This is a genomic window from Streptomyces sp. IMTB 2501 (assembly GCF_001953885.1).
Classification (GTDB): Bacteria; Actinomycetota; Actinomycetes; order Streptomycetales; family Streptomycetaceae; genus Streptomyces.
Window position 1 is genome coordinate 737,021 of the sequence record NZ_MQUS01000001.1, and the last position, 102,485, is coordinate 839,505.

Genomic DNA, 102,485 nt, shown 5'->3' on the forward strand with positions numbered 1-102,485 from the left:
ATATCCGAGGTCGAGACGCTGGAGGAGGCCGTCGACCTGCCCCTGGCCCACCAGGCGGCGCCAGCCGGGCTCGGGCCGCGCGAGGACAGCCACCGGGCGGCCGAACTCCCGTAGGGTCTCCAGCCAGATGCGATCGACGGGACGGCCGGGCTGGGCGGAGCCTTGGAACATGATGCCCCCTCTGGATGGTTACAGGTACGGGTGCGATGCCAACTCATCGTGGCATCACACCGGTTATGGCGGGCCCGCATCTCGACGAACCGATCAGGATGCACCGCACGATGCGGAGTACTGAAGTGCGGTCAGAACCTGTCAGTTGCCGTATTGCATCTGCCATGGCAGGGCAGCCAGATCAGGGACGGATGCCAGTTCTGCGAGGCGCGGAAGGCGATGTGCACGCGGATGGCCGCTGCTGTTGCGTTGGGCGAACGGGACCTCACTGTCGGCCGTCGCCAGCATGGTGCCGTCGTCGAGGAGCAGGCGCCACGTACCGTCCCCGAGCGGACAGCGCAGCCCCACCGGACGGTGCCCTCGACGACGGACTCCAGGAACACCCCGCGCAGCCGGCCGTGGTCGATCTCCGTGTCGGCGCCGACGACCGCGGTGCGGCGCGCGTGGGCGGAGTTCACGGCGCTGTCCACTGTTAAGGCGGCTGAATTGCCGGAAGGGTCCCCCAAAAGGCGACTTTGAAACGCGGCTTGCCGACGCCGCACCCGAGCCCTCCTGGACCGCAGCGAAACGCTCAGCCCCGTCGGGTCGACGAGGTACAGGCCACGATGCACTCGCCGCAGGTGTCACGGAAACGCGGCAAGAACCCTCCAGTTGGCCATTTCAGTCGTCTGTCGCGGAAGGCGGAGCCGTCCGGCTGTGCAGCTGAATGCCATGCCCAGGGCGGACACCCCTGTGCACCCGGCGGCCGCGTACACGAGTGAGGATCCGACGGCACCGAGGGCGCTGCCGGCCGAGTAGAAGACATGCCAGCGTGCGATCTTCGCTCGGGCGTCATCCAGGGAGACGTCACGCCCTGGGCGGCTCCACTGCTGAATATCCGGGTCGAGACTGGCGTCCACGAGGGTCTGGGCATCGTCCTGTCGCCATGGACGTAGTTCCACGTGCTCTGCGATGAGCCGCAACACGGGTTGTTCGATCTGGTTCATCCGGCCTGCAGGCACTACGGCAGGTGTCGAAGAGATCATCGTCGCATCGTGTCACCTGGTGACGGTCACTCAGCGACCCCTCTCCAGGATCAGCGACAGGCACTGGCACCACTGCTGCCTGCCCAACGACCGACTGTCCTCCGAGCGGCGGACCGCCTCCGTCTTCGCCGGGCTGGTGATTCACGACGAGGCGTGCCTCGCGGAACTGTCGGCGGCGGCTGAGGAACTGGCCGCGGACGGCCCGGTCGAGGCGACTCCATCGAGGACAAGCTCTACGACAAGTACAAGGCGGGCCGGGTCGAGGACGGCATGTACCTCGGCGCGCACAAGTCCGTGAAGGACCTCGGCGTGACGGTCCCCGACGAACTCAGGAAGTGCTTCGCCGCCTTCCGCCCCGTCATGAGTGGCGAGTCCGAAGCCGCACATACCCGCGGCGGCGGCTCCGTGAGCGACAACGCCAACCGCTTCGTCTACTTCGAGCACTCGGGGGCGTACGGAAATCGGCCACCGAGGCGTCACCCTCGCCTCCTACAACTGGTCCGTCGACGCTCTCAAGTGGGACGCCTACGCCGACGACGAGCGATACCTGCGTGCGCTCGCCGGAGTACAGGCCATCTACGGCCGGCGCTGCGAGGTCTTCTTCACCACCAAGTGCAAGACCCAGTCGTGGATGCGTGACCACTACGCCTACGGGGAGGCATCCGTGCTGTTCCCCGGCCAGCACACGGAACTGATCCCCGACATCCCCGCCTCCGAAGGGCCGCTGCATTTCGCAGGAGACCACACGTCCATCAAGCCCGCCTGGATCGAAGCCACCCTCGAATCCGCCGTCCGGACGGCGCTGAAGGTCCACAGGGGCTGACAACTGCTCCCGGCGGCGACCGCCGCCGACCGGCGTCGAGGCCCCGCTTCCCACCGCCGTCGCGGTCCGACAAGGCGGACGAAAGGCGGTGCCCGGCACCGATCCGCACATGAAACCACCCGTGGCGGGCCCGAAAGGCGCCCTCCACGGTCGCTGGAGGCGAAGTGCCGAGGGCGACTACCGAAGCCATGTCGAAACGACTTTGACGAAGAGTGGTACTGCCGTCACCTGCTGGGCGGTTGGGGTGTCGCGTCGGCACAGGGCCAACCGAGTACGGTCCCGCGAACCGAGCAGGGGCCCACGATCCGGGCGTTGCTGCCCGGCGCCGGCTCAGGCCGGCTGCGGGCCGCCGCGGAGCTCGGCACGCCGGACGGTGCGCTCCACCATCAGCAGACCGCGGGAGCGCCCGACGGGGCGCAGCGCCCGCTGAGCGGGCGTGGACCAGCGCCGGCACATGCCACCGAGCACCGCCAAACGGGTTCCGCGGCCTTCGGGTACGGTCGCCATGCCGCCGACCGCGCTTTCCCCTACATGACGGCGTTCAGCCCCGCAGCCGACGCACAGGGTCGAGGCCGGGACGCTGCGGCTGGGACTTCAGCGGGCTGCGGGAGATGTGGAGTATGTCGCTCGCTGGCCGCGGAGTGTCCACAGTCCGTACAGAGCCAGCAGCGGTTTGACGATCATCCACTCGCCGGGGCGGTAATCGTCCGCGCGCACGAGCTTCTCGGCAAGATCAGGGCGCTGTTGCCGCAAGTACGCGCGGGCCTTGAGCGCGTGCGCCGGTTGGGAGACGATTTTGATGCGGTCGGCGTCCTCGATCAGTGGGGTCACGTTCATGACGTTCTCCCATGTCGTCCTGCTCTGGTCTTCGAGGAGCACTGCGCCGTCGAACCCGAGCGCCGACTTCGCGTAGTCGGCCATCAACTGCGCCTCCGCAGCGCCGCCGCTGGTCGCACCGCCGCTGAAGATCACCCGAGTGTCACGCGCACGGTCGCCGGTGATCGAGCGAAGTCCAGCACGGACTCGCCAGCGGTTGATCAAGTTCGCCGTCGCTTGGGGGTTTCGGTAACCCAGCACGACCACGGCCTCGGAAGCACCCCCTCCGCTCCCCATGAGAGCGCGAGACCAGCGCCAGTTCAACCACTCGCCCCAGGCCAGGGCTGCTGCTCCGGCGACCGCCAGTCCCGTCCCTCGTCGCATGCGGCGACTCTAGGGCACGTCGGTGTCGAACAGCGACCGCTCGCGTTGCCGGACCACCACCCGTGTCGTCGGAAATTGGATTGCCCGGGCAGCCGCATGACCCACAAGATCTGGCTATGACCACGACCACCGCCTTGCTGCCGTTGCCCTCCGCCGAGCGATCGGTGCGAGTCCAGCAGCCGGGCCGACCGCGAAGGCCGACGCTCCTGCCCGCATGATCGGGGCCCTGGCCGCGGGACTCCTTGCCGGATACGGCATCGCCGTCCCGGTGGGAGCGGTCGCGACCTATCTCGTGGCTCTGACCGCTCGGACGTCCTTGAAAATCGGCGCCTGTGCCGCGCTGGGCGTCGCGACCGCAGACGGCCTGTATGCACTGATCGCGGCGTTCGGCGGCGCCGCCCTGGTCCCGACGATCAAGCCGATCATGCTTCCCCTGCGGTATGTCTCGGCCCTTGTACTGCTCGTACTGGCAGTCCGCAGTGGCGTCTCGGCGATCCGCCGCCATCGCGAGCACAAGCCGACAACCCGGACCGATGAGGTCCCCCTCAGCCCGGCGCGGGCCTATGCGGGCCTTTTGGGGATCACGATGATGAACCCCATGACCGTGATCTACTTCGCGGCACTCGTGCTGGGCAGTCGGAGCACAGCCGTTCAGAACCACTTCCAGCAAGCCGCGTTCGTTCTCGCGGCCTTCGTCGCATCCGCAAGCTGGCAGCTGTTCCTGGCAAGCGGCGGAGCACTGCTCGGCCGAACACTGACCGGCACCCGAGGGCGACTCATGACCGCCCTTGGCTCCAGCACACTGATCACTGCACTGGCCGCGCATCTGCTGATCACAGCGCTATGAGCCGGGCGCCGACAGTGTTCCGGTGCCTGAGCGCCTCACGGTCAAATGTCGGAGGTCAGCGGCAGGGTCGCGGTGCGGTCGGATGCCCGCGAGCGCACCGTGAATCCCCACGGGCTGTCAAAGCCCTTTGGCGATCTGCGCCTTCAGGGCCCCCTCATCCACCTGCGGCCGTGTCGTCTGCGCCCGGGGATCCGCGGCCTGTGTGCGGACCGGCCAGGGGCTGGGGAGCCCGGCGAGCGGCTCCCCAGCCCGCAGACCGTGAGGTCAGCGCACGGGCAGTGCGGGTGTGTGCTCGGCGCGTACGGCGTCCAGGGCCCGCGGGTCGAGCCCGAGGAGCCGCAGGATCGTCGGGGCGATCTGGGTGGTCTCGACCGGGGCGGCGAACCGGACGTCGTGCGGGGTGACGGCGCCGGAGACGACGAGCGGGACATCGAGGTCGTCGGCGTGGGAGCCGCCGTGCTCGGCGATCTTCTTCTTGCCGCCGGTGTAGACGACGCCGTACTGGCTGATACCGAACAGGTCAGGCACCCGGGAGTCGCCCGGCTTCACATGGAAGTACCGGGCGGCGTCCGCGCCCGCGTACAGGGTGCGCAGGCCGCTCGCCGTGAAGGGCTTGGCGTTGCCGTCGATGCCGTTGCCGGTGCCGGCCTGGGCGAGCAGATACGCCTTGGCGAAGTCGGTGGCGGCCTTCGAGCGGTCGGTGAGCCAGATCAGCATGGCGTCGTCGTCCACGGCGTGTGCGACCAGGTCGCCGGAGCCCGGGTGGGCCTTCTTCCAGGCGGCGTTGAGGCCGTCCAGGAGGGGGCCGTCGTCGATGCGGGTGAGCGCCTTCGGGTCGGTCGGCGACTGGCCGTGCTTGGCGGACAGGACGACCGTGGTGCTGCTGTCCAGGTGCCGCTTGCGGAGTTCGGCGACCAACGCGCCGACTTCCTTGTCGACGAAGGCGAGGTTCTTCTCCAGCAGCGGTCCGGGCACACCCTTTGCCTTGTAGCCGCCGGCCAGCCCGTCGGAGGCGGGCAGCTTCTGGGCGGTCGACACGGACTGGAAGTTCATGCCGAATATCGCCGGGGTGCCGGCCTTGTGGGTGCCGCTGTGATCGTAGCCGTCGATCTCGTTGAGCACGGCCTGCACCTTGTAGCCGTCGTACTGCTCGGTCGCCGCGTTGTCCTTGGTCCAGTCGTCGCCCGCGGGGTAGCCGGTGGCGGTGCTGTTGATCTCGGGGGCGAACAGGTCCTGGATGCCGTTGCCCGAGGGGCCGTTGAGGATGTCGTACGCCACGTGCTTGTCGGACCACGCGGTCCGCAGCCCGGCCTTGCGGGCCACGTTGAAGACCGTGTTCACCCGCAGGTACGCGTGCGGGGACACCGGCGCGCAGGACTTCGGGTCGACCGGCAGCTTCGTCGGGTCGATGAGGCTCGCGGCGTGACCGGTCATCTTCAGGATGCTGCCGGGCAGTCCGGTCAGGCCCTGGCCCGCGTCGATGGAGTCCTTGTTCTTGTCGAGGTCCTCGGTGAGGTCGACCTCGGCGCCGGACTTGGCGCCCGCGCACTTGGTGGTGCCGGCCGGGAGCAGGGCGGCGTCATAGCCGTCGTCGTAGTAGACGCCCGTGGTGCCCGGGTTGCCGCCGGTGAGCTGGCCGACCATGCCGGGGAACGAGTCCGAGGGGATGGTGGTTCTCGCGTGTGTGTACTCCACGCCACCGCCCACGAGCCGCGCGAGCGCCGACTGCGGGTGGCGGGCGATGTACCAGGCCAAGTCGGACTGGTGCAGGCCGTCGACCGACAGCAGCAGGACGTGCCGGGCGGCGGCCTGGTGTCCGGGCGTGTGCGCCGCGGCGGGCTCGATGGCCGTGGCCGTGAGCGCGCTGGTGGCGGCGAGCGCGGCGGCTGCCGCGGTGACTGTGCGTGCCGGACGGGCCGGACGGGCCGAACGTCGGATCAAGGGTGCTCCTCAGGCAGTGCGGGAGGGGGGCGGCATGCGGTCCGTGCGGGGACATCCGAAGGGCCGAACGTGTACGGAAGCGGACGTCCGTGCCGTGTTCTGACCAAGAAACTCACGTGGACACGCAAAGCCGCGTGTCAGGTGCCCGCAGCCTTCCGCGTGCTGGTCCGACTCCATGGACGAGGAGACCCCAGGCGCCGAACCCGCTCCCGCGGCCGCAGGGACGGCACCTCGACTCGCTCTCCCCGGCGCTCGGCAGCCGACGGATACGGCTATGCGAGAGTCGGCTTTTCCCTGCTGTAGAGCCAGGTGTCGAACAGGCCGGTCAGATCCATGCCGGACTCTTTCTCGCACAGCTTGATGAACTGGGTGGTGTGGGCGTTGCCGTGTCGGTGTTGCTCGGTCCACTTCTTCAAAATGGTGAAGAAGCTTGTGTCGCCGACGGTTTCGCGGAGACGGTGGAGGGTCATGGCCCCACGTCCGTAGACGGGAGAGTCGGACACCTGCTTCGCGCTTGGGGGTTGCGCTGGTGGGAAGTCCCAGATCCCCTCGCTTTCGGGGTGGGTGCCGTCGTAGAAGGCGCCGAAGGTCTCGTCGGCGGTCGTGTCATCCTGGTCTTCCTGCCAGAGCCATTCGGCGTAGGTGGCGAACCCTTCGCTGAGCCACATGTCCTGCCAGGAGCGCGGTGTGACGGAGTTCCCGAACCATTGATGGGCAAGTTCGTGCACGACCAGCGTTTCGCCGGGGGCCTTCTCGAAGTACGGCTTGGTCTGGGTCTCCAGCGCGTACTCCAGATCGGGGAGATGATCGACGATCGCCCCGGTGACGGCAAAGGGATACCGGCCGAACCGGCTGCTCGCCCAGTCGATGACCTCGGGGACCAGCTCGGTCATGTCGGGGGAGTCCTCGACCTCGTCGGGGTCGATGGCGATGTGTACCGGCAGCCCCTGCGTGGTGGTCGTGGTGGATATGTCGAAGCTGCCCACTACGACGGTCGCGACATGGCTGGCCATCGGCTCACCCATATGCCAACGCGACGTCGTACGCCGTCCCTTGTCCCGTATCCCGGTCAGTTCGCCGTTGCTGACCGCTGTGTAGCCCTTGGGGACGGTGATGGTGATGTCGTACAGAGCTTTGTCGGACGGATGATGGTTGCCCGGGAACCAGGTCATCGAGCCTGTCGGTTCTCCGAGCGCCGCCGCGCCGTCGTCGGTTTCGATCCACCCCTCCACGTCGTCGTCCGCAGCAGTGATCATCTTCGGGGTGCCGGAGTAATGGATGGTGGTCGTGAAGGTCGCGCCGGTCTTGAGCGGATGAGCGGGCGTGAGGGTGAGCTTGTTCTTCTTGCTGCTCACCTCGGCGTCGGCTCCGTCGATGCTCGCGTCGCGCACGCGCAGGCCCGCGAGGTCGAGGGAGAAGCGGCTCAGCGGCTGTTCGGCCCGGGCTGTGATCACCGCGGTACCGCCAGGTCGTTGGTCTCCGGGACGTAGTCGAGTGTCAACTCGTAATGCGCGACGTCGTAGCCGCGGTTGCCCAACGTGGGAAACAGGGCGTCCCCTGCCGAAGCCGCACCGGGTCTGGCGGATTCGTCGGGACGACCGTCGGAACTCGTGCAGGCGGTCCCGACGGTGAGGAGCAGCACGGTGAACAGAGCAGCCCGAGACGACATCAAAGAGCAAGTCCGAGAGCGTGCGCCCCGTCCGGACCACGACCGAGGCACCATGCGCTCGCGCACCGGGAGCCCATATCGAAAGGAATGCCATGTGGCAGCCGAGATGAAGGTAGCTCGTATCACGGTGGCGGCAGCCAGGCTGTGCCTCAACCTCAAGTTCCCCCTTTGCTGAGGTGTTCAGGGGCCGTGGTCAGCGGCCCGATCTGTTGCGATCCTGGACCCTATCCGCACCCACCCTCGAATGTAAAAACTATTCCATGAAGTCTCCAAGGGACCGTGAAACGGCTCTCACCGGCTGCGTGTCAAAGTCGACGAGAAGGTGGGGCGGGATGCGGAGCCGACGGCCGGCGTGGTCGACTCTCCGCCGCCCAGGTCTCTCCCGCTGCACCGGGTCGCAGACGCGCTGCTCGCCGATGATCGTGCTCATGGCCCGTTGCCTGGCCCGGTCATGCGCTGCGCGGTAGGCGCTGTCCACGCGCCTCGATCGCTTCCGGCAGATCCGGCGCCGGCCCGGACAGGTGGTTGTGTCAGGACCTCTTGGCGGGGCGCAGGAAGGCTGCCCAGCCGGCGTCCGGTCTTTCGCCGACCCGGAGGGTGCGGAGTTGTGTGAGGACCGCGGGGTCCTGGGCGTCGAGCCAGTCGACGAACTGGCGGAAGGAGACCAGACGTACATCCTCCCGGCCGGCGATCCGTGTGAGCGCCTCCTCGGCCGCGTCCATGTAGATGCCGCCGTTCCAGTGCTCGAAGTGGTTGCCGATGAACAGCGGCGCCCGGTTCGTCTCGTACGCCCGCTGGAACCCGGCCAGGTACGCCTGTGTCGCCTGGGCCCGCCAGTACGGGTAGTTGTAGGAAGGTGCCCGCGTCGAGTTCTTGGACTGGTTCGCCAGCATGTTGTAGTCCATGGACAGCACCTCGAACGAGTGCCCGGGGAACGGGATGCTCTGCAGCGGCAGGTCCCAGACGCCGTGCCGCTTCCTGGGCCAGCGTTGCAGTCCGCCCGGCGAGGAGGCGTCGTAGCGCCAGCCGAGTTCACGCGCGACCGGCAGCAGGTTCCTCTGGCCGAGCAGGCACGGGGTGCGGCCGCCCACGAGTTCCTTGTCGTAGTCGAAGGGGAGGGGTGGATGGTCGTGCCAGCCGGTGTGCGTGCGCCACGACGTGACGAAGGCTTGCGCCTGCTCGATCTCCGAACGCCATTGCGCCGAAGTCCAGTTGGCCACCGATCCGGGACCTTCGCAGAAGTGCCCGTTGAAGTGCGTGCCGATCTCGTGGCCGTCGAGCCAGGCCTGGCGCACGTACTTCAGTGTCTCCTTCAAGTGGGCGTCGGTGAGGTAGCCGATGTCCGAGGCGCCGACCGGGTTGTTCGGTGGATCGTAGAGCCGTTTCTTCTCCTCCGGGAGGAGGTAGAGCCCGGACAGGAAGAACGTCATGTGCGCGCCGTGGGTCCGGCCGAGCTCCAGGAAACGCGGGAACAGGCCGGTGCCCAACTCGCCCGCCCCGTCCCAGGAGAACACCACGAACTGCGGGGGAGTCTCGCCGGGTTCGAGGGGTGTGGGCGGCTCCGGCTGGTGCGGCTGCCGTCCGGTGTACGCCGTCGAGCCGTCCCCGATCAGCCGCGGTGCCTGTTGCGGGGGTGCCGCGCCCTGCCCTTTCGGGCCCCCCGGCGAGCCGCTGGGTTGGTCCTGTCCTCCGCACGCCGCCAGGGAGGCGGCGGCCACACCGATGCCGACGCCGAGCCCCAGGCGTGCCACACTCCGGCGGCTGATTCCACCCATTGCCATCCCCATCCGCGCCCTGCCACGACGCGTTGTGCACCCCCCCTCGGTCGAGCTTCCAACACCCGCACCATAAGGACGATAAACGTATAAATAGGCTGATCTGCTTCGGTGTGGCGTGCAAAGGTGTTGTCAAGCATCACTTGTGTCACCCGGTCGGCCCTGAGGGGCCATGCGGAGGATCAGCGGAACGCCGCCGCATTCCGTGCCGCCCATGCGGAGAAGGGGGCCGCGGGGCGGCCGAGCAGACGCTCCACGTCCGTGCCGGCCTCTTGCTCCTGCGGTGTGGGTGCGCCGAGGACGGCTAGCGTGCCCTCGGCGACGGCGGCCGGCATGAACCGGATCATCTGGGCGTGGGCCTCCTCTCGGCTCTGCTCGACGAATGTCACCGTCTCGCCGAGCGCGGCGGCGATGGCGGCGGCCCGCTGCCGGGGAGTGGTGGGCTCCGGCCCGGTCAGCGTGTAGATGGCGCCGTCGTGTCCGTCTCCGCGCAGCACGGCCGCCGCCACCGCGGCGACATCGTCCGGGTCGACGAACGGCAGTGCCACATCGGCGAAGGGCGCCGCCGCGGTGCGGTGCCTGCGGATCGGCTCCGCCCAGGCCAGCGCGTTGGAGGCCAGTCCGCCCGAGCGCAGGACGGTGAAGGGCAACCCCGACTGGGCCACGGCCGCCTCGAAGCGCGCCGCGTGTGCGTATGTCTCCGGCCGGGTGCCAGCCCCCTGCGAGGACAGCAACACCACCTTGGCGACCCCGGCCGTGGCGGCCTGACTCAGGATGCCGGCCGGATCCTCACCGGCCACCAGCAGGAACAGTGCCTTGGCTTCCGACAGTGCGGGAGCGAGGCTCTGCGGCTGCCCGAGATCGGCCGCGACGGCCCGCGTGCCTGGCGGAACGTCCTGCGTCCCGATGCGCCGGGCGACGGCCGTCACCGATTCCCCGCCCTCGTTCAATGCGGCGACCAGGGCCCGTCCGACGTTCCCCGTGGCACCCGTGACAACGATCATGGCATCTCCCCGTCTGAGTTAGTTGACTAACTAAGTCGAGACGTTAGTCCGTGGTGGCACCCGTTGTCTATCCTTAGTCAGGTGACTGACTCAGAATTCGCGGCGACGGCCGGGGCCGCGCGGCCGAGCCGATCCGGTCGATCCGGCCAGGGTGGCGGCCGGGGCGGCAAGCGCGAGCGCCTGGTGAAGGCAGCCGTACAGGTCTTCCATGAGCAGGGCGTGGAGAAGACCACCCTCGGCGACATCGCCGGCGCGGCCGAGGTGCCGCTCGGCAACGTCTACTACTACTTCAAGACCAAGGACCAGCTCGTCGACGCCGCGGTGGACGCCCACCGCGAGCAACTCGACGCGCTCACCGGCCGGTTGGACGCCCTCCCGGATCCGGTGGCCCGGCTGAAGGCGCTCGTCGCCGGATGGGTCGGCCAGCGCGAGACCGCGGCTCGCTACGGCTGCCCGTTCGGTACCCTCGCCACCGAGCTGGACAAGCGGGACGACGGCCTGGACCAGGCCGCCGCGCAGGTCATGCGAGCCCTGCTCGCCTGGGTGGAGGGCCAGTTCACCCAGCTCGGCCGCGCCGACGCCGCCGCCCTCGCGGTCGAACTCGTCGCCGCCTACCAGGGCATGTCCGTCCTCACCAACACCCTGCGCGACCCCGGCCTGATGGCCGTCCAGGGTGAACGCCTCCAGTCCTGGATCGACGGGATCGCGGGACGGTAGGAAGGCGAAAGCTACCGGGGGGGGAGTTGCGTCGTTCAGCGCTCGGCGGCAGGTGTATCCGGCCAATCTCCGGGCGGTGCGTCGCGGGACGGCGAACCGGCATGCGTCCGCTCCCGCTACCGAGCCGTCCGGCATCCGGACGGCCGGCACGGTGCCTCATCAGCATGCGAGGGGCAGTAGAGGCGCAGGGTGGGTGCTCGGCGGGGCGTGTGGTCAAAGCGGAGCGCCGGTGAACGAAGAAAGTCTGAAATCGACTACGCAGGAACGATTTTGATCCCTCCGGCGATTATCCCTCAGGCGGACAAGGGAAGTTTCCCGGAGCCATCGACACACGATCTTCACCAGCAGACTCCGGTGTCGCCGTGTGCCGCCCGTCCACCCTCTCCAGGAGGTGCAGTGATGAAGCTTCTCTTCGCCATCCGCAACAAGGTCGCGGCCACCAAGAGCCTCAAGGCGAACGCCTGGTATCTCTGGTACTGATCCGACGCCTCGCCGTACAGGTGAGGTGACGTCGTTGTCCGGCCGGCCGTGCGTGGTCACGGCCCGGCCGGACAGCGGTGGTACGCCGTACCGCGGCCTCCGGTCCTCTCGCGCCCTTCACCGACTGCCCGTTCACCACCGGGAGCATCCATGCCGCCGTCTTCCGCCACGCGTGCGCGCACCACCGTGTTCGCCCCGCGGCTCGCCGCGCTCATCGGCACCCACACAGGACAGGACGTCTTCCGGCTGGAACCCGACACGATCGGCGTCGCGGGACACGAGGTCGCCGATCGCATCCTCGCCGCACGCCGGGCGACGGAGACCGAGCGCCCCACCTTCAAGCCGCTGCACGGGCGTTCCATCACACGCACCGAGGCGTCCACGGTCACCCGCACCATCGGCAACGACGTGCGTGAGGCACTGTCCGGACCGCTGCCCAAGGACGTGGACCTCGCGGGCTCCTGGCCGCTGACCGGGCACGTCTTCCTGCGCGACCTCATCCTCGGCCAGGACCCCTACCGGCTGCGCATGCTGATGAGCCGCAATCTCGAACTCACCCCGAAGCTCACCTGGTCGGTGATCGCGATCGGCGCCGCGCTGCCCGGCTGGCCCCGGCCGAGCAGCCGGCTCACCGGTCTCGCGGGCCGGGCCGCGCGGGCCACCGGCTACCAGGAGCGCCGGTACGCCATGGGCATGTACCGCAGGGCCGCCGCCCCCGTGTGCTTCACCGTCTCGACCCTGGTGGCCAACGCGCTCTGGCTCGGTGCGCCCTTCGACGACGCCACACCCAACCGCGGCATCATCCTTGAGTCCCTGCGGCTGCTGCCGCCCTCGTGGAACATCCTGCGCAACGCCTCGCCCGAGTACCCGGCCATGGACGACCGGATCGGTGAGCGGGACGACGTCCTGGTGCTGCCGCTGCTGTCCCACCGCGACCCTGCCCTGTGGGACGACCCGGACACCTTCCGCCCCGAGCGCTGGGACGACCTCGACCCCGAGACGACTCCGGGCTACCTCCCCTTCGGCCACTCCTCCGAACGCTGCTGGGGCAGACACATGGTGATGCCGCTCGCCGAACTGCTGCTGGACCTGGTCCGCGGCTCGGGACTCGTCGTCGACCCCGGGCAGCACACCGGCAAGGTCCCGCTCCTCGGCCTGCTGGGCGTGGAGGACGTACGCCTGACGCACCCGCGCTGACGGCACGGCCCTCGGGGGATGCCAAGCGGTCGGCTCCGGAAGTCCCTCGGAGGGGGACCGGGGCTCAGGCGGTGGAGGCGGCTTCGAGGAGCGTCTCAGCGGCGGCGGTACGGGCGTGGAGGACGGAGTGGCCGGCCCGGCGGGGCGCTGACCAGGCCCGCGCCACACAGCGCGGTCAGGTATGCGGTCAGGCATGGGGATGCCCCGGCCGGGGACAATCCGGTGCGGTGTGCCAGCTGGGTGGTGGAGGCCGGCGCACCAGCTCCGCGAGCGGCCGGAGCCCGCCGCGGCTGCCGGCGGACGCGGCCCTGCGCTGGAAGGCGGTGCCCACGGCGTTGCCCGCCGCTCCCGCGACGGCGAACGCCGCGACCAGTTCGATCACGACCGTCTCCTGCCGCGCGGCTCCTCGGAGTGGCTTCGGATCCCTTCAGCTCACGGAAGACAGCGCCCGGACGCCGGATCCGGCAGCGGGGTCCAGCGGGGCATGGACCGGCCCCGCCGGTGAGCGCCGAGCGGGGCCGGGTGGAGCGGTGGACCAGATCAGGATGAGGACGTCTCAGCTCACGCTCAGGTCGTCGGCGTACACCGCCCCCTGGCCGTACCAGCCGTGCACGTACACGGTGATCGTGCCCGAGGAGCCGGTCGTGAACGGCACCGTGAGTTTCGACCAGGACGAGGACGAGGTCCAGGTACTGGCCGTGGCGCCGCCGCTGACGCCGAGGTAGGCGTACGGACCCTGCACCCAACCGCTCAGCGTGTAGGAGGTGTTGGGCTTCAGGGTCAGGGTCTGCGCGCACTGGCCCGTCTGCGAGTCTGAGGGCGCGGTCTTCAGCGCGTGCGAGCCGCCGTGCACGGGGGAGGAGACGACCGCGGCCCCGGTGTCGCAGGTCCACGGCGTGAGTGAGCCGGTCTCGAAGTCGCCGTTGGCGAGGGCGGTCGTGCCACCGGATCCGTTCACCGTCAGGGTGAGCGTGGAGCTGTGCCGGGTCGGGCCCGCCGTGCCGGTGACGGTCAGGGTGTAGGTGCCGGGGGGCGTGGAGGTGGCGCTCTTCACGGTGAGTGTGGAGGTTGCGCCCGCGGTGACCGAGGACGGGCTCAGCGAGGCGGTCACTCCGCTCGGCGCGCCGCTCACCGCCAGATCGACGGACTGGGCGCTGCCGGCGGTCACGGACGTCTTCACCGACGCCGTCGTGGTGGCGCCAGGGTCGACCGAGGCGGTGGCGGGGGACAGGGACACCGAGAAGTCGTTGGCCGGCGGGGTCGTCGTACCGCCGGTGAAGGGTGCGAAGGTGTGGGTGAAGTACCAGGTGTCCTGGGCGATGCCCGAGCAGGTGTCGGAGGCGCTGCCGCCGGGGCAGCCGCCGTTGTCGCGCTGCAGGGCCCAGAAGGAGAGGGTGTTGATGCCCTTGGAGACCGCCCAGTCGTACACGGTCGTCGCGTCGGCGGTGGTGAACGTCTCCGCCGGGCCGTAGTCGTCCACGCCGGGCATCTCCGTGACGCCGACCATGTTCCACAGCTGACTGTCCGACAGATCTGGGTGCAGCGAGGCGAGTTGGTCGTGCAGTCCGCTCGCGGCCGTCTCGGTGTCGGTGGCCATGTGGTGCGTGGCGCCGTCGTAGTAGTCGAACGTCATGATGTTGACGACGTCCACCTTGGCGCCCGCGCTCTTCGCGCTGCGCAGCACGGCGAGACCGCTGTCGGCGAGCCCGGTCGTCGTGGTCGGCAGGGTGTACGAGAACTGCACCGAGCGCCCGTTCGCGGCGGCCCAGTCCTGGACCTTCTTGATGGCCTGGTTGCGGCGGTCGATGCCGGCGGTGTTCGTGAGGGAGTTGTCCTCGACATCCATGTCGAGCCGGGAGACGTCGTAGGTGGTGATGATCTTCTCGTAGGCCGCGGCGATGGAGTCCACGTTCGCGCAGCTGTCGGCGATCTCGGTGCCCGCGTTGTCGGCCCCGTAGCCGCCGAGGGAGGGGATCACGTCGCCGCCGCGCGAGCGGATGGTGGTGAAGTCGGCGCCGAACACCGAGGGGCTGACGGGCGTGCTCGTGTCACCGTTCCAGTACGGGGTGCAGGAGCCCTTCTTGTCGGCCTGCAGGAAGGCCATGGTCAGGTACTTGGCGCCGGAAGCCTGCGAGAGCGCGGCGGGGCTGTTGCTGTTGTAGGCCTCGAAGTAGGGCGCGAAGACGTGCGCGGGCAGCGGGGTCGCCGCGTGGGCGGTGCCTCCGGCCCCCAGGGCGAGCCCTGCGGAGGCGGCCAGTGTGGCCAGGCCTGCGAGCAGGGCGCGTACGGGTCTCGGACGTGTCATCGGGTACTCCCGGTAGCGAACGAACGACAGGCGTGCGAGCGGGTGTCGTGCGGAGATGGCGCGCTGTGCGGCCCGGCCGGGCTATTGGTCTAGGCCATGATTGGTCTGGACCAAACATCGGTCAAGGTGTGGGAGCAGCCTTTTGCCCGTTCATGGGGGAGCCAACCGGCTGGATAACGGAGGGAGTTGACGGCCGCCTCGGTCGGGAGCCGGTGCCTCCAGCCGCAGGTGGCGCCCGCACCGGTCACACCCTGCTCGACGTCGCCGTGTCCGCCGGCAGCCGCCGGGTGACGTAGACCGGGATCACCGACGGCAGGAAGAGCACCGCGGCCACGACGTTCACCACCGGTGCGTGCTGCGGCCGGGCCATGTTGTCGAAGATGCAGATCGGGAGGGTGCCGATCCAGGGGCCCGCGGTGAACGTGGTGACCACGATCTCGTCGAAGGAGAGCGCGCAGGCGAGCAGCGCTCCGGCCGGCCGCGCGGAGCGGACCAGCGGGAAGGTGACGTCGGCGAAGGCGCGGAAGCTGGTCGCGCCGAGGTCCATGGCCGCTTCCCCGTACGAGGCCGTGGTACGGCGCAGCCGGGGCCGCCAGCGAACCGGGATGGAGGACCGCGAGCCACAGCCCCGGAAGACGGTGTGCACGTCCCCCTCGAAGGGGGCGAGGCCGGTGACCTCCCACGACTGCCGCGCCCGGCCCATCTGGTCAACGCCCGCGGCCGGGGCGCCGCCTCCGCCGACCCCGCCCACCTGGCCGGATCCCTCGCCAGGGGCCCGGACTTCGGCGAACTGCTCGGCACGGCCCGGCCCGGCGTGCACGACGGCGTGCGCCTGGTCCCGTGCCGGGGAGTGCCCCTCGCGCTGGTGCCTGCCTGAGAGCCGGGGCCCAGTCCTGAGCTTGCGGGGATCGGTCGCGCGAGCTGGAAAGGGCGGGCGGCTCAGTCGAGGGTGCGGTCCCGGTACGGCACCCGGGCCAGCTCGCGCACCTCGCCCACAGTGCCCCACTTGTTCCCGCCCAGCCGGGACAGCGGCCTCAGCCGGCCGATGTCGGGCCGGCCGTCCAGCAGCACGTCCTCATGGACGGCGGCGTGCACGACCCGGCCGAACACCACCGTCGAGTCACCGAGGCGGAGCGTCGAGTGCAGCGTGCACGCCAGGGCGACCGGAGACGCCGCCACCCGGGGCGGCCGCACCCGCAGCGACGGCTCCCGCTCGATGCCCATCGCCTCGAACTCGCCCTGGTCGCGCGGGAAGTCGGTCGCGGTCGCGTTGATCTCGGTGAAGAGCGGTTCCGGGGCGAAGTTGACGACGAACTCGCCGGTCTCCTCGACGTTGCGCAGCGAGTCCTTCCAGCCGACCGACGTGAACTGGACGACGGGCGGAGCGGTGCAGGCCACGGTGAAGAACGAGTGCGGGGCCAGGTTCGCCGTCTCGCCGTCCGGCGCGAGGGTCGAGACCCAGGCGATCGGGCGGGGTGTGACGACGGCCGTGAGCAGACGGCAGAACGCACCGGGCGGCATGGAATCGGGGCAGTAGCCGACGCGCACGACAGCACGCCAAGCCGTACCGCCGCGCACCGTTCCCCCCGCCCCACCGTTGATCATCAAGGGGGCGCCGCCCTAAGGTGCGAGGGCACTCGCACAAGGAGCCCGATAACCATCAGTCAGCACCTGACTCCTCGCGCACGCGCGACGCTCGCCCTCGGCCGGGGACTCGGCGCCGCGCCGGCCCCGGGGCTCGTCCTCGGCGGGATCCTCGGTCTGCAGGGCGGGGCCGCGCTGACGACCCGCCTCTACCCCGCCGTGGGTCCGGCGGGCGTGGTGACCCTGCGGCTGGCCATCGCCGCGCTCGTCCTCACCGCGCTGTGGCGGCCCCGGCTCCGCGGCGACCGGGCCACCCTCGGCATCGCGGCCGCCGCCGGCACCCTGCTCGCCGTGCACCACCTCGCATACTACGAGGCGGTCGCCCGGCTGCCGTTGGGCGCCGCCACCACCCTGGAGTTCCTCGGTCCCTTCGCCATCGCCCTGTGCGGCTCGCGCCGCGCCCCCGACCTGCTGTGGGCGGCCCTCGCCGCGACCGGAGTCCTCCTGCTCAGCCACTCCGGTACGGCCCTCGACGCGACGGGCATCGCATGCGCGGCCCTCGCCGGTTGTTGCTGGGGCGGATACATCCTGGTCGGCAAACGGCTGGCCGAACGCGTCCCCGACGGCCGCGGCCTCGCCCTCGCCGTCACCTGGGGGGCACTGCTCAGCCTTCCCTACGGCGTCACGCAGGCGGGCGCCCGCCTTCTGGACCCGGACACCCTCGCCGTGGCCGGGGCGGTCGCCGTGCTCTCCAGCGTCCTGCCGTACACCTTCCAACTGGAAGCGCTGCGCCGGCTCACGCCCCGCGTATTCGGCATCCTCACCAGTCTGGAACCGGCGATCGGCGCGCTGATCGGCCTGCTCCTCCTGGGCCAGCACCTCGCCGCGCCCCAATGGGCGGGGGTGGCGGCAGTGGCCCTGGCGTCGGTGGGAGCGACGCGCACGGAGGAGGCGGAGGAGAGGGCAGGGAAGGCGCGAGCCGCGGACGACCGGGCCGAGGCCGCTCGGGACGGCTAGGGCACGCCTGTCCCGCGCGGCCCGTGGTGACCGGATGCGCTCGGCGGCCGCCGCTGATGCTGTCGGCGGGGGTCACCGGCCGGGCAACGGGCGTACCGTGAGGGTCTGTTGGGCCTGGCCGACCGGGCCGTGGATGTCGTGCAGGACGCTGCTTGTGAGGCCGAGCCCGGTGGGGCCGAAGACGACTGTGGTGTCCAGGCCGACCCAGCGGCCCGCCGGTTGCCGGTGCAGATGGATCGTCAGGTCGACGTTGGGGAACATCCACTCGGTCGGCGGCCGGCGTACGGCGATGCCGTTGGCCGTGTCGATCAGGGCGACATAGGAGGCGAGCGGGCTGCTCGGTTCGCCCGCGACGAGGTCGAGGGCCGTGGAGATCCAGGCAGTGGCGCGTCCCGGCTCGGCGGGGCCGACTGGCCGGACGTCGACGGACGCGCAGTGGCCGCCGGGCCAGACCGAGCCCAGCGACTGACCGGCGAGTCCCTCCGGCGGGGTGAGCCGTTCCTCGGGGCCGCCTGCCACGGCGCTGGTGTCCGCCTCGGTGAGCAGCCAGGCACGGGCCCGGACCACCGGCCGGTCCGCGATGCGTACGACCGCTTCGAGCAGTTCGATGGTGCGGCCGGGCCGGATCGACTCCACCTGGATCTCGCACTCGTCGAGGGCGAGGCGACCCAGGATGTCGTAGCTGATCCTGGACAGCAGCAGTCCGGTCGGCGGGCGCTCGGCGCGGTACTGGTCGATCGCGTGGACCACGAGTCCGGCGAGCGGGCTGAAGTGCTGCTCGTCGGTGTCCCACGCGCCGCCGGCGTGCGGGGTGGGCTTGAAGCGATGCCGGTCGATGCGCTCGAAGTAGGTGGCGGTCAACGGGTGCCTCTCGTCACGGCGTACCACGGTGTACAGGGGCAGGGAGCGATGGTGCGGGTCGTTGCACCGTACACCGGGATACCCGCCCGCTCATGGGCCGCTCTTGATCGTCTTCATCGTCAGGTGGGAGTCGATCCGCAGCACACAGGGCAGACCGCTCAGTTTGTCCACCAGGAAGGCCTCGTACGCGGCGTGATCGGCGACGGCCGCGCGGAGGAAATAGTCGGGACGGCCGTACATGCGCCGGAACTCGATGACCTCGTCGTATCCGGCCACGATGTCCTCGAACTCCAGGAACGTCGTGCGGTCGTTGGCGCTGACCTCCACGTCGATCAGGACCTCCAGGCCCCGGCCGAGCGCCCCGGGATCCACCACCGCCCGGTATCCGGTGATGACCCCGGCCTCCTCCAGCCGCTTGACCCGGCGCAGACACGGCGGTGGGGTCAGGCCCACCCGCTGGGCCAGCTCGACGTTGGTCAGCCGACCGTCACGGCGGAGGTGAAACAGAATGTCCCGGTCGATGGCATCCAGGTTCATTTCATTGCGCACTAGCCCATCATACGGACACTATTGGCAACCATATGCTGCGGGATTCTTCCTAAAATGTCGCCATGTGCCTACCTCCCGCCGCTGCCGATGGACAGTCGTCGACCGCGTCCGCCGTGCCGCAGCCCCGGACGCCCTCCGACACGCGGGCCGCCTTCGCGGACTCCGCCTCCGTGGGGCTGGCCTTCGTCCCGCTCGGCATCGCCTTCGGCATGCTCGTCGCCCACGCGGGAGTCGACTGGTGGTGGGCGACCCTGTCCAGCGCGCTGATCTACGGCGGGTCCTTCGAGTTCCTGCTGATCGGTATGGTCACCGCCGCCGTGCCGCTGGCCTCGGTCGCCGTCTCCGCGTTCCTGGTGAACATCCGGCACGTCTTCTACGCGCTGTCCTTCCCGTTGCACCGGGTGAAGGGGCCGTTCGGGAGGGCGTACAGCACCTTCGCCCTGTGCGACGAGGCCTACGCGCTGACCGCCGGGGAGCAGGCCCGCTCCTGGTCCGGGCGCCGCATCCGCCGTCTGCAGCTCCTCCTGCATCTGTACTGGGTCGGCGGAGCCACCGCGGGAGCGCTGCTCGGCTCACTCGTCCCCGCCGGAGTCACCGGTCTGGACTTCGCGCTCACAGCCCTGTTCACCGTGCTGTCCCTCGATGCCGTCCGCGACCGGCGGGACGACCTGCCCACCCCGTTGCTCGCCCTGCTGAGCGCGCTCACCGCCCGGCTTCTCTTCCCGGGCAGTCTGCTGATGGCCGCCTTCGCCCTCTTCACGGCCGGGCTCCTGGTCCGCCGCCTGACCACCCGAGGAAGGGTCAGCCATGCCTGACACGACCTATCTCGTCGCAGCGGTCCTGGTTTCCGCCGCCGTCACCTGGGCGCTGCGCGCCCTCCCCTTCGCCGCGCTCGGCCCGCTGCGGGCAAGCCGGACCGTGCAGTACCTCCAGCCCCGGATGCCCGCCGGGATCATGGTCATCCTCGTCGTCTACTGCCTGCGCGACCTGCCGCTCACCCGCGCCGCCGTGCTGGCCCCGCTGGCGGCCCTGGCCGTCACCGTCGGCGTGCACCTGTGGCGCCGTAACGCCCCGCTGAGCATCCTGGCGGGCACCGCCGTACATGTCGCGCTGGTCAGTACGGTCTTCGCGCGCTGAAGCGACGCGGCCCGGGCGCCGCGTACAAGTCGGCGGCCCCCGGGCCGTGTCGGGCCGGGACGGTCAGGCCGCGAGGCGCTCGGCGAGCTGCTTGGCCTTCACGGCGGCCTCCTGCAGGGCGCGGTCGCGGGAGGCTTCGTACAACGGGACCAGCTCGGACATCGCCGGGTTCTGCGGGGCCATGGTCAGCTCCGGGACGATGAAGTCGACGTCCAGGCCGAGGCCGTCGGCGAGGACGGCCGTGAGGTAGTTCTGCACGTACTCGTATCCCTCGCGCGGGGTGCCCGGACCGTATGCGCCGCCCCGGCTGGCGACCACGGTCACCGGGGTGCCCTTGGCGGACGGGGTCTCGCCCGCGGTGCGGCCGATGAGGATCACGTTGTCCAGCCAGGCCTTGAGGGTCGAGGGGACCGAGTAGTTGTACATCGGGGCGCCGATCAGCACCGCGTCGGCCTGCTCCAGCTCCTCGATCAGTCGGACGCGCTCGGCGAAGGCGGCGGCCTGCTCGGGCGTGTGCGACGCCGGGTCGGCGAAACCGGCGGTGTGCGCGGCGGCGGTGAGGTGCGGCACGGGCTGTGCCGCCAGGTCGCGATAGACGACGGTGCCGTCGGGGTGCTGCTCCAGCCAGTGCGTGCGGAAGGACTCCGTCACGGCGCGCGAGGCCGAGGCCTCGGTCGGGAACAGGGACGAGTCGATGTGCAGCAGGGTGGCCATGGTGACTCCTGAAAGGTAAATGGGCACAAGGGGGTAGTGCGGCTCGACGACGGAGCGCCGAGGGCTGCAATTTCGTACCTGACTATCTCTAACACAGGGACTTACTTTTTTTCATCCCCATACGGTGAGGTAGTACCCTGAGCACATGGCGGCGGACGTGACCCACGACAGTGCGGCGTGCAAGCGGGTGGACGAGGGCATCACCCGCGTCTTTCAGCTGCTCGGAAAGCGCTGGAGCGGGCCCATCGTGGCCGTGCTGGTGGAACAGCCCGTGCACTTCGCCGACCTGCGCCGGGCCATCCCCGGCATCAGCGAGCGCATGCTCTCCGACCGGCTCGCGGAACTCGGCATGGCCGGACTCGTGCTCCGCGAGGTCGACGAGGGCCCGCCGCTGCGCGTCTCCTACCGGCTGACCGAGGCCGGCGCCGCCCTGGAGCCCGCGCTCCGGGAACTGGGCGATTGGGCGAAGCTCCACCTGCCGGACGCACCGCGGTGCCCCGGCGCGGAGCGTTAGGGGACCGCGGGAACGCCGCTTCGAGCCCAGCGGAGCCGGACGGACCAGTGTCCGCGGATGCCGTCAGACCTGCCAGCGGCCCCGGCCCCGTGCGGCGGACAGGTACCGCCGTACACGAAGGACACGCCCTCCACGGCATCCCCGTGCCGTCCCTCCACGACCGGACGGACCGCGATCGGCACCGCAGAGCAGGCGCGGGACCGGCGCGGAGAACGCTCGCCGACACGCGAAGTTGGCACAGGCCGTACAGAGCAAAGCCGTCGCCAGGCCTCAAGCCCCCGACTCCAGCGAGCTGTCCCCGTCCGAGCCGCTGCGGTACATCCATCTCGCGGCGGAGATCGAACGGCGAGTGGCCGGAGAGGTGCCGACGACTGTCGGGACGGCGGAGGGCCAGGACCAGGGGGCTGACGTCGCGCCCTGACGGACGAGGAGCGTTGGGCCCGGATGGAGCAGTTGCGCCGGTAGCTGGAGCGCCGGTTGTCGGAGGGTGCGCAGTGAGCCGAGGGCGGGCGAAGCTTCGGATGACCGAGGGCTTCGCTGATCCGTCGGTGATGAGCCTGGAACAGTTGAAGGCCGAGGTCGCGGAGCTGGTGCGGGCTGATGAGCTGTCGGCGCGGTGGCGGGCGTGCGAGATCCCGGCCTGTGACGGGCTGCCAGGACTTCGGCGCGGGCCGGATCACCTACGCCGACCTGCCGGGCGACCTCGGCTATCTGCGTATCTCCGGATTCGGCGGCTACGCCGGCAAGCACGCGCCGTACACGGCCGAACAGGCCGAACTCGACCGCGGGTTGAACACCGTGCTCACCCCGGGCCGTACCCAGCGGCTCAAGGGCCTCGTCATCGACCTGCGCATCAACGGCGGCGGCTCCGACACCCTCGGCATCCGGATCGTCCAGCGCCTGACCGAAACGCCGTACACCGCGTACGCGAAACGAGCCCGCAACGACCCGGCCGACCCCGCCCGGCACACCCGCCCCGAACCCGTACCCGTCGTCCCGGCCCACGCACCCCGCTACACCGGTCCGGTCGCCGTCCTCACCGGCGGCTCGACGGTCAGCGCGGGCGAGACCTTCACTCAGGCGCTGATGGACCGGCCCGTGCGGACCGTGCGGATCGGGCAGCCCACCCAGGGCGTCTTCTCCGACGTGATAATGCGCAACCTGCCCGACGGCCTGATCTTCGGCCTGCCGAACGAGGAGTACCTGACCCGCACCGGCCGCACCTTCGACGGCACCGGCATCCCGCCGCAGCTGACCGAACCGGTCTTCACAAAGGAGGAGTTCGCCAAGAACCGTGACTCGGCCTTCGACCACGCGGTGAACCTGCTGAGTGGGCGCGGCTGAACCGGATCAGTCCACCGGCCAGGTGTGGGCCGGGGCGTTGAGATGCATGTAGTCGATGTACAGCTGGGTCATCCGGCGCAGCGCCTCGTGACGGCCGGCGCGTGTGGTGTCGTTCAGGCGATGGAACATATCCTTCTGCCACACGGCGCCGTTGCGGGCCGTCACACAGCGCTGCTCGATGACGCCGAGCAGCGGCTCCCGCCAGGCCTCGTCCATGCCGGACTGCTCAAGGCCCCGGTGCGCCAGCGGCAGCAACCGCCGCAGCACCAGCTCCGGCACCGGCACCTCGCCCATCCCGGGCCAGTACAGCAGGGCCTCGATGCCGTGCCGGGCGGCGGTGTGCAGATTGTCCTCGGCCGCCGAGAACGACATCCGCGACCACACCGGCCGGTCCTCCTCCACCAGGGCCCGGGTCAGCCCGTAGTAGAAGGCGCCGTTGGCGAGCGTGTCGGCGACGGTCGGGCCGGCGGGCAGCACCCGGTTCTCCACCCGGATGTGCGGTAGGTCGTGAGAGACGGCGTACACCGGGCGGTTCCAGCGGTAGATCGTGCCGTTGTGCAGGGTCAGTTCGCCGAGTTCGGGGATGTCGCCGCGGTCCAGCGTCTCCGCCGGGTCCTGCTCGTCGCACAGCGGGAGAAGGGCCGGGAAGTAGCGCAGGTTCTCCTCGAAGAGGTCGAAGACACTGTTGATCCACCGCTCCCCGAACCACACCCGGGGCCGTACGCCCTGCACCTTGATCTCCTCCGGGCGGGTGTCCGTGGCCTGTTCGAACAGTGGGACGCGGGTCTCGTGCCACAGCTCCTTGCCGAACAGGAACGGCGCGTTCGCCGCCAGCGCCACCTGGACCCCGGCGATGGCCTGCGCCGCGTTCCAGTAGCCGGCGAACTCCTCTGGAGAGACCTGGAGATGGAACTGCGTGCTGGTGCACGCGGCCTCCGGGGTGATGGTGTCCGCGTAGGTCCGCAGCCGGTCCACACCGTCGATCTCGATACGCAGGTCCTCGCCGCGGGCAGCGAAGATCTGGTCGTTGAGCAGCTGGTAGCGCGGGTTCTCCGACAGGCTCTCGGCGCCGATCTCCTCCTGGCGCAGGGTGGGCAGGATCCCGATCATGATCAGCCGGGTGCCGATCGACCTGGCCCGCTCCTCGGCGTGGTTCAGCGCGGCGCGGATCTCCGACTCCCAGGCGTCGGGACCGCCCGCGGTCAGCCGCCGCGGCGGCACGTTGATCTCCAGGTTGAACCGGCCCAGCTCGGTGGACCAGGCCGGGTCGGAGATCGCCTGCAGCGCATCGGTGTTGCGCATCGCCGGCTCCGCGTCGTCACCGACCAGGTTCAGCTCGATCTCCAGGCCGACCTGCGGCCGCTCGGACTCGAAGCGTGCATCGCGCAGCATCTGCGCGAGCGCCTCAAGGCATTCGTGCATCTTGATCCGGTACCGGCGGCGGTCCTCGCGGGTGAAGACGAGCGCCGGGACATCGCGTCCCATTGGCCCTCCTGGATTCCCCTCGTCGCAGACCTCTCCCCCCAGAGTCGCACCATCGCACGAGGCTCACCAAGCGTTGCGGACGACCTGAGATGACGCCGAGTACGGGAGCCGCGTGGTCGCGTCCCGCGTCCTTCGGCCCGGCCCCGCCCCGGTTCGTGTACACGGCCGTGCACAATGCGTGGTCATGGCGGATGCGGTCGGCGAGGGGTGCGGTGCCGTTGAAGTGGGCGGCGATCGGCACTCCGGCGTCCGGATCCGACAGGACCACGCACGCGCTGCCCCCGGTGTGGCCGAACGCGCGCGGCGAGCAGTGTCTGCCGAAGCCGAACGTGTCCGGCATCAGCCCCGGCCCCCACCGCACGGGCACGCCCATGACCTCGTCGACGACTCCTTCGGGGCGGTGGTCGCGGACCAGGGCGGTGCAGGGTCTCCTCGCGCAGTAGCCGCCGACCGCGGTGGAGTCCGCCGGGCCGACGATCTCGGCGACGGCCGCCTCACCGAACGGTACGGCCACACAGGTGCGGGGTAGCCCTGGACGGCGTCGAACCGGGCGACGCGAGCGGCGGTCATGGCGGTCGCGGCGGGCCCGAAGCTGGGCACCTGCACCACCGGGGAACCGGGCGGGCCGCCAAGGGTGGCGGTAAGACCGAGCGGCCCGGTCATCTCCGTCCGCAGGAACTCGGCGAACGCGGCGCCGCTGCGGCGGGCGATGAACTTGGCGATCAGCAGATACACGGCATGGCCGAGACAGGCCGCCCGCCGCCCCGGAACCCGGCCGGGACCGGCGTCCGTGGCGGAGATCGGCGCGATCAGCGCTGCCCAGCCCCGGTCGAAGGCGGTGCCCGCGACCCGGTCGGCGGCCCGCGGCCGCGCGGCTCCACAGATGCCGGACGGTGATCGCGGCCCGGCCATCACCGGTGAACTCCGGCAACTGGTCCCGCACGAGGTCGTGCTGGCTCGGCAGGCCGAGCGCCCAGGCGCGGGCGAAGGCGAGGGTGGTCGGCAGCTTCTGCGCCGAGAACCACGGCAGCACGGAGCCCGTCGTCAGCGGAACACCCGGTGACTCCTCGCCGAGCGCGAAGTCCACGACGGTCCGGCCGTCCGGCAACACCCGCACCTGCACCCCTGCGCATGTGCCTGCTTCGACGGCTTCCTCGGCGACAGTGCGGGTATCCGACATGGACCCGACCCCCATGGCGTGCGGTGCAGGGGGGTGGTGGTCCGGAGCGGCGGAGGTTGCGAAGATGGGCCCATGAGCATGTCCCACGGCGCCCGCCGGCCCACGATCGCCGACGTGGCCGCGGCGGCGTCGGTGTCGCGGACCACGGTGTCCCACGCGCTCAACGGCATCGGCAAGGTCGACCCGCGGACCCGTGAGCGCATCAAGAAGATCGCCGGTGAACTGGGATACCGGCCCAACCTGCGCGCCCAGCGGCTGCGTCGGGGCCAGGCCAAGGCCATCGCGCTCGCCTCCTCGATGCCGTTCGCGGTGGCCGGCGGCCCCTCGCGGCTCGGCTTCTACATGGAGGTGGCCGCCGCCGCGGCCGAGCGGGCCCTCGTGCACGGCTACGCCCTGGTGCTGATCCCGCCCGTGCAGTCCGGGTCCGCGCTGTACTCCGTCGACATCGACGGCGCGATCGTGGTCGAGCCCGAGGCGCACGACGCGGCCGTGGCCCAACTCCGCGAGCGTGGACTGCCGTACGTCGCACTGGGCCGCCCCACCGCCCCCGACGACGACGCCCCCTACGTGGACCTGCACGGCGGCAGAGTGGTCGACCTGCTCCTGGAGCATCTGCGCGACCAGGGCGCCCGCAGCCCGGCACTGGTCATCGGCGCCGGCACCCGTCACTCCTCGGTCGACGCCCGCGCGGCCTACGAACGCGCCGCCGCCGCGCACGGCTGGCCGCCCATCGTCGCCACCGCCCCGGAGAACGGTGGCGAGCAGGCGGGGTACGACCGTTGTGCCGCCCTGCTCGCCGAGCACCCCGGCATCGACGCGCTGTGCGTGCTCGTGGACGCCTTCGCCGTCGGTGCCGTACGCGCGCTGCGGGAGGCGGGACGCCGTGTCCCCGACGACGTCATGGTCGTCACCCGGTACGACGGGCTGCGCGCCCGCACCTGTGAACCACCGCTCACCGCGGTTGACTTGGGGCTGGAGCGGGCCGCCGCGGACGCGGTGGAGCTGCTGCTCGCCCGGCTGGGCGCACGACCCGCCGCCGACACGGTCGGGGCCGCGGAGACCGGGGGAGAGGTGCCCGCCGCCGAGCCGCTGCTCGTCCCGCGCGCCTCGTCCCTGCGCCGGCCACCGTCCGCCGACCGCACCTGACGGGACGTCTCAGGGGGAGCGGCTGGCCGGTCGGGTCACGTCCCCGCCATCAGCACCACCCCCGACACCAGCGCGAAGGCAAGGACGAAGGCGCGCATCCTCCCCGCATCGACCCGCCGGTGCGCGAACCGGCTCAGCCAGGCTCCGGACGCGAGCGCGGGCAGCAGCAGGAGCGCCCAGCCCATGTCCGCGGGACGGCACCGCCCGGTCACGAACAGCAGGGCGAGGGAGGCGACTTCGCCCACCAGGAAGCAGGCGGCGACCGTGGCCCGCAGCTCTCCGGGCGGCCGGTGCTGGTAGACGAGCGCGAGGGGCGGGCCGCCCACGCCGGTCGCGGTCTCGGTCAGCCCGGTGACGACACCGGCGCCCACATAGGCACCGCGCCCCGGCTCGAACGACGGCACGACCATGCTCACCACGGCGGCCAGGACCGTCGCCGCGCCGACGACCGCTCCGAGGGCGCCCTGCGGGATCGCCCACAGCAGCGCCAGCCCCGCCGGTGTCGCCGTCACCCGTGCCGCCGTGATCCATCGGGCGCCGCGCAGATCGAGACTGTGCCGCTCACGCCAGGCGACGTACAGGTTGAGCGGGATCATCGCGGTCAGCACGAACACGGGCAGCAGCGCCGGATCGACCAGTCCCGCGACCGGCGCGACGATCAGCGCGAACCCGAGCCCGCTGACCCCCTGCACGAACGCGGCTGCCGCGACGGTCAACGCCAGCACGGCGAGCGTGCCGCCGCTCATCGCCACCCGCCGAGGCTGGGCACGGTCGTGTCCGGGGACGTGTGGTGGGAGGCAGGCGCGGGTGCGGGCGGGGGCGTGTGCGGGGATGGAGAGGCGTGCGGTGTCGCCGTTCGCTGCCGTGCCGTAACCGACGTCGGGTGGGCCCGTGTCACCCCGGCGCGCCGCACCACACGCGGGGCCAGTTCGGCGGCGCGTCGGACCAGTGCCGGTCCGTCCCAGTCCGGCGGCCAGCCACGCCACAGCCGTAGCCGGCCGGCGACGAACACGGCGGTGAGCTGGTCCCGGTTGCCGCGGCGGACCAGCTCCCAGGGGAGGTCCCAGGACGGCTGCATCTCCGGCCCGCCGATGTCCGCCAGGAGGAAGTCCGCAGCGGCACCGGGCGTGATCCGTCCCGCGCGCGGGCCGAGGCCGACCGCGTCCGCGCCGCCCGCCGTGGCCCGCTCCCACCACGTCCAGCCGGCACCGCAGGAGGAATCGCCGCTGGCCAGACCGTAGGTGAGTCGCTGAGCGAACTCCGCCGCGTCCGCCAGCCGGAAACCGTCCCCGCGCGTCCCGTCGGTGCCCAGCCCGAACCGGATGCCGCGCTCGGCGAAGGTGGTCGCGGGGGCGACGGCGTTGCCCTTCCACGCGCTGGCGACGGGGTTGTAGCTCACCGCCGCGCCGCTGTCCGCCAGCAGCGTGACCTCGGCCGGGGTGAGCAGCGTCGCGTGCGCGGCCAGCAACTGCGGGCCCAGCGCGCCCACTTGGTGCAGATGCTCCAGGGGCCGCAGCCCGTGCCGGACCAGGGAACGCTCGACGGCGACGAGGTGTTCGTTCACATGGATCTGTACGACCATGCCCGCCTCGGCGGCGAGCCGCGCCGTCGCCGCCAGCGTGTGCGCCGTCGCGGCCTCCGGCACGGACACCGCCAGCGCGGGACGGATCAGATCGTCACCGCCGTAGCGCGCCAAGTGCTGCTCGGCGGCGCGCAGTACGGTCTGTGGATCCTTGTCCTGACCGGTGCCGTCCGGGGCGTCGTTGCAGACGAGCCCCAGCACACAGCGGACCCCCGCGTCACGCGCGGCCGCGGCCACCACGTCCACGTCCACCGTGGCCCGGGTCCCCGACTCGGCGACCGTTGTGAAACCGCCCCGCAGCGACTCCAACGCGGCCAGTTTCGCGGCGACGTACGCCGACTCCTCGTCCAGCGCGCGCTCCAGCGGCACCCACACCCGGCGGAAGATCTCCGACGGCTCGCCGAAGGCCAGGGAGCCGCCGAAGCTCTGCGTCAGATGGTGATGGGCGTCGACGAATCCCGGCATCAGCACATGCCCGGGCAGCCGGACGGGGGTCAGTGACGGGTCCGTTCGGACGACCCGCTCTACCGGGCCGACATCGCGGAACACGCCGTTCCGCACCAGCACCGCATGCCGCTCCAGCGGGCCGTCCGGGGTCAGCGTCACGTCGGGGACCAGCAGCAACGCGTCACCACGGAGCCGGTCGGGGGGCAGGTCGGTCATGCTTCTCCGTTGTTCGGGAGGGGGGAGGTCAGACACGGGCGGCCGAACCCGGTGCCTCGGCCGGTACCGTGGCGGCTGTGCCCGCGGGGCGCCGCCCCAGGTGGTGGAAGACGACGTTGAGCCCGGCGGCGACGAAGGCGCCCACGGCCACCCCGCTCTCCAGCAGGATCCGCGGGCCGGACGGGAAGCCGGCGTACACACCGGGGACCAGGATCGGCAGCAGCCCCAGGGCGAGGGCGACCGCGCAGGTCACCGTGGCCGTGTGGTCCTCCAGCCGGGCCCGGCCGAGCATCTGCACGCCGAGCACGGTGATCACCGCGAACACGACCATCGCGGCACCTCCGACCACGGCCGACGGCATCACGCTGATCACCCGCGCGACCGGGGTGAGAAAGCCGAGGACGACGAGGACGACGCCCGCGGCGGCCGTCACATACCGGCTGCGCACGCCGGTGACCCGGACGATGCCGATGTTCTCGCCGCTGGTCACCATCAGCGGCAGCCCGAAGCAGCCGCCGAGCAGAGAGGTCAGGGCGTCCCCGCGCACCGTGCGGGGCACGTCGGTGGGGACGTCGATGTCCTTGGCGACCGCCTCCGCGTTGATGACGGTCTGCCCGGTCGCCTCGGCCATGGACGCGAGGCTGTACAGCATCAGCGGCAGCGCGGCGAGCAGGTCGAAGACGGGTGCGCCGAACGGCAACGGCCTTGGCATACCGATGAGTTGACCCGAGAGCGCCGACCCCAGGTGGACCCGGCCGAGCGCGAGGGCGAGGGCCGTGCCGGCCACGAGACCGAGCAGTACGGCGAGCTGCCTCAGGACTCCGCGCAGCAGCCGGGTGAAGACGACGATCAGGGCGATGGTGGCGAAGGCCAGCCCCAGCCGGGCCGGATCGGCGAAGCCCGGCGTGCCGGGCTGCCCGGTGACCAGCAGCGCGCCGACCTTCACCAGGTTGACCCCGACGATCACGATCATCGTGCCGATGACCAGCGGCGGAAAGAACCTGAGCAGCCGTGCGAACAGCGGCAGCACCAGGAAGGTGAACGCGGCGGTGAGCAGCACCGCGCCGGTCGCCGTGCGCAGCCCGTGCCGCTGCGCGATCGACAGGAACAGGACGAGCGGCGCACCGCCCGGCAGCATCACGAACGGCAGCCGCGGCCCGAACTTCCAGGGGCCCAGGGACTGCACGAGCGAGCCGATCCCGGACAGCAGCAGGGCTGCCGAGAGCAGATCGACGGTGAGGCCGGGGCTGAGGCGCAGGGTGGCGCTCATGAGGAAGATCGCGGAGATCGGGGTCGCCGCCATGACGAGGACGTGCTGCACGCCGAAGAGCAGGATCCGCCCCAGCGGGCGGGACTCGTCGACAGGATGTACGGGACTGGACACGCGCGGGCTCCGTTCGGCTCGCTCGGCTCAGGCCTCGACGATCCGGCCGTGGACGGCGGCCAAACCGATTCGGCCAAATCGATTTGGCCGACAGTATGGAGGCGTCGGCCGGGGGTCGGTCAAGGGGGCGGCGGGCAAACGAAGCACCGCGCCCCGCACGACCCGGCCCGGAGGCGGGGTCGTGCGGGGCGCGACGGCGGTGGTGGCGCGGTGCGTCGGGACGCCTGTGCCGGAGACCCGGATTCAGGCGTCCTTGCGGGCCACGCCGCCGTAGAAGCCGATCTCGGCGGAGCCGGGCGCGGGAGTGCTGTCCGGGCGCCAGAACGGAACCTGGGTCAGGCCGGGCTCGACCAGGTCGAACCCGTCGAAGAACCGCTCGACCCGGTCGCGGGAGCGCAGGTTCATGGTGGCGGTCGCACCCTTGTAGACGGCCTCGGCCTCGCTGCGGTCGTCTGCGAAGTCGCCCGTGGCGTGCGAGAGCACCAGAAAGCTGCCGGCCGGGAGCGCGTCGCGCAGGGTGGCCACGATCCGCTCGGGTTCGTCCGCGTCGCGGATGAAGTGGAGGATGGCGACGAGGAACAGCGCGACCGGCCGGCCGAAATCGATGATTCCGCGGACCTCGGGATGATCGATGATGGACTGCGGATCGCGCAGGTCGGCGAGGACGATGCTGGTCGTGCCCGCCCGGCTGAGCAGCGCGTCGGCGTGCGCCTTCACGATCGGATCGTTGTCGACATAGGCGACGCGCACGTCCGCGGCCAGCTCCTGGGCCACCTCGTGCACGTTCGGTGAGGTGGGCAGTCCGGTGCCGATGTCGAGGATCTGGCGGACGCCGCTGTCGATGACGTGTCGCACCGCACGGTGCAGGAAGGCGCGGTTGGCCCGCACGGAGATCCACACCTCGGGCGCCACCGCGGCCAGCTGATCGCCCGCCTGCTGGTCCACCTCGTAGTTGTCCTTGCCACCCAGGAGGTAGTCGTAGATCCGCGCGGGATGCGGCTTGCTGGTGTCGATCCGCACGGCCTGGCCGCCGTCCTGAGTCACGCTGGGCTCCTCTCCCCGGCCGTCACGGCCTGGTTCCGCACACGGTTGGCCAAAGCTTCGCATATCAACTTCCTCGTCGGTGCCTCCAGTTCCGCCGGCGGTGTGGATCAGACGTGCTGATGGCCTTCCGGAGCCAGTCGTGCGTCGAAGCCGAGGTCACGACCGCGGACGGCCACCCGGTGATCCGCTTCCTGCGGCGCGGCGCCTCGCGGGTGGCACCGGCACCGGATCGGGGCCCGCCACCACGGTGTTGGAGACGCGGCCGATCCCCTCCACCGTGAGGGTCACCGTGTCTCCGGGCCCCAGCGGTGGCGGGTCCTGCCGGCCGCGCGGGCCCCACAGTTCCGCCAGACAGCCGCCGTTGCCGCAGGTTCCCGAGCCCAGGACGTCACCGGGACGCACCCAGGTGCCGCGCGCGGCGTACGCGGTCATCTCCTCGAAGGTCCAGCTCATGTGCGACAGCGGATCCCGGCCCACTACCTCCCCGTTGACCTCGGCGGTCAGCGCGAGATACAGGACGCCGTCCCGGTCGCGGTACGGCTCCAGTTCGTCGGCCGTGACCAGAAGCGGGCCGAGGGTGGTGGCGGTGTCCTTGCCCTTGCACGGGCCGAGGCCCACCCTCATCTCGGTGGACTGCAGATCGCGGGCGGACCAGTCGTTGAGGACCGTGCAGCCGACGATGTGGTCGCGGGCCTGTGCCGGGGGATGGCCGGCATGTCCCGGCGGAAGACGGTGGCCCGGTCGGTGAGGTCGTTGGCGATCGTGTAATGGGCGATGTGATCGAGGGCCTGCTCGACATCGACCCGGTAGGCGGGCCTGCCGATGACGGCCGCCAACTCCAGTTCCCAGTCCGGCCTTTCGGCCCAGTGGGGGAGGGTGACGTCGTCGTACGGGCCGGTGATGCTGCCGGGCAGCCCGATGTACACGTACGGCAGGTCCTGGGCGGCCCGCCGGTCCATGATCTCCGCGATCTCGGCGCGGACCTCCTCGACGGTCCGCGGATCGTCGGGGGAGCGGTGGGCCGACTCCAGATCGAACACATGCTGCCGGTAGTTGGCGCCGGACTGGAAGACCTGTCGCGGCTCCACCGGTGCGTGCACGCGCAGCCCGTCCAGCGGCCGCCAGCCTGGGCCGTCGTCCGCCGCGAGGGCGTGCAGGTCGGCGAGCGACTCCTCCCACCGCTCCAGCACGGCACGCGTCCCGCTCGGTGCCCACTCCAGTGCGGCCCGCAGATCGAGAACCCGCTCCCCGGCGACGAGACCGGGAAAGGGCACACCGTCCGGTTGCGGTCCACTCTGGCGGCGATCGGCCAATCACGGAAAGAGATCCTTGGTGCGCAGCATCCATGACGTGGATGCTCCCTGGAGCGCAGGTGGTGCCCGGTGAACCCGTCCCGACCGGACCTGCCGTCGTCCTGCCCCCGTCCCTCGTGGCCGTACCGGTGCAGGAGGCCATGCGCTGAGGCTCGTCACCCGGCCGGCCCGGCTCCGCTGGCCTGTCCGCCGCAGACGTTGGAGGGTCTGAACGAGATCGGTGAGTCGAAAACTTCGTCGGGCCGGTCGCCCAGTCGACCCCCCGTGTCCGTGACGAGGCGAGGAGGGCCGACGCACCGGGGGCGGGGAACGGTTGAATCCATGCGCTCGGTTCGTTCCCCGCCCCCCTCCCGTCGTGTACGCGTCATCGAGACCGTCCGCCGTCGTGGCCCCGGTGCTCAGTGCGTGCCGGGTGTGTCCGGATTCCGTCGGGCGGGAGAGCGCCAGCCGCCGGAGACCTCCTTCGTCGGCTTGTGCGGGAAGCGGCGTTCGGCGTACCGCTGTGCCTCCGAGCCGGGCAGGACGTAGAGGGTCTCGCTCTTGTCCTGGAGGGGGCGGAGAACCGTGTCCAGGTAGGCCCTGCGGTCGTCGAGGTAGGGGCCGAGCACGTCCTCGCCGGCGGGACACACGGCGAGGCAGTAACCGGACTTGTAGCTGGGCTTGAAGGCGAGGCTCTGCCACATCGACGCGTTCTCCGGATCGGTGACCCGGGCGCGGAAGTCGGCGGCGTCCTCGCTGTCGGCCACGGTCTGCACCCAGTCGGTGAACCCGCTCATGAACTCGCGGTAGTTGTGGGTCGTACAGGCCAGGGCGTCGAAGGAGCCGTCCTTGCCGATGGCGCCCACCGGGCACGCGGCGACACACAACTTGCAGTCCACGCAGGGGCTGTAGTCCAGCTCCCGCCCGCACGCGCTGACCGGTGCGTCCACGAGCACCGTGGCGAGCAGCACGAAGTTGCCGAACCGCGGGTGGATGACATTGCGGTGCAGGCCCATCACGCCCAGCCCGGCGGCCACGGCGACCGTCTTGTGGGCCACCACCCAGATGCGGCCCGGAAAGCGCTCCATCTCCTGGGGAAAGCCCGCCGACGGGTTCAGTGCGTGATAGCCGGCGTTCTCCAGCGCCCTGGCCACGGTACGGGCGGCGGCGTTGACCTGTTCGTCGGTCTGGTGGAACTCCTGGTTGGCCACGCTGCGCGCGGGCGAGCGCGTGTTGTCGCGGTTCATGCGGACCATCAGCGAGACCAGCGAGCGCGTTCCGGGCAGCGCGGCCAGGACGTGCTCGCGCTCCCCGGCGAGGTCGGGATGGTCCAGGCTCACCGCCGCCGCGTCGTCCGCGCCTGCCTCCAGACACAGCGCGCGCAGCCAGTCCGCGTCGATCACCGGTGGCGGCGCGAGGCGGCCGCCGGCCGCTCGCGCGGCCAGTACGGCCCGCACGGAGGGGTGGCCGGAGAGTTTGGCGGGCAGCTTCCGGCCCCCCGCCTCCGCGGCGGCTTCCTGCTCGCTCATCCTGCCCCTTCAGCTAAGTTTGAATTTCCAACCCACTATGACGCCGGTCGGGCGTCCGGACAAGGGGCGGCTCGACCGCTGCGCTTGAAGTTTGAAACCGATCGGTTTACGTTGAGTGGAAACCGATCGGTTTCCTCGTGGGAGATGGACATGACTTCGATCAAGGACTCTGTCGTTCTGGTCACCGGCGGCAGCCGTGGCCTGGGTAAGGCGCTGGTGGAGGAGCTGTACACGCGCGGCGCCGCCAAGGTGTACGCCACGGCCCGCGACCCGCGCACCGTGACCCACCCCGACGCCGTGCGGCTCGCTCTCGAGGTCACCGACCCCGCGTCGGTCGAGGCCGCGGCGGCGCAGGCCAAGGATGTGACGATTCTGGTCAACAACGCCGGGGTCTCCCTCGGTGCGACTTCCTTCCTCAACGCCCCCGTCGACGACGTACGCCGGGAATTCGAGACCAACTTCTACGGACCGCTGCTGGCCACCCGCGCCTTCGTCCCGGTCATCGAGCGCAACGGCGGCGGACACCTGCTCAACGTCCACTCCGTGCTCTCGTGGCTCGGCGTCGCCGGCTCCTACAGCGCCACCAAGGCCGCGCTGTGGTCCCAGACCAACTCCCTGCGGCTCGAACTGCGTCCACGCGGTATCGCGGTCACCGGACTGCACGTCGGCTACATCGACACCGACATGGCCGCGAACGTCGACGCCCCCAAGTCCACCCCGCAGGACGTCGCCGCGCTGGCACTGGACGGCGTCGAGTCCGGTGCGTACGAGGTACTGGCGGACGACCTCACCCGGAGCGTCAAGGCGGGGCTCTCCGCAGATCTGGCATCGCTGTACCCCCAGTTGACCGAGTAGCCCACCCTCGCCCTCGGCCCCGTACGATCATGATCAGGTTGACGAGAAGTCCCGCCCGGTCCGCGGCCCCGGGCCGCGGTACGCCGGGCGGGACCGTACGGACGAGGGGAACCGAACCATGGAGTACGTCAAGCTCGGCTCAAGTGGCCTGGAGGTCTCCCGGCTGGCGCTGGGCTGTATGAGTTACGGCGTTCCCGACCGGGGGCCGCACCCGTGGACCCTGGACGAGGACGCCGCCCGCCCGCTCCTTCGTGCGGCTGTCGAGGCGGGGGTGACGTTCTTCGACACCGCCAACAGCTACTCCGCCGGCACCAGCGAGGAGATCGTCGGCAGGGCGCTCGGGGAGCTGACGAGGCGCGAGGACGTCGTGATCGCCACCAAGGTGTTCTTCGCCGTGGAGGACGGCGCGGCACGCAGCGAGCGCCCCAACCGGTCCGGGCTGTCCCGCAAGGCGATCATGACCGAGATCGACCACAGCCTGCGCCGTCTCGGCACGGACTACGTCGACCTCTACCAGATCCACCGCTTCGACCCGCACACCCCGGTCGAGGAGACGATGGAGGCGCTGCATGACGTGGTCAGGGCGGGCAAGGCCCGTTACATCGGGGCGAGTTCGATGTACGCCTGGCAGTTCGCCAAGCTGCAGCACACCGCCGAGCTGCACGGCTGGACGAAGTTCGTCAGCATGCAGAACCACTACAACCTCCTCTACCGCGAGGAGGAACGCGAGATGCTGCCGCTCTGTGCCGACCAGGGCATCGGCGTGATCCCGTGGAGCCCGCTCGCCCGTGGGCGGCTCACCCGTGACTGGGACGCCGCCAGCGTCCGCAGTGAGACGGACGCCTACGGCCGCACCCTGTACCAGCCGAACGACAAGCAGATCGTCGACGCCGTCGCCGCGATCGCCGAACGCCGTGGGGTCCCGCGGGCCCAGGTGGCCCTGGCCTGGGTCGCCTCCCGGCCGGGCGTCACCGCCCCCATCGTCGGTGCCACCAAGCCCCACCACCTCCCGGACGCGCTCGCCGCGCTCGGCCTCCGGCTCACCGACGACGAGGTCCGGGAACTCGAGGAGCCGTACACGCCGAGGGGGATCAGCGGCCACTGAGGCCGGCCGCACGCCACGCCGTCATCGGACGGCACCCAACGGCACCCGTCTGAACGCCCGTCTGAACGCCCGTCCGGCCGTCCTCTGGACAGACGGGCGTTCCGGTTTCTAGAGTTCCTGTCCAGGGCTGGACAATAAGTCCAATCGCCACAGCCCGACCGGAACAGAATGGGACGAAGGAAGCGAAGGAAGGGACGAGGAGACCGCCATGGCCGCCGTATCGCCATCGCCCGTAACGTTCGACGACGTCCGTGCGGCCGCCGCACGCCTCGAAGGCGTCGCCCACCGCACCCCCGTCCTCACCTCGCGCACCCTGAACGCCCTCGTCGGCGCCGAGGTGTTCATCAAGTGCGAGAACTTCCAGCGCGCCGGCGCCTTCAAGTTCCGCGGCGCCTACAACGCGGCCGCCCAGCTCTCCCCGGAGCAGCTCGCCAAGGGCATCGCCGCCTACTCCTCCGGCAACCACGCCCAGGCCACCGCCCTCGCCGCCCGCGAACTCGGCACCACCGCCGTCATCCTGATGCCCGAGGACGCGCCGACCCTCAAGCGAGAGGCCACCGCCGGATACGGCGCCGAGATCGTCACCTACGACCGCTACACCGAGGACCGCACCGCGCTCGGTACGGCCCTGGCCGAGGACCGAGGCATGGTCCTCATCCCGCCCTACGACCACCCTCATGTCATGGCCGGACAGGGCACCGCCACACTCGAACTCCTCGAAGAGACGGGCCCGTTGGGTGCCCTGCTGGTGCCTGTCGGAGGCGGCGGCCTGATCGCCGGCAGTGCCACCACCGCCAAGGCCCTGCACCCCGGGATCCGGGTCATCGGCGTGGAGCCGGAAGAAGGGGACGACACCAAGCGCTCGCTGGAGACCGGCGCCCGCGTCACCCTGCCCGTGCCCCGCACCATCGCCGACGGGCAGGCCGTGCCCACACCCGGCGAGATCACCTTCGAGATCAACCGGCGCCTGGTCGACGCGATCGCCCTGGTCGGCGACGCGGAGATTGTCACCGCCATGAGGTTCGCCTTCGAACGTCTGAAGATCGTCCTCGAACCCAGCGGGGCCACCGGCCTGGCCGCACTCCTGGCCGGTCACATCGACAACCTCCCGCCGCGCATCGGCATCATCGCCTCCGGAGGCAACATCGACGCGCGGCGGTTCAGCGAACTCGTCGGCGGCTGACGGGTGTTGTCGGCGGCCCCGTCCGCGGCGCCGGTTGCGTGGATCCGAAGGTGCGCGAAAAAAACCATAGGCGCCGCTCACAGCACGTCGGTTACCGTGACCGCATGTCTACGCCCCGAATTTCCTAGCTGAGGACCCGCTTCCACGCCAGAAGTGTGTCCTCTTGCTGTTTCGGAGCGTTACCCCATGATCATCGCTCGTGATGTCGAGCTGCGCGCCGGTGCGCGCCTCCTCCTGTCCGGCACCTCCTTCACCGTCTCCCCCGGCGACCGGATCGGCCTCGTGGGCCGCAACGGCGCAGGTAAGACCACCCTGATGACCGCGCTCGCCGGTCACTCCCGGCCCAGCGCCGGCACGATCACGCACACCGGGTCGGTCGACTTCCTCGCCCAGGACTCCCGCGCCGCCGACCCCGCCCTGACGGTCACCGACCGGATCCTGTCCGCCCGCGGCCTCGATGCCGCGCTCCGCGATCTGCGCCGGGCCGAGGCGGCGATGGCCGACGCAGTCCGCCCTTCGGCCCTGGAGCGGGCGATGCTCGCCCATGCCCGCGCCGACGCCGTCTTCCAGGCGGGCGGAGGCTACGCGGCCGAGGCCGAGGCCGCCCGGACGGCGGCCGGCGTCGGCCTGCCCGAACGGGTCATGGGCGAGCCGGTCGGCGCCTTGTCCGGCGGGCAGAAGCGCCGCGTGGAACTCGCCCGCATCCTGTTCGGCGGAACCGGCGGCACGCTGCTGCTGGACGAGCCCACCAACCACCTCGACGCGGACGCGCTCGTCTGGCTGCGCGGCTTCCTCCAAGGCCACCAGGGCGGACTGGTGGTCGTCAGCCACGACACCGCTCTGCTCGCCGACGTCGTCAACCGCGTCTTCCACCTGGACGCCGGCCGCGCCGCGATCGACGTCCACAACACCGGCTGGACCACGTACACGACCCGACGCGCGTCCCAGGAACGCCGCCGCGCCCGGGAGCGGGCCGGCGCCGAACGCAAGGCCGCCGCGCTGCACGCACAGGCGGACCGTATGAAGGCCCGCTCCGCCACCGCCACCATGGCCAGGAGCATGGCCCGCCGCGCCGACCGGATGCTGGCCGGGCTGGAACCGGCCGGGCGCGCGGACAAGACCGCGCGGATCCGGCTGCCCGAGCCCGCGCCGTGCGGGCGGACGCCGCTCGGCGCGATCGGCCTGGCCAAGTCGTACGGCGGCCACCGGGTCCTGGACGGGGTGGACCTGGCGGTGGACCGGGGCAGCCGCATGGTCGTGCTCGGGCTCAACGGCGCCGGCAAGACCACTCTGCTGCGCGTCCTCGCCGGCGTCGAACGGCCGGACACCGGGCGCGTGGTGCACGGGCACGGGCTGCGCCTCGGCTACCTCGCCCAGGAGCACGACACGCTCGACACCGGCCGTACGGTCCTGGAGAACCTGCGGGCCGCGGCGCCGCACCTGGAGAGCGGTGAGGCGCGGCGGGTGCTGGGCGCGTTCCTCTTCGGCGGCGACGACGCCGACAAGCCCGCGGGTGTCCTGTCCGGCGGCGAGCGGACCCGGCTGGCGCTCGCCTGCCTGGTCCACTCCGGGGCGAACGTCCTGCTGCTGGACGAGCCGACCAACAACCTCGACCCGGCCTCCCGCGACGAGGTCCTGGCCGCGGTCGGTTCGTACCCCGGCGCGATCGTGATGGTCACCCACGACGAGGGCGCCCTCGACGCCCTCCGCCCGGACCGCGTCCTGCTCCTGCCGGACGCGGCCGAGGACCTGTGGAGCGAGGACTACCGCGACCTGGTGACCCTCGCATAGCTCTCGACCGGCGACTTCGGGCTCAGAAGTGGGTGCCGCCGTCGATGCGGATCTCCGTGCCGGTGACGAACTTCCCGTCCGCCGAGGCGAGCATGGCGACGACCGACGCCACCGTCCCGGGGCCGGCGAAGCCCTGCCCGAGCGCCGGGGAGAGCTTGGCGAACAGTGTCATGTCGGCGTCTTCGGGCAAGCCCGGTCCGGTGCTCTGCCCGCTGGCGCCGCTGCCGTCGGTCATCCCGGAGGAGATGGAGCCGGGCTGGACGGCGGTGAAGCGGATGCCGCGCTTCGCGTACTCGGCGGCGAGGGCGTGCGTCATCGACTGGATGGCGCCCTTGCTCGCCGCGTACGCCGCCATGTACGGGTGCGCGAACTGGGCAGACGTGGAGCTGAAGTTGACGACCGCCGTGTCACGGCCCGCCAGCAGGGCCGGTATGGACTCGCGGATGACCAGGAAGGTGCCGACGAGGTTGACCTGCAGGATGCGGGTGAAGTCCGCGAGGCTCGTCTCGTGGGTGTGCGAGGAGCGCAGGATCCCGGCGGCGTTGACCAGCACGTCCAGACCGCCGAGCGCGGCGACGGCGGCGGCGACCCCTTCGCGTACGGAGGTCTCGTCGGCGACGTCGACGACGACCGTGGTGAGCCGGTCGGCATGCGCCCCGGCCTTCGCCACGGTGTCCTTCAGACCGCGCTCGCTCACGTCCGCGGCCACGACGGTGCCGCCCTCGTCGAGGAGGCGCAGCACGGTGGCCTGGCCGATGCCCGAGCCGCCTCCGGTGATCAGTGCGCGGCGGCCTTCGTAGCGGTTCATCTCTTCTCCTGCCCGCCCTGCCGCCGTGCGGCGGGGCCTTCACGACGCCGGATCTCCTGCCTGCCGACGTCCTCACACGCTTCACGTTACGCCTAGGTGGCACAATGTGTCATCGGGTCAATATGTGTCACTCGCGGTCCTCGGGCCGTAGGCTTCTGGGGTGAGCACCAAGTCCGGGGTGAGCGCCAGGCCGCCCTCCTCCTTGACCGAGCGCCGCAAGGCCGCCACCCAGCTCGAGATCGCGCATGCTGCGGCCGAGCTGTTCGCCACGCAGGGTCCGCACGCCACCACGGCCGAGGAGATCGCCCGGCACGCGGGCGTGGCGCTGCGCACCTTCTACCGCTACTTCCGCTCCAAGCAGGACGCGGTGAGCCCGCTGCTCGCCGACGGAGCCGACCGATGGCGAGCCCTGCTGGAGGCGGCGGAGCCGGGCACCGACCTGTCCCTGGCGCTGGAGACCGCCGTGGAGCAGTCTCTGGCGGCGCCGGACGAGGAGGCCGCCGGGGCGCTGCTGCGGACCCGTGGGCTGCTGCGGGCGGCGGCCGACGATCCCGCCCTGCGCGCGGTCTGGTACCGCGTCAACCAGGAGTCCGAGGAACGGCTCGTGCCGGTGATGGCCCGCCTCGCGGACGGGAGCCTCCGGGCGATGCAGGTGCGCCTGGTCGCGGCGGCGGCCACGGACGCGATCCGGATCGCACTGGAGACCTGGGCCGACACCGAAGCCGGCGTCACGGGCGAAGCCGCACCGGCCGCCCTGGTGATCGACTGCCTGCGCCAACTGGTCGGCGGAATGAGCGCGTTGCGGCCGAGCGGCGAGGGCGGGAGTTAGCGCCGGCCTGGCCGTGGCAGCCGGGCACGGCCCGTTGTCAGTGGTCGCCCTTACGGTTTGATCAGTGAGGGCCCGCCGGAACGGCCGCGGGTCCGCCCTGGGGGAGGGGTCTGCCATGTCCACGGCGTCCACGGTGTCGACGACGTATCTGGAGCTGTCACAGGAGGGCGGCGGCGCCCACAAGTTCTACGAGGTGACCGTCGACGGGCAGGTGGTGACGGTGCGGTACGGCAGGATCGGCGCCGCGGGGCAGGTCCAGACGACGACGTTCCCGACGGCCGAGATGGCCCGGGCCGCAGCCGCGAGGAAGGTGGGGGAGAAGGTCCGCAGGGGATACGCCCCCGCAGTCCAGGGACAGCGCGCTCCACGCCTGGTGACCCGGCGTCAGGTCAGCTCCGCCCCGTCCACCGCGCGCGCCGTGGCGCCCGTGCTGTGGCGGTTCCGCACCGGCTCCGCGGCCTTCGGCATCCACGTCGACGACGAGAACTGCTGGGTGGGCAACCAGGCGGGCGACGTCTACACCCTGGGCCACGACGGCGCCGTCCTCGCCCGCTTCAGCCTGCCGGACGGGGTGAAGTGCCTGGTCGCCGACGACTTCTGGATCTACGCGGGCTGCGACGACGGCAAGGTCTACGACCTCTCCTCCAAGCTGCCGTTCGCCGCGTACGACATCGCGGCCGACGTCGACATCTTCTGGCTCGACATTCACGAGGGCATCCTGAACGTCTCGGACCGCGACGGCCGGCTCACCGTCATCGACCACGAGGACGAACACCAGTGGGCCCGCCGCAGCCAGGGCGAGCACGCCTGGATGGTCCGCGCCGACGAGCGAGCCGTCTACCACGGCCATCACCGGGGCGTCACCGCCTACGCACCCGACGGCGGCCGCGAGTTGTGGCACACGGCCACCAAGGGCAGTGTGCTCTTCGGCTGGCAGGAGGACGACGCCGTCTACGCGGGCACCGGCCGCCACGTGGTCCAGCGGCTGTCGAAGGCGACCGGCGCGATCGAGGCGACGTACGCCTGCGACAGCGCGGTCTACTCGTGCGCGACCTCCCCGGGCGGGCGGTTCGTCTTCGCCGGCGACGCGGCGTCGTCCGTCTACTGCTTCGACCAGGACGGCACCCGCCTGTGGAAGCTCGGCACGGGCGGCGGTTCGGCGCTGTCCATGCAGTACCGCGACGAGCGGCTGTATCTGGTGACCACCGAGGGCTCGCTCGTGTGTGTCGACGCGAGCGAGACGGCCATCACCGCCGCCCAGCAGGGCACGGTGCCGGTGGCGCGGGACGTCAAACTCGCCGCCGCCCTGCCGACTTACGCACCCGCAACCGCCGTGGCCGCGGTCTCCACCGTCGCCCAGGCCCCGGCCGGCACCGTGGTGGTGCAGTGTGTGCAGGAGAGCGGCCGGCTTCGGGTGCACGTGGTGTCCGAGGGCTACGACACCTCCTGGAACGTCCAGTTCCCGCGCGCCATACGAGAGCCGGGCGCGCGCTACGTCGTGGACGCCCTGCACCCCGCGTCCGGCGGCTTCTACCGCGTCCGGGGCGACATCCGCCGCCTGCTGTGACGTGATACGTCGCCGCTGGTACGGCGCCGATCCGCGCTGCGCCGCCCTCCGCGTTCGGGGTGTTGCCGTCCGCCCGCCTGTGCCCCCACCCGTGTTGGCGGTGGCGCCCTCACCCCCACAGCGCCACCGACCGCTGTCCCGCTCCCGCCGATCCGTGGCCAGACACTTCAGGGCCGTACGGCCGACGCCTCCGCAAGGATCTCCCGTGCCACGGCGAGCACCTCCGCGCGGTCCTCCGGTACCAGGCCGATGCGGGTGCGCCGGTCGAGGAGGTCGGACTCGTCCAGGGCGCCCTCGTGCAGGACGGCCCACAGGAGTTCGGCCCGGGTGACCGGGTGGCCCGGCAGGACGGTGTCGGCCAGGGCGGGGTTCTCGGTCGCGAGGGTGTGGACGGCCTCGGCCTCGGTGCCGTACCGGCGGATCAGGCGGCGCGGTGCCGACAGGGAGCGGAGCCGGGTGGGTGCGTCGGCGCCGACCAGCGGCAGTGCGGCGGTGGGGGAGGGCGCGGCGGGAAGGCCCCGGGCGGCGGTCGCGGCGTCCACGGCGTCCTGGGCCATCCGGCGGTAGGTGGTGAGCTTGCCCCCGACGATCGTCGTGATGCCGTCGGGGGACGTCAGCACCGCGTGCCGGCGGGAGATGTCGGAGGTGCGGGCGGGAGCATCGGCGCGGCCGTCGTGACCGGACGTGTCCAGCAGGGGGCGCAGTCCGGCGAAGGCGCCCACGACCTCCTCCCGGGCCACCGGCGCGTCCAGGACCGATCCCAGCACGTCCAGCAGGAAGCCGATGTCGGTCTCGGGCACGTCCGGGACATCGGGGATCCCGCCCTCGACCGGCTCGTCGGTGAGGCCGACGTACACCCGGCCGTCGCCCTGGGGCAGGACCAGGACGAAGCGGTTGGTCTCGCCGGGGATCGGGATGTGCAGGCCGGCCGGCAAGGCGCCGAGCCGCTCGGAGCGCAGCACCAGATGGGTACCGCGGGAGGGCCGGATCCGGATGCCCTCGACGAGGTCGCCCGCCCACACCCCGGCCGCGTTGATCACCGCGCGGGCTCTGATCTCGCCCTCCTCGCCGGTGAGTTCGTCGCGGATCCGGGCGCCGGTGCCGGTCAGCTCCTGCACCCTGACCCGGGTCAGCACCCGTGCACCCTGCGCGGCGGCCGTCCTGGCCAGAGCGGTGACCAGCCGGGCGTCGTCGGTCACCTTGCCGTCCCAGGACAGCAGCCCGCCGCGCAGTCCGGCCAAGCGCACCGAGGGCGCCAGGTGCCGGGCCTCCGTGGCCGACAGCCGACGAGGCGCGGGGAGCACCCGCCGAGGTGTCCGGGCGGCCAGCCGCAGCATGTCCCCGGCCCGGAATCCGGCCCATGCCAGCGAGGCCTGGGCCCTGGACACCAGCGGGGTGAGCGGCAGTACGAACGGCTGGGCGGCCACCAGGTGCGGGGCGGTCCGGGTCATCAGCACCCCGCGTTCGACCGCGCTCTCGTGAGCGACGTCGAACTGCGCGGAGGCCAGATAGCGCAGCCCGCCGTGGATGAGCTTCGAGCTCCAGCGGGAGGTGCCGAAGGCCAGGTCATGGGCGTCCACGGCGACGACGTCCAGCCCGCGGGCCGCCGCGTCCAGCGCGGCTCCGGCCCCGGTGGCGCCGAGTCCGACGACCAGGACGTCGGCGACCCTGCCGTCGGTGGCCTCGGCCAGTTCCCGGCTGCGGCGGGGTGCGCTGAGGGACGAGCCGTTGCGGGCGCCGGTGTGGCTCATGGCGTGAGGGTCCTCTCCAGGAGGGTGCGCAACTCGCCGAGGAAGGCGGCGGAGTCCAGCTCCGGATCGTCCTCGTCGGTCATCGTGCGCAGGGACAGGGTGAAGGACTGCACGGTCAACAGCAGGGCGCGGGCCTGCCGTTCGACATGGCCCGGGCGAACCGATCCGTCGGCGTGGCCCGTGTGCAGCGCGTCGGCGAGAAGTGCCAGCAGCGCCTCCTGGCTCGCTCCGCGCCGGTCCAGCACATACGGCAGCAGCAGTTCCGGATCGACGTCGATGATCTTGCGGAAGAGCGGGTGTGCCCGGAACGCCTCGACCCCCGCCACCAGTCCGTCCACGATCCGGGTGCGCGTGTCCACGGCAGCGGCGGGCTCGGGGATCGAGCGGGTGGCCACGTCGATCCACTCACGGGTCATCAGATCACCCACCAGGGTCCGCAGGTCCGGCCAGCGCCGGTACAGCGTCATCCGGGAGACGCCGGCGCGGCGGGCCACGTCGGCGAGGGTGGTGCGGCGCACTCCGACGGCCAGCACACAGTCGCGTACCGCGTCGAGCACGTGATCGTTGTCCGAACCGTTGTGACGAATAGGCGTCATGTGTCACAGTGTAACGCCCCGGGAGCCGGGCGGGAGCGGACACTGTCGTCCCGGTACGGCCGCCGGGCCGCCGCGCGCAACCGGGCACACCGACCCGGGCACACCGATCTGTGAGGACGACCGTTCAATGGACATGCTGTGGAACGGCTGGGGAGACCCGGCGAAGGCGGCACCGCTGCCCGACTCGGTGACCGGACTGCTGCGCGACCTGCTCGGCGTCAAGCCCCGCACCACCCCCTCCCTAGCCCTGGACGACATCCGCCTGCCCGACACCACGGCCGGCCCCGCCGCGCTCAAGGCGCTCGCCGAGGCCGTCGGCGGCGACGAGCACGTCCGCACCGACAGTGAGACCCGCATCCGCCACACCCGCGGCAAGTCCACCCCCGACCTGCTGCGCATCCGCGCCGGGGACTTCTCGGACGTCCCGCAGGCCGTGGTCCTGCCCGCCACCCATGCCGAGGTCCTTGCCGTCCTGCGCGCCTGCGCCGCGCACGGCCTCGCCGTCGTCCCCTTCGGCGGCGGCACCTCAGTCGTCGGCGGACTCGCCCCCGAGCGCGGTGCGTTCCTCGCCCTGGACCTGCGCCGCATGAACGGCCTGCTGGACCTCGACCCCGTCTCGCGCACCGCGGTCCTCCAGCCCGGTCTGCGCGCCCCCGAGGCCGAAGCCCTTCTCGCCGAACAGGGCTTCACCCTCGGCCACTTCCCGCAGTCCTACGAGTGGGCCACCATCGGCGGTTTCGCCGCCGCCCGCTCCAGCGGCCAGGCGTCCGCCGGGTACGGCCGCTTCGACGAGATGGTTCTCGGCCTGACCCTCGCCACCCCCGAGGGCACCGTCGAGACCGGCCGTGCCCCGCGCTCCGCCGCCGGACCCGACCTGCGCCAGCTGATCCTCGGCTCGGAGGGCGCCTTCGGCGTCATCACCTCCGTCGTCGTACGCATCCGCCCGCTGCCCGAGGTGCGCGTCTACGAGGGCTGGCGGTTCGCCTCGTTCGAGGAAGGCGCCGCGGCCCTGCGCCGACTCGCCCAGGACGGACCCCGGCCGACGGTGCTGCGGCTCTCCGACGAGACCGAGACGCTCATCGGCCTGGCCCAGCCCGACGCCATCGGCGGCGACCTGACCCAGAGCGCGGCCGGCTGCCTCGCCGTCACGGGCTACGAGGGCACGCCCGAGGACACCGCACAGCGCCGGGAACAGGCGGCGGCCGTCCTCACCGCCTGCGGCGGCACCCTCGTCGGAGCGGAGCCGGGCGAACGCTGGGCGCACGGCCGCTTCTCGGCGCCGTATCTGCGCGACACCCTGCTCGACGTCGGTGCCTTCGCCGAGACCCTGGAGACCGCGGCCTTCTGGTCCCGCATCCCCGACCTCTACACAGCCGTGCGCACCGCGCTCACCGACACCCTCACCGAGGCCGGCACCCCGCCCCTGGTGATGTGCCACATCTCGCACGTCTACGAGAACGGCGCCTCGCTGTACTTCACCGTCGTCAGCGCCCAGGGCGAGGACCCGGTGGCCCACTGGACGCCCGCCAAGCACGCCGCCAACGAAGCCGTTCTGGCGGCCGGCGGCACCATCTCCCACCACCATGGAGTCGGCACCGACCACCGGGACTGGTACGTCCGCGAGGCCGGACCGCTCGGCATCGCGGCCCTGCGTGCCGTGAAGCGCAGTCTGGACCCCGAGGGCCTGCTCAACCCCGGCGTCCTGCTCCCCACCGACTGATCCACCACGTACGACACCGACCGACCCACCACGTACGACCGACCCACCAGATCCGGCCGACCCACCGATCCGCCTGCTTCGGAGGCACACCGATGCGACAGTTCACCGCCGTCGTCAATCCCACCGCGGGCGGCTCCACCGGGGCGGCGACACTGCTGCAGCTGGCCCGGCTGCTCCGCGAGGCCGGGGCCGAGCTGGAGACGGAGTACAGCCACAGCCTCGCCCACGCCCAGGACATCGCCCGACGCGCCGGCGAGCGCGGCCGGATCGTCCTGGCCGTCGGCGGCGACGGCATCGCCGGCGGTATCGGCGGGGCGCTGAGCGGCACCGGAACCGTCCTCGGCCTGGTCCCCGCAGGACGCGGCAACGACTTCGCCCGTGCCCTGAAGCTGCCCGCCGACCCCGCCGCACTCGCCGAAATCCTGCTGCACGCCGAGCCACGGCCGGTCGACACCATCGAGGTGGACTCGGCCGTCCACCATCGCACCGTGGTCCTGGGCAGCGTCTACGCCGGAGTGGACGCCGTGGCCAACCGGCACGCCAACCACGCCCGGCTGTTGCGCGGCGCCGCCTCGTACTACGCGGGGGGCCTGCGCGCCGTCACCACCTGGCGCGCGGCCGACTACCGCGTCACCGTCGACGGGGAGGAACATGCCCACCGCGGCTACACGGTCGTCGCCGCCAACTCCCCGTACTACGGCTCCGGCCGGCTCATCGCCCCCGACGCGCGCGTCGACGACGGACTGCTGGACGTGGTGATGATCCGCGAGGCCCCTCGGCGACTCTTCTTCGCCCTCATGAACGAGCTGAAGACGGGTACCCACGTCCACCGCCCCGAGGTGCGCGTCCTGCGTGGCAAGGAACTGCGCATCGAGGCCGAGCGGCCCGTCCCCTACGGCGCCGACGGCGAGGTCGACGCCACCCTCCCGGTCACCGTGCGGGTACGCCCGGGAGACCTGCCGGTGCTGTACTGACCACTCGCGAAGACCGACGGCTGCGCGTCACGGCGCAGGAAATCCTGGCGCAGTGCGAGAAGTGACACGGCGTCGGTGCAGGACCGGCCGGGCCTGGGTAGGGGAGGAGGACCCAGCCGAGCGCGCAGGGGGAGGGGTTGGTCCGTCATGACGCTGGAGCCCGCCGAGGGAGTGGTGCAGGCGGTCGTCGTGTACGACGGACGACTGCTGCTGGTGGACGACGGCGATGGCTGGACGCTGCCGTCGGGCACTCCCCAACCGGCCGAGCCGGCCGAGGCCACCGCGGGCCGCGTCGTCTACGAACTCACCGGCTACCTCGTCGACGGCACCGAGAGCCTCGCCCCGCAGGCCGGTGCAGGGCCGGACGAGGCGCTGGCCGTGGTGTGCCAGCTGCTCAGCGAGTCCCCGTCGGACGGCGCCGGCCTCGCGCGGGAGCAGGTGCGCTGGGCGCCGATCCCCGAGGCCGACGGTGCCGCACTCCCGCCGGCCGTACGCGACTACCTTCGCGGCCACACACCCGCGTGAGACCTGCCGGTGCCGGTCAGCGATCCGCCGCCGGGTCCGGCGTGCGCGCCAGGAACCGCTGCCGGTCGACGATCGCCCGGTCGATCTCGCCCGTCGCGACCAGCCGGCCCGAGCCGTCGACGGCCCGCACCACGAACGTGACCCGCCCGCCGGCGACGGAGGCGGCGGGCTCGGCGCTCACCTCGACCCGGCCGCCGACCGGCGTCGCCCGCACATGCCGGACCCGCACCCCGGTGCCGACGGTGGTCTGGCCGGACTCGGTGAAGCGGGCGGCGGCCCGCACGGTCGCCGCCTCCAGCCATGCGATCAGCCGCGGTGTGGCGAGAACGGGCACGTCACCGCTGCCCACCGCCACCGCGGTATCGGCATCGGTCACCTCATGGCGCATGCCCTCACGCTAGCGCCGGCGGGCGGATCCAGCGGTCTCACCGGTGGGGCAGTGGCACCACGTTCACGGTGGTGCCGGCCGGCACGCCGCCCGGTGGAACCACCGCGAGGCCGTCTGCCAGGGCGAGGCCACGCAGCATCGCCGGACCGTCGAACGGCAGCGGCGTCACCTCCTGCCCTGCCGTGAACACGGGCAGCAGCCGGGTGTCGCGCGGATGTCCGGGCAGCGTGGAGCCGGCCGTCAGCCGGAGGGGCTCAGCGCCGGAGTGCCCGCCGAGGTGGCTCAGCAGCGGCTCGGCGAGGGTGACCATGCCGGCCACCGCGGCCAGCGGGTTCCCGGGCAGCCCGACCAGTCGGCGCGCCCGGCCGTCGGCGGTGGCCGGCAGCTCGGCGAGCAGCATGGGGTGACCGGGACGTACGGCCACGGAGTCGACCAGCAGCCGGGCGCCCACCGCCCGGAGCGTGTCGTGCAGGAAGTCCACCGGCCCGGCGGCGGTGCTCCCAGTGGTGACCACGACATCGGCGGGCGAGCGGCGCACGGCCTCCCGGAGGGAAGGGAGGTCGTCGGCGATCAGGTGCTGGCCGATCAGCTCGGCTCCTCGGGCCCGCAGCCACGGCGGCAGCAGCGGCCCGAGAGCGTCACGGACCCGCCCGCCGCGCGGAACGCCCTGCACGAGCAACTCGTCGCCGAGGACGAACAGTTCGACGCTCGGACGCCGGTGCACCGTCAGCCGGTCGTACCCGGCCGCCGCCGCCAGGCCCAGCACCCGCCCCGTCACGGTGGTGCCGGCGGGCAGCAGCGGTTCGCCGGAGCGGCACTCCTGGCCGCACGGCCGGATGTCCTGACCTTCGGGCACCGGCGTGGGAGAGCGGTCGTACAGCATGCCCCGCTCGCGGTCCGCCGCGCCGTGCTCGCGCCGCAGTACGGCGGTCGCACCCGCCGGCACCGGGGCGCCGGTGGCGATGGGGACGGCCGAGTCCCACCCGAGCGGCCCGGGCTCCTGGCCGGCCAGGACGCCGGTGCCGGCGAGTCGCCAGGGGCCCGGTCCGGCCACGGCCCAGCCGTCCATCGCGGCCGTGGCGAACGACGGCAGGTCGGTGAGTGCCACGAGCGGCTCGGCCAGCGCGTGCCCCAGCGCGTCGGTGAGGGTGCGGGGAACCGCGGGCAGCGGCTGTCCGGCGCAGGACCGGGCGATCGCCCGGGCCCGTTCCCAGGCCCGGGCGGGCCGGAGCGAGCCGGGCTCGGGCTGCGATGCGTGCGATGCCGTGCCGTCGGCCGTCCGGGATGCCGTCATGCCGGTCATCGTTGAACAGCCGTCCGCGGAAGTCAAAGAGGCCCGGTTTGTTTGCCGATAGGCGGCGCTTATCGATGACCCGCGCTTATCACGTCATCGAAAACACCTCTTTGACGTGCTTCAGGAAAGCGGCGGATGCTGCCGTGCGGTGCGCATCGGAGAACGCGGCATCACGCGGGCACGTATTTCCGACGCGCGCCCGCATGACAACAGAAAGAGGCGGACCGGATCATGAGCGGTATCGAGGACCCCGGCGACGATCCGACGGTCACCCCGCCCAAGCGCTGGGCGACCGGTGTGCCGGCGGTGACACACGCACTGGAGTACTCGCTGGGCCGGACGACCGTACGACGTACCGCGCTGACCTTGCTCAACATCAACCAGGTCAAGGGGTTCGACTGCCCGGGATGCGCCTGGCCGGAGCCCGCACCGGGCAAGCGGCACCGCAATGAATACTGCGAGAACGGCGCCAAACACATTAGCGACGAAGCCACCTCGCGGCGTATCACCGCCGAATTCTTCCACCGGTACTCGATCGCCGAACTGGGCGAGAAGTCGGACTACTGGCTCAACCAGCAGGGCCGGCTGACCGAGCCCGTGATCAAGCGGTCCGGCGCCGCGCACTACGAACCGATCGGCTGGGACGAGGCGTTCGACGTGCTCGCCGGGGAACTGTCCGGGCTGGACTCCCCGGACCAGGCCCTCTTCTACACCTCCGGCCGGCTGAACAACGAGGCCGCCTTCCTGCTGCAGCTCTTCGCCCGCGCCTACGGCACCAACAACCTGCCGGACTGCTCCAACCTGTGCCACGAGTCGAGCGGTTCCGCGTTGATGGAGACCCTGGGCATCGGCAAGGGCAGCGTCTCCCTGGACGACATCCACACCGCGGACCTCGTCTTCGTAGTCGGCCAGAACCCGGGCACCAACCATCCGCGGATGCTGACCGCGCTGGAGGAGACCAAGCGCAACGGCGGCAAGGTCATCGCCGTCAACCCGTTGCCGGAGGCCGGGCTCATCCGCTTCAAGCACCCGCAGAAGGCCCGCGGGGTCATCGGCCGGGGCACCCCGATCGCCGACCAGTTCCTGCAGATCCGCCCCGGCGGCGACCTCGCCCTGTTCCAGGCGCTCAACCGGCTGCTGCTGGAGGCCGAGGACGAGCGACCGGGCACCGTACTCGACCACGCCTTCATCAGCGCCCACACCACCAGCTTCGGCGATTTCACCGACCGCGCCCGGAAGATCCCGTGGGAGGAGATCCTCGCCGCGACCGGGCTGACCCGCGAAGAGATCGAAAGCGTCCACGACCGGGTGCTGCGCAGCGGGAAGATCATCGTGTGCTGGGCCATGGGGCTCACCCAGCACAAGCACGGCGTCCCCACCATCCGCGAAGTCGTCAACTTCCTGCTGCTGCGCGGCAACATCGGCAGGCCCGGCGCGGGAGTGTGCCCGGTGCGCGGCCACAGCAACGTCCAGGGCGACCGCACGATGGGCATCTGGGAGCGCATGCCCCAGCGGTTCCTCGACGCCCTCGGCCGCGAGTTCGGGTTCACCCCGCCCGCACACCACGGACTGGACTCCGTCAACGGCATCCGGGCCATGCGCGACGGCACCGCGAAGGTCTTCCTCGGCGTGGCCGGGAACTTCGTACGGGCCACACCGGACAGCCGGGTCACCGAGGACGCGATGCGACGCTGCCGGCTCACCGCGCACATCTCCACCAAGCTCAACCGCTCCCACACGGTCTGCGGCGACACCGCCCTCATCCTGCCCACCCTCGGCCGCAGCGATCGCGACATGCAGGCGTCCGGCGAGCAGTTCATCACCGTCGAGGACTCGATGAGCGAGGTGCACGCCTCCCGCGGACGCCTGGCACCGGCCTCCCAGCACCTGCTCAGCGAGGTCGCGATCATCAGCCGGCCGGCCCGCAGGACCCTCGGCGACACACCGGCCATCCCCTGGGAGGAGTTCGAGGCGGACTACGACACCGTCCGCGACCGCATCGCCCGGGTCGTACCGGGCTTCGAGAACTTCAACGCCCGGGTGGCCGGACCCGGCGGGTTCCGGCTGCCCAACCCGGTGAACCAGCGCGTCTTCCGCACGCCGAGCGGCAAGGCCGTCTTCACCGTCGACGACTTCACGATGCCGCACATCCCCGAGGGCCATCTGCTGCTGCAGACGCTGCGCTCCCACGACCAGTGGAACACCGTGCCGTACGCGATGAACGACCGCTACCGCGGTATCCACAACGCCCGCCGGATCGTGCTCGTCCACCCCGCCGACCTGGCCGCCCTCGGGCTCGCCGACCGTGACCGGGTGGACCTGGTCACGGTGTGGCGCGACGGGCTGGAACGCCGGGCGGAGGACTTCCGCGTCGTCGCCTACCCCACCAGCCGCGGCTCCGCGGCCTCCTACTACCCCGAGACCAACGTCCTGGTACCGCTGGGCAGCGTCGCCGACATCAGCAACACCCCCACGTCAAAAGGCGTGTTGATCCGCTTGGAGCGCACGCGCGCCGACGCCGCACGATCCATCTGAAGCGCCGAGGAACCGACGGACCGCATGGCGATTCCGTGGTCCGTGGCCGAGGAGCCGGCGAGCGACACCGGTCCCCGGAATGCCGCATCCGGCCCGGTGCCGTCGGCTACCGGCCCGGGTCGCCGGGCACGCGTTCCAGTGCCGAGGCGACGTCGGTCGTACGGGCGATGTCCATCAGGGCCCTGGCCATCACCGAATCCGGTTCCCGGGCGGCGATCACCAGACCCACCGGCACCGCCGCGGCGGGCTCGACCAGCGGGACCGCCCGCATGCCGTGCGGGACGCCGAACACGTGGAGCCAGGCATGCGGCACGATGCTCGCCCATTGCCCCGTCCGCACATGCGCGAACAGTGCCGCCACGGAGTCGGTCTCCAGCCGGGGCGAGGGCTGGGTCCCGGCCCGCGCGAACAGCTCGTCCAGCACCCGGCGGCCCTGCATCGTCCCGGTCAGCAGGCACAGCGACAGCCCCGCGGCCTCCGCCCACGTGGCCGTCGTACGCCGGGCCAGACCGTCGGCGGCCGTGAGCAGCAGAACGTACCGCTCCTGATACAGCGGAACCGTGTGGAAGTTCCCCGACAGGTCCTCGCGCAGATAGGTGACCGCGGCGTCGAGCTCGAAGTTCTGCAGCTGCCGCACAATGTCCACCGACTGCATATCCGCTATGACCTCCACCGTGACCAGCGGATGCGCCGCGCAGAACGGTCCGGTCAGCTCGGCCACGGCACCGGACGCCGTCGGCACCGAACCGATCCGCATCCTGCCGCTCAGACCGCTGCGCAGGGCGTCGACCTCGTCCCTGAGGGCATCACGGTCGGCGAGGATCCGCTGCGCCCATACGACGATGCGCTCCCCTTCCGGGGTGAGGCCCTCGTATCTGCGGCCGCGCCGCACCAGCGGCATGTCGAGTTCCTCCTCCAGCTTGCGCAGCGCCTCCGACAGAGCGGGCTGGGAGACATGGCAGGCCTGGGCGGCACGGGCGAAATGCCGCTCCCGTGGTGACTCAGCGTTACCGGTAACGGCGTTGTGTCCTCCATTTGCGGTGCTGTGCCCAGCGGGGTTCAGTGATTACGGACCCCGGAACAACGATCCCGCGGATCACGGATCCGCCGCGGAACACCGATCCCCCCGCGGAAAACGGGCCCCCGCGTCCAGGAGCTGTCATGTCGATGTCGTTCGGTGCACCGTTCGGTTCGTCGGATCCGTTCAGCGAGTTGTTCAACCGGTTCTTCGGAATGTCTCCGGCGTCCTCGCCTCCCGCGGTGCAGCGGGTGCCGATCGGCCGGCTGCTCACGGAATCGTCGCAGGAACTGCTGAACCTGGCTGCGCAGCGAGCGGTCGAGGACGGTACGGCCGATCTGGACACGGAACATCTCCTGTGGGCGGCCACGAAGGTCGAGCCGTCCCGGAGGCTGCTCGCCCAGGTGGGCGTCGACCCCGACACGCTGGCGGCCGAGATCGCCAAGATCCTGCCGCGCGAGTCCGGCGAGCCGTCCGCACAGCCGGGTCTCACTCCTGCGGCCAAGCGCACACTCGGCGCCGCCTACGCCCAGTCGCAGGCCGCCGGTGTGTCGTACATCGGTCCCGAGCACATCCTCAGCGCGCTGCTGGGTGACAGTGAGACGGGTGCCACCAAGCTGCTGCGGGCCGAGGGCACGGACACGCGGAAGCTGGCGGATCTGACCGAACAGGCGGCACGGGCCGACGGACTGCCCGCCGAGCGGAAGCAGCCTGCCACGACACTGGACGAATACGGCCGCGACCTTACCGAGGAGGCCAAGGCGGGCAAGCTCGACCCGGTGGTGGGGCGCGCCGAGGAGATCGAGCAGACCGTCGAGGTCCTCTCCCGGCGCTCCAAGAACAACCCCGTCCTCATCGGCGAACCCGGCGTCGGAAAGACCGCCATCGTGGAGGGGCTGGCACAGCGGATCGTGGCGGGGGAGGTGCCCGACACCCTCAAGGACAAGCGGGTCGTGGCGCTGGATCTGCCGGGGATGGTGGCGGGGGCGCAGTACCGGGGTCAGTTCGAGGAACGGTTGAAGAAGGTCATCGAGGAGGTCCAGGCCGCCAAGGGCCAGATCATCCTGTTCATCGACGAGTTGCACACGGTCGTGGGCGCGGGAGCGACGGGGGAGGGGTCGATGGACGCGGGCAACATGCTCAAGCCCGCACTCGCGCGCGGTGAACTGCATGTGGTCGGGGCCACGACGATCGACGAGTACCGCAAGTACGTGGAGAAGGACGCGGCGCTGGAACGCCGGTTCCAGCCCGTGATGGTGCCCGAGCCGACGGTGGAGGAGACCGTGCAGATCCTGGAGGGTCTGCGGGACTCGTACGAGGCCCACCATCAGGTCCGCTTCGACGACGCGGCGTTGGCAGCCGCCGCCGAGATGTCCGACCGCTACGTCACCGACCGTTTCCTGCCCGACAAGGCGATCGACGTGATGGACCAGGCCGGGGCACGGGTGCGGTTGCGCAGCGCGGGCCGTTCCACGGAGGTGGTCAGCCGCGAGGACCGTATCGCCCAACTCCGCCGTGAACTCGAACAGGCCGTGTCCGTGGAGGACTTCGAGAAGGCGTCGGAGCTGAAGCGGGACATCGCGGAGGTGGAGGGCGAACTCGCCGGCATCGAGGAGCGCCGGGAGGGCGTGGTGTCGGTGACGGCGGCGGACATCGCCGACGTGGTCTCGCGCCGTACCGGGATCCCGGTGTCGCAGCTGACGGCGAGCGAGAAGGAGAAGCTGCTCAAGCTGGAGGAGGAGATGCACGCCCGGATCGTCGGCCAGGACGAGGCCGTGACGGCCGTGTCCCAGGCGGTGCGACGCAACCGGGCGGGCATGGGCGACCCGAACCGGCCAGTGGGTTCCTTCCTCTTCCTCGGCCCCACGGGCGTGGGCAAGACCGAACTCGCCAAGACACTGGCCGCGTTGCTGTTCGGGGACGAGGACCGGATGATCCGGTTCGACATGAGCGAGTTCCAGGAGAAGCACACCGTGGCCCGGCTCGTGGGTGCCCCTCCCGGATACGTCGGCTACGAGGAAGCGGGCCAGCTGACGGAGAAGGTGCGCCGCCGGCCCTACAGCGTGGTCCTGTTCGACGAGGTGGAGAAGGCGCACCCGGACGCCTTCAACACGCTGCTGCAGATCCTGGACGACGGCCGGCTGACCGACGCCCAGGGCCGTACGGTCGACTTCCGGCACTGCGTGATCATCATGACCTCCAACATCGGGGCGCAGCGGATCCTGGATCACAAGGGTGATGTGTCCGAACTGAAGGGCGAGTTGATGGAGGATCTGCGGACGAGGTTCCTGCCGGAGTTCCTCAACCGGATCGACGACATCATCATCTTCCACGGGCTGACCGAGGACGATCTGGCGCAGATCGTGGATCATCTGCTGGAGCAGAGCAAGCGCCGCGTCCACGCCCAGGGCATGACGCTGGAGGTGACCGAGGCGGCGAAGAAGCTGCTGATCGCGCACGGTCATCAGCCGGAGTTCGGTGCCCGGCCGCTGCGCCGCACGATCCAGGCGGAACTCGACAACCGCATTGCCACCCTCCTGCTCAGTGGCGAGGCCGAGCCGGGAGACACCATCGTCGCCGACGTCCAGCACGACTCTCTGCACTGCACGGTGCGGAAGAACAGCAGCTCCGGCGAGCCCGCCGAGACCGGCGCCGCGACGACGGGGCAGTGACGGAGGACGCCATGGCGCACCATCACCACAAGTCCAACGAGCGGGTCGAGGGAAACCCGGACACCGGACACAGCCGGGGTATGCCTCGCCGGCCCGACGAGACAGAACTTGAGGAGCGCACCCGTGACGACCGGCGGGATGCGGGATCGCCGGTCGGCAAGTGGGAGGACTCCGGGAACCAACGCGAGGAGGAACAGGCCAAGACCGACCGAGAGCAGGGCTGACGGATCGACTCTGGAGGTTGTGATGTCCTCGAAGCGACGCCGGAAGAAGAAGTCGCGGCGCAACCATGCCGCCAACCACGGGAAACGGCCCCAGTGCTGAAGACAGGAAGGGTCACGGGACCATGGGCGCCGGCACCATCCGGGGCCGGCGCCTGACGAATCCGCTGGGAAGGTGGGCCAGTTCACCGTCACACACGTACACATGAGACGGATGACGTCACCTCGCGCCCCCTCGAACGCGGTCACGTCGAGGTGCACCGCATGAGTCCGCGGTGGTGGTCGGCGGTGGCCCCAACGGGCTCACTGCCGCCACCCTGCTCGCCAAGGTCTCGGCCGCGTCGAGGGAGGCCAGCCAGCTGACGGATTCGTCGGGATGGTGGAAGCGGAAGGTGGTGAGAGGGGCGAAGGGGCATCGCGGGTGCGGTGCTCGATCTCGCGGCGCCTGGTGGCATGTCGGGACCAGGCCCACCACACCGGATGCTCCCTGCTCAGCCAGCCCGTCCAGGTCTCCCGGTTTGTCGCCGAAGAGGGCCTCGCGCGTCACCGTACGCCGCAGCGACCTGCACAGGATGCGCGGCATGATCACGCGTCTGGGATGGTCCAGCCACAGTACGGTGTCGGCAGGGTCCCAGAGCAGGTCACGGACCTCCGGGTAGCCGACCGAGTCGACGATCCAGTGCGGGCCGGCCGCGACACGGGACACCTCTTCGGCGAAGGCAGGGCTGACGGTCCACTCGGGGCCGGTGAAGTAGGGCGCGTCCAACTCGTCGTACGGAAGTCCAGCAGACCGCCCACACTGCGGGCGAGCGTGGACGTGCCGGCACCGCTGATACCCGCCACCAAGATCCGCTCCATGGGGGCGTCCTAGGCCTGGGACTCCCGGGCCGCGGAGGTGAGGGACATGTCCGCGTAGCGCTCGCCCGCCACCTGCCCGGCGATCGGCTCCAGCACGGCCAGTTCGTCGGCGCTCAGCGTGATCCGGGTGGCCCCGGCGTTCTCCAGCAGGCGGCTGCGCTTGCGGGTTCCGGGGATCGGCACCACGGTCAGACCGTGCACCTCGGCCCGCTGCTGCACCCAGGCCAGCGCGATCTGCGCCGTGGTCGCCCCATGACCGGCCGCGATCTTGTGCAAGGGGGCGAGGAGCGCGGTGTTCGCCTTGGCGTTGTCGCCGGTGTAACGCGGCAGCAGCTTGCGGAAGTCACTGCCGGACAGTTCCTTGTCCGCGTCGGCGAAGGAGCCGGTGAGAAAGCCCCGGCCGAGCGGCGAGTACGGTACGAAGGCGACGCCCAGCTCGGCGGCCACGCCCACCACACTGCGCTCCACATCCCGGCTGAACAGTGACCACTCCGTCTGCACGGCGGCGATGGGGTGCACGGCGTGCGCCTCGCGCAGTTCGGCACCGGTCACCTCGCTCAGGCCGAGATGCCTGACCTTGCCCTCCCGCACCAGCTCGGCCATGGCGCCGACCGACTCGGCCAGCGGGATCCCGGGGTCGCGACGGTGCATGTAGTAGAGGTCGATGACCTCGACGTTCAGGCGGCGCAGACTTGCCTCGACCGCCGTCTTGATGTAGCCGGGATCGTTGCGGATGGCCCGGTATCCGGGGTCGTCCGCGCGGTACTCGATGCCGAACTTGGTGGCCAGCGTGATCTCGTCGCGGTGTGCGGCCACGAACGGCGCGAGGAACTCCTCGTTGGCGCCGACGCCGTACATGTCGGCCGTGTCGATGAGGGTGACGCCCGCCTCGACGGTGGCTTCCAGGGTGTCGCGGGCCGCGGCGTCATCGGTCTGGCCATAGGCGGCACTGATGCCCATGGAGCCGAAGCCCTGGGCGCCGACCAGGGGGCCGCCGGTGCCCAGCTCGACCTTGCGGATCTGTTCGATGGTGTTGCCCATGATGGCGCTCAGGCCCTTTCCGACGCCTGGCCGGCGTCCGCATAAAAGTCGATCTTGGTGTCCAGCAGGGTGAGGGTGTCGTGCAACTCGGCGATCCGTGCGAGAACTTCGCGCCGCGTCCGTTCCAGCATCCGCTGCCGTTCGCCGTAGGTCTCCGGTCCCTGGCGGACCAGCTCGGCGTAGCGCACCATGTCCGCGACCGGCATCCCGGTCAGCCGCAGCTTGGTGACACAGGAGAGCCACTCCAGGTCCCGGTCGTCGAACCGCCGTTGGCCGGCGTGCGACCGCTCCACCTGCGCCATCAGACCGATCTGCTCGTACCAGCGCAGCGTGTGCGGGCGGAGCCCCGTGAACGCCGCGACCTCGCTGATCGTGTAGCGGCCCTGGCCATCGGGCCGAGGCCGCGCCGACTCCGCCGACGTACAGGTGTCCACGGATGAGGAGTTCACGGGGGTGCTGTCGATCACCGTCATGCGGATCAACCTAGAAGGTTCAAGTGCGCTTTAAGCAAGTGCCTTCGGTGAACGTGGCCTCAGGTTCCGAAGATCAGGGGTAGATCTTCTGCTGCGCGGCGAGCATGGCGACGAACTTCTCGATGCGGGCTGCCCGGGTCTGCGGCTTCTTGGCGTCCTGGATCCGGTAGAGGATCGCGTACCGGTTGCGGCTGTCGAGCGTGGCGAAGAAGTCCGCCGCCGTAGGAGAGGCGTCCAGGGCCGCTCGGAGGTCGTCGGGCACCGTGGCCGTGCGCTGATTGGCATACGCCGCCTCCCAGCGCCCGTCCGCCTTGGCCCTCTCCACCTCCCGCAGACCGGCCGGCCGCATCCGGCCCTGCTCCGCGAGCTCGGTCGCCTTCTGCCGGTTCACCTTCGACCACTTGCTGCCCGGCCGACGCGGGGTGAACCGCTGCAGCCAGTACTGCTCGTCCAGCTTCTTCTTCTGCCCGTCGATCCAGCCGAAGCAGAGCGCCGACTCCAGCGCCGCCGCGTAGTCGACGCCGTCGATACCGGAGTCTTTCTTGGGGATCTTCAGCCAGACCCCGCGCACATCGGCAGGATGCTCCTCCAGCCACGTCTCCCACGCCTCCTGCGTGGCGAAGGCCAGCACCGGATCGGCCCCGATCCCCGCATCACCCGACATGCGGTTCATCAAAACCCATGCCGGTGGTGGGGTCAATCCATCCCTGCGGCAGGTCCGATCAGCAGGCATGACCGATTCCGACGGACATCCCCGGGTGGAGGCCGCACCGACGAGTGACCGCCGGCGCGGCGCGTCGCGAGTCATCGGTCGGCACGTGGCTGGGCAATGTCTGCCTCGGCGTCTCCCTCGGTGTGAGCGTCCGCACGGCCGCCCCGAGTCCCGCGCCGACGGTGGGAGAGGACCGTGCACCGCGACCACAACACGCCGCGCCTCGCTCACTTCACACCCCGCCTCGGTGACTCACCCCGCCCCCACTCACCCGCCGCCCGACTCACTCACGCCGCGTACCCCCCGTCCACCGAGAGTTCCGCGCCCGTCACATACACCGTTTCCGGTCCCGCCAGATAGGCCACCGCGGACGCCACCTCCTCGGCCGTGCCGAAGCGGCCCAGGGCGGTCATGGCCGCCTGGCCGGACGCGAAGGGCCCGTCCGCGGGGTTCATGTCGGTGTCGGTCGGACCCGGGTGCACGATGTTCGCCGTGATCCCGCGTACGCCCAGCTCCCGGGCCAGCGCCTTCGTCAGCCCGACGACCGCCGACTTGCTCATCGCGTAGAGCGTGGCGCCGGGGCCCGGTGTGTGATGGGTGACGCAGCTGCCGACGGTGATGATTCGCCCGCCCGGCGCCATGAGTGCGGCAGCGGCCTGGGCGGCCAGGAACATCCCCCGTACGTTCACGGCGATCACGTGGTCCACGTCGGCAAGCGACATGTTCTCCAAGGGCTGCATCAGCCCGACGGCCGCGTTGTTCACAAGGATGTCCAGGCCCCCGAGGGCCTCGTCCGCACGGCCCACCGCACCCGCCGCTTCCTCGGCGTCCGCCGCGTCGGCGCGCAGGGCCACCGCCCGCCGCCCCAGCGCCTCGACGGCCCGTACCACCTCCTCCGCAGCCTCCTTTCCGTGCACATAGGTCACGGCCACATCGGCACCCTCCTGTGCCAGTCGCAGTGCCGTCGCCGCACCGATGCCCCGGCTGCCGCCGGTGACGAGTGCCTTCTTGCCCTTCAGGTTTGCCTGTGAAGTCATGCCTCCATCTCACCGGCGAGGCCCGAGGAACACCGGCGGCGAACGGACCTCGACCTTGCGGGGGAAAGAGGAGGGGACATGGGCCACGGCGGCTGTCAGTAGACGAAGGGCACCAGGCGCCTCGTTCTGCCGCGATAGTCCGTGTACGCGGGACCGAAGGCGGCTATGAGCAGGCGTTCCTCGGCGCTGATGCGCCAGACATGGGCGGCCGTCAGCAGCGGTGTCACGATCAGCGCCGCCGGCCAGCTGCCCAGGCCCAGCGAATACCCGATCCACACCAACAGGCTGCCGCAGTATCCGGGATGGCGGATGAGTCTGTACGGGCCCTCCTGCACCACGCGCTGATCCGCGACCGTCCGCAGTGTGCGGGTGTAGTACTGGGCCAGCGTGCGCATGCCCCAGGCACGCAGGGCCAGTCCGCCGGCCAGTACGGCGACACCGAGCCAGCGCACCGCCATGGTCAGCGGGCCTATCGATGCTTGGCCGAAGGAGACTGCTCCGCTTCGACGCGGCGCTCGTGCATGCCATGGACGCGGCCGGTCCCGCCACCCAGCGGGCGGTGGCCGTGCTGGCCGTGCGCCGCGCGTGCGATGCGGCCGGTCTGGCGGAGCTGGACTGGATCGCCGCGGGACTCACCGCCGTCACGGAGGGACGGGTGCTGCCGCCGCCGCTCGATGACGAGGGCCCTGCATGGCGAGCCCTCGACGCCGACCCACGGATCCCGGACAGGACGGTCCGCCGGGCCGTCCCGCCCGAGCGCCCGCCCTTCGAGACGCCGCTCGCCCAGGGCGAGGTCTCCGTGCCGATTCCCGTGCCCGACCCGACCACACTGGTCGCGGGCCCCGCGGCCGAGTGGGTGCAGGCGTCGCCGGCGCCGGCCGAACCGCCGAAACCCGAGCCCACCGGAGCAACGGGATACACCCTGCGGGTCACCATCGGCGAGCCGGATCCCGCCCTGCCCTTCTCCCAACCGGACATGGCCCTCCCCGCACTGTTCGGCGCTGCCGAGCCCTACCCACTGCAGGCGGCCCTGGACGCGGTGTACGCGGGCATCGCCACATACGGCGAGGACTACCCGGCCCTGCTCCGGGAGGTCTGGTCGGTCTGCGAGGGCAGCAGCTCATAGCAGGCGGGCCGACGGGGTCTGTGTCCCCGGACGGGCTGGGGGCGGAAGGCCTCATGTGGTGTGCGGGGCGGAAGGGGTGGTGCCGGGGGGAGCGATGGAGGTCGATGGCTACCTGTGACGCATGAGCGCCGCACAGGGAGTAGAGCATCACCAGCCGGAGTGGCTCGCCCGCGCGCCGCCGTGACGACGGCCGTGGTGTGGGCGCGCGCCGGTCAGCCGGGCGATTCCGCGGTCACCCAGGCGACTCCGCGGAGCGAGCTCGGCGATGGGCCGCGACGCGCTCGCGGGTTGCGCAACGCCGGGAGCAGTAGCGGCGTTCGGGCCCGGGCCCCTGGGTGATGAAGACGTTACGGCAGGTCGGCGATGCGCAGATTCTGCCGGGCGGGAGCTGGCGGTCCCAGACGAGGACGGTCAGTGCCAGGCAGGACGAGGCGAGGAACCACTCGTCCCAGGGGGCGTTGTCATCGTGGTCGAGGTGGGGGTGCCAGGGCGTGCCTCCGCCGTGTGAGGTGAGGCGGAGTGGTCCGGTGTGGGTGCGCAGCAGGCGGTTGAGGGCGACGGCGGCCTCGTCGACGTGCTCGGCGGTGAAGACCTCGCGGAGCTGGTCGGCGGCGTCACGCATCCGCGTGACATCGCGGGAGGTGAGGTCGAGGGGGCCTCGCTCGCCGTACTCGCGAAGCACCTCCGTCACGTGGCCGGGGTCGGCGTGGGCCTCGGCGAGGGCGTTGACCAGGGCGGCGGTGCGGCGGGCCATGGTCAGGACGGAGTGCCGCGTGGACCAGTCGCCGTCGGGGTGGTCGGGGGAGGACATCAGCGCAATGTAACGCATATTGCGAGTTTTTGAGTTACCTCCGTAACGTCACTTGGGTGAGAAAAAGTTACGCGATGGCCTCCTATGCCCTCGGGACGGTGATGGCACGCGTCGGGGACGAGGCGTCGGGACCGGCGCTGATGCTGGCTGGGTACGCCGTCGCCGGGTCGGCCGCCGAGGCCTCGGTACTGCTCGCGGGCATCACGGCCGCGGCGGCGGCGGGGGGCCCGGTGCTCGGAGCGGTGCTCGACAGGCAGCGCCGGCCCGGACGGCTGCTCGCGGCGGCGCTCGTCCTGTACGCGATTGGCCTCGCGGTGATCCTCGTCGGCCTCGGTCGCCTTCCGTTCGCCGTCACCGTCCTGATCGCCGTACTGACCGGGCTGCCGGGGTCGGCGCTGTCGGGTGGCTGGACGGGCCAGTTGCCGCGGGTGGTGCCGGCGGAGCGGCTGTCACGGGCCAACGCCCTCGATGCCATGACCTTCGGCATGGCGGGCCTGGCCGGTCCGGTCCTGGCGGGCGGCCTGGCCCAGACGCTGGGCGCATCGGCAGCCGTCGTGGTGTCGGCGGCGCTGATCGGCTCGGCGGCGCCCGCCGCGTGGATGCTGCCGGGGCGTCCCGTGCGGGCGTGGGACGCGCGGCGGGGTTCGCTGACCGGCGACCTCGCTGCCGGAATGCGGGTCATCGCCGGAAAACCCCGGCTGGCGCGGGCGACCCTGGCCTCCGTTGTGTGCTGTGTGGCGCAGGGCATGCTGACGGCCTGCGTGCCGCTGCTGGGTGACCGTGTCCTCGGCGGGCCGGGCCGCGGCGCGCTGCTGCTGTCCTGTGCGGCGGCCTCCGCCCTCGTGGCCAACGCCGTACTCGCGCGGTTTCCGCAGACCCTCACCCCTGACTCGATCATCTGGGGCGCCGCCCTGGTCCAGGCCGCCGCGCTCGCCCTGGCGGCAACAGGACGCCCAGCCGTGCTCTTCCTGGCCCTGCTGCTGGCTGGAATCGGGGAAGGACCGCAGCTCACGGCCTTGTTCGCGGTACGCCATCGCGAGGCTCCTGAGCACCTGCGCGGCCAGATCTTCACCACCGGCGCCAGCCTGAAGATCACTGGCTTCGCATCCGGTGCGGCGATCGCCGGGCCGCTCGCCACCTGGTCGCTGCCCGCCACACTGGCCACGGCGGCCGGTGTCGCGGCCCTCGCGGCGCCGGCCTTCCTCGCCGTGCCCCTGGACGCCGTCGGGCTGCCGGAGGAATCGGTACTGCCGGACTGACGCACACCTTGGTGTCGGTCGGGACAGATGCGTGATGATACGTGTAAACCATAACGATCTCGGCCTAGCTCTTGTGTGCTCGCCGATCCGTTCTAGCCTCCTGACATGGCATTTCTTTCAAGTCGCCGCAAGCGGGCCCGCCTTGCTCCGGAGCTGGACGACCAGCATCTGGGCAGGCTGCTGAAGTCGCTTGTGGCGACCGCCAGGACCGGCACCATCGCGACCACCGAGCTGTGTGTGGCGCAGATGTCCCGCCTCCTGGAGCAGGACCCGGGCGACTGGGACCGCCGGACGCATCGGATGGATGTCCTGGCGGGATACCTCGCCGGCTCGCATCTGTCGCGGGCCTGGGTCACGCGTGAGCCGCGCAGCGCGGACGCACTCGTCCTGCACGCCTGGACCCAGGTCGCACAGGCCCGCGGCCAGGGGCGCCTGGAAGACTCGGCCGGCACCGTCGACGCCTGTCTGCGGGCCGCCGAACTCGCCCCGGAGGACCCCACCCCGTGGGTGGCCCTCCTCGCGGTGGCACGCCTGGAACGCCGGGAGCAGTCCCAGGTCTTCGGGGTGTGGAACGAGATCCTCGTACGCGATCGCTGGAACCGCGAGGCCTACCTGAGCATGCTGAACTACCTCAGCCCGGAAGAGGCGGGCTCGCGTGTCCAGATCCTGGAGTTCGTGGACACCCTGCGCGCCCGCATGCCCGCCAACGCGCCGTGTGTGGGGACCGAACTCACCGCTCAGATCCTCCAGTACCACGCCATCCTCGGCCGCGGCGGATTCGAGGCACTGGTCGCGCGCAACCACTGGGCCCAGGAAATGGCCGCACAGGCCCTCGACCGCGCGGCGCACACCTGGAGCCAGGCGGGGTTTCTCCGGCACGCCAAGGCGCTCGCCGACCTCAACCTGCTCGCCTACGCGCTGGTGGCCGCGGACCGGCGTGGCGAGGCCCGTTCCGTCTTCGAGGCAGTGGGCGGCATCGTCACCGCGTGGCCCTGGCGGACCGGCGGTGACCCGGTGACGGAGTTCGAGGAGACGCGGCAGAAGGTCACCATGGGCCGGTGAGCCGTGGAGGGCTGTCTCTGGCACTGCGTCACTTCAGTCGGTCACCGACGATGGCGCAGGGCACACGACCGCACCGGACGAGCCCCGTCCGGGACTCGGCGACACCCGCCGGTGCCGGCCGGGACCGGCCCCGAGCGGACTGGAACAGCCCTCCGGCGCCCGGCACGGTCAGGACGGGGCGATGTGGCCACGGCTCACTCGCTGGCGCCCGGCTGGGACTCCTCCGCCTTCGCCGGCTCCGACGCGATGGGAAGGGTGTAGAAGACGGACGAGCCCTGCTTGGTGCGCTGGGCGCTGTTGCGGGCCACGAGGTTCTCCAGAGTGGTGCGGATGACCTTGGTCTGGATCTCCCGGTCGGGATGCGCCTTGCCGAGCGCCTCCGAGACCTCGGCCGCGGAGCGGGGCTCCTGCTGTTCCGAGAGATGGCGGCGGACGAGTTCGACAAGCGTGGGCTGAGCCGTCTGACCGGCCGACGTCTTCGCCGCCGGCTTGGCCGTAGACGGCTTCTTGGCGGACCGCTTCTTGGGCTCGGACTGCTCCGCGGTCGCCTTCTTCGGCGCGCGGCGCGGGCGGGACGCGGTGTCGGACGTGGTGTCGGACGCGCTGGGGGACTGCGTCCGCGGGGCGGGAACCACGGGGGCCTCGGTGGTGGCAGGTGCGCCCACCGAGGTCACGACGCCGAGCGCCTCCTGCATGCTCACGAGAATCGTGTGGTCGTGCTGCAGCGCGGCCAACTGATCCTGCAGGGTGGCGATTTCGTCGGTGATGCGTTCCTGTTCCTTGACGTTGCGCTCAAGGTCGTTGGTCACCTGGCTGACGTACTGAGAGGTCAACTCGGTGACGGGAGTGGTTGGCTCAGGCATCTGTCGCTCCGATCGTGACTGTGGTGCGCCCCTTCGCCTGCGGTTGCGGCAAGTGAGGAGCGGGAGTTGTGGTCGGGTTCCCCGGCAGAACGGGAGTTGTCCTGCGAGATGTCCCGACACATGGATGATACGGATGGACGGACCTGTTTCTACTCACTGAATCCTGTGCGTTGCGTGGGTAAACGCGTGGTAAGAGCCCAGGCTGCCACCGCAATCGGCAACACCCACACGAGATCGAGGCACGGCCGAACCGATGGCCAGGACATGGCACCGCACGCAGAATGCGGCCATGGGGTCATTCATCTCGTACGACGGCGCCGAACTGGCCTACCGTGCCTCCCGGGAGAGAAAGCCACTGGTGTGCCTGCCCGGCGGACCGCAGCAGTCGACCCACGTCGGCGACCTTGGCGGCCTGTCCGCGCACCGAAAGCTGATCAGGCTGGACCTGCGGGGCACCGGCTGGTCCGCCGTTCCGAAGGACCTCGCCTCCTGCCGCTGTGACCGGCTCGTCGACGACGCGGAGACCCCGCGCCGCCCCCCGGCCCAGTCGTCAAACTCCCTCCCGCACTGCCTCAAGGGCGTGGGAGGCGCCCCCGGCTCGCCACACCGACAGCACGCACCTGACGCCGCGCGGCCCGCCCTTCGGGCGGACGAGGGGAGTTCGACGACAGGACCTGGGCCTTGGACCACGTGGACCTGCTAGTGCACAGCGCAGGAGCCAATCCGGCCGTGCGGTATCTGAGCCGTCACCCCGAACGCGTCGACAGGCGCGCGCTCATCACGCCCGGCGTCAGAGCCGTCGGCCTGACCATCACCGACCGGCTCCGGCGCGAGACCGTACTGCCGCGCCGGGACGAGCCATGGTTTCCTGCGGCGTTCGCGGCTCTGGAGGCGATCGGCGCGGGCGCGGCCACGATCGAGAAGTTCCGGGCCATCGCGCCGTTCTTCTACAGCCGTTGGGACGAGGTGGCCCAGGCCCACAAGGCGGCGGAGGGCGAGCAGGTGAACCGGGATGTCGTGGCCGCGTTCGGCGCCGACGGCGCGTTCGGTCCCGAGGCCGACCGCACCGCGCTCGCCCGCTTCGCGGCACCGGTGCTCCTGCTCGCCGGTGAGGTCGACGTGGGTGCGCCTGCGCCCACGACGGCCGAGTTCACCGCCTTCTTTCCGGGCGCCCACCTCGTCGTACAACCTGAAGCCGGACACTGCCCGTGGCTGGACGACGCGGACCGGTTCATGGCAACCACCGTCGAGTTCCTGCACGGAGCGGCCACACATGTGCCCTGACGCCGTCGGCCGGCGTGCGCGAGGACCAGCCGGCGGCGTGCGCCGGCACCGTTTCTACAGAGGGTGTTCGCGCAGCCAGGCCAGGACCTGCTCGGCGTGCTCGTTCGGCGGGAAGACCGGGTAGAAGACATGCTCGATCACACCCGCGCGGAGGACGAGCGTCAACCGCTTGAACAGACGCATCCCTTCGACCTCGAACGCAGGCAGTCCGAGCGCGTCGGCAAGGCCGAGACCGGGGTCGGAGAGCATGTCGAAGGGCAGCGAGAGGCGTTCCACGACCTCGCGTTGGTAGCCGGTGCCCTGGCTGGACAGCCCGTAGACACGGCCGGCACCGGCTTCGAGGAGGTCCTGGAAGTGGTCGCGGAAACCGCATGACTCGGGAGTGCAGCCCCGGGCACCGGGAATGGAGTTCCAGCCCTCCGGCAGGTCGGTGCCGGGCCGACCCGTGAGGGGGTAGACATAGACGACCGTGCGGCGCGGGCCCAACCCGTCCAGGCACACCGTACGCCCCGCCGTGTCGAGCAGGGCGAGACCCGGTACCTCCGTGCCCGGCAGATGGTCCGCCGCGCCGTCGTCCCCGGGGACCGGCAGGTCCGCGGGCAGTGTCAGATAGTCCATGGCTTCTGTGTCCTTCTTCTCGGGCGGTACGACGCCGCTGCCCCGGTGGGCGGCGGCGTCGAGGTTGGCGATCAGCGTCGCGCGGCGGGCGCTCAGCGCCTCGATCCGCCCGGTCAGCTCGTCGATGGCCTCGCGGTAGCTCGCCAGCGAGGCGGGACAGTCGTCGGCGTACTCGCGTCCGGCCGCCAGGCACTTGAGAAAGGGCCGGGTGCGCTCGACGGGGATGCCCAGCCGGTGCAGTGTCCTGATCTCCTGTACGAGGCGTACGTCGTCCTCGTCGTAGTTCCGGTAGCCGTTGGGGAGGCGCTCGGGTGTGATCAACCCCAGCGACTCGTAGTACCGCACCGCTTTGGTCGTCACGCCGGCCTGACGTGCCAGCTCGCTGATCCTCATGCCGTTCACCTCGCTCAGACGCTAAACCCTGCCCTCGGGGGCAAGGTCAAGCCGTTGCGAGGCGGCCAGGTGGCCGAGGCATGTCCGTCCGCCGGGCGTGCTGTCAGGGGCGTGTCTTCTCCGGTGGCGCGGCGGCCGTGTCCGGGATTCGTTCGCGGAGCCGGCCCATGTCCTGGGCCATGGTCTTCGGGACGGTCTCTGTTCCACTCCTGGGCGAACCTGTCCGTGGCGCATGCGAATGCCTCGCGCAGCCGTCTTCGGAGGAACAGGAGGCCGACGGCGGCTGCGGGGCGAAGGACTGAGCGGCCACGGAGACAGGGCGAACTGCATCCCCCGACGCCCGTACCCGCGCGGCCGGGGCACGGCACGCGGGGTCCCTCCGCGCACCGGTGCCCGACCCACGCCTCGAACGGAGTACCGGAGAATCTCCGCCCCGGGGCCGCCTGCCACCATGCGAGCAGATCGACACCGGCCTCACCGTGCGCTCGCCGCAGAGGCTCCCGGCGGCCGAGAAACCGTACGGACCCGCGTAGTTCGGCGGCTGTCGGGCGGCCGACAACTCGGGCGGCCGACAGCGTGGCGCGTGCCCGCCAGTGCCGTGACCGTGCCCTCGTCTCCGCTCATGTGTTCCAGGCGGACCGACGGGTCGCTGCCCCAGCGCCACTCGATGATCCGCACCTGCTCGCGTTCCCGGTTCTGTCCGCCTCGGACACGCACGCGTACAGCGCGAACCAGGGCCGGGGCACGGACGTGACGGTGACCGAGTGGCTGATGCGGCTCATCGGAACCCGGTCGCCCGCACCACGGCGTGCGGAGGGGACCCGGCAGAGCGTGTGCGGGACATGCCGGCGGTCCTGCCGAGCTGCCCTGCCTCGGCCGCACCGGCCCGGGTGGCCCGGTCAGGAGGAGTCGCGCGCCAGTCGCTGGAGGACATCCACGGCCCGCTCGGCCTGCTCGTGGGGCACGAAGAGGTGGTCGTGGTGGAAGCCGGCGACGACATTGCAGCTCAGGCCCGCGTCGGCGAGGGCGCGGGAGACCGCGGCTGTCAGCCCCACCGCGGCCAGCGCGGAGTGCACCCGCAAGGTGATCCACGCGGCGACATAGTCGTACGCCATCCCCGCCCCGTCCGCCTCCGCCTGCGGCACGACGAGGGTCAGGCCCTCCTGCTCGGCGACCGTCACCACGGGGGTGACACCGGACGGCACGCCGCCCTCGGCCATGGTGAAGACATAGCGGCCCGGATTCAGCTCCGGACGCATGCCGCGGAGCAGTGTGTGCAGATCAGTCTCGCCGGTCACGGACCCAGACTACGGGCCACCGGGCCGCCCGCCTCGGAGGCGAGCGGTGACGTTCACGTGTGTGGCCCGGCGGCTCACATCGGGCCTGGCCTCCGCGCCGCCGTCAGGTGCGCGCGGTCGTGCCGTCGCTGAGGTGCAGGACCGCGTCCACCGCGTCGAGCGTGGCCCGGTCGAGCGGGAAATAGCCCTGCCTGGGGTGGGTGTCCGTCCGTGTGCGGGCGGCGGGGGCCCTGGTGGACGTCGTGACCGCGGTGGCCGCTTCCAGGCCCCATGTGGTGATACGGCGCTGGAGGCGGTCCTCGTAGGTGTCCGGAGCCGGGTCGCGCAGCCCGAGGGCCTCGCTGCGGCCCAGGCTGCCGATGACACAGACGTACCGCTCGCCCAGCAGGGAGCCCACGACGGCACCGGCGCCGGACCAGTCGGCGGCCAGGTCGCCCAGGCGCCAGATGCACAGGTTCCGTTGCAGATGGAGGTTGTGCGCGAAGACCAGGGTCGCGCCCCGAGCTTGCTCGATGCTGCGGATGTCCAAGAGGTTCTGGGCCATGAGCGCGTCCCGGGCGGCGAGCAGACCGGCTATCCGGAGGCTTGCTTCGAGGGGCTGTGCGGACTGCTTGTGGTAGCGCAGCAGGCCGAGGCCGGCGGTGAGGTGGGTCCGGGCCCTGAACCACGCGTCGCGGGAGGTCGCCGCGATCAGTTCCGGGGCCCGTGAGTACAGCGCGTTGAGCATGTCGTCGGCGAGCGACCGCAGCCGCTCGGCCTCGGCCGAGGCGCCGGGCGACATCGCGGCGTCCAGGACCGCCTCCTCGCGGCTCCAACGGGCGTCGTCGCCGGTGAGGCCCGCGATGTCGAGGTCGAGTGCCAGATAGTCCCGGGCGTGTTCCAGATAGGGCCGCGGGCTGGGTGCGCTGGTGTTCTCCGTCGGCGCGTCGAAGCCGTGGAAGGCCAGTCGCTGCCTCGGCGGCCGGTCCTCGTTGTACTCGCGCATCCAGCTGACCAGCCGCCGGTTGGCGTCCTGGCCTCCCCAGCCGTGGGGGAAGCCTTCGCGCATGACCGTGTCCAGGCTGCCGGTTCCCTCCTGGACGTAGTCGTTCACGGCGAGGGCGGCCACGCGGTCGATCTCGTGGGCGATGGAGCGGAAGCCGTGCTCGACCAGCTGGGCGAACAGTTCGTTCCGTACCCGGCCGAAGGCCGGTTCCTGATGTGTCGGCTCACCCAGCGCCAAGAGATCGCATGACGGGGTCACGAAGTCGCGTATGTCCTGACTCATGAACCTCAATCGTATCCTTGAAAGATCAGTTGAGACTTTGCAGCGGCCACAGTGCGCAGATGCAGCCACTCCGAGGAACAGGCCTGCGGTAAAGTCTCAACCGGTGATCACCTTGCGACCGACCGACCTCGCGCGCGGGCACGGCATCTCGACCCAGGCGGTGCGCAACTACGAGCGGCACGGATTCATCCCGCCCGCCGAGCGCACCCCCAGCGGCTACCGGATCTACACCGAGGTGCACGCGGCCGCCCTCCGCGCCTACCTCTCGCTCGTCCCGGCGTACGGCTACGCGGCCGGCGGCCAGATCATGACCGCACTCCACCGGGACGACCTCGACGAGGCCCTGACGCTCATCGACCGCGGGCACAGTCAGCTGTTGCGCGACCGGGACACTCTCGATGCCGTGCGCACAGCGGTGCGGCACCTGACGGCGGAGTCCGAGGTCGCCCCGGTCCCGGCCCCGGACGCGGGGACCCGCACCGTCGGCGAACTCGCGCACCAACTCGGTGTCACGCCGGCGACCCTGCGCAACTGGGAAAACGCGGGCATCCTCTCGCCCGCCCGGGACCGGGCCACCGGATACCGTGTCTTCCACGCCGACGACATCCGTGACGCCGAGCTGGCGCACCTCCTGCGACGCGGGGGCTATCCGCTCGACCACATCGCCACCGTGGTCCAGCAGGTCCGCACGGCCGGCGGCACGGACGCCCTCGCCGCCTCTCTGGACGCCTGGCAGCGCAAACTCACCACGCAGGGCCGCGCCATGCTGCACGCGGCCACGCACCTCAGCGCGTACCTGAAGCACCTCGACACCGACAACCGGACCGACCCCCGCTGAGTCATACGGCAGGTGCTGTGGCGGCGGGACGTCACCATCGCGGCCACAGCCAACCGAACCCCCTTACCACTGAGCCAAGTTGATGCGATGCGCTTCGCTTTCAAGACATCGCCGCAGGGCACCGCATGGGAGGCCATGCTCGACGTGTGGCGGGCGGGCGACGAGATCGAGATCTTCGAGTCCGGATGGACCTCCGACCACTTCCAGGCCATGCACGGCACCAGCCCGACCACCCCGCGCCTGGAGGGCTGGATCACTCTGGCCGCACTGGCCCAGGCCACCCGGCGCCTGCGCCTGGGCACGCTGGTCACCGGTATCCACTATCGGCACCCGGCGGTCCTCGCCAACATGGCCGCGACCCTCGACGTCATCTCCCACGGCCGGCTGGAACTCGGCATCGGAACAGGCTGGAACGAAGAGGAGTCCCGTGCCTACGGCATCGAGCTGGGCACACCGCGGCAACGCAGCGACCGCTTCGAGGAGGCCTGCGCCGTGCTCACCGGCCTGCTCGGCCCGGAGCAGACCACCACCTTCAAGGGCGCGTACTACGAGCTGACGGACGCACGCTGCAACCCGAGGCCCGTCCAGCGCCCTCATCCGCCGCTGTGCATCGGCGGCAGCGGGGAGAAGCGCACGCTGCGGACCGTCGCGCGGTTCGCCCAGCACTGGAACTTCGACACCGGAACGCCCGCCCCGTTCCGCAGGGCACGCCAGGTGCTGTCCGAGCACTGTGGCCGCATCGGGCGCGACCCTGCGGAGATCCGTCTGTCGGCCCAGGTCCGGCACACCGGCGACCCCGCCGAAACGGCCGCGAGCGCCGCCTCCTTCGCCGCGGAGGGCGCCGAACTGGCGATCGTCCACCTTCCGTTGCCGTACTCACCCCAGGTTCTGGAGTCCCTGGCCCACGAGCTGGCGACGGTTTCGTGAGCGGGAGGGCTTCGGAGAGATCGGGGGGCCGGTACTCTGCGCCGGATGAGAGTCGGTACCGAACAGACCCGGCTGGTGGTGCTGCGTGGCAACAGCGCCTCGGGCAAGTCGTCCGTCGCGGCCGGTGTCCGTGACCGTTTCGGCCGTGGACTCGCCCTGGTGGAGCAGGACCATCTGCGCCGGATCGTACTGCGGGAGCGGGACCTGCCGGGTGCGGCGAACATCGGCCTGATCGACACCGTCGCCCGGTACGCCCTGGACGCCGGCTATCACGTGCTGGTGGAGGGCATCCTGTACGCCGACCGCTACGGCGACATGCTCGCCCGGCTGCGCGTCGACCACCGGGGGCCGACCCACGGTTACTACCTCGATGTGCCGTTCGACGAGACCCTCGCCCGCCATGCGACCAAGTCGTTCGCCGGCCATGTGGGCGAGGCCGACCTGCGGGACTGGTACCGGAGGCGTGACCTGCTGCCCGGGGGAGTGGAGACGGTCATCGGCGCCGACAGCTCGCTGACGGAGACGGTCGACCACATCATGCGCGACACGGGGCTGGCCGGCCTTCCGCCGCTGGACATCTGACACAGCCCGCGTGGTCGGCACGGCCCGGCCCGATCTCTCACGGGCACATGCCCGTACGGTGTGTGTCCGGCGGGGGACCGGGCCGAGTCGCCGGGACCCGCCCTGATGCGGGCCCCTGGCGATCGGCGTCCACGGCCCGGGCGCCGAGCCCGGCGATGTACCGACCGCCCGCGTCCGGCCGCAGAGCACCCGGTCCCCTGGAAGGCTGTCCGCTGCTGTACCGCTGGCCCCGGCTGGAGGTACCCATTCGCGCCGGCCCTCCAGCCGGGATCCCGTCAGGCGCCGGTGGCCGGAACGGTGAAGTAGTGCCCCTTGTCCAGGTCTTCGAGGAGATCCGGGTGGGTCGGCGTCCAGCCCAGCAGTTCGCGGGTCAGGGTGCTCGATGCCGGGACGTCGATGCCGAGGAAGTCGGCCAGCCAGGTGAAGTGCTCAGGCGCCGCCTCCGGAGCCACGGAGACCACCGGCACATCGAGATGCCGGCCGATCACCTCGGCCACGTCACGGATCGTGACGCCCTCCTCCGCGACACCGTGCAGCACCGAACCGGCCGGGGCCTGCTCGGCCGCGAGGCGGAACAGCCGCGCGGCGTCGCGGCGGTGGACGGCCGGCCAGCGGTTGGCGCCGTCGCCGATGTAGCCGGAGACGCCTTTGGCGCGGGCGATGGCGACCAGCATCGCCATGAAGCCGTTGTCTCCGTCGCCGTGGCAGGTCGGCGAGAGCCGCACCACGGACGAGCGGATGCCGCGTGAGGCGAACGAGAGCACCTCCTGTGCGGTGGTCGCCCGGATCGCGATCGGCGAGTCGAAGTGCGCGGGCATGTCCCGCTCGGTCGCCACCCGACCGGGGGCGAGTCCGGCCAGGCCGGAGGCGAGGACGAAGGGCCGGCCGGTGCCGGCGAGCGCCTCGCCGAAAGTGTCGACGGCGCGCCGGTCGGCCTCGGCGGCGCCCTTGAAATCGCCGCTGAAGGCGGTGTCGTGTTTGAAGGCGAGGTGGATCACCCCGTCCGACGCGGCGGCCGCGTCCCGCAGGATGTCGAGGTTGTCGACGGTGCCGCGGACGACCTCGGCGCCCGCCGCGGTGAGCGCGGTGGCGGAGGCGTCGGAGCGGGCGAGCCCGGCGACCTGGTGTCCCGCTTCGATGAGCTGGGGTACGAGGGCGGATCCGATCCAGCCGGAGGCGCCGGTGACGAAGATGCGCATGGGAGACCTCAGAGAGTCGATGTCAGTCACTGTCGTAGACGGTACACCCGATGTCAGTCCCTGTCATCACGTAAGATCTCCGCATGGGTAGATGGGAGCCGGACGCGCGCGGACGCCTGGCGAAGGCCGCGCTGGCGCTCTATGCCGAGCGCGGGTACGAGCAGACCACCGTGGCCGAGATCGCCAAGCGGGCCGGGCTCACGGAGCGGACCTTCTTCCGGCACTACGCCGACAAGCGCGAGGTGCTCTTCGCCGGCTCCGGTGAGCTGGAGGAACTGTTCGTGCGGTCGGTCGCCGACGCCCCGGATTCCGTGGCGACGCTGGACGCGCTGACGGTCGGCCTGGACGCCGTCGCCGAGTTGTTCGCCGACCGGCGTGAGTTCGCGCGCCGGCGGCACGCCGTGATCACGGCCAATGCGGAACTGCAGGAACGCGAGCTGATCAAGCTCGCCTCGCTGGCGGCCGCGCTCACCGGCACCCTGCGCGGCCGCGGTGTCGCCGAACCGGCCGCGAGCCTGGCCGCCGAGGCGGCGGTCGCCGTCTTCAAGATCGCCTTCGAGCGCTGGATCGCTCCGGACGAGGAACGCCCGATGCCGCAGCTGATAAGGGAGTCACTGGCCGAACTCAAGGCCGTGACCTCGGGCGCCTAGGGCTCGCCCAGGGCTTGTCCGGCCGACGCGGCCCCATCCTTCCTGGCTGCGCCGAACTGCCCTGTCGCCGCAGGGCAGTTCCGCCGTTCGTTCGCGGCGAGGCCGCTACGGCAGGCCCCACGCCGGCCCCGGATCGCCGACGGCGACGGGAGCGATGACGAGGTCGGGCCGGGAGCCGGAGTGGACGAGGACCTCGCGGCCCTTGGGCAGGTCGATGGCGAGGGTGCCCTCGCCCAGGTCCCGGGTGCCGGCCGGAGTGCCGTCGTCCAGCAGCACGGTGAGAGGCCCGCTCAGTCCGTGCCGGAGCTTGAGCGGCTCGCCCGCCAGGCTCCTGACCCGGATGAATCGCGTGGCTCCCGCCGTGCGGACGGCGCTGACCAGGAACGCGCCCTGCGTACGGAAGTTGTGCAGGGTCACGTCCGCCCAGGCGGACGGAACGGCCGGGAACACACGGACGACCCCGCCCCAGCTCTGGCAGAACATGTCGTGCAGGGACTGCGAGGCCGACAGTGGCGTCTCGATGACCGGGCCGGCCTCGGTGTAGTGCGTGTTGGCGCGGCAGGGGAAGCGGGTGCTCGGGTCGAAGAACTTCCGCAGATACGCGATCGCCGTGTCGCCGTCGCCGGTCATCGCGTACATCGACGCGGCGCCCGTGTAGCTGTAGCCCCGGTGGGCTCCGGTCAGCGCGTGCCAGTGGGCCACCGACTTCGTGATCAGGTCGCGGCTTTCGGGCTGGTCCCAGTTGACGAGGTAGAGCGGGTACACCATCAGCAGATGCGAGTAGTGCCGGTGGGACTGTGCGTACGGGGTGTCGGCGCCGATCATGAAGCCGTTGTCGTCGACCGGGTAGGGCGTGAGCCGGGCCAGCACCTCCTGCCAGCGTGGCTTCAACTCATCGTCGATTCCCAGTAGTTCGGCCGAGTCGAGGAGCGTCTGGCAGCCCCAGCGGATCAGGGCCAGGTCGTAGTTGGTGTCCTGGGGCGGCACGACGGGGTACTCGGGTGAGAGCGTGCTCGGCAGATGGAGCTTGCCGTCGCCGCCCGGGGCGAGAAAGTGCAGGTAGTAGTTGATGGCCCGGCGCAGCACGGGGTAGATGGTGTCCCGGAGCAGGGCCTTGTCCATGGAGTGCCGGTACGACAGCCACACGTTGTGCAGCGCCCAGGTGAGGTCGCCGGTCTCGGCTCCCGTGCCCGGCTCACCCACACCCCGGTTGGCGAACATGTCGGAGCTGCGGCCGATGCCGGAGCTGTCCGAGCGGTAGGCGGCGGGCACGTTGGCGGCGAGCTGCTCCTGGTTCTGGCGCACCGTGGTGGCGAGCGAGTCGAGTTCGGGGTGGTTGAAGCCCTGGATGAGCCAGTACTCCAGCTGGACGTTGAGGTTCCACCAGACCGCGGGCCAGGGCGTGGGCTCCAGCCATGGACCGGAGGTGGCCATCACGGGGCCGCCCGCGCGGCCGGCCGAGGCGACCTTGTACAGCTGGATCCAGTGGAAGCTCTGCAGCCGCTGGTCGGGGAATGACACGAAGCTCTTCCGGTACAACGCGTGCCACCAGCCGGTGTGCCGTCGCCGCAGGACGGCGTACGACGGCGCGCGCCGGAGGTTGCCCAGCGAGTCGGCCTCGGCGGCGGTGCCGGAGGGGAAGCTGTGCGCGACGCTGAGCAGGAGGTCGTCGCCGGTACGGCGGTACGCGGTCGCGGTCTGACCGCCGCCGGTGAGGGGCTGCAGAAACTGCGCGGTGCCGTCGGCGGTGGTGCGGGTGGTCCAGGGTGGGTTGGCGGTGTAGCCGGCGGGCGGGGCCTCGCTGATGCGGCGGGGGCTGACGGCCTCCTCGGGGTGGAACGTCCAGGTGACCTGCTCTCCGCCGGCGGCCGTGACCCGGGCGGCGAAGACCTCGTCGTGGATGAGGGCGGACAGGGTGAGGGTGCCCACGGTGGTGGTGACGGTCCCGGTGAGTTCGGCGTTCCACAGGCTCAGCCGCCAGTCGACGGCGGTGATCGTGCCGACCGGATCCAGCGTGAGATGCCCGACCGGCAACCGGCAGGTGCCCCATCCGCTGCCGAACTCCGGGCGATGGTCCTGGACGCGGCCGTGCTGCACGGTGAAACGGATCCGGTTCGCGCCCGGCTCCCGGTACACCATGCTGCCCAGCAGCCCGTCCCCGAGGAATGGACCCTCGTACCACAGCGTCGGCAGCCTGGTCCACAACAGGTCCTGGCCGCGCAGGAATCCGTCCCACGCCGGATCGGAGGTCATGGTGTCGCGAAGTCTCCAAGGACATCCGATGTCTTCACCCGCGGATCCGGTGCCGGTAAAAGACCGCTCCGGCTGCGCGGCCTGCGTGGCGTGGGCCGGTCCGGGCAGCGCCGCCACCGCCGCTCCGCCCAGTGCGGTGCCGAGCAACGCTCTGCGGGGAACCGGCGAGCGCTTCTCCGGCTGCGAGGTCATCATCACCCTCCAAACCTGACGGATCATTGAAACATCGGGTCTATCGGGGAACCTAGGCATGCCTCGTGCACATGTCAACAGTCGCACCGTTCGATAACGATCCATCAACTGTGTGCACGAGCATTCATAGAACGTCCATACGATCTGCGCATGAACAGAGCTGTGAAGATCGGCCTCGCCGGTACGTGCACCGCGCTGCTCGCCCTCGGGGGACTCGGTACCTACAACATCGTGCACGGCCTGGCCTCCGGTGCGGCGGGTGACGGTACGTCCCAGGACGCGCGCGGATTCGACCCCTCCGAGGTATCGAGTACACCGCCGTCGGGCGCCGAGGCGACGAAGCTGGCTCGCGCCTTCCTGGCCAACTGGTCCCAGCAGCACCTGGACGGCGCGTCGAGCGACACCGACACACCCGACACCGCCAGGCGGGCGCTCCGGGAGTACGCCGACGGCCTGCGCCTGAAGAAGCTGACGTTCGATCACATCCTGTCCGCCGGCCCCTCGTCGGTGACACCGGGAGCCACCAAGGTCACCTTCGACGTCACCGCTCAGGTCGCGGGCGGCACCTGGAGCTACGCGAGCGCGGTGGCGGTGCGCAAGAGCACGAACGGTCAGCTGGCGGTCCACTGGAACAACTCGGTGCTCCATCCGGGCCTGGGCGACGGCCAGTCGCTGACCGCGGGCACGCTGCCGGCCGGCTCGGGCGGCGCGAAGGTCGTCGCGAGCGACGGCAGGACCGACCTGTCCACGTTCCCCTCACTGCGGGACGTCGCGGCGACCATCGGCAAGAACGCCAAGGCCACGGGTGGAAAACCCGGAACGGGAGTGGCCGTGGTCGACGGGGGCGGCGCGGGTGTGCAGACGCTGAAGGTCTTCGCCAAGGGCCGGCCGGCCCTCGTCAGGACGACCATCGACGCAGGCCTCCAAGGGGTCGCCGAGCGCGCGGTGAAGGACGCTCATCTGCAGCAGAAGCCCGCGGGTACGGTGGCGCTCGACTGGCGCAACGGCCACGTCCTCGCGATCGCGCACACCGGTGAGGACGGCGACATCGCCCTCAACGGCATCAAGTCTCCGGGCTCCACGATGAAGATCATCACCGCCGCCGCCCTCTTCGACAAGGCGGGCCTCACGCCGAGCAGCCCGGCGCCGTGCACGGACTCGCTGATGGCCAACAGCCAGTTGTTCCACAACGACCCCGGCGTCCGGGCCGACCCCGGCTCCTCCCTCGCCCAGGCCTTCAGGGTGTCGTGCAACACCTCCTTCATCAAGGACGGTTTCCACCACCTGGTGCACGACAGTGACGCCTCCGCGCTGAACGAAGAGGCGGTGAACGTCTTCGGCATGGGCAACTGGTCCATCGGCGGCGGGGTCGCCACCACCGACCCGAGCATCCCGGCCGACGCCCAGGGCGGCGACCAGGCGGCCCAGTTCATCGGCCAGGGCAAGGTCACCGCCACGCCCCTGTTCATGGCGTCCGTGGCGGCCACCGTGCGCAACGCCGGCTTCGAGCAGCCGGTCATCCTGCCGGGACAGCACCAGGAGACCGCACCCCGCCCCATCTCCGCGCGCACGGCCGACTATCTGCAGTCAATGATGCGCGACGTGGCCACCAGCGGCACTGCGGCTCCGCGACTGGGCGGACTGGCCGGCGTCGGCGCCAAGACCGGCACCGCGGAAGAAGGGGACCACACCAACGGCTGGCTGACCGCCTACGACTCCCGTATCTCGGTGGCCGCGCTCGTCGAAGGGGGCAGCTCGGGCGTGGACTCCGCCGGATACGTCGTACGACGGCTGCTGACCGGCGGCTGAGCGCGGGCCTCATGGGCGGTTCCCGTAAAAGCAGTTGAGGTGTCGGTCCGCGGTTGGGGAGGGTCTGCTGCATGGAGTTCTTCTGCTATCACCGTGATCGGCCCGGCTCTCTGCCCTTGCGTGACGAGCTGTTGGAGGACCACTGGTCCTACATGGACCAGTACGCCGAGGAGATGATCGCCCGCGGCCCGACCCTGGCCGACGACGGGGACACGCCCACCGGCAGTGTGCACATCGTCGGCCTGCCGGACTCCGCGGCCGCGCGGGCCTTCGCCTTCGACGAACCCAACTACCAGGCGGGCGTGTACCGGGAGGTGCTGCTGCGCCGTTGGCGCAACCTGCTGGGCCGCACCATGTGGGACTTCCCCGGCGGCCCGGCCGAGGGCGACCGGTATCTGGTGCTGGGCCTCGGCGCCCGGCGAACGGTCGACGCCGGCGTCGTCGCGCTGCCACCGGAGCGGGACGAGCTGATCGCGTACGGACCCCTGCTCTCCGACGACGGCGCGGCCTGGCTCGGCACGGCCGCGCTGCTCCGGGCACCGGATCCGGACACGGCACGGGCCGTCCTCCCCCCGGACCGGTATGCGGACATCGAGGTCCACGCCTGGACGTTCGGCGGCAGGCGCTGACGAACGGGTCGCTCTCCAGCGATCCGGAATGCCGGTCGCCTGCCACCGGTTGCCCCTGTATGACCATCGGAGTAGCGCTCTCTGTGCAACACCCGATCGACACCACGGTGCGGCTCGCACGCGAGGCCCGGGAGGCCGGGCTGCGCTCCGCGTGGTTCGGGCAGACCTTCTCCTACGACTCCCCGACGCTGGCCGCGATCGTCGGCCGCGAGGTCCCCGGTCTGCAGGTCGGCACCGCGGCGATCCCCGTCTTCGGCCGCCATCCGCTGATCGTCGCCGGCCAGGCCCAGACGACCCAGGCCGCCACCGGCGGCCGCTACCACCTGGGGCTGGCGCTCGGCACCAGGTACCTGACCGAAACAGGCTTCGGCATCCCCCATGAGCGCCCCGTCGCCCGGCTCCGCGAGTTCCTCACCGCACTGCGTCCTCTGCTGGAGAGGGGCAGCGTCGACTTCCACGGCGAGCTGCTGACGGCCGCCACCCCGCTGCCGGCGGCCGTGCCGGGCGCGGAACCGCCGGTGCCGATCCTGGTCGCCGCCATGGGGCCTCAGGCCCTGCGCGTCTCCGGTGAGCTCGCGGACGGCATCCTTCCGCTCCTGGCCGGCCCGCGGGCCCTGGCCGAACACATCGTCCCCGCCGTCACCGCGGCGGCCGAGGCCACGGGCCGGCCGGCACCGCGGATCGTCGCCTTCGTCCCCGGCGTGGTCACCGCCGACGTCGAGGCGGTACGGCGGACCGCGACCGACACGCTCTCCTTCTATGAGCAGTTCCCGTCCTACCGACGCGTCATCGCGCAGTCCGGCGGCACCCGGGCAGTCGACCTCGCCGTCATCGGCGACGAGGAGACCGTCGCCGCCGAGGTACGCCGCTACCGTGACGCCGGAGCGACCGAGGTCGTGTTCACCGAGACCGACCTGGGCGGGGAGGCGGACCAGCGCCGCACCTGGAAGCTGCTCGGCGAGCTGGCCAAGGGCTGAGCCGTCCGGTCTCAGGACAGCGACGCGGTGAAATGCGTGACCGGGCGTTCGAGGCGTTCACCGTCCACCGTGATGCCGACGGCTTCGTTGTAGAAGGCGAGCAGACCCTTGACCGCGGCCACCGCGGGCAGCGGTTCGGGGTAGCTCCACACGACGTCGGGCGGGACGGCCGCCTCGCCGTCGTCCCCGGACCAGTACTCGGCGATGCCCTTGTAGGGGCAGCGGGTGCGGTGGTCGGTGGGGCGGAACAGGTCGAGGCGGACGTCCTCGCGGGGGAGGTAGTAGCGGGTGGGCAGACCGGTCTCGAAGAGGAGCACCGGGCGGTGTGTGTCGGCGACGACCTGGCCGCCGATCTCGACGACGACATGCCGGCTGCTGGGGATGGCGTCGACCCGTTTGTGCGGGTCGCGGGGGTGGACGAAGATCTCCTCCTCCTCTTCGTACCAGTGGTCCAGGCCCCTGCCGGTGCGCCGGAACCACTCGAAGGCGACGTGGCCGGCGAGATCCTCGGCGGGAAACGTCCAGGCCGCGTTCTCCAGCAGCTCACCGTCGACGTCGAGGTCGTAGAAGAGCGTCGATCCGGTATGGACGCCGGTCGGCGGGTTCTTCGCCGGGCGCAGCAGATCCGCGCGGACCTCCGTGCGCGGGAAGGCGTACAGCGGCACGGGGACACCCGGCTCCCACACGAGTACGGGGTGGCGGCTGTCGACGACGGTGACATCGCCCTTACGGCCGCGCACCCAGCGTTCGCTGGGCTCCCAGAGCAGGCCCTCGGGAGTGGTGCGCAACGACTGGGCGGTGTTGAGGCTGGTCATGACCGGTCTCCTCGGGCGAGGTCGGCGTGGTCGTGGCGTCTTCCGCGGCGGCACCATGCTCGTTCCGCGGCGGCTCCATGCTCGCGCAGACGGGAGCCGCCTGCCAGGCCGACGGGGGAGCGGCCGACGGGCTGGCACACCCGTTGGGGGCCGTTTCGGCCCGGCACTATGCATGGCCATACGGAATGATGCATACTCTTCCTATGTCCAAGGTCCTCACTTCCCTTCCGGTCGGCGAGCGCGTCGGCATCGCCTTCTCCGGCGGCCTCGACACGTCGGTCGCCGTAGCGTGGATGCGCGACAAGGGCGCCGTCCCGTGCACCTACACCGCCGACATCGGCCAGTACGACGAGCCCGACATCGCCTCCGTCCCCGGCCGCGCGGCGACCTACGGTGCCGAGATCGCGCGCCTGGTCGACTGCCGCGCCGCTCTGGTCGAGGAAGGGCTGGCCGCGCTCGCCTGCGGCGCGTTCCACATCCGCTCCGGCGGGCGTGCCTACTTCAACACCACGCCCCTCGGCCGCGCCGTCACCGGCACGCTCCTGGTCCGGGCGATGCTCGAGGACGACGTACAGATCTGGGGCGACGGCTCCACCTTCAAGGGCAACGACATCGAGCGGTTCTACCGCTACGGCCTGCTCGCCAACCCGCACCTGCGGATCTACAAGCCCTGGCTGGACTCCGACTTCGTGACCGAGCTGGGCGGCCGCAAGGAGATGTCCGAGTGGCTGCTCGCGCACGGGCTGCCGTACCGCGACAGCACCGAGAAGGCGTACTCGACGGACGCCAACATCTGGGGCGCCACCCACGAGGCCAAGACGCTGGAGCACCTGGACAACGGTGTGGAGACCGTCGAGCCGATCATGGGTGTGCGGTTCTGGGACCCCATGGTCGAGATCCTCGCCGAGGACGTCACGATCGGCTTCGACCAGGGCCGCCCGGTGACGGTCAACGGCAAGGAGTTCGCCTCCCCGGTCGAGCTGGTCATGGAGGCCAACGCCATCGGCGGCCGGCACGGCCTCGGCATGTCGGACCAGATCGAGAACCGGATCATCGAGGCCAAGAGCCGTGGCATCTACGAGGCGCCGGGCATGGCGCTGCTGCACGCCGCGTACGAGCGCCTGGTCAACGCGATCCACAACGAGGACACCCTCGCCCAGTACCACAACGAGGGCCGCAAGCTCGGCCGCCTCATGTACGAGGGCCGCTGGCTGGACCCGCAGGCGCTGATGATCCGCGAGTCGCTGCAACGCTGGGTCGGCGCGGCGGTCACCGGCGAGGTGACGCTGCGGCTGCGCCGAGGTGAGGACTACTCGGTCCTGGACACCACGGGCCCGGCGTTCAGCTACCACCCGGACAAGCTGTCCATGGAACGCACCGAGGACTCCGCGTTCGGCCCGTCCGACCGGATCGGCCAGCTCACCATGCGCAACCTCGACATCGCCGACTCCCGTGCGCGCCTGGAGCAGTACGCGGGCCTGGGCATGGTCGGCACCGAGCACCCGGCCCTGATCGGCGCGGCCCAGGCCGCCTCCACAGGGCTGATCGGCGCGATGCCCCAGGGCGGCGCCGAGGCCATCGCCTCCCGCGGCGAGGTCTCGGAGGAGGACGAGGCCCTCGACCGCGCCGCGATGGAGTCCGGCACGGACTGACACCGCGCACCGGCCGTCCACCCTTGGGCAGCGGGCCCCGCCGATACCCATCGGCGGGGCCCGTCGTCGTACGGGTGCGGCGGATTCACGAGCCGTCCGTCCGAGAACCTGGGCAGGGCCGGGACCGGCGCCTCTCGTACCCTGTGTTCCGTGCCGTCCCCTCGCCTGCAGCGCGTCGCCGTCCTGGTGCTCGACGGTGCGAAGCCGCTCGATGTCGGGATTCCCGCGCAGGTGTTCACGACGCGGGCGAGCATGCCGTACGAGGTGCGGGTGTGCGGGGCCGCGCCCGGACTCGTGGCGGGCGGAGACGGGCTGTCGTACCACGTCGCGCATGGCCTGGACGCGCTCGCGTGGGCGGACATCGTCTTCATCCCCGGGTACCGGTTTCCGGACCGCGAGGACCCGCCACGGTCCGTCGTCGACGCGCTGCTCGCCGCCCACGCGCGCGGCACACGCCTCGCCGCCATCTCGACGGGTGCCTTCGCGCTCGCGGCCACGGGGCTGCTCGACGGCAAGCGCGCGACGACCCACTGGCACTATGCGCGTGCCCTTGCCGCGAAGCACCCGCTCGTCCGGGTCGACGAGAACGTGCTCTTCGTGGACGAGGGCAGTGTGCTGACGTCGGCCGGCGCCGCGTCCGGCATCGATCTGTGCCTGCACATCCTGCGCAAGGACTTCGGCGTGGCCGTGTCGAACCATGCGGCACGGCGCCTGGTCGCCGCCCCCTACCGCAGCGGAGGCCAGGCGCAGTACGTGCCGCGCAGCGTGCCCGAGCCGCTGGGCGAGCGGTTCGCCGCGACCCGGGAGTGGGCGCTGCACCACCTCGGCGAGCCCCTCACCCTCACGGTGCTCGCCCGGCACGCGGCGGTCTCACCGCGCACGTTCTCCCGGCGCTTCGTCGAGGACACCGGCTACACGCCGATGGAGTGGGTGATGCGCGCCCGTGTCGATCTGGCCCGTGAGCTGCTCGAACGTTCGGAGCGGAGCATCGAGCAGATCGCCGCCGAGGTCGGCCTCGGCACCGGCACCAATCTGCGCACCCGCTTCCAGCGGATTCTCGGCACGACCCCGAGCGAATACCGGCGGACCTTCACCCAGGGCGAGTAGCCGACCCGTCGGCCCCTGGCGCGATCCTTGCGAACCATGGCGCTCTCGACACGGCCATGAGCGGATGCGGAACGCGACGCTGAGGGGGAACCGAAGGAACCAGCAGGAACCCAGGGGACACCACTCATGACTCGCATCGCCATCAACGGATTCGGCCGTATCGGACGCAACGTGCTGCGCGCACTCCTCGAACGCGACAGCGTCCTTGAGGTCGTCGCCGTGAACGACCTCACCGAACCCGCCACCCTCGCCCGGCTGCTCGCCTACGACACCACAGCCGGCCGGCTCGGCCGCCCCGTGACCGTGGACGGGGACACCCTCGTCGTCGACGGCCGGCGCATCAAGGTCCTGGCCGAGCGGGAACCAGCCCAACTGCCCTGGGCCGCACTCGATGTGGACATCGTCCTGGAGGCCACCGGACGCTTCACCGCCGCGAAGGCCGCCCGCGCACATCTCGACGCGGGCGCGAGGAAGGTGCTCGTGAGCGCGCCGTCCGACGGCGCCGACGTCACGCTCGCGTACGGGGTCAACACCGATGCCTACGACCCGGCCCTGCACACGATCGTCTCGAACGCCTCCTGCACCACCAACGCGCTCGCCCCGCTGGCCGCGGTGCTGGACGAACTCGCCGGGATCGAGCACGGGTTCATGACGACGGTGCACGCCTATACCCAGGAGCAGAACCTGCAGGACGGCCCGCACCGTGACGCCCGCCGGGCCCGCGCCGCCGCCGTCAACATCGTGCCGACCACGACGGGCGCGGCGAAGGCGATCGGCTTCGTGCTGCCGAGCCTCGACGGCAAGCTGTCGGGCGACTCGATCCGGGTGCCCGTGCCGGTGGGCTCGATCGTGGAACTCAACACGACCGTCGCACGTGAGGTGACCCGCGACGAGGTCCTGGCGGCGTACCGCGCCGCGGCCCAGGGACCGCTCGCCGGCATCCTGGAGTACTCGGACGACCCGCTCGTGTCGTCCGACATCACCGGCAATCCGGCCTCCTCCGTCTTCGACTCGGCCCTGACCCGCGTCGACGACGGCCGGCACGTCAAGGTGGTCGCCTGGTACGACAACGAGTGGGGCTTCTCCCACCGCGTGATCGACACACTCGAACTCCTCGCCGGGCGCTGACCGGAGACGGAGACGGGGAGGGAGCGGGTGTGGCTTCCCGGGAAGCCCGAGGTCAGCGGTTCGGAGTGGTGGAAACACCCTGGGATGCCGTAGGGAAAGCCCCCCATCCGGTCCGGTGACTGGCTGGCTGTTCCGGCCGCACGTGCCTGCCGAGACTCGACGGCATGACGACTTCCACTCACGCACCGGTCACGGCCGGAGCGCCGGACGCCCTCTCCCGCGCGTCCGGATCCGGGGCCGGCAGCGACTTCGCCCGGCTGTCCCGACGTATCGCCGAGGCGGGGCTGCTGAACCGGCGCCCCGGCTACTATGCGGCACGGCTCGCCCTGGTCATCGGGTTGCTGGCGGCGGGCTGGGGCACCTTCCTCGCCCTTGGCGACACCTGGTGGCAGCTGGCCGTGGCCGCCTTCCTGGCGTTGATGTCCGGTCAAGTCGCCCTCATAGCCCATGACTTGGCACACCGCCAGGTCTTCCGGCGCGGCCGGCCGAGCGAGACCTGGGGCCGCCTCTTCGGGAACCTCGGGATCGGCATGAGCTACGGCTGGTGGATGAACAAGCACACCCGCCACCACGCCAACCCCAACCACGAGGAACTCGACCCGGATGTCGCCCCGGACATCCTGGTGTGGTCCACCGACCAGGCCCGCAACAGCCGTGGTCTGGCCCGCCTCATCGGCGGCCACCAGGCGTGGCTGTTCTTCCCGCTGCTGACGCTGGAGGGCTTCAACCTGCACGTCGCGAGCGTCCGGGCGCTGCGCCAGCCGGCCATGAAGCACCGGCTGCTGGAAGGCGGTCTGCTCTTCCTCCACCTCGCGGCCTACCTCTCCGCGCTGTTCCTGGTGCTCTCGCCCGGCAAGGCGGTCGCGTTCCTCGCCGTGCACCAGTGCCTGTTCGGTGTCTACCTCGGCTGCACCTTCGCACCGAACCACAAGGGCATGCCCACGTTCACCGGTGACGAACGGCCCGACTTCCTGCGCCGTCAGGTCCTCACCTCCCGCAACGTACGCGGCGGCCTCCTCACCGACGTGATGCTCGGCGGGCTCAACTACCAGATCGAGCATCACCTGTTCCCGAGCATGCCCACGCCCCATCTGCGGCGCGCGCAGGTCATCGTGCGCGCGTACTGCGCGGAGATCGGCGTGCCGTACCACGAGACCGGACTGATCCGGTCGTACCGCGAGGCTCTCACCCATATGCACCGGGTGGGAGAACCGATCAGGCGGCAGCGCAAGGCATCCTGACGGCGGCCCCGGGGTCACGTGGCGGGGACATCCGTCTCAACCCGCGAGCAGCATCGCGACCTCCACGACGCCGAGCAGCGCGAGATACGACCAGGCGTAGGCGCGGTCCGGCATCCGGGGCGGGCGGCGCCGCAGCACCGCGATCACGGGCAGGGTGCCCAGGAGCAGCGCCCCGGCGGCGCGGAGGTCGACCAGGCCGACCGGATGCAGGTGTGTGTGGGCCGGGACGGGGTCCGTGCCGGTCAGGGACGGTGGGGTGGCGGGAGAGCGCGATCGCGAGGGTGAGAGGGTTGGCGAGCGCGGTCGCCGCACGCATCGGGTGCCCTGCGCGTCGTAGCGCGGGAACGGTCATGGCACTGCCGCCGACACCGAGGAAGGCCGCCACCGCACCGATCGGTGCGCCGAGGACGGCGGGCAGGCGACAGGGCACCTCACGGGTCTCTTCCCTGGGTGCCTCGCCGCTCTCCCGGACCCGTCCGCGCGGACGCAGAAGTCCGGGGCGCAGCAGCAGATCGACGATGCTGAGAGCGACGTACGCGACGGACGTGCCGCGGGGTGACGGCTCGAGGAACACCCCGCTGTCTGCTCCGTAATCAGCAACCGCACAAGGCGCGCACATCTCAATCAGCAGCCAGGGTGCCCCGAAGGGCGCGGCGGCCACTCGCTCCGAGCCACATTTTGGCAAGCCGCCGTGAGCCACAACCCGCCCTCCCGGGCATCGAACAACTTACGGAGCCGTCCTGATCCCGGCGACCACCCGACACCGGGTCCGCATGCTGGGAGTGAGCACCCGAAGCCTCTACATCGAGCCGGGCGCCGTGCCCTGGTGGCCCGCCACCTGCATGGTCGTGGGCGTTCGAACTGCCTGCACCGGCATGGCCGGAGGCCCGGCGTCGCCGTAGGCCTCGACTCCCGCCCGATTCTGGATGACCTCTTACCGCTGTCTTCACGGCCGCAAGTGGTCCGCTGCGTACGGTTGCCGTCATGGTGGCCGTCGACTGTGACGGCCTTCGAACAGGTGTGAGGGAAGCGGATGACGGCTGGTCGGCGTGCGGTGCTCGCTGCCATGGCGGGAGGGCTGCTCGCCGGTTGCGCGGGCCCGAAGAACGACGGCAGCGCGTCCGCCCCGTCCGGTTCGCCCGGCACGGGCGTGGACTCGGCGGTCCCGTCCACGCCCAGCGCCGCGCCCTCGGCCACACGGCCGCTCGTCACCCGCGAGGAGATCGTGGCCCGCTACAGGCGGAGTGTGCCGCACACCTGGGGCTTCGACGCCCCGGGCGTGGTGCACTCGCTGCCGGGGACGACCCGCGACATCGCGCTGACCTTCGACGCGTGCGGCGGCCCCGGCGGCAGCGGTTACGACCAGGCGCTCCTCGACTTCCTCCGCGCGCGGCACATCCCGGCGACGCTGTTCATCAATTCCCGCTGGATCGACGCCAACCCGGCCGTGTTCCACCGGCTGGCCACCGATCCGCTCTTCGAGATCGCCAACCACGGCACCCGGCACCGCCCCCTGTCGGTCACCGGCCGCTCCGCGTACGGCATCCCCGGCACCCGCAGCGCGGGCGAGGTGTACGACGAGATCGCCGGCAACCAGGCGAAGCTGACCGGTCTGCTGGGCGCCCCGCCGCGCTTCTTCCGGTCCGGTACGGCCTACTGCGACGACGTCGCGGCGCGCATCGTCAGGGACCTCGGGGAACGCTTCGTCAGCTTCTCGGTCAATGGTGACGGCGGCGCCACCTTCACCGCCGAGCAGGTCCACACCACCGTCGCCTCCGCTCGGGCCGGTTCCATCGTCCTGTGCCATATGAACCACCCCCATGGCGGCACCGCCCGGGGCATCGCGAGGGCCGTCCCCCACCTGCTCGCCGCCGGCCACCGCTTCGTCCGCCTCTCGGACGGTCTGCAGCGCGCCTGAACGCCTCCCTGCGGCGGCACATGCCCAGCCGCCGCCCCATTCTCGGCCTCGGCATTTGTGCCGCACCACTCGTCACCGCGTCCGCCTCGGAGAACAATGTGTCCCAGAGGCAGACCGGCCGCCGGGAGGCGTCATGAGCACATCAGCGGAGCCACGGGTGACCGGTCTGGAGATCCGGTCCATCGACTACGTCCCCCTGGACGAGCGGCACGGCAAACTCTGGCACCTGGGCCCGCTCTGGTTCATGTCCAACGCCCAGATCGCGACCCTGGCCGTGGGGCTGATCAGCATCACCGAGGGCGGCAATCTGATCTGGTCCCTGCTGGCCATCGTCGCCGGCACCGTCCTCGGCACCTTCTTCATGGCCTTCCACTCGGCACAGGGACCCCAGCTGGGCCTGCCGCAGATGATCCAGTCGCGCCCCCAGTTCGGTTACGTCGGCGCCCTCCTGGTGTGGCTCTTCGCCTATGTGCAGTACGCGGGGTTCAACGTCTTCAACAGCATCCTCGCCGCCGACTCCCTGCACACCACCCTGCACGGCAGCGTCAAGCTGTGGGTGGTCGTGGTGACCGTGGTCGCGCTGGTCATCGCGCTGGTGGGCTACGACATCATCCACAAGGCCGAGCGGATCCTGACGTACACCTTTCTGGTCATCTTCGGCGTCTTCACCGTCGGTGTCCTCGTCACCCTGCACTATCCGGCGGGCTCCTTCGACCTCGGCGCCTTCAAGTGGACCCCGTTCCTCGCCCAGTTCGGCGTGGTCGCCGGCTATCAGATCAGCTGGGCCATCTACGTCTCCGACTACTCCCGCTATCTCCCGCCCGATGTGACGGTCCGCAAGACGTTCTACTGGACGTACTTCGGCTCCGCGCTCGGCGGTATCTGGCTGATGGTCCTCGGCACGCTGCTGGCCGCGTGGGCAGGCAAGGACTTCGACACGATCACGTCGATCAACGCCGCCGGCGACAAGGTCTTCAGCGGCTTCGGCGCCATCGTGCTGCTCTTCGCCGCCCTGGGCCTGGTGTCCGTCACCGCGCTGAACATGTACGGCGGCTCGCTGACCCTCATCAGCGGCATCGACTCGTTCAAGCGGGTGCGCCCGACACTGGGCGTACGCCTGGTCACCATCGGTCTGACCGCCGCGCTCTCCCTGGTCGGCGCACTGGCCGCGACCTCCAACTTCCTTGAGAACTTCAACAACTTCCTGCTGCTGGTGCTGTATCTGTTCATCCCGTGGACCGCGGTGAACCTGATGGACTACTACGTCGTACGCCGTGGGCACTACGCCATTGCGGAGATCTTCAACCCGCGTGGCATCTACGGCCGTTGGGGCTGGCACGGCATCATCGCCTACCTGGTCGGCTTCGCCGTCATGATCCCCTTCTTCTCCGTCGGCACCCTGTACGTCGGCCCCGCCGCCAAGGCGCTGGGCGGAGCCGACATCTCCCTGTTCATCGGCCTCCCGGTCGCCGCGCTGCTGTACTGGTGGCTGACCCGCTCGATCGACGTGGCGGCCGAGACGCGGGTTGCCCAGGCCGAGGCGGCGGAGCTGGAACAGGCGGCCCACGAGCACCGCGAGCCCTGAACACCAAGAAGGAGCAGGGCTCTACGGCAGCGGGGAACGCAGGGCGACCGCACGCCGGAGCGCGTCCCGGCAGGCGAGGATCGCGGGGTGCCGGCTGCCACCCCGGCGCACGACGGTGAAGATGCGGCGGGTGCGCTGGCCGCGGGGGAGCTGCCGTAGAGCCACGCTGGCAGGGCGGCCGTCCCAGACCAGGGCGGGAAGGAAGGCGGCGGCGTGCTTCTGCTCGACCAGGCGGAGGTGGAGCAGAAGGTCGGTGGTCTCGAACCGTACGTCGGGTTCGAAACCGGCGGTGCGGCACAGGGTCATGGCCCAGTGCCGGGCGGCAGTTCCCTCGGGCTCCATCACCCAGGGATGGTCCGCGAGGGAACGCAGCACAGCCAACGGGCTCCCGGTGCCGGGCTGTTCGGCAGGCTCGGGCAGCGCGAGCTGCAGGGCGTCGTCGAGCAGGTCCTCCTGCTCCAGTTCGGCCGGCCGCGGATTGGGGTTGCCCGGGTACTCCTCGGCGAGGACCAGGTCGTAGTCGCGGGCCTGCAGGGCGGGCAGCGCGCGCTCCGGCTCCCGGTGGGTGACATGGACCCGCAGACGGGGGTGGCGCTCGCGCAGCAGGCCCAGCGCGGTCGGCACCAGGGCCAGGGCGGCGGTCTGGAACGACGCGATGCGCAAGGTGCCCGTCAGATCGGACAGCGATGCGGCGATGTCCGCCTCCGCCCGCTCCAGCCGCTCCAGGACCGCCTCCGTGTGGGCGACGAGGATCTCGGCCTGCTCGGTCAGCCGCACCCGCCTCCCCACCGGTTCCAGCAGGGGGACGCCGACCTCGGCCTCCAGCTGGGACAACTGCTGGGAGACGGAGGACGGAGCATAGGACAGCGCCGCGGCGACGGCCGCCAGGGTGCCGCGGTGTTTGAGTTCGCGCAGGAGGCGGAGCCGGTGCAGGTCGAACATCGCCGGCGCCCCTCCTCCTCGTGCAGAGCCGTTGATTCATCGGTTTGTCCGATGTCTATAGGCCGGAAACATCCACTGGACCGATCATAGGCGGGCATCGGACCCTGGTCATGTGCCCGAGAATGCCTCTGCCCTCCCGACGCCGCCCTGGTCGGTGCGCCCCGGCGCCCGCGCCTGGCGCTGTGTGCCCGCACCCGCCGAGGTGCTGGACTTCCATGCCGCGCTGCCCGGCTACGCACCCACTCCGCTGATCGAACTTCCCGCATTGGCTGGGGAGTTGGGGGTCGGACGAGTCTTCGTGAAAGACGAGTCGTGCCGTCTGGGTCTGCCCGCGTTCAAGGCGCTGGGTGTCTCCTGGGCGGTGCACCGCCTGCTCGGGGAGCAGGCGGGGAGCGGCCGGGATCCGGGTTCGGTCACCCTGGTGACCGCCACCGAGGGCAACCACGGCCGCGCGGTGGCCCGCGTGGCCCGCCTGCGCGGACAGCGTGCGCATGTCTTCGTTCCCCAGGGAGTGCATCCGCGGGCCGTCGCCGCGATCGTGGGCGAGGGGGCCGAGGTCACCGCCGTACCGGGGTCGTACGACGAGGCTGTGCGGCGTGCGGCCGAGGCGGCCGCCGCGCGGGACACGGTCCTGGTGCAGGACAGTGCCTGGCCGGGCTATGAACGGATCCCGGGGTGGATCGTCGAGGGGTACTCCACGCTCTGCGCCGAGATCGACGGGCAGTTGGCGGCCCGGGGGGTGAACGAAGGGCCGGATCTCGTCTCCATCCCGGTGGGCGTCGGCTCACTGGCCCAGGCCGTTGTCACCCACTACCGCAGCCGCGACCGCGGACGTGCTCCGGCGCTGCTGGCGGTGGAACCGGAGGCCGCGGCCTGTGTCCTCGCCGGCCTCGTCCGGGGCAGGGCCGTCAGCGTGCCGACCGGCGAGACCGCCATGGCGGGTCTGAACTGCGGCACCCCGTCGAGCCTCGCCTGGCCCCACCTGCTCGGCGGGCTGGATGCCGCCGTCGCCGTCCCGGACTCCGCCGGCGCCCGCGCGGCCGCCCGGCTCGCGGCCCTCGGCGTCTCCTCGGGCCCCTGCGGGGCGGCCGCACTCGCCGGCCTTTGCACGGTGCTCGGCGGCACGGGCGCCGATGAGCGGCGTACGGCACTGGGGCTCGACGCGACCTCGGTCGTCGTGCTGCTGAGCACCGAAGGACCGTCCGCCAACCCCCACCACACCTCCGGTCAGTGAACAGCCGAAAGATCTCTGAGTTGAACCACCACACCTGTATGCCGTCCCCGCAGGCCACCGGCCCCGTGTCCGCCCAGTTCGCCGGCCCTCTCGCCGGCCTGGTCACCGGCCTGGTCACCGGTCTTGAGGGGAGGCCGGCGGCATGCTGACCCACCTCGCGGCCGCGATCGGTGTCCTCGGGCTGCTGACCATCGTGCCCGGGCCGGACATGGCGGTCGTGACCCGCCGGGCCCTGGTGGCGGGGCCCGCGGACGCCTTCCGGACCATCGCAGGGATCGCGACCGGGCTCCTGCTCTGGGGCGCGCTGGCCGTGGCCGGGCTCGCGGCCGCGCTCGCCGCGGCACCGGTGGCCTACCTGGTCGTCAAGCTCCTCGGCGCCGGCTACCTGGTCCTTCTCGGCGTACAGGACCTGCGCCGGCACCGCGCCGCCGCATCCGCCGTGCCGGAGGCCGGCCCGTCCGCCGGCGCCGGAAGCCCCTGCCGGACCGGCCTGATCAGCAATGTCCTCAATCCGAAGATCGCCGTCTTCTACACCGGCCTGCTCCCCGCACTGGCCCCGCCCCAACTGCCGGCCGCCTGGGCGATGACCCTCCTCGTCCTGCTGCACGACGCCCTGACCATCGCCTGGCTGGGCGGCTACACGCTGCTGCTGTCCAGGGCCGGGCCGGTGCTCCAGAAACCAAGGATCCGCGGGGCGCTCGGCCGCACGACGGGTGTCGTGCTGATCGGCTTCGGCCTTGTCGTGGCGACCACGGCCGGCTGATCCGCCGAGGCAGCGAACGAGCCGGGAAGGGCCCGGCAAAGAGGCCTAACAAATACGACAAACGGGTACTTTCCGTAAAGGTATACGCAGGCGACACCCCGGGGTGTCGTCAGCCCGCCTCGGGGTTCCGACCAGCACGTTCGTGGGCTCGGCGAGCGTCGGCTGCTGGTCCTCTGCTCTGGTCGAAGGGATGCCGGTCATGAACGAGGACACGAGGAGCCTCCACCCGGAGCAGCCACCCGCGGGAAACCCGCGCCCGGCGGTACGGGGCGACCCTGCCCCGCTGGGCCTGGCTGGCTTCGCCCTGACCACGCTGCTGCTCTCGATCATCAACACCAACCTGTTGAAGGAGGGCGCCGCCGTCATTCCGGTGCTGGGTCTGGCCGCGTTCTACGGCGGCATCGCCCAGTTCGCCGCAGGCCTCTTCGAATTCCGCCGCGGCAACACCTTCGGTGCGACGGCGTTCGTGTCGTTCGCCGCCTTCTGGCTGGCCTACTGGTGGATCGTGCCGCGCCTGGCGCTCGCCGGTGACTCGCACAACGCGCTGGGCCTGTTCCTGCTCGGCTGGGCGATCTTCACGGCCTATATGACCATCGCGGCGCTCCGCGTCACCGTCGCCGTGCTGGTGGTGCTGGCGCTGCTCACGCTCACCTTCCTCTTCCTGGCGATCGGCGCCTTCCAGACGGGGGCGCAGCCGCACGCCATGACCCAGGTGGGCGGGTGGTTCGGCATCGCGACGGGACTCGCCGCCTGGTACGCGTCGGCGGCGACCGTCATCAACGAGACACACGCCCGCACCGTGCTCCCCGTGGGCCCGCGCCACCCCGGCACGGCCCCGGAGGCGCGAGACGAGCGACCCGCCTGAGGCAGGGCCCGGCGGCGGGCCCACGTCGGCAGTCCCCCCTCAGGCCGACGTGGTCTCGCCCGCCCCGGCAGACGTACAGCCGGGACAATCCAAGTCATGAACGACGACATGGATGACGCTCGGCACCGGCTGGCCAGGATCGAGCGGTTGTTGGAGAGCGGTGAGCGCGAGCTGGTTCCGGCCTGGCGTCAGGCGACCCGGGGTGAGCCGCGCTGGACGGTGACGGCGGTGATCCTGGTGGCCGTAGCCCTGCAAACGATCCTGCCGCACCGGCTTGTCCTCCTCCATCCCTCCTGGGCTCTGCCCGCACTGGAGCTGGCGCTGCTGGCCGCACTGGTCGCGGGCAGTCCCCGGCGGGTGGAGCCCCGTACCCGGCTGCTGCGGTACCTGGGCCTGACCCTGGCCGGTGTCATCAGCGTGGCGAACGGCTGGGCGGCGGCCCGGCTGGTCGGTGATCTGGTGAGCGGGAGAGGCGGAGACAGCGCGGTCCCACTGCTGCTGACCGGCGGGGTCATCTGGCTGACGAACGTCATCGTGTTCGCCCTGTGGTACTGGGAGTGGGACCGCGGCGGCCCCATGGCCCGGGTCCGCGGACAACACCAGTACGCCGACTTCCTCTTCGTACAGATGCAGAGCCCGGAGCTCGCCCCATCGGACTGGGAACCGGCCTTCCCGGACTACCTCTACCTCTCCTTCACCAACGCCACCGCCTTCAGCCCGACCGACGTCATGCCCCTGTCCCGGTGGTCGAAGATGCTGATGATGCTGCAGTCCTCGGTGTCCCTGGTGACCGTGGTCCTCGTCGTCGCCCGGGCGGTCAACATCCTGAAGTGACTGAGGCGGCTCCCGCAGAAGCCTCGCCACTGACGTACCCGTGTGGCGGACTGCACCCGAACTCGCCTGCCAGTAGCCTGAATTGACGGCGAAGCGGCCGAGGGGGCCGGCCCTGCGGGGAAGGGACGTGTGCGGGTGAGGTTCGGGGCGTGGGTAGTGGAGGGCGAGCTGGGACGCGGTGGGATGGGCGTGGTGTACGCGGCCGTCCACGACGAGAGCGGTGAGCGCCGCGCCCTCAAAGTGATCCGCGCTCCCGCCGGGGCAGAGGAGGCGGTGGCCCGGTTCTCCCGCGAGGTGCGCGTCTGCATGGCGCTGAGCCACCCGTACGTGGTGCGTGTGCTGGGGGTGGAGCGCACCGGACCCGCGGACAGGGCCCTGCCGGCGGGGACGGAACCGTGCTGTCTGGTCCTGGAGTTGTGCGACGGCGGCAGTCTCGCCGACCGGGTGTGCCGCGACGGCCCGCTTCCCGCGCGCCAGGCCCTGGAACTCTTCGACGGCGTCCTGACCGGGCTCGGCCATGTGCACCACGAACACGGCTTCGTCCACCGCGACATCAAGCCCCACAACATCCTGCTGAGCCACGGCTCCGACGGCCGGCTCACCGCCAAGCTCGGGGACTTCGGCCTGGCGAAGGCCTACGACAGCGCGGGACTCAGCGGACTGACCCGCACCGGCGTGGTCATGGGCACGCCCGCCTTCATGCCGAGAGCACAGCTGATCAACTACAAGTACGCGACCCCCGAGGTCGACGTCTGGTCCACCGCCGCCGCCCTTTACCACGTCCTGACCGGCACACCGCCCCGCGACCTGCCGCCGGACCAGGATCCCTGGCTGGCCGTCGCCACCAGCCCCGTCGTGCCGGTCGGCAAGCGGGGGGTCGGCCTTCCGTCCGGCCTGTGCGAGGTCCTCGATCACGCACTCAGCGACGAACCCGGCGCGGGCTTCCGCACCGCCGAGGCTCTGCGCACCGCGCTGGAGGGAAGCTGAGATGGAAGCGGGCAGCACGTTCCTGGGAGAGTTCACGGTCGAACGGCCGCTGGGCACCGGCGGGTTCGGCGGCGTCGTACTGGTGCGGTCCCGCCGTACCGGCGAGCGGTACGCGGTCAAGCGGCTGCACAGCGGCGACCCGGCTCATCAGGGGAGGCTCCTCGCCGAGGTACAACGCTGGATCGACCTGCCGGACCATCCGTACATCACGCCCTGCCGGTTCGCCCGCAGTCTCGGTGACGAGGTCGTCGTCTTCAGCGAGTACGCCCCCGGGGGCTCACTGGCCGACCGGCTCCGCTCCGGCGCGCTGCACGAGGGCGGTGAACGAGCCGCGCTGCGCCGGGTCCTGGAGGCCGCGGCCCAGTCCGCCTGGGGGCTCGCGGCCGCGCACGAGGCCGGCCTGCTGCACCTGGACGTCAAGCCGGCCAACCTGCTGGTCGATGGCGACGACAGGGTGCGGCTGACCGACTTCGGGCTGGCCGCGGCGCCGACCTGGGGCCAGGACAAGCGCGAGCAACTCGAAGGGCTGATCCAGGCCATCACCGCCGTACCGGACACCGACGAGCAGGAACGCGAGCTGATCCGCAGCATCGTGCGCATGGAGTTGCACCCGCCCCGGCCCGGCTCGGAGGCCTCCCTCCAGGTGTCCGGCGCCGCCGCCGGCACACTCGCGTACGCATCCCCCGAGCAGGCCGAGGGACGGCGGGTCGGCGTTGCGGCCGATGTGTGGAGCTGGGCGGTGACCGTCCTCGAACTGCTGGTGGGCGAGCGCACCTGGCCGTCGGGAACCGTCGCCGGCCTGGTCCTGCGGGCCGCCCGGACCCAGCCGCTGACACCGACGTCGCTGCGGATGCCGCCCGCACTGGCCGACCTGCTGGAACGCTGCTTCCACAAGGAGCCCGGCGAACGCCCGCACCCGCTCGGCGAGATCGCCGGGACGCTGCTGCGGATCGCCGAACAGGAGACCGGCGAGCCCCTCGCGGTGCCCCCACCCGTCCGGACCGTCGCCGAGGCGGGCCGACGGGAGCCACTCTACGAACGGCGTGTGCCCGGCGGCGGCCCCTGGCACGATCCGCGCGGACTGCTGCACTACGCCTACCGCACGGCGGGCCTGGACGAGCGCGCCGCAATGGACTTCTGGCCGCTCGACGCCGGTGGCCCGCGCGCCCAGCTCCTCGGCGACCTACGGGCGTTGCGCGAGACCCGGCGCGTGCTCGACGGCCTGCCCGCACCGCAGCGGGACACCGTGGAAACGGTGTTCGCACGCGCTCGGTGCGTGGCGGAGACCGGCCGGGTCCTCCACGCCCTCGGCGACGTCGCCGGCGCCCTCGCGCACTACCGCACGGCCGCTGACCTCGCCGACCACCCGGACGACGAGGGAAGTCTGCTGTCGGCCGTCCTCGGCTCCCTGTGCGGCCTCCAGCGCCACACCGGCGACCTGAGCGCCGCGCTCGACACCGCCCAGCGCGCCACCGCCCTGGCCCGCACCCTGCCGGGCGAGCGAGGGAAGCGGAACAACCTCGCTCACGCCCTCCTGATGGAGGCCAACGTCCTCAGCGACATGAGCGACCGGGACTCCGGGGCACGTCAGGCCACGCTGTTGGCGCGGGCCGTCCAGCTGTACGAGTCCTCCGCCGAGGAGTTCGCGCACTCCGACGATCCGCTCGACGCCGTGCCCAGCCTGACGAACCTCGCCGCCGCCGAGCACCTGCGCGGCAACGAACGGCGCGCCGCCGACGTGTGGCACCGGGTCGAGACACTCCTGAACGGGCACCTGGACCGGGCACCGGGGGACCGGCGCGCCCGCGAGCTGCGTGCCGCCCTGTCCGTCCAGCGGGCCCAGGGCGGAATCCCGGGACACGCGGCCGACGCCGTCGAGGTGCTCACCCCGATGGTCCGCGACGAGGGCATCCACCAACTGGCCGGACGCCTGGGCGAGGCGCTGATCCTGCGCGGCCGGGACGAGGAGCGCGACGGCCGGGTGCGAGCCGCGCGCGACAGTTACGCCGAGGCCGTGCGCCACCTCGAACAGGCCGTGCTGCTCGCCGGTGAGGCCGCCGACGCCGACCAACTCGCCCGAGCCCATGACCACCTGGCCAATCTCATCGGAATCCTGGAGGATCCGGCACGCGGCCTGGAACACGCCCGCACCTCACTCGACCTGTGGCGCCGGCTCGTGGCGCTGGACGGCCCGGCCGTCTGGGGGCGCCGATTCCTGCACGCCCTGTCCAAGCTCGCCCAGATCGCACTCGACGCCGACGCTCCCGACGAAGCCGAGCGGCATCTCGCCGAGGCACTGGAGATCCTCGCCGCGTCCGAGTACGCCGAGGGCGTGCCGGTGCCCGACCAGGAGGCGGCGGCCGTCCATCGCGTCCGCGCCATCTGGCTACGCCGCACCGGCCGGCCACAGGAAGCGGTGGAGGCATGCGGCCGAGCCCTCGACTCCCTGGGCGCGCCGGGCGACACGGACACCGCCGACCCCGCGCTGCGGCCGGGAACGGCTGAGATGTACGTGCTGACCCTGGAGACCCTCGCCGCGGCCTACGGCGACCTGGGCGCGTACGAACAGGCCATGCAGGCTCAGGAGGCGGCACATGCCGCCCTCGACCGTTCGCCCCTCGGCCGCATGCCGTCAGAGCTGTACGCACAGAGCGTCCAGCGTGTGGCCAACCACCGGCTGCTGTACGGCAGGTACGCCGAGGCGGCCGAGGCCGCCCGGCATGCCGTCGACCAGTACTCCGCGCTGATCGCGGAGGGCCGGGACGACCTCACCGCGGAAGCCTCACGCATGACCGGCGTGCTCGCCACCGCGCTGGTCTGCCTCGGCGACATCGAAGCCGCCGAGCGCACGCTGGAACGGATGCTGACCCTGCACACAGCCCTGTCCCCGGACGATCCGGCCCTCGGCCGCGCCGTCCGCTTCGCGAGCCGCCGGCTGCCCGACTCGCCGGAGCCCGCCCACCGCAGGGGCGGCGACCTGCACGCCTTCATGCTCAGGGCACTGGGCGAGCAGCATCAGGAGCTGCGTGTGCTTCTCGCCGTCACGTCCACCGGCCTGCCCGCGCAACTCCTGGCATTCGAGGGCGACATGCGGTCGGCAACCGACGTGGGAGCGTACCGGTCGCCACGCGACGCCTCCGTGCTGTTCGAGCAACTCGTCGGCAAGCTCTCCTGGCTCGCCTCCAGGCACCCTGGCGCGAGCACCGAGCAACTGTGCGGGGAGGCCGCGCTGCGACTCGGCACGTACGCCATGGGGTGCCGCCGTGACGCGGCCGCCCTGAACGGCTTCGCCCGGGGAATCGCCGCCTACCGCACCCTGGTCGTCGAACACCGGCGTCGCGACCTCGTCGAGCGGTATCTGCGGGCGCTGACCGGACCGGTCCTGGTGCACGGCATCCGCGGGGACACGGCGTCGATGCGTGCCGCGCTGGCCACGCTGGAAGAGCAGGCACGGCGCCACGACCGCCGTAACGCCACCCGCTGGATCCAACAGGCGCACGCCTCCCTCGCGGACCTCGCCAAGTTCGGCGGACGCCGGTGACGGCATCTTCGGCGCGGTCCCGGCGGCGCAGAAGCTACGCGGTGCCGGGGTGGTCGAGGAGCCGGAGCAGTACGGCGGCCTCCTCGCGGAGCAGCTTCGCGCGCTCGGCCTGTGCGGGTGCCGTGAACTGAGCCGCGAGCGTGAGGCGTTCCTGGGCTTCTGCTCGCACGAGGTCGGTGATGTGCTGCTCGCTCAGTTCACGCCGGGCGGCCTCGGTGGTGCCGACACCGACCGGCGCCGCCTCGATGGCCACACCGCGCAGCTCCGCCGCCCCCACCGGCACTGCCTCGGCGTTGTCCAGCACGGCGAGCGTGGAACGCAAGGCGCTCACCGCGACCTTGTCGCGGGCACGCATGGCTTCCCGGAGGGCTTGACGCATCTGAAGGCGCAGAGACATGTCGCCGACCTTATGTCCCTGCCCCAGGACCCTCAACGGGATATCAGCGCAGGCGCAGGACACCGGGCGCGCGATCCTCGAAGATCTCGGTCAGCCAGTCGAAGACGGTCGCTCCGCGCCCACCGCGCGCCTCGGCCAGATCGGCACTCACGAGCGGGCGGTTGTCGGGGTGACAGCGCGACAACCGGATCTCCAGCTGACGAGCGGTCTCCGGATGTCCGAGGTACTCACGGGACACCTGATGGTCCCGCCACTCCACCACGAAGTCGCCGTCGTCCGGCGTTCCGAAGCCGCCGGACAGGCAATCCGCGAAGGCGTCGAGGTTTCTGCCGAAATAGCCGCCGGGACCGTTGACCGCCTCGCCCAGCACACGCCAGAAGTCTTCCAGCGATTTGATCCGCGTGCCGTCCAGCACGTAGGTGACCGTCACGTCCCAGAGGCTACGCGCCGCGTCACACGGCGTCCCCGGGTTTTCCGCGCGCGCCGGCGGGAGCGGCGAGTTCGACGAAAGAGTGGAGCAAGGGGTTGGTGTCGCCGGCACGCCAGGCGACGATCAGCCGGCTCGGTGGCATGTCCGCCAGTCTGACGACCGTGAGGCCCTCGGCCGGTTCCACGCCGGACGGCGCCAACTCGTGGCCGAGCGGCGCCAGTCCGACCGTTCCGTTCCACAGCACTGCCCGGATGCATTCGTGGACGGTGCGCACGATCGGACCGTCACGCAGCGGCTCGCCGGGCTCGGTGCCGTTCCAGTACGACCGCCAGAAGGGATCGGTGCCGTCGGGAAACCGGAACCATCGGCGGTCGTCGAGGTCGGCGATGTGGAGGACATCGCGCTCGGCGAGCGGATCGTCGGTGCGCAGCACCGCACCGACGGGCTCGGAGCGGATGACGCGGATACTGAACCCGGTGTCGTCGAAGGGCGCTCGGGTCACCGCGAGGTCGACCCGGCCGGCGCGCAGCCCGATGGTCGGATCGGTCAGGTCGGCTTCGACCACCCGGACTTCCACATCGGGATGGCGCCGGTGGAACGCGGCCGCGAGAGACGTGCCGAATCCGGCGCGCTCCACACTGTCGCCGAGCGTGCCGATCGCGATGCTCCCGGCGCCGGCCACGGCGGCCACCCGGGCGCGCGCTCGATCGGCCTGGTCCAGCAGGGCACGTGCCTCGTCGTACAGGGCGGAGCCGGCCGCGGTCAGCGTCACACCGGTGGCCGATCGGTTCAGCAGGGTGGCGCCGAGATCCGCCTCCAGCCGTTTGACGGCCCGGGTCAACGGCGGCTGGGTCATGTGCAGCCGGGTGGCGGCCCGGCCGAAGTGGCGCTCCTCGGCGACGGCCACGAAGTAGCGCAGCAGGCGAAGGTCCATCACCACACACGATACCCGTCCGGTATCCGCCCTGCTCAAGAGGTATTGGACGGCGGCGCGGATCCGGAGGTGGAGTGGAACGGCAAGCGAGAGCGAACCCGCATCCGCCACGGAACCCGACCGGTCCGGTGAGGCGAGGAGAACGTGACATGGCCGACCGTCAGCTGCCCGACCCGGTCGTACGGACCGACGGCGCGTACGAGCCGGCGCGTGACCTGGTCGTCGTACCCAACCGGAATCTGCAACTGGTCCCCAACATCGGCGTGATCGGCGGGACGCAGTCGGTGCTGGTGGTCGACACCGGCCTGGGCCCGGAGAACGCCAAGAGCGTGCTGACGTTCGCCCGTGACTACGCGCGAGGGCGCAAGCTGTATCTGACCTCGACGCACTTCCACCCCGAGCACGCCTTCGGCGCGCACGTCTTCGCGGGCGAGGCCACGTTCCTGGTGAACAAGGCACAGGCCGACGACCTGGCCGTCAAGGGCGCCGGATACCTGGCGATGTTCAACAGCCTCGGGACGACTGTCGCGACACGTCTGCAAGGCGCACAGGTGCCCATGCCGGACTTCGTCTACGAGGACTCCTACGACCTCGATCTGGGCGGCCGGATGGTGCGCCTCCAGGCCGTCGGCCGCGCCCACACCAAGGGTGACCAGGTCATCACCGTCCCCGACGCCGATGTGCTGTTCACCGGTGACCTGGCCGAGACCGGACAGTTCGCGATCTTCCCCTGGTTCCCGCCGCACGACACCGATGTGACCGGCCTCGGCTGGATCGAGGCGATGGCCCGGCTGGCGGCGGCCGAGCCCCGCACGGTGGTGCCGGGCCACGGCGCGATCGGGGGAACACAGGTGCTCGATGATGTGCTCGGCTATCTGCGTGAGCTGCGTGACGAGACCTGGAGGCGCCGTGACTCGGCGATGAACCAGGAGACGATCGTGGAGGAGGTGCGCGCGTTGCTGATCGAACGTCACCCCGAGTGGGAGGGCCGGGAGTGGATCGACCCGGCCGTCGCCTGCCTGTGCGGCGAACACACGGGGTAGGCCGATCCGGGCTGGGCTGACCGATCCGGGCCGGGCTAGGCGTTCGGGTCGAAAGGGATTCCCGAGGGCATGGAGTGCGCCAGCGCGTACTGGAAGTCGCCGTCCTTGATCTTGATGGTGGCTCGGCCGAAGTCGGCGCTCATCAGCTTGTCCCGGAAGCCGGGAGGGTAGCCGTCCCAGCCCACGAGCCGGGGGTAGAACCAGCCGCCGGTCACGTTCTCGGGAGGCTCGTCGTTGTTGTTGGCGAAGCGGAAGTCGTGCGTGGAGACGCCGTCCTTGTGGTAGACGATCTTCGGGTGGGTGCCGTCGAAGCGGACCGAGGAGCGGTTGGCCACCTGGTAGTTGGTGTGCTGGGACACCGAGACGTACCGGACTTCGTTGGTGTTGATCCACACCACGACGTGCTCCCAGTCGTGGGTGTGCCCGATGGCGGCCGGGCCCAGCGTCGCCTGGTCCTTCTCGAAGTAGCTGGCGTACATGACGGCACACCAGCCGTTGTCGCACTTCGCGCGTGAGTAGGTGTTGGCGTTGGCGAGCTGGGCGTAGTCGTGGCAGTGGCCGTTGACGTCGCCGCCGAGCTTCAGACCGGGGTTGATGGTGCCGTCGGCGCCGATCGCGGCCGTGGCGTAGCAGCCGTCGCCGTCGTAGTCGTAGGCGGGCGAGAAGCTCTGTTCCAGGCCGTCGGCGTTCTGCGGCAGCAGGGTGAGGACGTTCGCGTGGGCGCTCGCGGGGACCGCCACGAGGAGCGTCATCGCCCCGACCGCACCGAGCAGGAGCTTGGCCAGGGACTTCGCGTTGCGCATCACGGCTCCTTGTCGAGCAGTTCGCGTCAGCAGGAGAGGTTGTCGCCCGGCGCGACGCCGAGGATCTGGGTGAAGCGCTGGTAGGCGTCGACGCGGC

The 102,485-nt window shown here is 71.1% G+C and carries 94 protein-coding genes and 8 pseudogenes (1 of these 102 cut by a window edge); 50 read left to right on the plus strand and 52 right to left on the minus strand.

Going from position 1 to position 102,485, the window contains the following annotated elements; all coding sequences use genetic code 11:
• The 3 genes from AV521_RS03440 to AV521_RS47475 all read right to left on the minus strand — a co-directional run.
• On the minus strand, nucleotides 1–171 hold the start of the coding sequence (locus AV521_RS03440; protein ID WP_076083014.1) for a hypothetical protein. Its footprint begins 336 nt before the window's first position; the window shows 171 of its 507 coding nt (coding positions 1–171); its start codon is at nucleotides 169–171; its stop codon lies beyond the left edge, outside the window.
• A 131-nt stretch (nucleotides 172–302) separates the two neighbouring features.
• The gene (locus AV521_RS48550) at nucleotides 303–629 is read right to left on the minus strand and encodes a hypothetical protein (RefSeq protein WP_143658565.1); all 327 of its coding nucleotides are present in this window, start codon (nucleotides 627–629) and stop codon (nucleotides 303–305) included.
• A 165-nt stretch (nucleotides 630–794) separates the two neighbouring features.
• Nucleotides 795–1,196 carry a GNAT family N-acetyltransferase gene (locus AV521_RS47475; RefSeq protein ID WP_143658566.1) on the minus strand — a complete coding sequence of 134 codons (402 nt, stop codon included), beginning with the start codon at nucleotides 1,194–1,196 and terminating at the stop codon, nucleotides 795–797.
• Between the two features lie 460 nt (nucleotides 1,197–1,656).
• On the opposite strand from AV521_RS47475, the gene AV521_RS50425 reads away from it, so the two are divergent.
• Nucleotides 1,657–2,019 carry an FAD-dependent oxidoreductase gene (locus tag AV521_RS50425; RefSeq protein WP_256725425.1) on the plus strand — a complete coding sequence of 121 codons (363 nt, stop codon included), beginning with the start codon at nucleotides 1,657–1,659 and terminating at the stop codon, nucleotides 2,017–2,019.
• 330 nt (nucleotides 2,020–2,349) lie between these two features.
• Here AV521_RS50425 and AV521_RS49065 read toward each other — a convergent pair whose 3' ends face one another.
• A complete protein-coding gene (locus AV521_RS49065) occupies nucleotides 2,350–2,526 on the minus strand; it encodes a hypothetical protein (RefSeq protein ID WP_179022798.1) in 177 nt (58 codons plus the stop codon).
• An 87-nt stretch (nucleotides 2,527–2,613) separates the two neighbouring features.
• On the minus strand, nucleotides 2,614–3,219 hold the full coding sequence (locus AV521_RS03460; protein WP_076083020.1) for a YdcF family protein: 606 nt from the start codon (nucleotides 3,217–3,219) through the stop codon (nucleotides 2,614–2,616).
• 214 nt (nucleotides 3,220–3,433) lie between these two features.
• Between AV521_RS03460 and AV521_RS03465 the strand changes: the two genes are divergently transcribed.
• Nucleotides 3,434–4,066 carry a LysE family transporter gene (locus AV521_RS03465; protein ID WP_076083022.1) on the plus strand — a complete coding sequence of 211 codons (633 nt, stop codon included), beginning with the start codon at nucleotides 3,434–3,436 and terminating at the stop codon, nucleotides 4,064–4,066.
• Nucleotides 4,067–4,330: 264 nt separating this feature from the next.
• Here AV521_RS03465 and AV521_RS03470 read toward each other — a convergent pair whose 3' ends face one another.
• The 5 genes from AV521_RS03470 to AV521_RS03490 form a co-directional block, all read right to left on the minus strand.
• A complete protein-coding gene (locus AV521_RS03470) occupies nucleotides 4,331–6,007 on the minus strand; it encodes an alkaline phosphatase family protein (RefSeq protein WP_256725409.1) in 1,677 nt (558 codons plus the stop codon).
• 272 nt (nucleotides 6,008–6,279) lie between these two features.
• Entirely contained in the window at nucleotides 6,280–7,461 is a 1,182-nt protein-coding gene (locus AV521_RS03475) for a M1 family metallopeptidase (RefSeq protein WP_256725410.1), read from the minus strand.
• A complete protein-coding gene (locus AV521_RS50430; protein ID WP_256725411.1) occupies nucleotides 7,458–7,676 on the minus strand; it encodes a hypothetical protein in 219 nt (72 codons plus the stop codon). Before AV521_RS50430 ends, AV521_RS03475 begins: the two co-directional genes overlap by 4 nt.
• Nucleotides 7,677–8,206: 530 nt before the next feature.
• Nucleotides 8,207–9,451: a hypothetical protein gene (locus AV521_RS03485; RefSeq protein WP_076083028.1), complete on the minus strand. Its 1,245-nt coding sequence runs from the start codon at nucleotides 9,449–9,451 to the stop codon at nucleotides 8,207–8,209.
• A 182-nt stretch (nucleotides 9,452–9,633) separates the two neighbouring features.
• Complete coding sequence (locus AV521_RS03490; protein ID WP_076083031.1) at nucleotides 9,634–10,455, minus strand: SDR family oxidoreductase; 822 nt, start codon at nucleotides 10,453–10,455, stop codon at nucleotides 9,634–9,636.
• Nucleotides 10,456–10,638: 183 nt separating this feature from the next.
• Between AV521_RS03490 and AV521_RS03495 the strand changes: the two genes are divergently transcribed.
• From AV521_RS03495 to AV521_RS03500, 3 genes are all read left to right on the plus strand, one after another.
• On the plus strand, nucleotides 10,639–11,172 hold the full coding sequence (locus AV521_RS03495; protein ID WP_218639335.1) for a TetR/AcrR family transcriptional regulator: 534 nt from the start codon (nucleotides 10,639–10,641) through the stop codon (nucleotides 11,170–11,172).
• A 399-nt stretch (nucleotides 11,173–11,571) separates the two neighbouring features.
• On the plus strand, nucleotides 11,572–11,652 hold the full coding sequence (locus AV521_RS52540) for a tryptorubin family RiPP precursor (protein ID WP_351032151.1): 81 nt from the start codon (nucleotides 11,572–11,574) through the stop codon (nucleotides 11,650–11,652).
• A 150-nt stretch (nucleotides 11,653–11,802) separates the two neighbouring features.
• A complete protein-coding gene (locus AV521_RS03500) occupies nucleotides 11,803–12,849 on the plus strand; it encodes a cytochrome P450 (RefSeq protein WP_076083033.1) in 1,047 nt (348 codons plus the stop codon).
• Between the two features lie 556 nt (nucleotides 12,850–13,405).
• On the opposite strand, the gene AV521_RS03510 is transcribed toward AV521_RS03500, so the two are convergent.
• Entirely contained in the window at nucleotides 13,406–15,154 is a 1,749-nt protein-coding gene (locus AV521_RS03510; RefSeq protein ID WP_076083039.1) for a carbohydrate binding domain-containing protein, read from the minus strand.
• A 244-nt stretch (nucleotides 15,155–15,398) separates the two neighbouring features.
• Nucleotides 15,399–15,740 (minus strand): annotated as a pseudogene (locus AV521_RS03515) (ABC transporter permease); the annotation flags it as partial.
• A 54-nt stretch (nucleotides 15,741–15,794) separates the two neighbouring features.
• Here AV521_RS03515 and AV521_RS03520 point away from each other — a divergent pair.
• Nucleotides 15,795–16,031, plus strand: a complete 237-nt coding sequence (locus AV521_RS03520) for a hypothetical protein (RefSeq protein WP_371916992.1) — start codon at nucleotides 15,795–15,797, stop codon at nucleotides 16,029–16,031.
• A 62-nt stretch (nucleotides 16,032–16,093) separates the two neighbouring features.
• Here AV521_RS03520 and AV521_RS03525 read toward each other — a convergent pair whose 3' ends face one another.
• Nucleotides 16,094–16,702 carry a flavin reductase family protein gene (locus AV521_RS03525; RefSeq protein ID WP_076083042.1) on the minus strand — a complete coding sequence of 203 codons (609 nt, stop codon included), beginning with the start codon at nucleotides 16,700–16,702 and terminating at the stop codon, nucleotides 16,094–16,096.
• Between the two features lie 270 nt (nucleotides 16,703–16,972).
• Here AV521_RS03525 and AV521_RS03530 point away from each other — a divergent pair, with 270 nt between their 5' ends.
• Nucleotides 16,973–17,755 (plus strand): DMT family transporter, encoded by a 783-nt coding sequence (locus AV521_RS03530; RefSeq protein WP_256725412.1) that lies wholly within the window; start codon nucleotides 16,973–16,975, stop codon nucleotides 17,753–17,755.
• Nucleotides 17,756–17,827: 72 nt separating this feature from the next.
• On the opposite strand, the gene AV521_RS03535 is transcribed toward AV521_RS03530, so the two are convergent.
• Complete coding sequence (locus AV521_RS03535) at nucleotides 17,828–18,616, minus strand: thioesterase family protein (protein WP_256725413.1); 789 nt, start codon at nucleotides 18,614–18,616, stop codon at nucleotides 17,828–17,830.
• A 90-nt stretch (nucleotides 18,617–18,706) separates the two neighbouring features.
• On the minus strand, nucleotides 18,707–19,153 hold the full coding sequence (locus AV521_RS03540) for an Lrp/AsnC family transcriptional regulator (RefSeq protein ID WP_218639336.1): 447 nt from the start codon (nucleotides 19,151–19,153) through the stop codon (nucleotides 18,707–18,709).
• 74 nt (nucleotides 19,154–19,227) lie between these two features.
• Here AV521_RS03540 and AV521_RS03545 point away from each other — a divergent pair, with 74 nt between their 5' ends.
• Both AV521_RS03545 and AV521_RS03550 read left to right on the plus strand, forming a co-directional pair.
• The gene (locus tag AV521_RS03545; protein WP_079249094.1) at nucleotides 19,228–19,980 is read left to right on the plus strand and encodes an AzlC family ABC transporter permease; all 753 of its coding nucleotides are present in this window, start codon (nucleotides 19,228–19,230) and stop codon (nucleotides 19,978–19,980) included.
• Complete coding sequence (locus tag AV521_RS03550) at nucleotides 19,973–20,302, plus strand: branched-chain amino acid transporter permease (protein WP_076083055.1); 330 nt, start codon at nucleotides 19,973–19,975, stop codon at nucleotides 20,300–20,302. Before AV521_RS03545 ends, AV521_RS03550 begins: the two co-directional genes overlap by 8 nt.
• 63 nt (nucleotides 20,303–20,365) lie before the next feature.
• On the opposite strand, the gene AV521_RS03555 is transcribed toward AV521_RS03550, so the two are convergent.
• Nucleotides 20,366–21,016 carry an FMN-dependent NADH-azoreductase gene (locus AV521_RS03555; RefSeq protein WP_076083058.1) on the minus strand — a complete coding sequence of 217 codons (651 nt, stop codon included), beginning with the start codon at nucleotides 21,014–21,016 and terminating at the stop codon, nucleotides 20,366–20,368.
• Nucleotides 21,017–21,161: 145 nt separating this feature from the next.
• Here AV521_RS03555 and AV521_RS03560 point away from each other — a divergent pair, with 145 nt between their 5' ends.
• Together AV521_RS03560 and AV521_RS03570 are read left to right on the plus strand one after the other, a co-directional pair.
• Complete coding sequence (locus AV521_RS03560; RefSeq protein ID WP_076083061.1) at nucleotides 21,162–21,530, plus strand: helix-turn-helix domain-containing protein; 369 nt, start codon at nucleotides 21,162–21,164, stop codon at nucleotides 21,528–21,530.
• A 654-nt stretch (nucleotides 21,531–22,184) separates the two neighbouring features.
• Nucleotides 22,185–22,874, plus strand: a pseudogene (locus AV521_RS03570) (S41 family peptidase); the annotation flags it as partial.
• Between the two features lie 6 nt (nucleotides 22,875–22,880).
• On the opposite strand, the gene AV521_RS03575 reads toward AV521_RS03570, so the two are convergent.
• The 3 genes and pseudogenes from AV521_RS03575 to AV521_RS52545 form a co-directional block, all read right to left on the minus strand.
• Nucleotides 22,881–24,359, minus strand: coding sequence for a glutamate--cysteine ligase (locus AV521_RS03575; RefSeq protein WP_076083066.1), 1,479 nt, complete (start codon nucleotides 24,357–24,359; stop codon nucleotides 22,881–22,883).
• Between the two features lie 339 nt (nucleotides 24,360–24,698).
• Nucleotides 24,699–25,271 carry a hypothetical protein gene (locus AV521_RS50435; protein ID WP_256725414.1) on the minus strand — a complete coding sequence of 191 codons (573 nt, stop codon included), beginning with the start codon at nucleotides 25,269–25,271 and terminating at the stop codon, nucleotides 24,699–24,701.
• A 13-nt stretch (nucleotides 25,272–25,284) separates the two neighbouring features.
• A pseudogene (locus tag AV521_RS52545) lies at nucleotides 25,285–25,554 on the minus strand (hypothetical protein); the annotation flags it as partial.
• A 57-nt stretch (nucleotides 25,555–25,611) separates the two neighbouring features.
• On the opposite strand from AV521_RS52545, the gene AV521_RS03585 reads away from it, so the two are divergent.
• On the plus strand, nucleotides 25,612–26,685 hold the full coding sequence (locus tag AV521_RS03585) for a substrate-binding domain-containing protein (RefSeq protein ID WP_076083071.1): 1,074 nt from the start codon (nucleotides 25,612–25,614) through the stop codon (nucleotides 26,683–26,685).
• Nucleotides 26,686–26,720: 35 nt separating this feature from the next.
• On the opposite strand, the gene AV521_RS03590 is transcribed toward AV521_RS03585, so the two are convergent.
• From AV521_RS03590 to AV521_RS03620, 6 genes and pseudogenes are all read right to left on the minus strand, one after another.
• Nucleotides 26,721–27,431 (minus strand): sulfite exporter TauE/SafE family protein, encoded by a 711-nt coding sequence (locus AV521_RS03590; RefSeq protein WP_076083550.1) that lies wholly within the window; start codon nucleotides 27,429–27,431, stop codon nucleotides 26,721–26,723.
• Nucleotides 27,428–28,930 carry an amidohydrolase family protein gene (locus tag AV521_RS03595; RefSeq protein WP_079249096.1) on the minus strand — a complete coding sequence of 501 codons (1,503 nt, stop codon included), beginning with the start codon at nucleotides 28,928–28,930 and terminating at the stop codon, nucleotides 27,428–27,430. The genes AV521_RS03590 and AV521_RS03595 overlap by 4 nt, the downstream gene beginning before the upstream one ends.
• Nucleotides 28,931–28,958: 28 nt before the next feature.
• The gene (locus AV521_RS03600; RefSeq protein ID WP_076083074.1) at nucleotides 28,959–30,314 is read right to left on the minus strand and encodes a uracil-xanthine permease family protein; all 1,356 of its coding nucleotides are present in this window, start codon (nucleotides 30,312–30,314) and stop codon (nucleotides 28,959–28,961) included.
• Between the two features lie 243 nt (nucleotides 30,315–30,557).
• Nucleotides 30,558–31,358 (minus strand): SAM-dependent methyltransferase, encoded by an 801-nt coding sequence (locus AV521_RS03605; protein WP_076083077.1) that lies wholly within the window; start codon nucleotides 31,356–31,358, stop codon nucleotides 30,558–30,560.
• Between the two features lie 156 nt (nucleotides 31,359–31,514).
• Nucleotides 31,515–32,515, minus strand: a pseudogene (locus tag AV521_RS46370) (fumarylacetoacetate hydrolase family protein).
• A 554-nt stretch (nucleotides 32,516–33,069) separates the two neighbouring features.
• Nucleotides 33,070–34,179, minus strand: a complete 1,110-nt coding sequence (locus tag AV521_RS03620; protein ID WP_076083079.1) for a 4Fe-4S binding protein — start codon at nucleotides 34,177–34,179, stop codon at nucleotides 33,070–33,072.
• Nucleotides 34,180–34,329: 150 nt separating this feature from the next.
• Between AV521_RS03620 and AV521_RS03625 the strand changes: the two genes are divergently transcribed.
• From AV521_RS03625 to AV521_RS03640, 4 genes are all read left to right on the plus strand, one after another.
• Complete coding sequence (locus AV521_RS03625; RefSeq protein ID WP_076083553.1) at nucleotides 34,330–35,034, plus strand: SDR family oxidoreductase; 705 nt, start codon at nucleotides 34,330–34,332, stop codon at nucleotides 35,032–35,034.
• Between the two features lie 118 nt (nucleotides 35,035–35,152).
• A complete protein-coding gene (locus AV521_RS03630; protein ID WP_076083082.1) occupies nucleotides 35,153–36,139 on the plus strand; it encodes an aldo/keto reductase in 987 nt (328 codons plus the stop codon).
• Between the two features lie 208 nt (nucleotides 36,140–36,347).
• On the plus strand, nucleotides 36,348–37,322 hold the full coding sequence (locus tag AV521_RS03635; protein ID WP_076083085.1) for a threo-3-hydroxy-L-aspartate ammonia-lyase: 975 nt from the start codon (nucleotides 36,348–36,350) through the stop codon (nucleotides 37,320–37,322).
• A 186-nt stretch (nucleotides 37,323–37,508) separates the two neighbouring features.
• Nucleotides 37,509–39,113: an ABC-F family ATP-binding cassette domain-containing protein gene (locus tag AV521_RS03640; protein WP_179022802.1), complete on the plus strand. Its 1,605-nt coding sequence runs from the start codon at nucleotides 37,509–37,511 to the stop codon at nucleotides 39,111–39,113.
• A gap of 22 nt (nucleotides 39,114–39,135) precedes the next feature.
• Here the strand turns inward: AV521_RS03640 and AV521_RS03645 are convergent, their stop codons facing one another.
• Nucleotides 39,136–39,921: an SDR family NAD(P)-dependent oxidoreductase gene (locus AV521_RS03645; RefSeq protein WP_076083087.1), complete on the minus strand. Its 786-nt coding sequence runs from the start codon at nucleotides 39,919–39,921 to the stop codon at nucleotides 39,136–39,138.
• Between the two features lie 160 nt (nucleotides 39,922–40,081).
• Between AV521_RS03645 and AV521_RS03650 the strand changes: the two genes are divergently transcribed.
• Both AV521_RS03650 and AV521_RS03655 read left to right on the plus strand, forming a co-directional pair.
• Nucleotides 40,082–40,750 carry a TetR/AcrR family transcriptional regulator gene (locus AV521_RS03650; RefSeq protein ID WP_076083090.1) on the plus strand — a complete coding sequence of 223 codons (669 nt, stop codon included), beginning with the start codon at nucleotides 40,082–40,084 and terminating at the stop codon, nucleotides 40,748–40,750.
• A gap of 115 nt (nucleotides 40,751–40,865) precedes the next feature.
• Nucleotides 40,866–42,317, plus strand: coding sequence for a WGR domain-containing protein (locus AV521_RS03655; protein WP_076083093.1), 1,452 nt, complete (start codon nucleotides 40,866–40,868; stop codon nucleotides 42,315–42,317).
• Nucleotides 42,318–42,484: 167 nt separating this feature from the next.
• On the opposite strand, the gene AV521_RS03660 is transcribed toward AV521_RS03655, so the two are convergent.
• Together AV521_RS03660 and AV521_RS03665 are read right to left on the minus strand one after the other, a co-directional pair.
• Nucleotides 42,485–44,068 (minus strand): glycerol-3-phosphate dehydrogenase/oxidase, encoded by a 1,584-nt coding sequence (locus AV521_RS03660; protein ID WP_076083096.1) that lies wholly within the window; start codon nucleotides 44,066–44,068, stop codon nucleotides 42,485–42,487.
• A complete protein-coding gene (locus AV521_RS03665; protein WP_076083099.1) occupies nucleotides 44,065–44,664 on the minus strand; it encodes a TetR/AcrR family transcriptional regulator in 600 nt (199 codons plus the stop codon). The genes AV521_RS03660 and AV521_RS03665 overlap by 4 nt, the downstream gene beginning before the upstream one ends.
• Before the next feature lie 127 nt (nucleotides 44,665–44,791).
• Here AV521_RS03665 and AV521_RS03670 point away from each other — a divergent pair, with 127 nt between their 5' ends.
• From AV521_RS03670 to AV521_RS03680, 3 genes are all read left to right on the plus strand, one after another.
• Nucleotides 44,792–46,384, plus strand: coding sequence for an FAD-binding oxidoreductase (locus AV521_RS03670; protein ID WP_076083103.1), 1,593 nt, complete (start codon nucleotides 44,792–44,794; stop codon nucleotides 46,382–46,384).
• A 92-nt stretch (nucleotides 46,385–46,476) separates the two neighbouring features.
• On the plus strand, nucleotides 46,477–47,358 hold the full coding sequence (locus AV521_RS03675) for a YegS/Rv2252/BmrU family lipid kinase (RefSeq protein ID WP_076083106.1): 882 nt from the start codon (nucleotides 46,477–46,479) through the stop codon (nucleotides 47,356–47,358).
• Nucleotides 47,359–47,505: 147 nt separating this feature from the next.
• Entirely contained in the window at nucleotides 47,506–47,883 is a 378-nt protein-coding gene (locus tag AV521_RS03680) for an NUDIX hydrolase (RefSeq protein WP_076083108.1), read from the plus strand.
• A 16-nt stretch (nucleotides 47,884–47,899) separates the two neighbouring features.
• Here the strand turns inward: AV521_RS03680 and AV521_RS03685 are convergent, their stop codons facing one another.
• Nucleotides 47,900–48,271, minus strand: a complete 372-nt coding sequence (locus AV521_RS03685) for a thioesterase family protein (protein WP_076083111.1) — start codon at nucleotides 48,269–48,271, stop codon at nucleotides 47,900–47,902.
• 37 nt (nucleotides 48,272–48,308) lie between these two features.
• On the minus strand, nucleotides 48,309–49,565 hold the full coding sequence (locus tag AV521_RS03690) for a molybdopterin molybdotransferase MoeA (protein ID WP_076083557.1): 1,257 nt from the start codon (nucleotides 49,563–49,565) through the stop codon (nucleotides 48,309–48,311).
• A gap of 231 nt (nucleotides 49,566–49,796) precedes the next feature.
• On the opposite strand from AV521_RS03690, the gene AV521_RS03695 reads away from it, so the two are divergent.
• A complete protein-coding gene (locus tag AV521_RS03695; RefSeq protein WP_076083114.1) occupies nucleotides 49,797–52,100 on the plus strand; it encodes an FdhF/YdeP family oxidoreductase in 2,304 nt (767 codons plus the stop codon).
• A gap of 106 nt (nucleotides 52,101–52,206) precedes the next feature.
• Here AV521_RS03695 and AV521_RS03700 read toward each other — a convergent pair.
• Nucleotides 52,207–53,094, minus strand: a pseudogene (locus AV521_RS03700) (LysR family transcriptional regulator); the annotation flags it as partial.
• A 167-nt stretch (nucleotides 53,095–53,261) separates the two neighbouring features.
• On the opposite strand from AV521_RS03700, the gene AV521_RS03705 reads away from it, so the two are divergent.
• Nucleotides 53,262–55,790, plus strand: a complete 2,529-nt coding sequence (locus tag AV521_RS03705; protein ID WP_076083117.1) for an ATP-dependent Clp protease ATP-binding subunit — start codon at nucleotides 53,262–53,264, stop codon at nucleotides 55,788–55,790.
• An 11-nt stretch (nucleotides 55,791–55,801) separates the two neighbouring features.
• Complete coding sequence (locus AV521_RS03710; RefSeq protein ID WP_076083560.1) at nucleotides 55,802–56,014, plus strand: hypothetical protein; 213 nt, start codon at nucleotides 55,802–55,804, stop codon at nucleotides 56,012–56,014.
• A gap of 217 nt (nucleotides 56,015–56,231) precedes the next feature.
• On the opposite strand, the gene AV521_RS03715 is transcribed toward AV521_RS03710, so the two are convergent.
• The 6 genes from AV521_RS03715 to AV521_RS03740 form a co-directional block, all read right to left on the minus strand.
• Entirely contained in the window at nucleotides 56,232–56,777 is a 546-nt protein-coding gene (locus AV521_RS03715) for a hypothetical protein (protein ID WP_076083120.1), read from the minus strand.
• A 101-nt stretch (nucleotides 56,778–56,878) separates the two neighbouring features.
• Complete coding sequence (locus AV521_RS03720) at nucleotides 56,879–57,910, minus strand: aldo/keto reductase (protein WP_076083123.1); 1,032 nt, start codon at nucleotides 57,908–57,910, stop codon at nucleotides 56,879–56,881.
• A gap of 8 nt (nucleotides 57,911–57,918) precedes the next feature.
• Nucleotides 57,919–58,383, minus strand: a complete 465-nt coding sequence (locus AV521_RS03725) for a MerR family transcriptional regulator (RefSeq protein WP_076083126.1) — start codon at nucleotides 58,381–58,383, stop codon at nucleotides 57,919–57,921.
• Between the two features lie 73 nt (nucleotides 58,384–58,456).
• Entirely contained in the window at nucleotides 58,457–59,047 is a 591-nt protein-coding gene (locus tag AV521_RS03730; protein WP_076083129.1) for a YdeI family protein, read from the minus strand.
• A 335-nt stretch (nucleotides 59,048–59,382) separates the two neighbouring features.
• A complete protein-coding gene (locus tag AV521_RS03735) occupies nucleotides 59,383–60,132 on the minus strand; it encodes an SDR family oxidoreductase (RefSeq protein ID WP_076083132.1) in 750 nt (249 codons plus the stop codon).
• 95 nt (nucleotides 60,133–60,227) lie between these two features.
• Nucleotides 60,228–60,590: an isoprenylcysteine carboxylmethyltransferase family protein gene (locus AV521_RS03740; protein ID WP_079249098.1), complete on the minus strand. Its 363-nt coding sequence runs from the start codon at nucleotides 60,588–60,590 to the stop codon at nucleotides 60,228–60,230.
• A gap of 17 nt (nucleotides 60,591–60,607) precedes the next feature.
• Here AV521_RS03740 and AV521_RS50440 point away from each other — a divergent pair, with 17 nt between their 5' ends.
• On the plus strand, nucleotides 60,608–61,258 hold the full coding sequence (locus AV521_RS50440; protein WP_256725415.1) for a hypothetical protein: 651 nt from the start codon (nucleotides 60,608–60,610) through the stop codon (nucleotides 61,256–61,258).
• A gap of 232 nt (nucleotides 61,259–61,490) precedes the next feature.
• On the opposite strand, the gene AV521_RS03750 is transcribed toward AV521_RS50440, so the two are convergent.
• Nucleotides 61,491–62,087, minus strand: a complete 597-nt coding sequence (locus AV521_RS03750; RefSeq protein ID WP_076083135.1) for a CGNR zinc finger domain-containing protein — start codon at nucleotides 62,085–62,087, stop codon at nucleotides 61,491–61,493.
• Between the two features lie 56 nt (nucleotides 62,088–62,143).
• On the opposite strand from AV521_RS03750, the gene AV521_RS03755 reads away from it, so the two are divergent.
• Together AV521_RS03755 and AV521_RS03760 are read left to right on the plus strand one after the other, a co-directional pair.
• The gene (locus AV521_RS03755) at nucleotides 62,144–63,328 is read left to right on the plus strand and encodes an MFS transporter (RefSeq protein ID WP_107480790.1); all 1,185 of its coding nucleotides are present in this window, start codon (nucleotides 62,144–62,146) and stop codon (nucleotides 63,326–63,328) included.
• Between the two features lie 105 nt (nucleotides 63,329–63,433).
• Nucleotides 63,434–64,390, plus strand: a complete 957-nt coding sequence (locus AV521_RS03760) for a hypothetical protein (protein ID WP_076083141.1) — start codon at nucleotides 63,434–63,436, stop codon at nucleotides 64,388–64,390.
• Nucleotides 64,391–64,584: 194 nt separating this feature from the next.
• On the opposite strand, the gene AV521_RS03765 is transcribed toward AV521_RS03760, so the two are convergent.
• The gene (locus tag AV521_RS03765) at nucleotides 64,585–65,253 is read right to left on the minus strand and encodes a hypothetical protein (RefSeq protein WP_076083144.1); all 669 of its coding nucleotides are present in this window, start codon (nucleotides 65,251–65,253) and stop codon (nucleotides 64,585–64,587) included.
• Between the two features lie 289 nt (nucleotides 65,254–65,542).
• On the opposite strand from AV521_RS03765, the pseudogene AV521_RS52550 reads away from it, so the two are divergent.
• Nucleotides 65,543–66,537 (plus strand): annotated as a pseudogene (locus AV521_RS52550) (alpha/beta fold hydrolase).
• A 54-nt stretch (nucleotides 66,538–66,591) separates the two neighbouring features.
• Here AV521_RS52550 and AV521_RS03775 read toward each other — a convergent pair.
• From AV521_RS03775 to AV521_RS03785, 3 genes are all read right to left on the minus strand, one after another.
• Entirely contained in the window at nucleotides 66,592–67,548 is a 957-nt protein-coding gene (locus AV521_RS03775; RefSeq protein WP_076083150.1) for a MerR family transcriptional regulator, read from the minus strand.
• Between the two features lie 899 nt (nucleotides 67,549–68,447).
• Nucleotides 68,448–68,846 carry an ACT domain-containing protein gene (locus AV521_RS03780; RefSeq protein ID WP_076083153.1) on the minus strand — a complete coding sequence of 133 codons (399 nt, stop codon included), beginning with the start codon at nucleotides 68,844–68,846 and terminating at the stop codon, nucleotides 68,448–68,450.
• Between the two features lie 103 nt (nucleotides 68,847–68,949).
• Complete coding sequence (locus AV521_RS03785) at nucleotides 68,950–70,113, minus strand: erythromycin esterase family protein (protein WP_076083157.1); 1,164 nt, start codon at nucleotides 70,111–70,113, stop codon at nucleotides 68,950–68,952.
• Between the two features lie 103 nt (nucleotides 70,114–70,216).
• Here AV521_RS03785 and AV521_RS03790 point away from each other — a divergent pair, with 103 nt between their 5' ends.
• The 3 genes from AV521_RS03790 to AV521_RS03800 all read left to right on the plus strand — a co-directional run bounded on the left by AV521_RS03790 (nucleotide 70,217) and on the right by AV521_RS03800 (nucleotide 72,460).
• Nucleotides 70,217–70,951 (plus strand): MerR family DNA-binding transcriptional regulator, encoded by a 735-nt coding sequence (locus AV521_RS03790; RefSeq protein ID WP_076083160.1) that lies wholly within the window; start codon nucleotides 70,217–70,219, stop codon nucleotides 70,949–70,951.
• Nucleotides 70,952–71,038: 87 nt separating this feature from the next.
• Entirely contained in the window at nucleotides 71,039–71,878 is an 840-nt protein-coding gene (locus tag AV521_RS03795) for an LLM class F420-dependent oxidoreductase (protein ID WP_076083163.1), read from the plus strand.
• Between the two features lie 45 nt (nucleotides 71,879–71,923).
• Nucleotides 71,924–72,460 (plus strand): kinase, encoded by a 537-nt coding sequence (locus AV521_RS03800; protein ID WP_076083166.1) that lies wholly within the window; start codon nucleotides 71,924–71,926, stop codon nucleotides 72,458–72,460.
• A 275-nt stretch (nucleotides 72,461–72,735) separates the two neighbouring features.
• On the opposite strand, the gene AV521_RS03805 is transcribed toward AV521_RS03800, so the two are convergent.
• Nucleotides 72,736–73,659, minus strand: a complete 924-nt coding sequence (locus AV521_RS03805; RefSeq protein WP_076083169.1) for an SDR family oxidoreductase — start codon at nucleotides 73,657–73,659, stop codon at nucleotides 72,736–72,738.
• A gap of 83 nt (nucleotides 73,660–73,742) precedes the next feature.
• On the opposite strand from AV521_RS03805, the gene AV521_RS03810 reads away from it, so the two are divergent.
• Complete coding sequence (locus AV521_RS03810; RefSeq protein ID WP_076083172.1) at nucleotides 73,743–74,309, plus strand: TetR/AcrR family transcriptional regulator; 567 nt, start codon at nucleotides 73,743–73,745, stop codon at nucleotides 74,307–74,309.
• Nucleotides 74,310–74,414: 105 nt separating this feature from the next.
• Here the strand turns inward: AV521_RS03810 and AV521_RS03815 are convergent, their stop codons facing one another.
• Nucleotides 74,415–76,562: a Tat pathway signal sequence domain protein gene (locus AV521_RS03815; protein WP_256725417.1), complete on the minus strand. Its 2,148-nt coding sequence runs from the start codon at nucleotides 76,560–76,562 to the stop codon at nucleotides 74,415–74,417.
• Between the two features lie 28 nt (nucleotides 76,563–76,590).
• Between AV521_RS03815 and AV521_RS50445 the strand changes: the two genes are divergently transcribed.
• From AV521_RS50445 to AV521_RS03830, 4 genes are all read left to right on the plus strand, one after another.
• A complete protein-coding gene (locus AV521_RS50445; protein WP_256725418.1) occupies nucleotides 76,591–76,773 on the plus strand; it encodes a hypothetical protein in 183 nt (60 codons plus the stop codon).
• Between the two features lie 131 nt (nucleotides 76,774–76,904).
• Complete coding sequence (locus AV521_RS03820; protein WP_076083175.1) at nucleotides 76,905–78,563, plus strand: penicillin-binding transpeptidase domain-containing protein; 1,659 nt, start codon at nucleotides 76,905–76,907, stop codon at nucleotides 78,561–78,563.
• Between the two features lie 71 nt (nucleotides 78,564–78,634).
• A complete protein-coding gene (locus AV521_RS03825; RefSeq protein WP_076083178.1) occupies nucleotides 78,635–79,192 on the plus strand; it encodes a YciI family protein in 558 nt (185 codons plus the stop codon).
• A 59-nt stretch (nucleotides 79,193–79,251) separates the two neighbouring features.
• Nucleotides 79,252–80,169, plus strand: a complete 918-nt coding sequence (locus AV521_RS03830; RefSeq protein WP_076083181.1) for an LLM class F420-dependent oxidoreductase — start codon at nucleotides 79,252–79,254, stop codon at nucleotides 80,167–80,169.
• Nucleotides 80,170–80,180: 11 nt separating this feature from the next.
• Here AV521_RS03830 and AV521_RS03835 read toward each other — a convergent pair whose 3' ends face one another.
• Nucleotides 80,181–80,984, minus strand: a complete 804-nt coding sequence (locus AV521_RS03835) for a DUF427 domain-containing protein (RefSeq protein ID WP_076083184.1) — start codon at nucleotides 80,982–80,984, stop codon at nucleotides 80,181–80,183.
• Between the two features lie 203 nt (nucleotides 80,985–81,187).
• On the opposite strand from AV521_RS03835, the gene argG reads away from it, so the two are divergent.
• The 4 genes from argG (at nucleotide 81,188) to AV521_RS03855 (ending at nucleotide 86,112) form a co-directional block, all read left to right on the plus strand.
• A complete protein-coding gene (argG, locus tag AV521_RS03840; protein ID WP_076083187.1) occupies nucleotides 81,188–82,636 on the plus strand; it encodes an argininosuccinate synthase in 1,449 nt (482 codons plus the stop codon).
• A gap of 150 nt (nucleotides 82,637–82,786) precedes the next feature.
• On the plus strand, nucleotides 82,787–83,743 hold the full coding sequence (locus tag AV521_RS03845; protein ID WP_076083191.1) for a GlxA family transcriptional regulator: 957 nt from the start codon (nucleotides 82,787–82,789) through the stop codon (nucleotides 83,741–83,743).
• A gap of 126 nt (nucleotides 83,744–83,869) precedes the next feature.
• Nucleotides 83,870–84,871 (plus strand): type I glyceraldehyde-3-phosphate dehydrogenase, encoded by a 1,002-nt coding sequence (gap, locus tag AV521_RS03850; RefSeq protein WP_076083194.1) that lies wholly within the window; start codon nucleotides 83,870–83,872, stop codon nucleotides 84,869–84,871.
• A gap of 164 nt (nucleotides 84,872–85,035) precedes the next feature.
• The gene (locus AV521_RS03855; RefSeq protein ID WP_076083197.1) at nucleotides 85,036–86,112 is read left to right on the plus strand and encodes an acyl-CoA desaturase; all 1,077 of its coding nucleotides are present in this window, start codon (nucleotides 85,036–85,038) and stop codon (nucleotides 86,110–86,112) included.
• 36 nt (nucleotides 86,113–86,148) lie between these two features.
• On the opposite strand, the gene AV521_RS50450 is transcribed toward AV521_RS03855, so the two are convergent.
• Together AV521_RS50450 and AV521_RS50455 are read right to left on the minus strand one after the other, a co-directional pair.
• On the minus strand, nucleotides 86,149–86,424 hold the full coding sequence (locus AV521_RS50450) for a hypothetical protein (RefSeq protein WP_256725430.1): 276 nt from the start codon (nucleotides 86,422–86,424) through the stop codon (nucleotides 86,149–86,151).
• 10 nt (nucleotides 86,425–86,434) lie between these two features.
• Nucleotides 86,435–86,731: pseudogene (locus AV521_RS50455) on the minus strand (hypothetical protein); the annotation flags it as partial.
• A 115-nt stretch (nucleotides 86,732–86,846) separates the two neighbouring features.
• On the opposite strand from AV521_RS50455, the pseudogene AV521_RS50460 reads away from it, so the two are divergent.
• The 3 genes and pseudogenes from AV521_RS50460 to AV521_RS03875 all read left to right on the plus strand — a co-directional run.
• A pseudogene (locus AV521_RS50460) lies at nucleotides 86,847–86,969 on the plus strand (AraC family transcriptional regulator); the annotation flags it as partial.
• 176 nt (nucleotides 86,970–87,145) lie between these two features.
• Entirely contained in the window at nucleotides 87,146–88,030 is an 885-nt protein-coding gene (locus tag AV521_RS03870) for a polysaccharide deacetylase family protein (protein ID WP_076083200.1), read from the plus strand.
• A gap of 133 nt (nucleotides 88,031–88,163) precedes the next feature.
• Nucleotides 88,164–89,615 (plus strand): cytosine permease, encoded by a 1,452-nt coding sequence (locus AV521_RS03875; RefSeq protein ID WP_179022806.1) that lies wholly within the window; start codon nucleotides 88,164–88,166, stop codon nucleotides 89,613–89,615.
• Nucleotides 89,616–89,636: 21 nt separating this feature from the next.
• Here AV521_RS03875 and AV521_RS03880 read toward each other — a convergent pair whose 3' ends face one another.
• Complete coding sequence (locus AV521_RS03880; protein WP_076083206.1) at nucleotides 89,637–90,557, minus strand: LysR substrate-binding domain-containing protein; 921 nt, start codon at nucleotides 90,555–90,557, stop codon at nucleotides 89,637–89,639.
• 112 nt (nucleotides 90,558–90,669) lie between these two features.
• Here AV521_RS03880 and AV521_RS03885 point away from each other — a divergent pair, with 112 nt between their 5' ends.
• The 6 genes from AV521_RS03885 (at nucleotide 90,670) to AV521_RS50465 (ending at nucleotide 98,781) form a co-directional block, all read left to right on the plus strand.
• Nucleotides 90,670–91,791, plus strand: a complete 1,122-nt coding sequence (locus AV521_RS03885) for a diaminopropionate ammonia-lyase (RefSeq protein ID WP_076083209.1) — start codon at nucleotides 90,670–90,672, stop codon at nucleotides 91,789–91,791.
• Nucleotides 91,792–91,933: 142 nt separating this feature from the next.
• Nucleotides 91,934–92,554, plus strand: coding sequence for a LysE family translocator (locus AV521_RS03890; RefSeq protein WP_076083211.1), 621 nt, complete (start codon nucleotides 91,934–91,936; stop codon nucleotides 92,552–92,554).
• A gap of 199 nt (nucleotides 92,555–92,753) precedes the next feature.
• Nucleotides 92,754–93,419, plus strand: coding sequence for an acetate uptake transporter family protein (locus AV521_RS03895; RefSeq protein ID WP_076083570.1), 666 nt, complete (start codon nucleotides 92,754–92,756; stop codon nucleotides 93,417–93,419).
• Nucleotides 93,420–93,515: 96 nt separating this feature from the next.
• On the plus strand, nucleotides 93,516–94,253 hold the full coding sequence (locus AV521_RS03900; RefSeq protein ID WP_076083213.1) for a DUF1345 domain-containing protein: 738 nt from the start codon (nucleotides 93,516–93,518) through the stop codon (nucleotides 94,251–94,253).
• Nucleotides 94,254–94,388: 135 nt separating this feature from the next.
• Nucleotides 94,389–95,240: a serine/threonine-protein kinase gene (locus tag AV521_RS03905; protein ID WP_143658568.1), complete on the plus strand. Its 852-nt coding sequence runs from the start codon at nucleotides 94,389–94,391 to the stop codon at nucleotides 95,238–95,240.
• 1 nt (nucleotide 95,241) lies between these two features.
• On the plus strand, nucleotides 95,242–98,781 hold the full coding sequence (locus AV521_RS50465) for a serine/threonine-protein kinase (RefSeq protein WP_076083217.1): 3,540 nt from the start codon (nucleotides 95,242–95,244) through the stop codon (nucleotides 98,779–98,781).
• 34 nt (nucleotides 98,782–98,815) lie between these two features.
• On the opposite strand, the gene AV521_RS03915 is transcribed toward AV521_RS50465, so the two are convergent.
• The 3 genes from AV521_RS03915 to AV521_RS03925 form a co-directional block, all read right to left on the minus strand.
• The gene (locus AV521_RS03915) at nucleotides 98,816–99,136 is read right to left on the minus strand and encodes a hypothetical protein (protein WP_076083219.1); all 321 of its coding nucleotides are present in this window, start codon (nucleotides 99,134–99,136) and stop codon (nucleotides 98,816–98,818) included.
• A gap of 85 nt (nucleotides 99,137–99,221) precedes the next feature.
• Complete coding sequence (locus AV521_RS03920; protein ID WP_076083221.1) at nucleotides 99,222–99,608, minus strand: barstar family protein; 387 nt, start codon at nucleotides 99,606–99,608, stop codon at nucleotides 99,222–99,224.
• Nucleotides 99,609–99,630: 22 nt separating this feature from the next.
• Nucleotides 99,631–100,542, minus strand: a complete 912-nt coding sequence (locus tag AV521_RS03925) for a LysR family transcriptional regulator (protein WP_076083223.1) — start codon at nucleotides 100,540–100,542, stop codon at nucleotides 99,631–99,633.
• Nucleotides 100,543–100,691: 149 nt separating this feature from the next.
• On the opposite strand from AV521_RS03925, the gene AV521_RS03930 reads away from it, so the two are divergent.
• The gene (locus AV521_RS03930; protein ID WP_076083225.1) at nucleotides 100,692–101,585 is read left to right on the plus strand and encodes an MBL fold metallo-hydrolase; all 894 of its coding nucleotides are present in this window, start codon (nucleotides 100,692–100,694) and stop codon (nucleotides 101,583–101,585) included.
• Between the two features lie 35 nt (nucleotides 101,586–101,620).
• Here the strand turns inward: AV521_RS03930 and AV521_RS03935 are convergent, their stop codons facing one another.
• A complete protein-coding gene (locus AV521_RS03935; protein ID WP_076083227.1) occupies nucleotides 101,621–102,388 on the minus strand; it encodes an NPP1 family protein in 768 nt (255 codons plus the stop codon).
• Between the last annotated feature and the right edge of the window lie 97 nt (nucleotides 102,389–102,485).

Excerpts from the sequence above, each read along its gene's own strand:
- AV521_RS47475 (WP_143658566.1), bottom strand. The coding sequence starts at position 1,196 with ATGATCTCTTCGACACCTGCCGTAGTGCCTGCAGGCCGGATGAACCAG.
- AV521_RS49065 (WP_179022798.1), bottom strand. The coding sequence starts at position 2,526 with ATGGCGACCGTACCCGAAGGCCGCGGAACCCGTTTGGCGGTGCTCGGT.
- AV521_RS03460 (WP_076083020.1), bottom strand. The coding sequence starts at position 3,219 with ATGCGACGAGGGACGGGACTGGCGGTCGCCGGAGCAGCAGCCCTGGCC.
- AV521_RS03465 (WP_076083022.1), top strand. The coding sequence starts at position 3,434 with ATGATCGGGGCCCTGGCCGCGGGACTCCTTGCCGGATACGGCATCGCC.
- AV521_RS50430 (WP_256725411.1), bottom strand. The coding sequence starts at position 7,676 with ATGTCGTCTCGGGCTGCTCTGTTCACCGTGCTGCTCCTCACCGTCGGG.
- AV521_RS03485 (WP_076083028.1), bottom strand. The coding sequence starts at position 9,451 with ATGGGTGGAATCAGCCGCCGGAGTGTGGCACGCCTGGGGCTCGGCGTC.
- AV521_RS03490 (WP_076083031.1), bottom strand. The coding sequence starts at position 10,455 with ATGATCGTTGTCACGGGTGCCACGGGGAACGTCGGACGGGCCCTGGTC.
- AV521_RS52540 (WP_351032151.1), top strand. The coding sequence starts at position 11,572 with ATGAAGCTTCTCTTCGCCATCCGCAACAAGGTCGCGGCCACCAAGAGC.
- AV521_RS03500 (WP_076083033.1), top strand. The coding sequence starts at position 11,803 with ATGCCGCCGTCTTCCGCCACGCGTGCGCGCACCACCGTGTTCGCCCCG.
- AV521_RS03510 (WP_076083039.1), bottom strand. The coding sequence starts at position 15,154 with ATGACACGTCCGAGACCCGTACGCGCCCTGCTCGCAGGCCTGGCCACA.
- AV521_RS03540 (WP_218639336.1), bottom strand. The coding sequence starts at position 19,153 with ATGAACCTGGATGCCATCGACCGGGACATTCTGTTTCACCTCCGCCGT.
- AV521_RS03545 (WP_079249094.1), top strand. The coding sequence starts at position 19,228 with ATGTGCCTACCTCCCGCCGCTGCCGATGGACAGTCGTCGACCGCGTCC.
- AV521_RS03550 (WP_076083055.1), top strand. The coding sequence starts at position 19,973 with ATGCCTGACACGACCTATCTCGTCGCAGCGGTCCTGGTTTCCGCCGCC.
- AV521_RS03555 (WP_076083058.1), bottom strand. The coding sequence starts at position 21,016 with ATGGCCACCCTGCTGCACATCGACTCGTCCCTGTTCCCGACCGAGGCC.
- AV521_RS03560 (WP_076083061.1), top strand. The coding sequence starts at position 21,162 with ATGGCGGCGGACGTGACCCACGACAGTGCGGCGTGCAAGCGGGTGGAC.
- AV521_RS03575 (WP_076083066.1), bottom strand. The coding sequence starts at position 24,359 with ATGGGACGCGATGTCCCGGCGCTCGTCTTCACCCGCGAGGACCGCCGC.
- AV521_RS50435 (WP_256725414.1), bottom strand. The coding sequence starts at position 25,271 with ATGGCCGGGCCGCGATCACCGTCCGGCATCTGTGGAGCCGCGCGGCCG.
- AV521_RS03585 (WP_076083071.1), top strand. The coding sequence starts at position 25,612 with ATGAGCATGTCCCACGGCGCCCGCCGGCCCACGATCGCCGACGTGGCC.
- AV521_RS03590 (WP_076083550.1), bottom strand. The coding sequence starts at position 27,431 with ATGAGCGGCGGCACGCTCGCCGTGCTGGCGTTGACCGTCGCGGCAGCC.
- AV521_RS03595 (WP_079249096.1), bottom strand. The coding sequence starts at position 28,930 with ATGACCGACCTGCCCCCCGACCGGCTCCGTGGTGACGCGTTGCTGCTG.
- AV521_RS03620 (WP_076083079.1), bottom strand. The coding sequence starts at position 34,179 with ATGAGCGAGCAGGAAGCCGCCGCGGAGGCGGGGGGCCGGAAGCTGCCC.
- AV521_RS03625 (WP_076083553.1), top strand. The coding sequence starts at position 34,330 with ATGACTTCGATCAAGGACTCTGTCGTTCTGGTCACCGGCGGCAGCCGT.
- AV521_RS03630 (WP_076083082.1), top strand. The coding sequence starts at position 35,153 with ATGGAGTACGTCAAGCTCGGCTCAAGTGGCCTGGAGGTCTCCCGGCTG.
- AV521_RS03635 (WP_076083085.1), top strand. The coding sequence starts at position 36,348 with ATGGCCGCCGTATCGCCATCGCCCGTAACGTTCGACGACGTCCGTGCG.
- AV521_RS03640 (WP_179022802.1), top strand. The coding sequence starts at position 37,509 with ATGATCATCGCTCGTGATGTCGAGCTGCGCGCCGGTGCGCGCCTCCTC.
- AV521_RS03645 (WP_076083087.1), bottom strand. The coding sequence starts at position 39,921 with ATGAACCGCTACGAAGGCCGCCGCGCACTGATCACCGGAGGCGGCTCG.
- AV521_RS03655 (WP_076083093.1), top strand. The coding sequence starts at position 40,866 with ATGTCCACGGCGTCCACGGTGTCGACGACGTATCTGGAGCTGTCACAG.
- AV521_RS03660 (WP_076083096.1), bottom strand. The coding sequence starts at position 44,068 with ATGAGCCACACCGGCGCCCGCAACGGCTCGTCCCTCAGCGCACCCCGC.
- AV521_RS03665 (WP_076083099.1), bottom strand. The coding sequence starts at position 44,664 with ATGACGCCTATTCGTCACAACGGTTCGGACAACGATCACGTGCTCGAC.
- AV521_RS03670 (WP_076083103.1), top strand. The coding sequence starts at position 44,792 with ATGGACATGCTGTGGAACGGCTGGGGAGACCCGGCGAAGGCGGCACCG.
- AV521_RS03675 (WP_076083106.1), top strand. The coding sequence starts at position 46,477 with ATGCGACAGTTCACCGCCGTCGTCAATCCCACCGCGGGCGGCTCCACC.
- AV521_RS03680 (WP_076083108.1), top strand. The coding sequence starts at position 47,506 with ATGACGCTGGAGCCCGCCGAGGGAGTGGTGCAGGCGGTCGTCGTGTAC.
- AV521_RS03685 (WP_076083111.1), bottom strand. The coding sequence starts at position 48,271 with ATGCGCCATGAGGTGACCGATGCCGATACCGCGGTGGCGGTGGGCAGC.
- AV521_RS03690 (WP_076083557.1), bottom strand. The coding sequence starts at position 49,565 with ATGACGGCATCCCGGACGGCCGACGGCACGGCATCGCACGCATCGCAG.
- AV521_RS03695 (WP_076083114.1), top strand. The coding sequence starts at position 49,797 with ATGAGCGGTATCGAGGACCCCGGCGACGATCCGACGGTCACCCCGCCC.
- AV521_RS03705 (WP_076083117.1), top strand. The coding sequence starts at position 53,262 with ATGTCGATGTCGTTCGGTGCACCGTTCGGTTCGTCGGATCCGTTCAGC.
- AV521_RS03710 (WP_076083560.1), top strand. The coding sequence starts at position 55,802 with ATGGCGCACCATCACCACAAGTCCAACGAGCGGGTCGAGGGAAACCCG.
- AV521_RS03720 (WP_076083123.1), bottom strand. The coding sequence starts at position 57,910 with ATGGGCAACACCATCGAACAGATCCGCAAGGTCGAGCTGGGCACCGGC.
- AV521_RS03725 (WP_076083126.1), bottom strand. The coding sequence starts at position 58,383 with ATGACGGTGATCGACAGCACCCCCGTGAACTCCTCATCCGTGGACACC.
- AV521_RS03730 (WP_076083129.1), bottom strand. The coding sequence starts at position 59,047 with ATGTCGGGTGATGCGGGGATCGGGGCCGATCCGGTGCTGGCCTTCGCC.
- AV521_RS03735 (WP_076083132.1), bottom strand. The coding sequence starts at position 60,132 with ATGACTTCACAGGCAAACCTGAAGGGCAAGAAGGCACTCGTCACCGGC.
- AV521_RS03740 (WP_079249098.1), bottom strand. The coding sequence starts at position 60,590 with ATGGCGGTGCGCTGGCTCGGTGTCGCCGTACTGGCCGGCGGACTGGCC.
- AV521_RS50440 (WP_256725415.1), top strand. The coding sequence starts at position 60,608 with ATGCTTGGCCGAAGGAGACTGCTCCGCTTCGACGCGGCGCTCGTGCAT.
- AV521_RS03750 (WP_076083135.1), bottom strand. The coding sequence starts at position 62,087 with ATGCGTTACATTGCGCTGATGTCCTCCCCCGACCACCCCGACGGCGAC.
- AV521_RS03755 (WP_107480790.1), top strand. The coding sequence starts at position 62,144 with ATGGCCTCCTATGCCCTCGGGACGGTGATGGCACGCGTCGGGGACGAG.
- AV521_RS03760 (WP_076083141.1), top strand. The coding sequence starts at position 63,434 with ATGGCATTTCTTTCAAGTCGCCGCAAGCGGGCCCGCCTTGCTCCGGAG.
- AV521_RS03765 (WP_076083144.1), bottom strand. The coding sequence starts at position 65,253 with ATGCCTGAGCCAACCACTCCCGTCACCGAGTTGACCTCTCAGTACGTC.
- AV521_RS03775 (WP_076083150.1), bottom strand. The coding sequence starts at position 67,548 with ATGAGGATCAGCGAGCTGGCACGTCAGGCCGGCGTGACGACCAAAGCG.
- AV521_RS03785 (WP_076083157.1), bottom strand. The coding sequence starts at position 70,113 with ATGAGTCAGGACATACGCGACTTCGTGACCCCGTCATGCGATCTCTTG.
- AV521_RS03795 (WP_076083163.1), top strand. The coding sequence starts at position 71,039 with ATGCGCTTCGCTTTCAAGACATCGCCGCAGGGCACCGCATGGGAGGCC.
- AV521_RS03800 (WP_076083166.1), top strand. The coding sequence starts at position 71,924 with ATGAGAGTCGGTACCGAACAGACCCGGCTGGTGGTGCTGCGTGGCAAC.
- AV521_RS03805 (WP_076083169.1), bottom strand. The coding sequence starts at position 73,659 with ATGCGCATCTTCGTCACCGGCGCCTCCGGCTGGATCGGATCCGCCCTC.
- AV521_RS03810 (WP_076083172.1), top strand. The coding sequence starts at position 73,743 with ATGGGTAGATGGGAGCCGGACGCGCGCGGACGCCTGGCGAAGGCCGCG.
- AV521_RS03815 (WP_256725417.1), bottom strand. The coding sequence starts at position 76,562 with ATGACCTCCGATCCGGCGTGGGACGGATTCCTGCGCGGCCAGGACCTG.
- AV521_RS50445 (WP_256725418.1), top strand. The coding sequence starts at position 76,591 with ATGTCTTCACCCGCGGATCCGGTGCCGGTAAAAGACCGCTCCGGCTGC.
- AV521_RS03820 (WP_076083175.1), top strand. The coding sequence starts at position 76,905 with ATGAACAGAGCTGTGAAGATCGGCCTCGCCGGTACGTGCACCGCGCTG.
- AV521_RS03825 (WP_076083178.1), top strand. The coding sequence starts at position 78,635 with ATGGAGTTCTTCTGCTATCACCGTGATCGGCCCGGCTCTCTGCCCTTG.
- AV521_RS03830 (WP_076083181.1), top strand. The coding sequence starts at position 79,252 with ATGACCATCGGAGTAGCGCTCTCTGTGCAACACCCGATCGACACCACG.
- AV521_RS03835 (WP_076083184.1), bottom strand. The coding sequence starts at position 80,984 with ATGACCAGCCTCAACACCGCCCAGTCGTTGCGCACCACTCCCGAGGGC.
- argG (WP_076083187.1), top strand. The coding sequence starts at position 81,188 with ATGTCCAAGGTCCTCACTTCCCTTCCGGTCGGCGAGCGCGTCGGCATC.
- gap (WP_076083194.1), top strand. The coding sequence starts at position 83,870 with ATGACTCGCATCGCCATCAACGGATTCGGCCGTATCGGACGCAACGTG.
- AV521_RS03855 (WP_076083197.1), top strand. The coding sequence starts at position 85,036 with ATGACGACTTCCACTCACGCACCGGTCACGGCCGGAGCGCCGGACGCC.
- AV521_RS03870 (WP_076083200.1), top strand. The coding sequence starts at position 87,146 with ATGACGGCTGGTCGGCGTGCGGTGCTCGCTGCCATGGCGGGAGGGCTG.
- AV521_RS03875 (WP_179022806.1), top strand. The coding sequence starts at position 88,164 with ATGAGCACATCAGCGGAGCCACGGGTGACCGGTCTGGAGATCCGGTCC.
- AV521_RS03880 (WP_076083206.1), bottom strand. The coding sequence starts at position 90,557 with ATGTTCGACCTGCACCGGCTCCGCCTCCTGCGCGAACTCAAACACCGC.
- AV521_RS03890 (WP_076083211.1), top strand. The coding sequence starts at position 91,934 with ATGCTGACCCACCTCGCGGCCGCGATCGGTGTCCTCGGGCTGCTGACC.
- AV521_RS03895 (WP_076083570.1), top strand. The coding sequence starts at position 92,754 with ATGAACGAGGACACGAGGAGCCTCCACCCGGAGCAGCCACCCGCGGGA.
- AV521_RS03900 (WP_076083213.1), top strand. The coding sequence starts at position 93,516 with ATGAACGACGACATGGATGACGCTCGGCACCGGCTGGCCAGGATCGAG.
- AV521_RS50465 (WP_076083217.1), top strand. The coding sequence starts at position 95,242 with ATGGAAGCGGGCAGCACGTTCCTGGGAGAGTTCACGGTCGAACGGCCG.
- AV521_RS03915 (WP_076083219.1), bottom strand. The coding sequence starts at position 99,136 with ATGCGTGCCCGCGACAAGGTCGCGGTGAGCGCCTTGCGTTCCACGCTC.
- AV521_RS03925 (WP_076083223.1), bottom strand. The coding sequence starts at position 100,542 with ATGGACCTTCGCCTGCTGCGCTACTTCGTGGCCGTCGCCGAGGAGCGC.
- AV521_RS03930 (WP_076083225.1), top strand. The coding sequence starts at position 100,692 with ATGGCCGACCGTCAGCTGCCCGACCCGGTCGTACGGACCGACGGCGCG.
- AV521_RS03935 (WP_076083227.1), bottom strand. The coding sequence starts at position 102,388 with ATGCGCAACGCGAAGTCCCTGGCCAAGCTCCTGCTCGGTGCGGTCGGG.